We start from the raw sequence: 115,343 nt of genomic DNA, 5'->3' as shown, positions 1-115,343 counted from the left end.
GAACGCGGCCATCGGCGGCTCGACGAACGCCGTGATCCACCTGAAAGCGATTGCCGGCCGCATCGGCGTGCCGCTCGAACTGGAAGACTGGATGCGCATTGGCCGCAACACGCCCACCATCGTCGACCTGCTGCCCTCGGGCCGCTTCCTGATGGAAGAGTTCTATTACGCGGGCGGCTTGCCCGCCGTGCTGCGGCGCCTGGGCGAAGCGGGCCTGATTCCGCATCCCGACGCGCTCACCGCGAACGGCAAGACGCTGTGGGACAACGTGCGCACGGCGCCCAACTACAACGACGAAGTGATCCGCCCGCTCGACAAGCCGCTCATCGCGGACGGCGGCATCTGCATCCTGCGCGGCAACCTGGCGCCGCGCGGCGCGGTGCTCAAGCCCTCGGCGGCCACGCCCGAGCTGCTCAAGCATCGCGGCCGTGCCGTGGTGTTCGAGAACTTCGACCACTACAAGGCGACCATCAACGACGAGTCGCTCGAAGTGGATGCGGATTCCGTGCTCGTCATGAAGAATTGCGGTCCGCGCGGCTATCCTGGCATGGCCGAAGTGGGCAACATGGGCCTGCCGCCGAAGCTCTTGCGGCAGGGCGTGAAGGACATGGTGCGAATTTCGGATGCCCGCATGAGCGGCACCGCTTACGGCACCGTGGTATTGCACGTGGCGCCGGAAGCCGCGGCGGGCGGTCCGCTCGCGGCGGTGCGCACGGGCGACTGGATCGAGCTGGACTGCGACGCCGGCCGGCTCCATCTGGACATCAGCGACGAAGAACTCGCGCGGCGCCTGTCCGACGTCGATCCGCTCGCAGCACCGGGCGTGGCCGAGCAGAGCGACCGCGGCGGCTACGCGCGGCTCTACGTCGATCACGTGCTGCAGGCCGACGAAGGCTGCGACCTCGACTTCCTCGTGGGCCAGCGCGGCTGCGCCGTGCCGCGTCACTCGCATTGAGCAGGACTTGAGAGTCATGAACACGAACGCGAAGCGTCCTTACAGCGGCATTTTCCCGGTGGTGCCCACCACCTTCACCGAGACCGGCGAACTCGACCTGGCGAGCCAGAAGCGCGCCGTCGACTTCATGATCGACGCCGGTTCGGACGGCCTGTGCATTCTCGCGAACTTCTCCGAGCAGTTCGCGCTGACCGACGACGAGCGCGAGACGCTCACGCGCACGATCCTGGAACACGTGGCAGGCCGCGTGCCCGTCATCGTGACGACGACGCACTACGGCACCCGCGTCGCCGCCGAGCGCAGCCGCCGCGCGCAGGACCAGGGCGCGGCGATGGTCATGCTGATGCCGCCGTATCACGGCGCCACCTTCCGCGTGCCCGAGCCGCAGATCTACGACTTCTACGCGCGCGTGTCGGATGCCATCGACATTCCGATCATGATCCAGGACGCACCCGCGAGCGGCACGGTGCTCTCCGCGCCGTTCCTCGCCCGCATGGCGCGCGAGATCGAGCAGGTGGCGTACTTCAAGATCGAAACGCCGGGCGCCGCGAACAAGCTGCGCGAGCTGATCCGGCTGGGCGGCGAAGCCGTGGAAGGTCCGTGGGACGGCGAAGAGGCCATTACGCTGCTGGCCGACCTCAACGCGGGCGCGACGGGCTCCATGACGGGCGGCGGTTTTCCCGACGGCATCCGTCCGATCATCGAAGCGCACCGCGAAGGCCGCCTCGACGACGCCTTCACGCTCTATCAGCGCTGGCTGCCGCTTATCAATCACGAGAACCGTCAGGCGGGGCTGCTCGCGTGCAAGGCGCTCATGAAGGAAGGCGGCGTGATCGACTGCGAACTGCCGCGCCATCCGCTGCCGGCCATGCATCCCGAAACGCGCGCCGAACTCGTCGCCATTGCGCGCCGGCTCGATCCGCTCGTGCTGCGCTGGGCAAAGTAAGCACACGAGAACCGCGCAAAGCAAAGCCACCATGACGACGAATTCGACCTACAGCATCGCCATCGCGGGCGTCGGCAAGATTGCCCGCGACCAGCATCTGCCCGCCATCGCGGCTCACAGCGGCTTCGACCTCGTCGCCTGCGCGAGCCGCCATGCCGAGGTGGACGGCGTGCGCAACTACAAGACCATCGAAGAACTGCTCGCCGCCGAAAGCGAGCTGGACGCCGTGTCGCTCTGCGCGCCGCCCCAGGTGCGCTATGCGCAGGCGCGCGCCGCGCTGGAAGCCGGCAAGCACGTGATGCTCGAAAAGCCGCCCGGCGCGGGCGTGAGCGAAGTCGAAGCGCTGCGCGAACTCGCGAGTGCCCACAACCGCACGCTCTTCGCGACGTGGCATTCGCGCCATGCCAGCGCCGTGGAACCGGCGCGCGGCTGGCTCGCGCAACGCACGATCCGCGGCGTGCACGTGCGCTGGAAGGAAGACGTGCGCCGCTGGCATCCGGGCCAGCAATGGATCTGGGAGCCGGGCGGCCTCGGCGTCTTCGATCCGGGCATCAACGCGCTTTCCATCGTCACGCGCATCCTGCCGCGTGCGGTGCTGCTGCGCGCGGCCACGCTGTGGATGCCCTCGGACGCCGCCACGCCCATCGCCGCGGAACTCGACTGCATCGATACGCTCGGCGTGCCCGTGCGCGCGGAGTTCGACTGGCGCCATGGCCCGGTCGAGCAATGGGAAATCGACGTGGAAACCACCGACGGCCTGCTCTCCATCAGCGAAGGCGGCAAGCGGCTGTCGATTGCGGGCGAGCCGGTCGAGCTTGGACCTGAGCGCGAATATCCGTCGCTCTATGAACACTTTCACACGCTCATCGCGAACGGCGCGCACGACGTGGACGTGCGTCCGCTTCAACTGGTGGCCGACGCGTTCCTGCTTGGCCGGCACGTGGAGGTGGAGGCGTTCGGCGGCTGAGCGGTCTCGTTCGGGACCGCACCTGCCGCAGCCGGCTAGGCAGAACAAAACAGAAGCAGCACCCACGCCTGAACCTGCTTGATCCGGTTCAAACCAGCTTGAAATCAGCTTGAAACCAGCTTGAAACCAGCTTGAAACAAACGGTTGAACAACAACCACTCACCAGGAGACTCGCATGACCCGCACCCTTCGCCGTCTGACCCTGCGCGCCGCGCTCGCCGCCATGTGCGTGGCGCCGCTCGGCATGCTCGCCACGGCCCAGGCCGACACGCCGCTCAAGATCGGCTTTCTCGTGAAGATGCCCGAGCAGGCATGGTTCATCAACGAGCAGAAGGCCGCCACGGCGCTCGGCAAGCAGGAAGGTTTTTCGGTGGTGAACATCGGCACGCCGGACGGTGAAAAGGTGCTGTCGGCTATCGACAACCTCGGTGCACAAGGCGCGCAAGGCTTCGTGATCTGCGCGCCGGACGTGCGTCTCGGACCGGCTATCGCCGCGCGCGCGAAGCGCTACAACATGAAGTTCGTGACGGTGGACGACCAGTTGGTCGACTCGTCGGGCAAGCCGCTTGCCACCGTGCCGCACCTCGGCATGTCGGCGTTCAAGATCGGCAACCAGGTGGGCCAGGCGATCTCGGACGAAATGAAGAAGCGCGGCTGGAAGCCCGAAGAAGTGGGCGCGCTGCGCGTGACCGACTACGAACTGCCCACGGCCAAGCTGCGCACCGACGGCGCCACGCAGACGCTGCTCGCCAACGGCTTCAAGAAGGAAAACATCTTCGACGCACCGCAGAAGACCACCGACGACGAAGGCGGCTTCAACGCAGCGTCGCCCGTGCTCGCACAGCACCCGAACATCAAGAAGTGGGTGGTGTTCGCGCTGAACGAAGAAACGGTGCTGGGTGCCGTGCGCGCAACGGAACAACTGCACATTCCGTCTGCCGACGTGATCGGCGTGGGCATCAACGGCGCAGGCGAAGCGTTCGCCGAGTTCCAGAAGAAGGAACCCACGGGTTTCTACGGCACGATCGCGGTGAGCTCGACGAACCACGGCAAGCAAAGCACGCAGAACCTCGTGGACTGGATCCGCAACGGCAAGCAGCCGCCCGCCGACACGCAGACCACGGGCAAGCTGATGACGCGCGAAAACTGGCAGGCCGTGCGCACCGAGCTGGGCATTTAATCTGAAGGCGTGCGGGCAGGGATGCAATGACTGAAACGATGACTCATGCAGGCGCGGCCGCCGCGCCGGCGAGCGGCGGCAACAACGGCGCCGGGCGCGCTTACCTCGAACTCGACGGGATCTCCGTGAGTTTTCCGGGCGTGCGCGCGCTCGACCGCGTGTCGCTCACGGTGCGCGCGGGCGAAGTGCTCGGCTTGATGGGCGAAAACGGCGCCGGCAAATCGACGCTGCTCAAGGTGCTCTCGGGTGTGAACCATCCGCAGGAAGGCACGCTGCGCTTGAACGGCGTGGAGCACCGCTTCGCCACCACGCGCGCCGCGCTGGATGCGGGCATCGCGATCATCTATCAGGAACTGCATCTCGTGCCCGAGCTGACGGTGGCGGAAAACCTGATGCTCGGGCAGTTGCCGAACCGGCTCGGCGTGGTGGACGAGAGCACGCTCGTCTCGCGCGCCATGGACGAATTGAAGCGTCTTGGCGAGCGCATCGACCCCAACACGCCGGTCAAGAATCTCTCCATCGGCCAGCGCCAGATGATCGAGATCGGCAAGGCGCTGATGCGCGACGCGCGCGTCATCGCCTTCGACGAACCCACGAGCTCGCTCTCGGCGCGCGAGACGGTCAACCTCTTTCGCATCATCAACGCGCTGCGTGCCGAAGGGCGCGCGATCATCTACGTCACGCACCGCATGGACGAGGTCTATGAGCTGTGCGACCGCGTCACGGTGTTCCGCGACGGACGCCACATCGAGACGTTCGAGTCGGTGGACGGCCTCGAGCGCGACCGGCTGATCGCCTGCATGGTGGGCCGCTCGATTGCCGACGTCTACGGCTACCGGCCGCGCGAGGCCGGCGACGTGATGATCGAGGCGAAGGGCCTGATGGGCCCGGGTCTGGCCGAACCGATCTCGTTTGCCGCGCGGCGCGGCGAGATCGTGGGCTTCTTCGGGCTGGTGGGTGCGGGGCGCTCCGAACTCATGAAGCTGCTGTACGGCGCGGAGCGGCCAAGCGCCGGCCACGTCGAACTGAACGGGCGGCGCGTGGCCTTTGCGAGCCCGCGCGACGCCGTGCGCGCCGGCATCGCGCTGTGCCCCGAAGACCGCAAGCAGGAAGGTATCGTGGCCATCGCATCGGTGGCGGACAACCTCAACATCAGCGCGCGGCGCCATTTCAGCCCCGCGCGCTTCCTGCTCAATGCGCGCCGCGAACGTGAACTCGCGCAGGAATACATCGCGAAACTCGCCATCAAGACGCGCAACGGCGACACGGCCATCGGCACGCTGTCGGGCGGCAACCAGCAGAAGGTGATCCTGTCGCGCTGGCTTGCCGAGCGCATCGAAGTGTTCCTGATGGACGAACCCACGCGCGGCATCGACGTGGGCGCGCGCGCCGAAATCTACAACCTGCTGTACGACCTGGCGGCGGCCGGGCGCACCGTCGTGATGGTGTCGAGCGATCTGGCCGAGGTGATCGGCGTGGCCGACCGCATCATCGTGATGCGCGAGGGCCGCATTGCCGGCACCGTGCCGAAGGCGCAGGCCACCCCCGACGAACTGATCAAGCTGGCGCTGCCGCGCTAGCGCGACGGCATTGCTGATTCACCCGGATCTCCGGACACCGGACGTACCACGAAAGACGAACACGAGATGAGCCAAGCCATGCAACCCCAGGGCACTTCCTCCGTTACCGAACCGGCCGCCGAAGCAGTTGCCGACGCAGTTGCCGAAGCAGCCGGGCCCATCACGCCCCGCAAGGCGCGCACATGGGACGTCATCAACAAGTCGGGCATCGTGGTGGTGTTCGTCGTGCTGTTCGCGGTGCTCTCCGCGACCGTGCCCGACTTTCTCACCACCCGCAACATCCAGGGCCTGCTGCTCTCGGTCACGCTGATCGGCTCGATCGCGGTCACCATGATGTTCGTGCTCGCGCTCGGCGAGGTGGACCTTTCGGTCGCCTCCATCGTCGCGTTTTCGGGCGTGGTGGCGTCCACCGTCATCACGCAGTCGCATAGCGTGATGCTCGGCATTGCGGCCGGCGTGCTGGCGGGCGGGGCGGTGGGCCTCGTGAACGGCGTGCTGATCGCGCGCTTCAAGATCAACTCGCTGATCGCGACGCTCGCCATGATGGAAGCGGTGCGCGGCCTCGCGTTCCTCACTTCGAACGGCGACGCCGTGATGATCTCGGAAGAGCGCTTCTTCGACCTGGGCGGCGGCTCGTTCCTCGGCATCTCGTTTCCGATCTGGAGCAACATCATCGGCTTCGTGGTGTTCGGCTTCCTGCTCAAGAAGACGGTGTTCGGCAAGAACGTGCTCGCCGTGGGCGGCAACAGCGAGGCGGCGCTGCTCGCGGGGCTGCCCGTGACGCGCATCAAGATCGTTGTGTTCGTGCTGCAAGGCCTCGTGACCGGCTTCGCGGGCGTGATGCTGGCCTCGCGCATGAGCCTGGGCGACCCGAAGACCTCGGTGGGGCTGGAACTGGGCGTGATCTCGGCGTGCGTGCTGGGCGGCGTGTCGCTCACGGGCGGTGTGGCGACGATCTCCGGCGTGCTGGTGGGCGTGCTGATCATGGGCGCGGTGCAGGACGCCATGAGCCTCATGAACGTGCCGACGTTCTACCAGTACCTGATTCGCGGCGGCATCCTGCTGCTCGCGGTGCTGTTCGACCAGTTCCGGCGCAGCCGCCGGGCGGTTTGAAGCACGGCTGAGGGAGCCGCTGAGGCGGGCAGGCGTTCGGGCTCACCAACGCCACGCCAGCACTTCTTGCGCATCGCCCACGCGCTCCACGCGCACCCCGAAACGCTCGCCTTGCTGCGCGAGCGTTTCGTGCAACCAGGCCACATCTTCGTCGCATGCGTGCGTGAGCCTGAAATGGCGGATGCGCATGGGTACGGCCTCCAACCCGCTCAAAAGGCCCGTGGCCGCATCCAGCACCGGAAAGTACATCAGCGTGAGGTCGGGCCGGTACTGCGTGTGGCCTGGAATGCCCTCGTAGTCGTTCAGAAAGTCGCCGCAGCCGTAGAACACCGGCTTGCCGCGATACACCTCGATCGCCCGCACGTGATGCGACGAGTGGCCGTGGATCACGTCCGCGGCGCCCGCATCGATGAGCCGCTCGGCGAATGCCTGTTCCGCGCGCGAAACGTGAAAACCCCAGTTGTCGCCCCAATGCAGCGAGATCACGACGAGGTCGCCGGGCCGGCGCATGTCGGCGACGTGGCGGGCAACGGCGTCGGCGGTTTTTATCGATAGATCGGGCAGCACGTTCACGCCGTTGTGCCGGGCGCTCGCGGCCCAGGCGGGCGGCACGCCCGCGGTTTCGCTGCCGTATGCGTAGACGAGAAGCCGGCGGAGCGGGGCGGCGTGTTCGTCCTCCTGAACGGATGCGGGCGGGCCGCCCGCGGCACTGTCCTCCCCCAGCTCGATCACAGCCGGCGCCGCCGCGGCTTGCGCGTCGTGGCCCGCGCCTGCCGTCCGGATGCCCGCTTCGTGCAGGCACGCGAGCGTTTCGTCGAGCCCCGCGTAGCCCCAGTCGAGCACGTGGTTGTTGGCGAGCACGCAGCAGTCGGTGCCCGCTCGCACGAGGCACGTCAGACTCGCCAGATTCGCGGGATGCATGCGGTAGTGAATGCGCTTGTCGGGCCACCAGGCATCGCTCGTCGTCACGGCCGTTTCCAGATTGACGATGCGCGCGTGCGGTGCGCGCTCGGCCAGCACGGCGAGCGCATCGCCCCACGGATAAGCGGCATCGACAGGTGACGGAATGCGGCCCGTGGCGCGCACGGCGAGCTTCACGTACCCGGTGGCGGAGCGCACGTAGGGCTCGTGGAGATCAGGCTGGCCCGGGTGGGGCAGGATCTGGTCGATGCCTCGGCCCAACATCACGTCGCCGCAGAGGAAGAGGCGCACAGCGGTGCGCGTCGCGGCCTGCTGCCCGGCGGCGTTCGGGGCAGCGTCCGGGGCGGGGATAGGGTTCAGCTTGGGATCGAGCTTCGCTTTTGGCGTCATGTGCGTGTCCGGCGGGCCGCTGCGGACCAGTCTGGAAACGGTTCGCCCGCGCTCTTTGATCTGTGTCAATTGAAACGCCTGTGCGGCCGCCACAATCATTCCGATCTGTTCAGCATCGGACCGTGGCGCGCACCCGCCGGACCAATAAACCAATGAATTCACCCGCCATCCTGGTCCTCACCGTCCTGGTTCTCAGCGTCCTGCTGATTGCCGCACTGGCGGCATCGGCCTGGCTGTTCGCCAGAATGCGTCGCGCCGTGAAGCAGGCCGAAACGCAGGAGAACCAACTGCAAGCCATCGTCTCGACGGCGGCAGACGCCATCGTCACCGTGGACGAGCAGCACCGCATCGTCATGTTCAATCCCGCCGCGGAACACATGTTCGGGCGCGCGGCCGCCACCGTGCTGGGCGAAGACGTGGGCGTGCTGATTCCGGTGCGCTTTCGCGCCGGCCATCGCCAGCACGTGGCCCGCTTCGGCAAGGAAGGCGTAAGCCTCAAGACCATGAACGGCGGCCGCGACGTGGTGGCGCTGCGTGCGGACGGCACCGAGTTCCTGATCGATGCGTCCATTTCCCGCGCAACCGCACAGGGCAAGCGGCTCTACACCGTGGTGGCCCGCGACATGACGGAGCGCCACCGCTTCCAGAACGCGCTGCGCGAGAGCGAGATGCGCTACCGCGAACTCGCGCGTTCGCTGCAACGCGTGCGCGAGGACGAGCGCGCCGTGCTCGCGCGGCGGCTCCACGAGGGGCTCGGGCAGCCGCTCACCGCGCTCAAGATGGAGATGTCGGCGCTCGACGCGCAAACGCACCGCGACAGCCTCGCGCGCATCGAAGGCGAAAGCGACGCCGCCCGCGTGCTGCGCGAGAACGTGGACGGACTCGTGGACCATCTCGTCGCGCTGGTGCGGTCGCTCGCGTCCGAGCTGCGTCCGCCGATGCTCGACGACCTGGGCCTCGCCGCCGCGCTCGACTGGCTGGCCGGCGACCTCGCCACGCGCTACGGCCTGCGCGTGGCGCTCGACGTGACGGAGACCGAACTGGATCGCGACGTGGCCACCGTGCTCTATCGCATCGTGCAGGAAACCCTCGACGACGCGGGCCGGCAGCAGCGCGATGCGGACTTTTCGCTGGTGCTCGGGAAGGCGGGTGGGTTGGTGGTGCTGAGCCTTGGTGAAGAGCCACGGCGTGGCGCGGATGCAGGTGGCGAGCGCGGCGAGGCACATGATGCGAATGGTGCGAATGGCACGAGTGGCCCGGCCAATGTGAGCGGTACGGTGGCTGCGGCGGGTGTCATCGGTGCAGCCGGTGCAGCAGGCGTGAGCGTCGTGTCGCAGCCGGCCATCCGCACGCCCACGCCCGCGTGGCTGCTCTCCGTGCAGGAGCGCGTGGCCGCCTTGGGCGGTCGCGTCGAGTATGTGCCTTCGAATGGGCCCTCCAGCGCGTCTCCGACGGCGACGGGCGGCACGCTCGCCATCTCCATTCCGCACAACGGCGAGGCAAGCGCCGCCGTGCCGGACTGACTAACTCGGGTCGGCCTGGGTTGGCCTGGGTTGGCTCACGTCGGCTCACCTAAGCCGACAACCGGCCGTGCTGCGTTCTTCGACGGCGTGGCGAGCTTCGCGTAACGGCGGACTTCGTTGCGCCGCCTCGTCAACGCCTGGCTCGTTTGCCTTCGCCACACTGCGCCGGTTCGGTGACAGTGTGTGCCGCTCCCTCCCATCGAACCTTGTGCTGCGCTCGTCACGCGCGCCGTTGCTGCAAGGCCTGCGCGCCATCGCCGGCGCCTTGGCCCACACCGTTGTTCGCTCTGCTGCACTGCGATCGGCATGAGAGCTGCTTGCGGCCTCGCGGTGCGGCCAGTCGGCAGGTGTCGTCGCCTCCCCAATCGGGGCCGCCAGGAGAAGAAGGAGGAGCGGCCAATGGCATTGGGCGAGAGACTTCAGGACTGGCGCGCAAACGCGCTGCGGCTCGAAGACGAAGTGGGCAAGGTCGTGATCGGCCAGCAGCCGACCATCCGCCTCATCACCGTGGCGCTCTTCGCGCGCGGCCACGTGCTGCTGGAAGGCGGCGTGGGCGTGGGCAAGACCACCGTGCTGCGCGCCTTCGCGCGCGCCGTGGGCGGCGAGTTCGAACGCGTGGAAGGCACCATCGACCTCATGCCGGGCGACCTCGTCTACCACACCTACGTGGATGCCGAAGGCAAGCCGCGCATCGACCCCGGCCCGCTCTTGCGCAAAGGTGAGCGGCTCACCACGTTCTTCTTCAACGAGATCAACCGTGCGCGCCCGCAGGTGCAGTCCCTGCTGCTGCGGGCGATGGCGGAGCGCTCGGTCTCCGCGTTCGACCGCGAATATCGCTTTCCGCACATGACCGTGTTCGCGGACCGCAACAAGGTGGAGAAGGAAGAAACCTTCGAGCTGGCCTCCGCCGCGCGCGACCGCTTTCTGTTCGAACTGAACATGCCGACGCCGGCCGACCCCGACGTGCGCCGCGCCCTCGTGTTCGACACTGTCTTCCACGACGCCGACGCGCTCATCGAAACTGTGCGGCCGGGCGTGGTGGCCTGGGAGGAACTCAACAGCATGGGCGCGGCGATCCAGCAGGGCATTCACGCGAGCGAGGCGATCGAGCGCTACGTGCTCGACATCTGGAGCGCGACGGAAACGCCGCAGACCTTCGGCATCGCACTCGACGACGTGGACATGGACCGCCTGATTCTGGCGGGCGCGAGCCCGCGCGGCATGAGCGCGCTGCTGCGCGCCGCGCGCGTGAGCGCCTGGCTTGCGGGCCGCTCGCACCTCACGCCGGAAGACGTGCACGCCGTGCTGCCTGCGGCGCTCGGCCATCGCGTCTTCTTCACGCCCATTTACGAACTGCGCCGCCAGGAACTGGCCCAGGCGCTGGTGGCGCAGATCGTGGCGCGCCTCGCGGTGCCTTGAGCGCCGGGGGGAGGAGGGAGACACCGTTCATGAAGGCGCCGCGCGAATTCCATTACCGTCTGCCGGGCCGCGCAAGCGGTTTTCGTCCCGGCTCGCACCCGGGCACGAGCTTCGGACCGGGGCAGGAGTTCGCGTTGCACGCGCGGCTCGTCGATTACCCCGACCCGCGCCGGCTCGACTTGCGCGCGAGCATTCAGTCGGTGCGCGGCGAATGGCTCGTGCGGCTCAATCTGCAGCGCGTGGCGGTGCCGGTGCAGGTGATCGTGGACGTGTCGGCGTCCATGCGCTTCGGCGTGAAGCGTTCGAAGCTGCACGTGGTGGCCGACTTCGTCGAGGCGCTCGGCTACAGCGCATTCAGGAGCGGCGACCGCGTGGGCATGGCCGCGTTCGACCACACCGAACGCAACGACCTGAGCGCGCCGCCGCGCTACGGACGCGGCAGCGGCGACGTGATGGCCGCGATGCTGCGCAGCGAGGCGGCTGCGTCCCACGCGGACATGCCCACGCCGTGGAACAGCGCCGCCGCCGGCGCCGGCAACGGCACGGCGGCGCTGGCGCGCGTGGTGGCGAAGCTCGCCGGGCGGCAGGCACTGGTATTCATCGTCTCGGATTTTCATTGGCCGCTCGACGGCATGCCCGCGATTCTCGACATGCTCCTGCACGCGCACGTCGTGCCGATGGTGGTGTGGGACCCCGCGGAACTGGACGCGCCCGAACGCGGCGGCCTGCTCGACGTGCGCGACATGGAGACCGGCGCGCGCCGCACCGTGTGGCTCTCGGGCCAGGTGCGCGCGAAGTGGCGCGAGGCCGTGGCGCGACGGCGTGCGGAACTGGTGAGCCTCTTCGGCAAGCGCGCCATGGCGCCGTTCTTCATGGAAGGCGAGTTCGAGCCCGAGGCGCTCTCGCGGTACTTTCTGGAGCAGAGCGTATGAGGCAGCGTGCGGCGCGTCGCGACGAGGTCCGGCGAGGCGGCGCGATGCGTGTCGCTGCGCGGACCTCGGCGAGCTCCGTTGCAATTTCCGTGGCAACTTCCATGGCAACTTCGGCGCGGCTCGCGGTTGCGGCTTCATGGGTGACGTTTGCTATGTTCGCGACGTTCGCCTCATCCGCGGCCGCCGCAGAGTGGCCGGCCCGCGTGGCCGAGCCGCGTGCGTTCGGCCACACCATCGGCGACGTGCTGACACAACGGGTGCTGCTCGAAGCGAACGGCCATGCCGTGAGCGCTGTCGCCATGCCCTCGGCGGGCCGCGTCGGCGTCTGGTTCGAGCGTCGTGCGGCGCGCGTCGAGACCGACGCCGACGGGCGGCGCTGGCTGGTCCTCGACTATCAGCTCACCAATGCGCCGCTGGCGCCCACGCAGGTCGCGTTGCCCGCGCTCGAACTGCACATCGCGGCAGGCGACGTGCTGCGCGTGCCCGAATGGCGCGTCGGCATCGGGCCGCTCGTGGCGGATGGGGCGTCCACCACCGCCTCGGCGGATGCATCGGGTGCGTCGCCGATAGCCGACCCGCAGGCGGGTTTGAGCGGGATACAGCCCGATCGCCTCGCAGCGCCGGTCGCGCTGGCGCCCATCCGTCGACGGCTGGGCCTCGCGCTCGCCGCGCTCGTGGTCACGCTCGCCGCGTGGGGCGCATGGGCGTGGTGGCGCAATGCGCGCGAGGCCGCGCGGCTGCCGTTCGCGCGAGCCTGGCGGCAGATGCGGCGGCTCGATGCACGAGCGGCGCAATCCGAATCCGCGTGGCGCGTTCTGCACCGCGCGCTCAATGAGACGGCGGGGCACGTCGTGCATGCGGGGTCGCTTGCCGCGGTGATCGGTCGCGAGTCGTGGCTGCAACCGCTGCGGCCTCAGCTCGAACAGTTCTACCGGCAATCGGACGAGCACTTCTTCGCGGTGGCGCGGCGCAGCGATGCCGCGCCCGCCGCTGCGGCCACCGACGCTGCCACTGCTGCGGTCACCGACGCTGCCACCGCCGCTGCCACCGCCGCTGCCACCGATACGCGCGGCCTCGTCGATCTGTGCCGCGCGCTCTATCTCGCGGAAAGGCGCCGGCAGTCATGAGCGCGTCTCTCATTGCACCTATCGGCTCGCCCATCGACTTTGCCGCGCCGTGGATGCTCCTCTTGCTGCCGCTCGCGCTGCTGCCTTTCGTTCCGCGTCGCGACGACACACTGCCGTTCTCGTGGTCCGCGTGGCTGCCGCCCGACCGTGTGGGCCGCGTGCTGGGCTGGGTCTCGCGCGCGGCCGCCGCGCTCGCGATGGCGGCGATCGTGGTGGGACTCGCTCAGCCGGGCCGCATCCATCTGCAGGCGCACCGCACGGGGCGCGGTGCGGAGACGCTGATTCTGATGGACCGCAGCGGCAGCATGAACGGCGTGATGGCGAGCAAGGGCGCCAACGCCACCGGCGACGCCAAGAACACCGTGGCGCGCGCCGCGCTCGACGAGTTCGTGAACGGCCGGCCCAACGACCGGTTCGCGTTCATGATGTTCGGCATCAACCCCATGCTCGCCGTGCCGTTCACCTACGACCACGCCGTGATTCGCGCCGCGATCGGCAGCACGCAGATTGGCCGCGGCATGCCCGATACGCAGCTTGGCCGCGGCCTGCTCGCGGCCATCGGGCAATTCGACGGGCTGCCCTGGACGGGCCATCGCGCCATCGTGATGGTCTCCGACGGCGGCGCGAAGCTCTCGGACACCGAACGCAGGCTCATTGCCGAAGGGCTCGCGCGCAACCGCATCGCGCTGTATTTCGTCTTTCTGCGCAGCAGCTTCTACGGCGCGAAGCTTGACGCGGCCGCGCGGCAGGGCAGCGCGGCGCCCGAGGCGGACCTGCACCGCTTCTTTCTTTCGCTTTCCACGCCGTACAACCTCTACGAGGCGGGCGACCCCGGCGCCATGACGGCGGCGATGAACGAGATCGACCGCCAGCAGAGCTTCCCCGTTTCGTTCGTCGAGCAGTTGCCGCGCCAGGACCGCAGCGGCCTCTGCTTTGCCGTGGCGCTCGCGGGCTGCGCCGTGCTGCTCGCGGCGCGCGTCCTTCAGGTACGGAGCTGGGCATGAAACGCACCACCGTTCACGCCGTATTTGCCGTCGCCGCACTTGCGTGCGCGGTGTTTGCGGGTGCAGAGGCGATCCGGCTCGTGAAGGCGCAGCGCGTGAACGACGAAGTCGCGGCGGTGGCGCGCGGGCTGGCGGCTGCATCGGCTGCTGCACCGGCCGCTTCGTCGGGCATTGCCGCTGCCGCAAGCAGCACCGATACGATCGATTCGCTCGCGCCGCGCCCCGTGCAGCTTGCGCAGGCCGTGGCGCTTGCGGCGCAGCGCCGGTACGACGCCGCGGGACGCCGCTTCGAGGCGCTCATCGAAAACGGTGTGCACGACGAGACCGGCCGCGCGGCGCTATTCGATCTCGCCAACATGTATCTGCGCGAGGGCGCGGGCGCCGGCGACGACACGGGCACGAGCCGGTCGGCACCGATGATCGAGCAGGCCAAGGCACGCTACCGCGCGCTGCTGCGCATGACGCCCGACGACTGGGACGCGCGCTACAACCTGGAGCGCGCGCTGCGGCTTGCGCCCGAGCAGCCCACGGAAGCCGCCGCCGAGGTCGCGACGAAGAGCCGGATCAAGCTGCGCGGGGCGCAGAGCGAGGATCTGCCATGACGCGTCGTGCGCCGGCAGGGTCGGCCGGGCGGGTTAGGTGGGTCGGCCACCTCGCGCGCCGTCTTCTGCATGCGCCGAGGCACGTCCTCGCGGGCCGCGACTGGGCGGTGGCGGCCGCGCTCGTGCTGCTGGCCGCGGCGTTCGCGGTGCCGTCGGTGGAACTGCCGCGCGATACGTTCACCTACATGGTCACCTTCGACATTACGCAGAGCATGGACGCCGAAGACATGAGCCTGAACGGGTCGCCCGCGAGCCGGCTCGACTTCGCGAAGGCCGCGATGCGCGATGTGCTGGGTCAATTGCCGTGCGGCTCGAAAGTGGGCTGGAGCGTGTTCACGGGCCAAGCTGCGCTGCCGCTCGTGACGCCCGTGGAGGTGTGCCGGCACTACGACGCGCTGCTGGCGTCGCTAGGCGCAATCGACGGCCGCATGCGCTGGACCAACTGGAGCCGCATCGCGGAGGGCGGTATCTACTCGGCGGTGCGGGTCGCGCACACGATCGGTCAAAGCGCCGCGCAAGGCAGCGGCCCGGGCATCGCGCAAGCGGACGGACAAGCGGACGAACAAGCGGATAAACCAACGGACGAACCAGCGCGCGGGCCAGCCACGGCCGCACGCGGCGTCGCGGTGGTCTTCTTCACCGATGGCCAGGAGGCCCCGCCCATCCTGCCTTCGAACGGCCCGGCGATCGAAATCGGCGTGCCGGGCGTGAAGGGCTGGCTCATCGGCGTGGGCGGCGACCAGCCCGTGCCGGTGCCGAAGACGGACGCGACCGGCCGCAAGACCGGCTACTGGAGCGCCGCCGATGTCGTGCAGGTGCCGCCGGCGGACCGCCCGCCCGGCGCGGGGGAAAGCCACGAGGAATTGTCCGGCCTGCGCGAGCCGTACCTGGCTACCGTGGCGAACCGCATCGGCTTCGGGTATCGGCGGCTGCTCGGGGCGGCATCGCTCGCGGCTGCACTACGCGACCCGTCGCTCGCGCACCGGGAACCCGTGCCCACCGACGTGCGTTGGGTACTCGCGCTCGCGGCGCTGTTGCTGCTGACGTGGCGCTATGCGCGGTTCAGCCTCCTCACGGTCCTCACAGCCCTCACAGCCCGTACTCGCCGGGAAACGTTCGCAGCGAACTCTGCACCACCGTTGCCGCACCGTCGATGAGACCGCAACGCCCCGAGCGAGGCAGCAGCGTGGCGAGGCTGGCAAGCGCATCCACGTCGCGTTGCGTGGCCACGCCGGTGTCGATCCGGTGCAGCAGGCGCGCCATCTGGAACGTGCCGCACTTGCAAGGCGGACATTGTCCGCACGACTCCGCTGCAAAGAATTCCACGTAGCGCGCCACCTCGCGCACGATGCTCGTGCCTTCGCCCAGCACGATCATGGCGCCCGTGCCGAGGCTGGAGCCGCGTGCGCGCACCGAGTCGAAGTCGAGCGCGACGTCGAGGTCGGCGGCGCTCAGGAGCGTGTTCGACGGCCCGCCCGTGAACACGGCCTTGAACGCCTTGCCGCCCAGCATGCCGCCGCCGCAGCCGAACACGAGGTCGGCGAGCGGCGTGCCCATCGGCAACTCGTAGAGGCCGGGGCGCAGCACGTCGCCCGAAAGCGAATAGAGCTTCGTGCCGCTCGCTTCGCCGATGCCGAGCGCACGGTGCGCGTCGGGACCGTCGCGCAGGATGTGCGAGACGTTGGCGATGGTCTCGACGTTGTTGATGAGCGTGGGGGCGCCCCCAATGCCCGACTGCGCGGGAAAAGGCGGCTTGCTGCGCGGGAAGGGGAAGCCGCCTTCGAGCCACGAGAGGACAGCCGTTTCCTCGCCGCCGATGTAGCGGCCCGAACTCTCGTTCAGCGCAAGCGCGAGCGGGTGCTCGAGCGCCGCCACGAGGCGCGCGAAGAGCGGGCTTGTCTGCCATTGCATGAGCGCTTCGCGCATCGCGGCGAGTGCATCGTGCTGACGCCGGTTTACGTAGAACACGACGTGCGTGGCGCGAATCGCGAGAGCCGCGATCAGCGCGCCTTCGATTACCTGATGCGGCGTGCGCGACAGCAAATGGCGGTCCTTGAACGTGCCGGGTTCGTCCTCGTTGCCGTTGACGACGACGTAGCGAGCCGTCGGCGCCGTGCCGGGCAAGGTGGGGTCTTCCGCTGCGCCGGTACCCGCGCCGCTGCCCGCGTCGGTACCCGCGTCCACCTTCGCAGGCAGCCCGCCCGCCTGCGCGGCCGCGCGCCATTTGCGGTGGGTCGGAAAACCCGCCCCGCCCATGCCGACGAGGCGCGCGGCCTCGATGGCGTCGATGATCGCCGCGGGGTTCGCGAGCGCGGCATCGAGTCCGCGTCCGCCGCCTGCTGCGAGCCAACGTCCGTAATCGGCCCCCACGTTGAAGCGGGGGCTCAGGAGCCGTTGGTTCAAACGCTCGTCCAGATGATGGTTCAGGCCGTCCATGTCGAGTCCCCCTTCGCGCCGCCTGCCAGATGGCGGCGCAGATCGAAGTTGCCGTACCCGGGGTACAGGAGCGGGGCGCGCGGGGCGGCCGTCTCGCCCGCCGTGGCCAACGCACGCCGGAATGCCGCCACGTGGCCAAGGCCGGCGCGACCCGTCGGCCCACGCTGTGCCGCGCACGCGGCCGAGTGCACGCCCGCGCGCCGGCCGAACGCGATGATGTCGAGCAGCGCATTGCCCATCAGCCGGTTGCGGCCGTGTACGCCGCCCGCCACCTCGCCGGCGGCGTAGAGCCGCGCCACGTCGGTCGACGTGTCTGTGCCGATGACGACGCCGCCGTTCTGGTAATGCAGCGTCGGATAAACGAGCAGCGGTTCGCGTGTGGGGTTGATCTGGCATTTCGCGGCCAGATGGGCGAGCCCCACCAGTTGCGTCGTGAGCAGATCCGGCTGGCGGGCGAGCAGGTCCGGTGTGTCGATGAACACGCCCCGGGCACCGTCGCGTTCGATGCCGCGTCCTTCTGCGCATTCGCGCAGGATCGCGGCGGCGACGACGTCGCGTGGCGAGAGTTCGTCGATGAAGCGCTCGCCCAGACCGTTGACGAGACGCGCGCCCGCCGAACGAACGGCCTCCGACACGAGCGCGCCCGCCAGATGCCGCGGCCATGCGATGCCGGTAGGGTGGTACTGGAAGCTGTCGAGGTCGGTCACGCGTGCGCCCGCCCGATACGCGATCACGAGGCCGTCCGCCGTTGCGCCGTAGTGATTCGAGGTGGCGAAACCTTCCAGGTGCAGCCGGCCCGCGCCGCCCGTGGCGAGCACGACTGCCCGCGCCAGCACGGGGCGCAGCCGGCCGTGCTCCAGATCGCAGAGCACGGCGCCCGCACACGCGCCGCTCTCGTCGGTGAGCAGTTCGAGCGCGGGCGCCCGGTTCAGCACCGTGATGCGCCGGTCGAGTTCCACTGCTTCGCGCAGCACGCGCATCATTTCGAGCCCGGTGAAGTCGCGATGCGAGAGCACCCGGGCGGCGCTCGTGCCGCCCGCGCGTTTGCGCAGCAGCCGTCGGCCGTCGGGCTCCAGATCGAACGCGACGCCAAGGCCGATCAGCCAGCGGATCGTGCCGGGGCCATCGGCCACCAGTTGCGCCACGAGTTCGGGCCGGGCCGCGCCGTGTCCGCCGCGCAGCGTGTCGTCGTAGTGGCGCGCGATGCTGTCGTCGCTGCCCACGGCGGCCTCTATGCCGCCCTCGGCCATCACCGTGTTGCTGTCGCCCACGCGCAGTTTGGTGGCGACGATCACGTCCGCGCCCGCGGCGGCAGCTTCGAGCGCCGCGGCCGCTGCGGCGCCGCCTCCGCCGATCACGAGCACGTCCGTGACAAGCGGCGGGGCGCCGGCCAGGTCGACTTCGTCGATCAGCGCGTCCGACTCCAGAAGCCGCGCAAGCGCGGGATGGCACGCGTGACCCGCATTCGGGCCGACGCGCAGCGGCGTGCGCGCGCTTGCGCGGTGGTCGGGGTGATAGGCGGCGAGGAGGTCCGCGGCGGAGGTGCCGGATTCCCGCAAGGGCACGTCGCGCCCCGGCAGCAGACGCATGCGTGCGTCGTCGTAACGGATGGAGGCAGCGGTCATGGTCGTGTCACTCCGTGTGAGCGTGGCGTTCGACGCTGTGCGCCGGACTACCTTGGCCGGCCGTGTCCTGACCGGCCGTGTCCTGTTGCGCGAGGCGCGCGATGAGATCGACGGGCCGCAGCGTCAACGCCGTCTGTACGCGCCGCGCCGCGAGACCCAGATGATTCGGCCAGATCCGCTCGGGGCAGGCGAGTGTGCAGAGGTTGCACATCACACACGCATCGAACACGCCGGACGCGCCGGGCAGGTCGCCCGCCACCGCGAGCGCCACGCCGCGCTCGACGTCGATGCCTTTTGGACACGCGCGCGTGCAGCCGCCGCAGTGGCGGCAGTCCTGCGCCTCGGGAAACACGCGCATCAGTTCGCGGTGCGCGTGCCAGCCGTCGGCGAACTGGCCGATCTCGTAGCGGTGCGGCTTGTCGGGCGTGAAGTAGTCGATGAAGCTCACCTGCATGCCGTCTTCCACGCGCGTTTCACAGGCCAGCAGCGGCGTGACCTGGCGTTCGCCCGCGCGTCGCACGAGGCAGCGGCACGCGCCGCATACGCCCTGGCCCATGCAGCCGACGTTCGCCGTGAGCGCGCCGGCATGGGCGGCGGCCTCGACGATGGAAAGCGTCGCGGCGACTTCGGCCGTGCGGCCGTCGATCACGACGGTGATGTGCCGTTCGTTCGTCATGCTGATCCTCGTGGACGAATGGTTCGAGTGCGCCTGCCGTACCGGTGCGGGACCGATGCCGGAAGGCGCGACGCGCTGTCCAACGCAAGGAGCAGGCCACACGGGATGCGGCGGGTTGGCGCAGAGGCCGCGAACCGCCCGGCGCTGGTGACGGCGGCGGCAGCGTCCCGCGCCATCCAGGGAACAACGCTTCGGCCGCGGCCCGGCGTTCGGTTTTTCGAACCCGTTCCGCGGCCTGTGTTCGGAAAACCGAACGCGCCGCGCACAAAGCACGGGGAAGCTTGCGCTGTATCAACGGGTGAGGGCTTCTGGTCTGGTGGCATGAGGCTTGCCTTGAAAGAGCGCGCACGACGCGCGCCGCCAGCCCATCTGGCGCGGCAAAAGCAACGGAACACCACGATGACCACGACTGTAACGATCAAGCGCGCCGACGACGAAACGGGCAGCGACCCGCCGGCCGACTGCCGTTACCACCGGCGTTGTGCGGGGCGATGCGAGCGTCTCGCGACGGAAGCGGGCGACCCCACCGAGCTTTCCGGCCTCTCGTGCATCCGCTCGTTCCGGCGGCGCGACGCCATCATCTATCTCTCGCTCACCTTCGTCGTCACCGTGCTGTGCTTCGTGGGCGCCTACCGCTACTTCTTCGACCTGGGCATGGCCAGTCTGGAGGCCTCCACGAGCCGCGAGTTGCCGGTGTACGTGCAGCGGCTCGAACGCGAAACGGACCGGTTCGACACGCTGCTGCTCGCGCTCTCCATGAACCGCGACGTGGCGGCGTACCTGAAGGGCGACCATTCACGCGAGCGCAGCGATGCGCTCGACAGGATGCTGCGCGACCTCAACGAGAGCACGGGGGCGCTGCAAACGTATCTGGTGGATACCACGCTGCACGTGGTGGCGTCGTCGATGCCCGACGGGCCGGGCAGCTTCGTCGGCCGCGACATCTCCTACCGGCCCTATGTGCAGCGCGCGCAGCCGGGGCGTGTGGTGGGCTACTACGCCGTGGGGACCACGGGCAACATGGCTGGCTACTACCTCGCGACCGCCGTGAACGACGACGCGGGCCGGCGCGTGGGCATCGTCGCGACCAAGATCGGCCTCGACCGGCTCGAACGGGACTGGCTGCATGGCGTCGAGCGCCGTGTGGTGGCGCTCGACGAGAACGGCGTGATCGTGCTGTCGTCGCGGGCAGACTGGAAAAATCGCCTGACGCACGTCATCACGGACGCAGAACGCCGCCGCTTCTACGAGACCCAGCAATACAACCGCGCGGACCTGCGCCCGCTTGCGTGGGGCAGCGTGACCCCGCCGTTCGGCGAGCGGCCTTTCCTGCGCGCCGGATTGCCCGGACAGGAACGCGACTATCTCGCCGTCACCGCGCAGTTGCCGGAGCTATCGATGCGGCTCGTCGTGCTTGCCGATCCGTCCGACACGCAACAGCTCGCGCTCGCCCAGGCCGGCTTCGTCGCGTTTGCGGTGGCCGTCGTCGCGCTGTTCGCGCACATCGTCTACGAGCGGCGCCTCAATACGCAGGAGCAGCGGCTCGCGCGCGAAGCGCTGCAGGCGGCGCACGAGCGCCTCAAGGCGCGCTTCGAGCACCGCAGCGCGGAGCTGCGCATTGCCAACGAAGACCTCAGGAAAGAGGTGGCCGAGCGTATCGAGTCCGAACGCCGGCTGCGCAGTTACCAGGACGAACTCATCCGCACTGAAAACCTTGCCGTGATCGGACAGCTTTCCGCGGGGCTCGCGCACGAGATCAACCAGCCGCTTGCCGCCATGTCCACGCTTTCGGAGAACGCCGTGCGCTTCCTGCAGCGCGGCGATACGGCCACGGCGCAGTTCAACCTGGGCCGCATCAGCGAACTGGTCACCCGCATGGGCACGCTCACGGGACGTTTGCGCTCGTTCGCGCGGCGCTCGAGCGGCGAGATCGTCGCGATGCCGCTCGTGCCGTCCATCGAAAACGCGGTTGCGCTGCTCGCCCACCGGCTCGAAAAGGAACACGTCGCGGTGAAGATCGACGCGCCGCCCGGGCCGCTTTTGGCCTTCGGCGAAACCGTGCGGCTCGAGCAGGTGCTCGTGAATCTGCTCTCGAACGCGATTGAGGCGATGGAGGCGAGCCCGGTACGCGAGATCGTCATTCGCGCATATCGCACGTACGGCGACGGCGAGCATGCGTTCATCGAAGTGCTCGACAACGGCATCGGCCTGTCCGACGCCGTGCAGGCGAGATTGTTCGAACCGTTTTTCACCACCAAAAAGACGAGCGGCCTCGGGCTCGGACTCGCCATTTCCGCCGACATCGCCACGAGCTTCGGCGGCAGCCTCACCTGCGAAAACCGGCCGCAAGGCGGAGCCCTGTTCCGCCTCACGCTGCGCGCCGCACCGTCTGAAGGAAACGCATCATGCTAGAAAACATCGACGTCCTTGTCGTCGAGGACGACGACGACGTGAGACTGGGTTGTCTGCAGGCGCTCGCCCTGGAAGGCGTGCGCGCAGCGGGCTTCGAAAGCGTGGAGAAGGTGCCGCGCAATCTGCCGCGCGACGGCGCCTTCGTGGTTGTCTCCGACATCCGGCTGCCGGGCATGGACGGCATGGCCTTCCTGCGCCAGCTCGTGGAACGCGACGCTGACCTGCCCGTCATCCTCATCACGGGACACGGCGACGTGCAGATGGCCGTGCAGGCCATGCGCGACGGCGCCTATGACTTCATCCAGAAACCGTTCCAGTCGCGCGAACTCGTTTCGGTCGTCAAGCGCGCGCTGGAAAAGCGCTCGCTTGCGCTCGAAGTGCAGCGGCTGCGCCGCCAGGTGGCCGAAATCGGTGGGCTCGAGCAGCGCATCATCGGCCGCTCGCCCGCCATCGTCGAGCTGCGCGAGTTGGTGGCGGAACTGGCGCCGCTCTCCACCGACGTCATGATTCTGGGCGAGACCGGCACCGGCAAGGAACTCGTCGCGCGCTGCCTGCACGATCTTTCGGGACGTAAAGGGCCGTTCGTGGCGCTCAATTGTGGCGGCCTGCCGGAGTCGCTCTTTGAAAGCGAGATATTCGGTCACGAGGCCGGCTCGTTTTCGGGGGCAACGCGCCAGCGTATCGGCAAGATCGAGCATGCGCAGGGCGGCACGCTGTTTCTCGACGAGATAGAAAGCATGCCGCTCGCCATGCAGGTGAAGCTGCTGCGCGTGCTTCAGGAGCGCAGCGTCGAGCGGCTCGGCTCGAACCGGCTCATTCCCGTGGACTTTCGCGTGATCGCGGCCACCAAGGCCGATCTGCTCGCGCTTTCGGAAGAAGGGAAATTTCGCGCCGACCTGCATTTCCGCCTCAACGTCGCGACCATCACGCTGCCGCCGCTGCGCTCGCGTCAGGAAGACATTCCGCTGCTGTTCGACGTGTTCGTGCAGCAGGCGGCGTTGCGACTCGACCGGCCTGCGCCGCCCATCAAAGACACGGTGGTGCGCGAGCTGCTGGCCCACAAGTGGCCCGGCAACGTGCGTGAGCTGCGCAATCAGGCCGAACGCTACGTGCTGGGTCTCAAGGGTGCGCCGGGCACGCAGGACACCGAACCGGTCTCGCTGACAGCCACCGTCGATGCGTTCGAGCGTGGGCTCATCGTGGAGGAGTTGCGCCGTCATGGCTGCAATCTGTCGCGGGCGGCCGAGGCGTTGCACATTCCGAAGACGACGCTCTTCGGCAAGATCCGCAAGTACGAGATACAGAGCGAAGACAGCTGACGGGCGCGTGCGCTTTTTTCTGCGCTTCGTTTTGCGCGCTTTGTTTTGCACGTTTCCTCCGCCCGTTCCTCCGCTCGTTTCCTTCCCTCTGCTTTTCCGCCTGCTTCTGCGTGCTTCTGCGTGCGGGCTTCGCGCTGCGGCCGAAGCCCGCTTGTCGCGTTGCCCGTCGTGTTTCTGCTTCGTGCTCGTGCTGCTTGTGTTTGATCGTGCTGCGCGCGCCATGCGCCGATGTTCAGGCATTCGAAATACCGAACGGGCTTCGAAGCTCTCATTCGTAAAACCGAACGGCAACGTCTGAGGAGGATCATCGCTGTCGCCCGAAAACCCTTGCACGACAAGGGTTTGCGGCGGTCCATCCAGATTGGCATACCCCTTGCAAAGTAGATCGCGAAAGCTCTCGCGAGCTTGTGTCAGTACGACTTCCGATCACACCAGAGGAATTGCAATCATGGCCATCACCAATGCTGCCGAAACGAAGAAGCTCAATGTGCGCGTTGTCGCCCCGCTCGCGGGCGCCGCGCTGCTGCACGATCCGGCAAAGAACAAGGGTTCGGCATACACCCACGAAGAGCGCCGCCAGTTCGGCCTCGAAGGTCTGCTGCCGCACGCAGTGGAATCGCTCGATCGCCAGGTGGAGCGTGTGCTTTCCCATCTCGATAGTCTCGGCGACGATCTCGCACGCTACGTCTATCTGATCGATCTCGAAGCGCGCAACGAAACGGTGTTCTACAAGACGATCATGTCGGACCCGAAGCGCTTCATTCCGATTCTCTACGACCCGACCGTCGCCGACGCCTGCCTCGCGTTCGGCAACCTGTATCGCCGCGCGCGCGGCATGTACATCACGCGCGACATGAAAGGCCGCATCGCCGAAGTGCTGCGCAACTGGCCCGAGAAGGACGTGCGCTTCATCTGTGTGTCCACGGGCGGGCGCATCCTCGGCCTGGGCGATATCGGCGCGAACGGCATGGGCATTCCCATCGGCAAGTTGCAGCTCTACACGGCCTGTGCCGCGGTGCCGCCCACCTGCCTGCTGCCGGTGCTGTTCGACATCGGCACGACCAATGACCAGCTACGCGCCGACCCGTTCTACATGGGCACACGCGAGATGCCGCCCAGCGAAGCCGAACTCGACGAGTTGACCGAAGAATTCGTCCGGGCCGTGGAGGACGTGTTCCCGAACTGCTGCGTGCACTTCGAAGACTGGAAGGGCACCGACGCCATCCGCATGCTCGACCGTTATCGCGACCGCATTCTTTGCTACAACGACGACATTCAGGGCACGGCGGCCGTGGTGCTCGCCGGTATCTCGGCGGCGTTGAACCAGACGGGCGGCAAGCTGGCCGACCAGCGGTTCCTGTTCCTCGGCGCGGGCTCGGCCGGTATCGGCATCGCGAAGCTGATCGCGGCGGAACTGCAATCGCGCGGTCTGTCGGCCGAAGAAGCGCGCAAGCGCGTGCGGCTCTTCGACGTCAACGGCCTCGTGGAATCGTCGCGTACCGACCTCACGGAAGCGCAGAAGCTGTGGGCGCAGGACGAAAAGCCGAGCCGCAACTTCGTGGAAGTCATCGAACGCTTCAAGCCCACCATGCTGGTCGGCGTGTCGACCAAAGGCGGCGCGTTCACGAAGGAAGTCATCGAAGCAATGTCCCGCCTGAACGAGCGGCCCGTCATCTTCGCGCTCTCGAACCCGACCAACAAGGCGGAGTGCACCGCCGAGCAGGCCTACACGTGGTCCAACGGCCGTGCGCTCTTCGCAGCCGGCGTGCAATTCGACGAGTTCGAGCTGAACGGCGTGCAGTACCGGCCGGGCCAGGCGAACAACTTCTACATCTACCCGGCCATTGGTCTTGCGACCTACGCATGCCGCCCGACGCGCCTGAACGACGAGTGCTTCATCGTCGCGGCGCACGCCACGGCAGACCAGGTTGGCCCGGCGCTGCAGGCGAAGGGCATGTTGTTCCCGAGCCAGGAGCACATCCTGGAAACGGAAATCACGACTGCGAGCCGCATTGCCGAATACATGTTCGATTCGGGCCTTGCCGGCGTGCCGCGGCCGCGTGAAATCCGCTCGTGGATCGAAAGCATGCTCTACCGGCCGGCCTACTGAACGCCGCCCCGGCACCCCGGATGCGCATGCAGCGTGCGCATCCGCCACTACTCGAATCAAGCGGGTGATTCATCATGGAATACTTTGTCCACACGCTCCAGAAGTACCCCGAGATCGCGCTGTTCCTGACGATCGGGGTGGGCTTCTGGATCGGTAATCTCAAGCTCGGCAAGTTCAATCTCGGCGTGGTGACCTCAACGTTGCTCGCCGGGCTGCTGATCGGCCAGATCGGCATCAAGCTGCCTGTTGCCTTGCAGTCCACGTTCTTCGCGATGTTCCTGTTCGCGGTGGGCTACGCGGTGGGACCGCAGTTCATTCGCGCGCTGCGCAGCGACGGCCTGCCCCAGGTGATCTTCTCGATCATCGTGTGTCTCGCGGGTACCGGCACGGCCGTCGCGCTCGGCAAGCTGCTCGGCTACAACGGGGCACTCACGGCAGGGCTGCTTTCGGGCGGCTACACCAACTCCACGGTGCTGGGCGTGGCCACCGACCTGATCCAGCAGTCCGGCCTGCAGCAGGCCCAGTTGCAGAGCGCGCTTGCACTCCTGCCTATCGCTTATGCGGTTACGTATCCGTTCGGCACGATCGGCTCGGCGTATCTGCTCGCCAACGTCGCGCCGAAGGTGTTCGGCTTCGACCTCGCACGCGAATGCGAGAACTACGAGCGCGAGCACGGCGTGGGCACGCCGATCGGCACGACGGCCTACCGCGAATACTCGGCACGCGCGTTCCGCCTCACGAACCCGGTGCTCATCGGCAAGACTGTGTCCGACGTCGAAACCCTGTTCAATCGCGAGATTTTCGTGCGCCGCATGCGTCTGGGCGACGGCATGGAAGTGATCGACTGCAAGGGCGAAACCGTGTTGATGGCGGACTCCATCATCGCGGTGTCCGGCGGTCTCGCGCCGCTGCTCGCCTACGAGGAGCAGTTCGGCCCCGAGGTGAAGGACGTGCCGCTCCTCGACTTCCCGACGGAACTGCTCGACCTCGTGGTGACGAGCAAGGCCTACGCGGGCAAGACACTCGGCGATATCTCCGACGCGCTCTTCGGCGAACCTGGTCGCGGCGTGTTCCTCACCAACGTCACACGCTCGGACATCCTGCTGCCCATGCGGCGCGAGACGAAGATTCAACGCGGCGACGTGCTGAAGATTCTCGGCGCACGCCAGGACGTGGCGAAGATCGCGCGGACGCTCGGCTATGCGGACCGGCCGCTCGAAGGCTCGGACATGGCGTTCATGGCCTTCGGCATCGTGGTGGGCAGCCTGATCGGTGCGATCACGGTGCATATCGGCGGCGTGCCGTTGAGCCTGGGTACGGCAGTGGGGGCCATCGTGGCCGGCATTATCTGCGGCTACCTGCGCTCCACGATGCGCACCTTCGGCCACATTCCCGGCCCGGCGATCTGGGTGTTCAACAACGTGGGCCTGAACGGCTTCATTGCGTGTGTGGGACTCAACGCGGCGCTGGGTTTCGTGAGCGGCATCCAGCACTACGGGCTCACGCTGTTCCTTGCGGGGACCCTGGTGACGATCGTGCCGATCATCGTCGGCTTGCTGCTCGGACGGTACGTCTTCAAGTTCCATCCGGGGATCTTGCTGGGCGCCTGTGCGGGTGCACGCTCGACTACGGCGGCGCTCGGCTCGCTGCAGGAAGTGGCGAAGTCGAACGTGCCCGTGATCGGCTACGCGACGGGCTACGCGGTGTCGCGGCTCGTGATGGCGCTGCTCACGATCGTGGTCGTGAACGTGTTCTAGCGATGACTGAACGGCGGCCAGTCTGGCCGCCGCTCGTGCGGATAGAGAAGGGGAGCGAAATGATTGGAGCGATGTTCGGTGTGCCCGTGCTGTGCGTGCTCGCACTCGTTCACCTCTACTGGGCATTCGGCGGGCGGCGGGCCGTCACCGTTGCCGCTTCGGCGCACAGCGGCGCACGCGGCGTACGGCCGTCACGCGCCGCGCTCGTGGGGATTGCGGGGGCGTTCGGCGCGGCGGCCGCCGTGGTCGCGATGCGGGCCGGCTGGATCGACCTCTGGCGCGATCCGCCCAGCGTGAGAATTGCCGCCGGCATGGTTGCGCTTGCGTTCTCGCTGCGGGCGATCGGCGACTTCCGGTATGTCGGCGCATTCAAGCGCAACGGCAACGCCTCGGTGTTCGGCTTCGTGGATACGCTGCTGTGCTGCCCGCTGTGCATCGCGCTGTCCGTTGCCGCGATTTCGCCGGTGTAGGGCCTGGGGGGCGGCCACATGAAGCAGCTACGCGAGGCAGCCAGACGAGGCAGCCAAATTTTGACCAAGACGGCCGCAAGGCCGCTTTGGTGCAATAGGACCATGACGGCGTCGCAGCGCGCAGGGCGTGCTTGCCGCGCCGCGCTCGCCGCCGCTTTCCCCGCTTTCCCGGGGCTTTTGCCGCTTTCACGTGCTCATTTGGTCACACGGTTTGGTCCATGCCCGATTCGCAGACGTCTGAAGCTTTCAGCACAACTACCGCCCACCCTCCGCAGCGCATGGCCGGCCGCGTCTGCCTCGTCACGGGCGGCGGCAGCGGCATTGGCCGGGCCACCGCGATCCTGATGGCGCGCGAAGGCGCGGCCGGCGTGATCGTCGCGGGGCGTCGCCGTGAGCCGGGCGAAGCCACCGCGCAAGCGTGCCGCGAGGCGGGACGTGACGCGGGACTTGAAGCGGGACGCAAAGCGGCAAGCGAAGCGGGCTCCGGGTCCGGCTGTGACGCCCATTACGTGCAGGCCGACGTCACGCGCGAAGCCGACGCCGCCGCGCTCGTCGAATTCGCGCTCGCACGCTTCGGCCGGCTCGACGTCGCGTTCAACAACGCCGGCTACCAGGAGCCGCGGGCGCTGCTCGAAGCCCAGACCCGCGAGACCTTCGACGCCGTGCTCGACGCGAACCTGCGCTCCGTGTTCTACGGCCTCAGGCACCAGATTCCCGCGATGCTGGAACGCGGCGGCGGTCGTATCATCGTGAACGCGTCGGTGAGCGGCATCCGCAATCCCAATCCGGGGCTCGCGCTATATTCGGCGTCCAAGGCCGCCGTCATTTCGCTCGTGCGCTCGGCGGCGATGGAATGCGCGCCGCGCGGCATTCGCATCAACGCGATTGCGCCGGGGCGGGTGGTAACGAGCATGATGCTCGGCTCGGGCATCGACCCGAACGCCATCGCGGCGAGCCTGCCCGTGCGGCGTCTTGGCGAACCCGAGGAAGTCGCGCAGGCGGTGGTGTGGCTCGCATCGGACGATGCGTCATACGTCGTTGGTCACGTGCTCGCGGCCGACGGCGGTTTTCTCTCTTCGTGAGTCGTGAGGCACCCGTGACCCGCTCCATTGCCCGAGAACGTATGCGCTACTGGACCGAGCCGGCCCTGCCGGGTCTTTCGTTGCTGCGCGCGAATCTGCTGGGCCACCGCTACACGCCGCACGTGCACGAGGCGCTGGTGCTCGCGGTGACGGAAGAGGGCGGCAGCGCGTTCTTCAGCCGCGGCAGTACGCAGCGGGCCAGCACGGGCCAGGTGCTCGCGTTCAACCCGATGGAGGTGCACGCGGGGCACACCGTGGACAGCGAGATCTGGCGTTATCGCGGGTTCTATCTCGAACAGCCGGCGCTCACGGCCCTGCGTGCGCAGATCGGGCTTGCAACCGAGCCCGGCTTCGTTGCCAACGGACTCGCCGATCCGCAACTGGCGTGCGCGCTGCTCTCGGCTCACGCGCTGTTCGAAGCGGGCGAAGGGCAGGCCGGGCACGAGACGCTGATCGGGGCGCTCGGCACGCTCGTCACGCGCCACGCCGGCATGCCGCTCAAAGGCGCACGGCCTTTGCATGCACGCACGGTCATCGAGCCCGCGCTGCAACTCATCGCCGATCATTACGATGCGCCGATCACGCTCGACCAGATGGCCGCGGCCTGCGAGATCACACCGTTTCGTCTGATCCAGGCGTTTCGGGGTGCTACCGGTCTCACGCCCCATGCGTGGCTCGTCCAGACCCGCCTTCGTGCAGCGAGCCGGTTGCTGCGCAGCGGCATGACGCCGGCGGAAGCCGCGCTCACGAGCGGCTTCTGCGATCAGAGCGCATTGAACAAGCACTTCGTGCGGTGCTACGGGATCACGCCTGCGGCTTACGCACAGGCTTACATGTAGCCATATTTAGCCTTACTGAATGTAAGTGAACTCGATGTCTGCAGTGTGGTCCCGGCCACAGTCTGCGGCGCAGTCCCGGCGCAATCTCGACACAGTGGATAGAGCGGCGCGCGCCGTTTTTTAGTCGTGCTTCCGGTTGTGCCATCGAGCGATTGACTTCAGTCAAATCTGGCACGCGCCGTACTCCTATATTGAATCCGTGTCCGATGTGCGCCGATACGGCAAAGTGTGACTCGTCGATTCAAGAGCCAGCACCGTCGGACCCGCAAAAACAAGAAGCGGAGGGGACGACATGACTAACCGGACAAGACGGCATTGGCTTGCCGTATTCACACTCATTGCGGCCGCGCTGTCGCATGCGCCCGCGGCACGAGCGGTTCCCGCATTCGCGCGGCAAACCGGACTGGCCTGTGTTGCATGCCACGTCAGCTTCCCGGAACTCACACCGTTCGGGCGTTTCTTCAAGCTGACCGCCTACACGCTATCGAACAAGTGGACCATTCCGCTCGCAGGCATGGCGCAGGTTTCGCAGACCAACACGCGCAGCATCAACAACGCCAACTACGACTTCGTGCGTAACCAGGACGTGGTGCTGCAACAGGCGAGCCTCTTCTACGGCGGACGCATCGCCGGTCCGGTAGGCGCTTTCGCACAGTGGACCTATGACGGCGTCGCACATCACAGCGGCATCGACAATACGGACATTCGCGCGGCAGGGCATTTCACGCAGGGCGACATCGACTTCATCTACGGCGTCACGGTCAACAACAACCCGACCGTGTCGGACGTGTGGAACACCACGCCGGCGTTTGGTTTCCCCTATGCGTCGAGCAGCGTTTCGCTCACGCCGATGGCGGCCACGCTGATCGACGGCGGCCTCGCCCAGCAGGTGGCGGGAGCGTCGGCGTACGCGTTCTGGAATCGCAGCGTGTACGCCGAGTTCGGCTTTTATCGCACCGCAGACCAGATGTTCTCCGTGTTTCGCACAGGGCAGGACATCACCACTCCGGGTGCCGTGAAACGCCTGAGGGGTGCCAATCCGTATTGGCGGGTGGCCTACAACCGCGAGTTCGGGCCGCATTCCATCGAAGTGGGCACGTTCGGGCTGATCGCGGACGTCTATCCGGACAACACGATTCCAGGTTCTCCCACCGACCGCTTCAGCGATTACGGCCTGGACCTGCAGTACCAGTACCTCACGCTCTCGCATGCCTTCACCACGCAGATCACGTTCATTCACGAAAAGGAGGACTGGAGCGCGAGCTTTCCGAGCGGCGGTATTGGCGCGGGACCCACACCCAGTAATCCGACGGATCACCTCAACACGCTCAAGCTCAAAGCTTCGTATTACTACCTGCGCAAGTACGGCGCGACGCTCGCGTACTTTTCGACGACAGGCAATGCGGACGCGGGCCTGTACGGCGCCGTTCCCGTGACCGGCAGCGCCAACGGCCTGCCCGACACGCGCGGCCTCATTTTCGAACTCGATTACCTGCCGCTGCCGCAGATAAAGCTCTCGCTGCAATACACGTGGTTCCTCAAGTTCAACGGCGCGCGCTTCAACTACGACGGCAACGGACGAAACGCCAGCGACAACAACACGCTGTACATGCTTGCCTGGTTCGTTTTCTGATCTGCGGGGTCATTCATGCGCACTCTTTATCTCCCGATTCCGCAGGCACCGTCGCGTCTCGCGGCCTGGCTCGTTGCCGTCGCGGTGGTCTTTGCCGGTCTGCCGTTACTCGCGCATGCCGAAAACAGCGAGCGCGGCGAGCGTCTGGCCGGCCAGTTGTGCGCCGCGTGTCACGGCGTGCACGGCCACAGCGAATCCCCCATCTTTCCGCGACTGTCCGCGCAGACGCCCGAGTATCTGACGGCACAGCTCAAGGGCTTTCGCGATCACGCACGCGGCGAAACCGATGCGCGCTCGTACATGTGGGCCATTGCATCGCAACTCGACGATGCCACGATCGCGTCGCTGGCCGACTATTACTCGCATCAGGAGCCGGTGCACGGCACGCCGGGCGACGCGGCGTTGCTCGCGAAGGGGCAAGACCTCTTCGAACATGGCGCGCCGGATCGAGGCACGCCCGCCTGCGCGTCGTGCCACGGCGATGAGGGGCAGGGCAACGGTACGTTCCCGCGCCTCGCGGGCCAGCACCGCGAATATCTGCAACGGCAGATCGAAGTCTTCAGCAACGGCACGCGCGCCAACGCGCCGGTCATGACGGCCATTGCCCACTCGCTGGATGCGGACGAAGCCAAAGCAGTGGCCGCGTGGCTGGAGTCCCGGTAGGGCGCGGCGGCTAATTGTCTTGCGTAGCGTCGGACTGCGGGGCGTCCATGCCCGCCGATCTGACGCAATTCCGGCCGGCGCGTTTGGCTTCGTACAGTGCGAGGTCTGCGGCCTTCGTCAGTTCATCCAGGGACGCCGGGTGCGCGCGTCGTCCCGTCGCGCAACCGATGCTAACCGTGAACGGATGAAGGCCAGGCGTACCGGCTTCGTGCCGCGCCTGCCACGATCGTTCCAGCTCCTCGCGTATGCCTTCGGCGATGAGCAAGGCGTTCACCCCGTTCGTGTCGGGCAAGACGACCACGAACTCCTCGCCGCCATAGCGAGCGGCGCAATCGCCACGGCGGCGAACGCGTTGCGCGATGCAGGCGGCGAGATGCTTCAACGCCTTGTCGCCTTCGGCGTGCCCGTGCTTGTCGTTGTATTGCTTGAAATGATCGGCATCCACGTAGAGCACCGAGAGGGAGCTGTCGTTACGCTGCAGTCGTTCCCACTCGTTTTCCAGCACTTCGTCCAGCGCGCGCCGGTTTTTCAGGCCCGTCAGCGAATCGGTTTGCGTGAGTTCGGTCAGGCGGTATTCGGCGAGTGCGCGGTCACGCAGCGCAAACGCCAGCAGCCAGACCACCGCGCAAAAAGCGAAGCTGATGGCCGAGGCGGAAACGCCCACGATCCACGAAAGCGTTCTCCATGAGGCGAGCACGTCGTCGAGCGCGGGTGCGACGACGGCGATCAGCGGCGTACCGGGCACGCGCTGAAACGTGTAAAGCCGGAGCACGCCATCCGTCGATGAACGCGCCGCATAGAAGCCCGATGCCTCGTTCACCATGCGCGGGAAAGTAGGCGACTTGTTGAAGTTCGGCGCGAGCGCCGGCGGCAAGTAAGGATTCCTTGCCACCAGGGTGCCGTTGGTGCGGACGATGGCGGTGATGCCGTGCGGGCCGACGTCGAGGTCGTCCAGCAGGTGACGGAAATACGCCACGTCGATGGCGACCAGCGCCACGCCCTTGAAGGAGCCGTCTGCGTTGTCGATGCGTCGGCTCAATGCCATGGCTTCCACGCCACCGCGCGAGCGTGCGCGATACACCGCGGAGATGTACAGGCCGACCTTGGCCGACTGACGATGCACGAAGAAGTAATCGCGGTCGCTGAAGTCCCAGCGGTGCGTGCTCGAACAGCAGCCGTCTATCAGTTGCCCACGCGCGTCGGTCACGCCCATGCCGGTCACGTAACGCGAAGCGGCGGTGCGATTGAACAGCAGTTCGTGGCGCACGTCGGCGTTCATGTGCTGTATGGCCGGCTTGTTGAGCGCCGCGATCAGCGTTTGCAGCGATTGATCCGAGGATTCAATGGTGCGCGAGATGTTGCTCGATAAAACGGCGGCCACGTTTCTGGATGTCTCGTGAGCGTGAGCGATCGCTGTGTCGCGCGCGGCGATGAGCGTGAGCAGGCTCACGCCCAGAACGCCCGTCGCCAGCAGCGTGCCGAGCGCACCCACGATGAAAGGACGGCGGCCCGCGATAACGGCCGCCCGCCTGACAGAATTAGGAAACACGGTAATCGTCTTGTAGGGGCCGATCTTGTCTGAAGCGTTGACGGCAGGGACGGCTGTGAGGCGCGGATTGCCGGCGTGGTGTCAGCCGGATTATCGGCACAATGGCGGGAAAATTCAGGGTTTCGCCGCTGTTTTATTGAGGTGGTTTCCGATGGCGCCCCCGGCGATACAGTTCGCGTCACGCGAATTTGGCGGCGCTGCGCCAACACGGTCCGCCGTTGGATGCCCCGCTGGCTGGTGCCGCTCCATCGAGCAAAGCGATAGCGTCACCGCGCCGTTTTCGCCTTTCCCAACCCTTCGCCATTTCGATTTATAGCTTCATGCGAAGAACACACTCAATTACATAATTGCACCGACCACGACTGATAATCGAATGACGTCCGAATGACATCTTTGTCATAAATGGTACCCGACATAAATAAAGTTATGCGAATCCGTGCCTATCGCGGCGATCGTGATTTTTGATTGGAAACCTCGCGAACGAATCCATTAAATACGAGGGGCGTCACGATCTCGCGGCGCACAGCCAAAGGAAAATGTAATGGATCGCATTGTAAAAAAACTTGCCAGGACAGTTTTGTCGATTTCGATATCGACTGCTGTGATCAACATCGCCTATGCTGCGTCCCTCACAAACGACAACGGCACGCCCGTTGGCGACAACCAGAACTCCCAGACGGCCGGGCCGGCTGGCCCAGTCCTGCTACAAGACTCGCACTTGATCGAGAAACTTCAGCGCTTCGACCGCGAACGCATTCCCGAACGGGTCGTGCATGCCCGCGGCACCGGTGCATTCGGCGAATTTGTCGCAAATGCCGATATTACCGATTTGACCAAAGCCCAGGTATTTACGCCCGGTACCACGACACCCGTTTTCGTGCGATTTTCAACGGTGATGGGTTATCGCGGGTCGCCGGAACAGGCGCGCGATCCACGCGGATTTGCAGTGAAGTTTTATACGATGCAGGGAAACTGGGATCTCGTTGGTATCAACTGGCCGATTTTCTTTATTCGCGACGCAATCAAATTCCCGGATTTCGTCCATGCCAACAAGCCGAGCGCGGTGACCGGCGTGCAAGACCCGAACCTCGCGTTCGACTTCTTCGCCCACACGCCTGAAGCCACCAGCATGCTGACGCATCTTTACACCGACGAAGGCATGCCCGACTCGTATAGGCACATGGACGGCTACGGCGTGCACGCATTCAAGTTCGTCAACGCACAAGGCGAGGTGCACTACGTGAAATTCCACTGGAAGAGCGAGCAAGGCGTGCAAGGCATTCGCCCGCAAGACATCGCCACGTCCGTGGGCCGCGACTGGAATCTGATGACGGACGACCTCTATGGCGCGCTGAAGGCGGGCAGCGATCCGAAATGGGATCTCTACATCCAGGTGCTCAATCCGCAGGACCTGAGCAAGTTCGACTTCGATGCGCTCGACGACACGAAGATCTGGACCGGCGTGCCGGAGCGCAAGATCGGCACGCTCACACTGAACCGCGTGCCCGACAACTACTTCCAGAGCACCGAGGAGTCGGCTTTCGCTCCGTCGCGCATGGTGCCGGGTATCGAGGCATCCGAAGACCGCATGCTGCAAGGCCGGCTCTTTGCCTATGCCGACACGCAGATGTACCGCCTGGGCGCGAACTACAACGATCTGCCCATCAACCGTCCGCGCGTGGCTGTCACGAACGACAACCAGGACGGCAAGATGAATTACGGCGACCGCCAGGGCGAGATCAACTATGAGCCATCCGGCATCTCCGAACTTGCCCAGGACCCGAAGGACAAGATGGTCAACACGCCGTTGTCCGGGACCACGCAGCAGGAGGCGATTCACAAGACCCTGGACTTCCGTCAGGCGGGCGAGTACTACCGGACGTTGTCCCCGCGCGACAAGAGCGATCTCGTGACCGCGCTGGCCGGCGACCTTGGCCGCGTCACCAACGACGCAAACAAGTACACGATGCTCTCGTACTTCTACAAGGCCGACGCCGATTACGGCACGCGCCTCGCGCACGCGGTGCATGCCGACCTTTCGCGAGTGCAGTCGCTCGCCGCGAGGCTTGACGGATGAAGCCTTCCAGCCACGCAGGTTTCATGAGGCGCGTGGCGCGGCGCGTCGGGGCGCATGCCGTAACGAGCGTATCGGTTTTGCTCGTCGCGACAGGCATCGCCCTGACGTTCGCGGGCTGCGTACGGTTGCCGGAGCGGCCATCGTACGCAGCCGCTCAGCCCGCGGCCCTTCGCCGGTTCGACGACGACTGGTTCGCGGCTGCCCGTGTGGGCCGCGTCGACATTCTGCGGGCGCTCGTCGAAGCCGGGTATCCGCTCGATGCCACCAATCGAAGCGGCTATACGGCTGTGATTCTGGCCGCCTACGACGGTCAGCCCGCCGCGCTCGACTATCTGCTGAACGCGGGTGCCGACCCATGCATGGGCGACCACAACGGCAATACCGCGCTGATGGGCGCCATCTTCAAAGGCGAGTCGCAGATCGCGCAGCGGCTGATGGACACCCGGTGCGCCATCGATGCGACGAATCACGCGGGTGAGACGCCGCTCGCCTTCGCGGTGCTGTTTGGCCGGCTCGACCTCGTGCCGCCGCTCGTCAAGCGAGGCGCGAACCCGAACCACGTGGACGCGCGCGGACGCTCGCTGCTGGAGGTGGCGGCCGGCCAGCGCAACGAATCGGCGGTGGCGGCACTGCGCAGCGTGGGTGCAACGCAGTGAGTTGCTCACCGAGGTGCTCACATCGGTCGACCGCTGAATACTCTCAAGTGAATTGCCTGTGTCATGAGAATCCTGATTGTCGAAGACGAACCGAAGATGGCCTCGTATCTGCGCAAAGGCCTGATGGAAGCGAGCTTTCAGGTGGACAGCGCGCCAGACGGCCGGGAAGGGCTCTTTCTCGCCCTTGAAGAGGACTACAACCTGATCGTGCTGGACGTGATGCTGCCCGAACTGAACGGCCTCGAACTGCTGCGGCAGTTGCGCATGCGCAAGCAAACGCCCGTGCTGCTGCTCACGGCGCGCGACACGGTGGAAGACACCGTTGCCGGACTCGAAAGCGGCGCGGACGACTATCTGACCAAGCCGTTCGCATACGCCGAGTTGCTCGCACGGATTCGCGCGTTGCTGCGACGGCCCGCACACTCCGCCGATACCGTGCTTTTCGTGGGCGATATGGAAATCGATCTGCTGAAGCGCCGCGTGCGCCGCGGCAGCGCACGTATCGAACTCACTGCGCAGGAGTTCGCGCTGGTGAAGCTCTTTGCCGAGCGGCAGGGCGAGGTGCTGACACGCATGTTCGTCACATCGCAGGTGTGGGATATGAACTTCGACAGCGATACGAACGTGGTGGACGTTGCCATCAAACGGCTGCGCAGCAAGATCGACCATCCGTTCGAGACGAAGCTGTTGCACACCGTGCGCGGCATGGGTTACGTCATGGAGACGAGGTCGTGACGGCGACGGAATCGTCGTGGTCCATGCTGCGGCGTCTTTCGTGCATGTTCTCGCTGGTCGCGATTCTGGTGCTCTCGCTCGCGGGCGGGCTTCTCTATCACTCGCTTTCGTTCGAACTGAGACGGCGCGACGACGCCGAAATTGCCGTGCAACTCGCGCAGTTCACGCAGCGCGCGCAGGAACTGGGTACGCCACGCGCAATCTCGCAAAACGGCGACCTGTTTCGCGAAGCCCTGGTCGCGCATCCGCTCGTCTTCTTCGCGATATTCGACGCGCAAGGGCACACGCTGACCGACTCCGCACGCTCGGGCCGGCGTATCACGGCCGCGGCACAAGAGGGTGGCGAGCCGTGGGCGCCGTATACCTGCAATCCGGCAACGCTCGGCCCGTCGCGCTGTATTTTCGCGGACCAGTTGCTGCCTTCGGGCGAGCCGGTGCGCGTGGTGCTGGCGCATCAGGCCGTCGTGCGTGACGCGGTGATGCGCGACTATCAGCAGGACGCGTTGCTCACGATGCTGGCCGGTTCCCTGTTGATGGGGCTGCTCGGCTACGCCATCACGCGACGCGGGCTTGCGCCCGTGAAGTCCATCGGGCAGCGTATTTCACGCATCGAAGCGCACAGCCTGGGCGAGCGGCTCGACATGGCCGCAGGTCCCGTCGAACTGCACGACATCGCAATTCCGGTGAACCGCATGCTCGATCGCCTGCAACGCGCGTTCGCGCGGCTTTCGCAGTTTTCGTCCGATCTCGCACACGACATGCGTACGCCGCTTGCCAACATGATCGGCTCGTCGCAGATCACGTTGTCCCGCGAGCGGTCGGTGGCCGAGTACCAGGCGTTGATGGGGGGTGAACAAGGTAAGCGCAAATTCCTATCATAAGCTTTATGGTTATGAAGATTGCAGCGATCATTGCGAATTGACGCAGTAAGCCCGATTTTTCTTGCGCTAATCTGAGCGGCCCTCTGCGATCCGGAAGATCCGCAATGGCAACCCTCGAACGCACCGCGTACCCGCGCTTCCCCGAGGTTCTGGCGCCCCGGGAACTGCAAGCCTGCTACACGCCGTTGTCCGATGAACTCGAATGGGCACGCCGGTCAACGCGGGGCGAGCGACCTCGATTGGGCCTGCTGGTGCTGCTGAAGGTCTTTCAGCAACTGCACTATTTCCCGCCACTCGATACCATCCCAACCGCCATCATCGATCACGTCCGGGCGGCCGCCGATATCGGCGACACCGTGCATTTTGGTTACGATACTGAGACCTCCCCAACGCTGTTCCGGCATTACGCGGCAGTTCGAGCCCACCTGAACGTGAAGCCGTACTACGGCACCGATGCGAATGCGATCGCGACACGGGCGGCGCACACGGCGTCGCTGACGATGGACCAGCCTGTCGACATCATCAACGCGACGATCGACGAACTCATCGCGCGCGATATCGAACTGCCGGCGTTCTCGACGCTGGACCGGCTGACCGAGCAGATCCACGCCCGAGCGCAGTCGAGGCTCTTCAAACGCGTCACGCGACGCCTGACCGATGCGCAGAAACTCGCGCTCGACCGGCTGCTCGCGCGCGATCTGTCGAGCCGGCAGACTGCCTACAACCGGATCAAGCGTCATGCGAAACGCCCATCGCGCCAGCATCTGGACCTGCTGATTGACCAGGTCGCCTGGCTCGACGAGCTCGGCGATTTCTCACTGGCCATCGCCGGGATTCCAGCCTCAAAGCTGCGCTCGCTCGCCAATCAGGCGATGGCGCTCGACGCGTCGGCGCTCAGAAACGACACACAGCCCGAGAAGCGCTATACGTTGATCGTTGCGCTGCTCAACCGCATGCGCGTGCGCGCCCGCGACGATCTCGCCGACATGTTCGTACGGCGCATGGGCGCCATCCACAAACGCGCGAGCGACGAACTGGACGCCATTCAGCGAAAACAGCGTGATCAGGTCGAGGATCTCGTCGGCTTGTTAGACGGCGTGGTCGACATTCTCGCCGATGAATCCGACGAGACGGCCATCGCCCGAGCGGTCAGGAAGCTGCTTGCGCCGAAAGGCGATCTGGAGCCGTTGCGCGAGAGCTGCGCGGCGATCCGCGCCTTCAGCGGCCGTAACTATCTGCCGCTGCTCTGGAAGCACTTCAAGGCGCACCGCTCGGTCATGATGCGTGTCGTCCGTACGCTCGAATGGGATTCGACCAGCCCGGTTCGCTCGCTGCTGGATGCACTCAATGCGGTGCGGGAGAACGAATCGTTGCATCGGGAGTGGATCGATGCGGATGTCGACATGAGCTTTGCCGCGCCGCGGTGGCGCAAGCTCGTGCGGCGCTCGCACGGCGAGGGGTCTCCGACCAATCGCCGGTATCTCGAGCTTTGTGTGTTCTCGTACATGGCCGAGGAACTACGGGTCGGTGATCTATGCGTGTCGGGCTCCGACGCGTACGCGGACTATCGCGACCACCTGTTGCCGTGGCGGCAATGCGAGCAACAGCTGCCGGACTACTGCGACAAGCTCGGCATGCCCACGACCAGCAGTGACTTCGTGCGCCACCTGCGTCAATGGCTCACAGACGCTTCCCACAAGCTTGACGTTGAGTTGCCGCGCAAGCGCGAGCACGTCGTGATCGATCGTCACGGCGAACCGATCTTGCGCAAAACCATCGCGAAGGAGATCCCGGCGAGCGCGATTGCGTTGCAGGAACGGCTGAACGCTCGCCTGCCGACGAGGAACATGCTGGACATCCTCGCGAACATCGAGCACTGGACGCATTTCACGCGGCACTTCGGGCCGTTGTCCGGGAGCGATCCGCAGATTCGCAAGGCCGCCGAGCGCTACCTGCTCACGATTTTCGCGATGGGCTGCAATCTCGGCCCGACCCAGGCGGCCCGGCATCTGGATTCCGATGTCACCGCGCACATGCTGTCGTTCGTCAACCGTCGGCATATGAGCCTGGACAAGCTCGAGACCGCACAACGCGAGCTGATCGAACTGTACCTGCGGTTGGACCTGCCGAAACACTGGGGCGATGGCAAGACGGTCGCGGCCGACGGCACGCAGTACGACTTCTACGACAACAACCTGCTCGCCGGCTATCACTTCCGCTACCGGAAAATGGGCGCGGTCGCGTACCGGCACGTTGCCGACAACTATATCGCGGTGTTCCAGCACTTCATTCCGCCCGGTGTCTGGGAAGCGATATATGTGATAGAGGGCCTGTTGAAAGCGGGCCTGTCCGTCAAGGCGGACACCGTCCATGCGGACACGCAGGGCCAGTCGGCCGCCGTGTTCGCGTTCACATATCTGCTCGGCATCAACCTGATGCCGCGGATTCGCAACTGGAAGGATCTCGTGCTGTACCGGCCGGACAGCAAGACCAAATACAAGCACATCGACAAGCTGTTCACGGCGACCATCGATTGGGTCCTGATCGAGCAGCACTGGCAAGAGCTGATGCAGGTCGCGCTGTCGATTCAGGCGGGGACAATCTCGTCGCCACTGCTGTTGCGCCGGCTCGGCTCAGAAAGCCGCAAGAACCGGCTGTACCTGGCCGCGCGCGAGCTCGGCAATGTCGTTCGCACGGTGTTCCTACTCGAGTGGATCGGTAGCCTCGAATTGCGGCAGGAGGTCACTGCGAACACGAATAAGATCGAGTCGTACAATGGCTTTTCCAAATGGCTGTCGTTCGGAGGCGACGTGATCGCCGAGAACGAGCCGGAGGAGCAGCAGAAACGGCTACGCTACAATGACTTGGTCGCGTCGGCCGTGATCTTGCAGAACACGGTGGACATGATGCAGGCGCTGCGCGAGATGGCGGCAAACGGCGAGAGAGTGCGTGCCGAAGACATCGAGTTTCTGAGTCCGTACCCGACCCACAACATCCGCCGCTTCGGCCACTATAAACTGCACCTGGATCGTCGGCCGGAAGCCTGGATCAAGGACCCGTTGTTCGGCCATGCTGCCCGTACCTACGCATCCCGCCCATGACTGCACGCCCGGCCATCACTACAACCCGTTTCGGCGATGTCGACACCGCCGCGCTTGAGCGGCTTGAATCGAGCTACGACACAACACGCCTGTTGGCCGCCGTCGATATCGTCGACCGCATCCGCACCCAGCTTCATGATCCCGAGGGGTTACGCGATGATCTGCTGGAGATCCACAGCATGGCGCACTCCGTGTTGAATGGGGCACCGTCGGTGCCGTCGCGACGCGAAGGCACCTTGCCCGAACAGGTGCTGAACGCGCTCGATCTGATTGACGAATTTGTCATGGAACTCACTCAACTGAGAGCGATCCTCGAGCCTCTCGAAGCGCTACATCCGGACGACGGTTTTGGCGAAGGTTGAACGGCGCCCGCCCACTGATCGAGATCCAGCCGCTCGCCCGCGCTTAGACGGACACTCAAACGCCGGCTCCTCTCAGATCTTGGCTGCTTCAGTTTCTTTGCTTCGCGATTGCTGCGCAACGGACCTTTTGCCATCACACTACTCCGATGGTATCGATGCTCTCCAAAAAGCGCGGGCGTCCAAGCAGTGTTCGCTGATTTCACGTCGCTGTCGCGAAGCGCTTTTAGCGATCTGGCCGTAGCAGAGGATTTTCTTCGACAGACACGACTACCGCGAGTGCAAAATGCAAAACCCCGCCGAGCTTGCCGAGAAATTTCTCGGCGTACCCTATGAAACGTTGGACGAGCGCGCCAAGAATGTTGCGCGACTGGTCGCGGAGCGCAGACACGTAGCAAGAGATGCGGCGAAAGAACTGGATGCTTCGATGACGCGAGGCCAGCGCGCAGCCGATGCCGTGGCGGCCTTCGGCGGATCGTGGATATTCATCACGTGTTTTATCGTGATCATGATTGTCTGGGTTGGCTTGAATTCGGTGATTCTAGCCAAGTACAGCGAGACTTTTGATCCATACCCCTACATTCTGCTCAACCTGTTTCTCTCGATGCTTGCGGCCATCCAAGCGCCCATCATCCTGATGGCGCAGAACCGGCAGTCGTACAAGGACCGGATGTCCGCCGAGCACGACTACGAAATCAATCTGAAAGCCGAACTCGAGATCATGTTGCTGCATGAAAAGGTCGATATCCTGCGTGATAAACAGTTGACCGAATTGCTGAACATCCAGAAGGAACAAATGGAAGCGCTGAAGAACCTGCTCGTGTCCAGCAGGACGTCGAGCGACAAAGCGTCGGGGTCGCCCGCTGAGTAAAACGATATGATCGAACAGCGACGGTCTGTTATTCGGTCCGGCGGGGTCCCTTTCCGGAATCGCTGTACATCCGCCAGGAAGGAGATACAGTCGGTATTGTTGCGACACAGCATTAACAGTACTAGTCGCTCCGACCTGCTGATCTTTAGCGAAACACTCGCCTCCGAAATCCCTTGGACGCACGTGCCGGGTCGATTCGGGAGCATACAATGAATACCACCACCGTTGAACAATCCGCTGACTTCGGCCGGCATACTTTACCGGCAATTTTTCGTTTGCAAAATGAAGGGTTCGAGCGCCTGCTGAAGCTGACGGAACTCAATCTCGCGGCCATAAAGGGGATGCTGGACGGGGGACAATCCCCCTTGTCATCGTTGCCATCTGGACTACCGTCATCCACTGGTGCGGTCGGCGTGCCGCAGCAATTTTTCGAGCCCGCCCTGGCGTATGCGGAGCAGGTCCAACAGATCGATTCGCAGTTCTTGGCAGCCGTGACACGGGCGGGCGAGGACCTGCATAACCAGTACAACGTCATATGCAAGTAGTTGGCAGCCAATCTTGGGCAGACCGCACCCTTTGGTTCTGACGCCGCCTACACCGCGATGCTGTCTGCAATCGGTGGAGTGATGCGGTCCCAGGGAATGATGCAGGAAGCCGTCAAGCATGCGGCTGGTGCGCGCACGCCCGGCAACCCAGTACCTGACATCGCATAGGCGATAGCGATGCGCGGCTTGCGCGCAAGCAAGAAAACGACGCCCTGCACGAGCGGGTCGTTGGGCGGTCTCGCCGCCTAGTGGGAAGCCGGCAAGACGCCGGCTTTCCCCATTTTGTGCCGTCAAAATATAGTTTGCTTTGCAATGCCATTGAGCGCATTGTGAAATGATCCAGATGTACCTGACCGCCCTTTTTCGCATCCGGATAAACACTGTTCGATGACGGTCAGCACCGCTTAAGGAGCACGTCATCATGTCCATCCCGACCATCGAATACAGAGGGTACGCACTCAGCGCATACCCGCGCCAGGAATTCCCGCTGCATCGCGATCCGTATGCCAAAGGTCCAAGGCAGTTCTCGTGCATCGTGAGAATTGACCCCATTCCGGCCGCCGGGGTCAAGGCCGGGCGCTATTCAACGTTATTCGGTACAGCAAGTCCCACCAACGAGGACGACGCCGTCGACCTCGCGATGCAATACGGCAAAGACATCATAGACGGCAAGGTTCAGGCGACCGAACTCTGACACGCCGAATGCCAGTCAGTCGACCGCTCAAGGGGGCAGCTCATGAAATATCCAATTTACGTCCACCGCGATGGCGACACCGGTTTTCGCGCCAGTTTTCCCGATTTTCCCCGCGCAGATGCGCGCGGCAATTCGTTGGGCGAACTGAATCGCAACGCGCAAGAGATGGTTGAGTTGATGTACGACCGCAGCGAGCAACTCATACCCGCCCCCACCTGCAGTACATCGGAATTGCGGGCGCTCGACGTGGACGACGGAGAAGGGATCTGGATGTTCATCGGCATCAACCTTACGCGGGTTACCTCGAAGGCCGTGGGCGTTCAATTGAGCCTGCTTGAGAGTGTGCTGCAGCGAGTTGTTGCGGCGGCAAGAGAGCGTCATATGACGCTCTCAGCGTTCATCACGCTGGCTGCCGTACATGAACTTGAGCCCATAAGAATGCAATCGTCGTGCGCGCGTGTTGCCTGCACGACGGAGAAACTACCATGAATCCCATCACACTATCTCTTTCCGCCACGTTCGCGCTGGCGGGCTTGGTCGTTGGCGAATGGGTGAGTCTGTATCTGGCTCCCCCTCTTTTCGTCATTGCCATCCTCATCGCACTATCGGTGAAGGTTGCCAATGTCTGGCAGAAGTTCGTCATCCTGCGTGTCGGGAAACTGCAAAGCGTCAAAGGTGCGGGCTTTTTCATGATCATCCCTGTACTGGATAACGTGGTTGCGATCATCGACGAGCGCATCCAGACGACTGCCTTCAACGCAGAAGAGGCACTGACCAAAGACACCGTGCCGGTCAATGTCGACGCGATCATTTTTTGGCACGTCCACGATGCGCAAAAGGCCGCGCTTGCGATCACCGATTACCGGCAGGCGATCGATCGTGTCGCACAGACGACGCTACGCGAAATGATTGGCTCCTCAATGCTGGCTGCGCTGCTCTCCGATCGAAAAGCCGCCGACGCGCATTTGTGTGACGAGATCGGAAGCAAGACGGCCGACTGGGGCATTACCGTCCGCTCCGTGGAGATTCGGGACGTCGCGATTCCAGTCGCGCTTCAGGACGCCATGTCGCGGCAGGCACAGGCCGAACGCGAAAAGCAGGCACGCGTGATTCTGGGTTCCGCAGAAGCCGAGATTGCAGCGAAGTTCGTCGAAGCAGCGCAGGTCTATGAAAACCATCCCGGGGCGCTTCAATTGCGGGCGATGAACATCATCTACGAAACGACCAAGGAACGCGGCGCGACGATCCTGATTCCGAGCTCGATGGTGGACAGTCTGAATCCGCCGCTAGCGCTGGCAATTGCAGGACATGACGTGGCCGGGGCTGCGTTGGCGCCCCTCAAGACTGCGGCGTAGCTCGATTGGGCATGAGCGCTGGGTTGCCTGGCGGAGCGGGACGCGACAGCCGCCGGCCCGCACAGCGCTTCGCTGCGTTGCCCATGTTCACCGGCTGGGTTTAACACCAGTTTCCGATTCATGATCGATGCGGACGGAATGAATTGCTCGGTCCGCATCACATCAGATCGACGATGCCTCCTCACTCTTTCCCCCCACCGTTGATCCCGCTTCCAGTTCGCCATACCTGCTTGCCCCGCTCGGAGAGTTCGCCGCAACTATGCTCGGCGTCGACCTCCGTCCCTTCTACCGCCATCTCGCCGCCAGCCTGTTCCTGCGCTTTTTGTTTCTGCCTGTGTCGTGCCGCCATGGCTTCGTCGTGCGACCTGCCTGCGTAATTCAGCGTCATTTCGTCTGCTCCTTCAAAAACAGCCTTTACCGCTTGGCAATCTGCCGAGGTGCGTCAATTTTTTGAAGCTACCGTCCGAATTGCTTGCGCAGCCTGTCCATGACATGGCGTTCATCCAGCCAACGGGCTTCCCGCTTCCGCCGGAGGCTGCGCCGATTGCGCCGCAGCGGCGCTGCCGACCAACAGTGCCCGCCCGATCACGATGCCCCACATTGCGTACGCCATATCATCCTTTTCACTCTATACCGACCAATAGACTACGCGGTAGAGAAATGGCACTTCTGTGCCCCGGCTCTTCCGAAAGTCACATACTATGTCGGTCAGTGACAGTGCCTATGACACATCCATTCGCGGAGCGGATGCCAGTCTAGCCTTTTGGAGCATTCGTTATATTTTTGGTTATCTGAGGAAAAGCGCCGGCCGGACTCATTCACCAAGCCTCGATTGCCAGGAAACCTGCTGTTTCAGGGCGCCGTCTTGCCTTTCTCAACACTGTTTCGGTGTTCCGCCTGGTCACTGGCTCTCGGGTGTAACGGGCATGTCATCACCCGTCGCGTTGTCCGCCACGTCTCGCTGTTCTCTTCGCTCTTCGAGGAATTGTGTGCGCACGACGAAGGCAGCACGTGCGGCATGTAACGCCCGCGTTACGAGGTACGACGCGTCCCGTAGTGCGTTTCTACTCAGCGGGCCCGAGGATTACATCAACAGCGGCCTGGCCGGCGATCTCCGCAACAAGGTAGGCCCAGCGTTCTGAAAACGGACCACCCCGGATTTTGATGCGCTCGCCGAGCGCTGCCACACCAGGAGGCTGGATGGGGCCTTTGATGCAAAACCAGACATCGAACATATCCGCTGATGTGGAAAGCAGATCAATGTGAATCTCGAATCCGCGATATGCGACTGTTCGTTGCATGAAGACCTCGGACTGTAGCAGCGTGAGAAGCCACAAAGACTAATGATAAGCCTATTTTCTTTGCCTGCGTTAGCGGTTATTCGATCCCGGCCCGAACACGTCGTCGCGCGCCCATCGTCACGCGAATGAGGGCCGGCATCGAATAACCCTTAACGTCTGCTGCCTCCCCGTAGGTCATGCCTCAGGAGTTGACCGGAGGGCGAGACCAGGCTGCTCTGGGCTCGGTTTGGGGTGCACGGAATACGGATGGACTGGTAAATAATATTGAACTAAACCGCTGGCGCCGTAGTAGGTGGTTGGCCGACGTCGTCGGCTTCGACTCTGTTCGCGGCGAGCATTCCTTCAAATGAGACGATGGCAGTGCAGTTTCTGCCCTGTCCGTTTCGAAAGGAGTCTGCCATGTCGGAACTACGTCAACGCATGATCGAGGATATGCGTGTGCGCATCCAACCTACATCGCCACATTTCCGGCGCGGCGACCGAATGCGTGGAGCAGTATTCGTGGTCGGCGAATTCGCAACCTGCGCCCCTCATCTCCGTGGCTCGCATACCGCCATCGGCGACCTTACACCCGGCCGCTTCGATTCAATGCCCATAGGCGCGACCGCCTGCAGAGCGGTTTAGCTCAAAGAATTTTTTGCGAAGCGGTAACCGCACAACGGTTGTCGCTTCGGCCAGCGCGTGCCCGTCACCGCTTCGCAAAAAAACTCCGCCTTACCAGGCCGTATGCGAATTCGATTTAAGCTGGCAAGCATGAAAACGCATGAAACCGAAGGGCGATCGTCGAGCGGGTCTGCGCGCTGTCCTCGCTGACTACCGACGATGCGATCGCCTACTGGGCGTTCCTGCGACGGCCGACACCGCGCGAACGCAGGGTCGGGCCGTCGCGGCCGCGACAAAGCGTGGAATGACGACCGTTCAGCGGACCACTCTCGACGCGCTCCGCCGCCTACACGCTGTCCGTACTTGCAGCACTGTTTCGCTGGAGGGTCGAGCAGCGCTATGCCCTTGCCAATCATCCGTTCGCGGGCGTCAAGGTGCGAGGGCGCGTGAAGACGGGCCTCGACGCCACGCGCGGTTTTACGGAAGGCGAATGACTGCTGTTCCGCGCGATCGCAGAAGGCCTTGAATGCTCCTATGGCTGGAGTGGGGCGGCCGCAAAGCGCCTTCGGTTCCTGCCGGATTTCGGGTACGCCACCGGCCTGAGAGGCAGTGAGTTGACAGGGTGCAACGCCCGGCGACGTCCGCATCGACGATGCATGGTTATCACTGGTTGCACCTTGTCGGCAAGGGCAGCAACATTGGCACGGTGACGCTCCCGGCACCGGCGCGCAAGGCGCTCGATCAGTACCTGACGCAACGCCGGTTGCCGGTCACACGGGAAAGATGGGACCCCGCAACGGTCATCGTGGCCAGCCTCGCGGAAGATGGCGCCGGGATCGAAAGCACGCCGCTGTGGTGCGTTCTGAAACGGTTCTTCGTGCAGGCGGCCGACGCGATCCAGGATGAGCGGCCCGCGATGGCGGAGAAGCTACGCCGGGCGAGCCCGCACTGGATGCGCCACACGCGTGCCTCGCATGCGCTCGCGCGCGGAGCCGAGCTGATCCTGGTGCGCGACAACCTGCGCCACGCGTCGATCTCGACCACGTCAACCTACCTGCACGGCGATGAGGTCAAACGGGCGAGGCGGTTCGATCAGGCGTTTGGTGTGCCCGAGCGCTAGCGACGGAGGCCAAATGGCCATCAGTCCCCTCCAGAAAGCGCCAACTTTACTTCGCAAACCTCCTAACCTGTTGATTTCCACCGAGTCTTAACCCACGGGGGGCGGGTCAAACGCCGGTTTTTGTCTGACGTACCAGAGAATTCGCCTGAACCAAAGCGGGCTGCTTCCATTGGACCAGCTGTGCTGGAAGCCCGGCGGGATGGCAATATTTGTGAACGCATCACCTATAATTAAAAATGGTCGCGACCCGACAAGGAGGTTGCCATGACTCAGTCGATGATTAGCGTTGTGGTCGGTCTGGCGGTACTGTTGGTCGTCGCGTTCATGCTCGCGCAACGTTACATGCGCGACCACAAGGGCGATAAGATGGTTCAGTGGCTTGACGGACATCACATGGGTTGGATGCACCGTAAGCATTGAGAGCGCGGTCGACGATGCGGTTCCAGTCTACGATATCGGTGACAGAGCGGTCCTGGGTAATGGGCATGTTATCGCCCAACGCGCTTTCCACTGCGCCTCGGCTCTCCTTCCGCTTTTCGACCAATGACGGTGCGTAGCAAAAGCGACATGCGTTCAACGTGTAATATCATCGTTACGGTGCACGAAGCGTTTCGCTGATCGTGTTTACTTTGCGGAGGACTGCGTCGATAGCGGCTTGGCCGGTGATCTTCGCAATAGGGCGGCCCTAGTAACGTGAGGCCGAATCGGAGATGTTCGATTATCCGTTGCATGGAGATGTCTGATTCCAACACCGCGACAAGGTGGGGACGTCAATGGCCAACCTGTTCGTCTGCTGTTTGCGCTTTCAACGTGGACATCCGCGGGCGTTTTCTGCGACAGCCTTCAACTTCAGCAGGACAAATTTCGGAGCAGTACCATGGCCGACGCTATCCCGCAAAATACTTTTCGCGGTCTTCCCTTGACGCCGGAGCAGGACGCAGAAGTCAGGCATTTCATAAAGAAGAAAAAGCAGCGTGGAAAGCCGTGGGACACGCCGGAGTTGACGGCGATGCTCAAAGACATGCTGGAACCCCCGCGCAACGAAGATAGAGAGCCCGGAGCCACTGCTATCGACGAGACCATCTCGGCCACCGAGCGCGCCGCAGCGTCCATCGACGAAGCCATGGAACCCGTTGAGGCAAACGAGGAGCGGAATGCGGCCATGGAAACCGAGCGTATGAAGGGCCCCAGACGTTGAATTCCTGGCGACGAACTCGTCTGGAAGCGGAGCGTTCTGCCTCACGCGGCTACTGAAAGGAATTCCTCGGAGCGTGCAGACAAAGGGTAAGGCACGCGTATCCGTTGACGTGCAATGACCCGTCCGCCGCCGGATAGGCGAAGAGTAATTCAAAGAGATTTGGAACAAGCCGCAGCGGGCTCGTCCGTCGCGTCAGCCAATGTTGGGTTGAGCGCACCGACGACCAACATGCATGGAGCATACGGCTCGCCTTCGGGGTGAAGGGGCGGCATCCTCGTGGAATTTCCAGGGATATGGGGCTTACGACAGATCGGTGGCGACTGACGTAGCAATGACCGCAAGCGGTATCAAGATGAAAACCTGGTCGGAAGATTTTCGTGTGGAAGAGGGCAGTAAGGTCCGTCTTGGCAAATGGCTAACCAGGGTGGGGCCTCTGTACACGTCAAAGGAGCATTACCAGGAACTACTCACCGCGCACGTGGCACGATTGAGTTCGCTACAGCAACTGTTCTACGCGTCGAACCGCCATGCACTTCTGCTGATCTTCCAGGCCATGGACGCGGCCGGCAAGGACGGCGCGATCAAACATGTGATGTCGGGCGTGAATCCGCAGGGATGCCAGGTTTTCAGCTTCAAGCATCCCACGCCCGCCGAACTGGAACACGATTTTCTCTGGCGCACCACCCGCGATTTGCCCGCGCGTGGGCAAATCGGCATCTTCAACCGGTCATACTACGAGGAAGTTCTGATCGTCCGTGTTCATCCTGAGATTCTGCTTGGCGAAGGGCTGCCGGATGCGTCACTCGACAGGCAAGCAATCTGGCAGGAGCGTTATCGGTCGATCGTGGATCTGGAGCGTCACCTTGAGAAAAATGGTACGCGTATCATCAAGTTCTTCCTCCACCTGTCCAAGGCTGAGCAACGCCGTCGCTTTCTGGACCGCATCGACGATCCGGACAAGAACTGGAAACTCAGTGCAGCGGATATCGACGAGCGCAAATTCTGGAACCAGTACAGGAGGGCGTATGAGCAATGCCTCGCCGCAACCAGTACCCGATGTGCCCCATGGTACGTCGTGCCCGCCGACGACAAGAAAAATACACGGCTGATCGTCTCCCGGATCATACTGGACGCACTCGAGTCGCTTAAGATGACTTATCCCAAATCGACCGCAAGCCGGCGCCGGGAACTGCAGGCAATTCGCAGACGCCTCGAAGTTTGACGTTCGTATGTTTTGAGAGTCGATCCTCATAACGGGGCGTCATGTGAATGGCCCCGCGCGCGTTACACGGTCGGCTCGCGCGACTCCACTTCCTCGGCTACACCCGAGCGCAACGACATTGACAGCCTGTGCGCGCCGGCATCGAGTGGCACGTACACGCCTTCGCCACAGCACTCAACAGCCTGACCGTCGAGCACAATGTGCGTAGCACGATCTCCCGGGACAGATTCCACGTGGATGTCGTAGCGCGTCGAATGCACGCAGATCGTTGCCTCAAAGCCCGGCCACGAGTCTGGAATACTCGGATTCACCACCAGAAAATTCCCTTCCCTGCGAATTCCCAGAATGCCCTCGACCCCCGCGCGGTACATCCATCCAGCCGACCCTGTGTACCAGGTCCAGCCGCCGCGCCCGACATGAGGCGCAACTGAGTAGACATCGGCTGCGACCACGTAGGGCTCGACCTTGTAGCGTTCGGTCTCGATCGGCGTACGCGCGTGATTGACCGGGTTGAGCAGCGAAAACAAACCCGCAGCCCGGTTGCCGTCGTCTATCTTCGCGAACGCGAAGATCGCCCACATCGCCGCGTGGCTATACTGGCCGCCATTCTCGCGCAGTCCCGGCGGGTAGCCCTTGATATAGCCTGGATCGTGCGATGACTTGTCGAACGGCGGTGTGAACAGCAGCGCAATCCCGTCATCCGGACGGATCAGGTGTTTGTCCAGCGCCGCCATCGCAAGCCGCGCGCGATGCGGATCTGCCGCGCCCGACAGTACAGCCCACGATTGCGCAATCGAATCGATCCGGCATTCTTCGTTGGTGCTCGAACCGAGCCAGCTGCCGTCGTCGAAAGTCGCACGACGATACCATTCGCCGTCCCAAGCGTCACGCTCCAATGCCTCGCGCACCGACAGCGCATGCGCGTGCCAGCGCTCGCTACGCGCCGGATCGTACGATGCGGCGAACGGCGCGAATAGCTCAATGGTCCGCACCAGCAGCCAGCCGAGCCAGACACTTTCTCCACGGCCGTCTGCGCCGACGCGGTTCATCCCGTCGTTCCAGTCGCCGGTGCCGATTAACGGCAAACCGTGCGCACCGGTCAATTCGATGCATTGATCCAGACCGCGTGCGCAATGTTCGAATAACGAGGAAGACTCCTCCGCGAGCATCGGCTGAAAGAAGGCGTCGTGCTCGTCGGGCTGCAGCAGGGGGCCGTCGAGGAAGGGCACGACCTCGTCCAGCACGGCTCGATCGCCCGTGCAGCCGATATACGTCGCAGCCGCGTAGGCGAGCCACACGCGGTCGTCGGAGATCCGTGTGCGCACACCTTGCCCCGAGTGCGGCAGCCACCAATGCTGAAAGTCGCCATCGACGAATTGCCGGGATGCGGCGCGCAGCAAATGCTGCCGTGTGTCGAGAGGCCGCACATGTGTTAGTGCCATCGTGTCCTGCAGCTGGTCGCGAAAGCCATACGCGCCGCTCGCCTGATAGAACGCCGAGCGCGCTTCGACCCGGCACGCGAGCGTTTGATACAGCAGCCAGCCGTTGAGCATCAGATCCATCGCCCGATCCGGCGTCCTGACCTGGACGGCGCCCAGCACGTTCTGCCAATGGCATGTCACTTCGGCGAGGACAGCGTCGAGGTCCGCCGCGCGATAACGTTCGATCAATGCCCGTGCATCGGCGACGGATGCGCATTGGCCGACGAATGCGATCACCTCCACCTTTTCGTATGCGCCCAGATCAATGAAAGTCTGCAGGGCCGCGCATGGATCGAGTCCGGCACCGGTCGCGCCGGACAGCGGCACGTTGCCGGTCAATGCCGCAGGTGCGGTTGGGTCGCCGAGGCGGCCGAGGAATTCGGTGCGATCCGCGGTCCAGGCCGCTTGCCGGCCGCCCAGGTCCGCGAATGCGACGCGTGTACCGAATGCGATATTCCATGGGTTGCGCGCCAGCATCGCCCCCGTGAGCGCGTCGATTTCCGTCACGACGAAGGGCCCCGATGCACCGCGCGAGGTACCGAGCACCCATTCGAGCCATGCCGTGACCGATAGCCGCCGTGGGCGGGCGGACAGATTGCGTAATGTCAGCCTGCTGATCTTCAACGGATCGGCACACGGTACGTATTGCAGCAGGTCGAGTGCGATACCGTTCGCTTCGTGCTCGAAGCGGCTGTAACCAAAGCCGTGACGTGCGATGTAGATCCCCCCGTCGCGAATCGGATTCGCCGTGGGCGTCCATACGTCGCCGGTGCTTTCGTCGCGCACGTAAATGGCTTCGCTGACGGGGTCTTCCACCGGGTCGTTCGACCACGGCGTGAGCTGGTTTTGATGGCTGTTTTCGGCCCACGTGTAACTGGCGCCCTCTGCCGCGACCTGGAACCCAAAGCCGGGGTTGGCGATCACGTTGATCCACGGCGCGGGCGTGCTGGCCTGCGCTGCGAGCACGGTCACGTATTCCCGGCCGTCACTGCCGAAGCCGCCCAGGCCATTGAAAAATTCGAGCCCGGCGCCCGGCGTCGGCACGGCGGACATATCGGCAGGCGCGGGCGCGGATGCCGACCGCGGTTTTTTTTGCCGGCGCGGCGCGGATGCCCGTGCCGGCATTTGCGACAGGTAGGCAAGCTGCGCAGCGATCGCCCCGCGGCGTGCCAACAGCACGATACGCGCGGCCGAAAGCAGCAGTGCCCTGGTCTCGACGCTCATCAGGTCGGCGCGCAACACATAGACGGAACCCTGCGCGAGTTCGCCGTCAAAGCGCGGTCGCGACTGGCTGCTCCGCACCGCGGTTTCGATCGCGCCCTGCAACTCCTGGATATAAGACGAAGCCCGTTCATTGACGATCACGAGATCGACTGCCAGCCGCTTCATCCGCCAGTATTCGTGTGCCTTCAATAGGTGCCGGACTTGCGCGATATCTTCGATATCGCCGATGCGAAGCAGCACGATCGGCAGATCGCCCGAAATTGCGTGCGGCCACAAGGCCGACTGCGGACCGGCGCCGCGCACGATGGCCCCGGGTGTCGCCCTGAAGCGTGCGTCGGCATACAGTAGCGGCGCCGCGAGCCGCTGAAAGTCCGCCGCCTCTTCTGCGTCCACATCGAGGTAGCGCAATTGCACCTGAGCTTGCGTCCATGCGAGCGTTTTAGCGCGGTCGAACGCGCTGCGGTCGTGATGCTGGTCGATCAGATCGAGCAACTGTGCGCGCGACTCGGCCACCACCGTCCAGAACGTGACGCGCACGACCTTGCCGGGTGGAACCTGCACGCGATAGCGCAGCGAGAAGACCGGGTCGAGCACAGTACCGGTCGTATTGGAGAGCGGCTGGTCGTCGGCGATCGATGCGGCTGAGCGCGCATTGCGCCCGCGGCCCAGAAAGCGTAGCCGATCCGTTTCGTACTGCGGTTCGGCAACGATCTCGCCTTCGACGACGGCAAAATGCGCGGCCCACACCTCGGCATCGTCGTGTGAACGCGGACGCCGCGTTGCCACCAGCGCCGCGAATTCGGCAAGATGCTCGGTCTGCACGAACATCCGCGAAAAGGCGGGATGCGCGTTGTCGGCTGCCGGCGTAGCCAACGCGAGTTCGGCGTATGAGGTCAGTTCGATTTCGCGTGTGCTGCGCCCGCTGTTCGCGAGCGAGACACGACGCACTTCGCCGTTTGCTTCACCGGACACCAGCACGTCCACCGTGGTGATTAGCGATCCGTCGCGACGGGTAAATTCCGCGTGATCTTCGCCGAACACGACGTCGCCGTATTCGGGTTCGGAAGCGACCGGTTGCGCGCTGGCAGACCATACTTGTGAGCCGAGCGTATCGCGCAGGAAGATAAACGAGCCCCAATGGTCGCGGGTCGCGTCTTCGCGCCAGCGCGTGATCGCGATTTCGCGCCAGCGGCTGTAACCGGCGCCTGTGGCGGTGAGCATCACAACATACCGTCCGTTGGACAGCAAATGCGTAATCGGCGGCCCGTTGGCGGCCATCGTTTCGGCGACGCGACGTACCGTCGGCGACATCGTGCCAGCGTCCGCTGCGGACGTGCTCACTTCCTCGGCGCGCGGATGGGCCACTGCGACGTCGCGCGGCATGCGTTCCTGCAACAGCAGTTCGCTCGCCTGGATCATCGGCTCGCGATGAAAGCGCGCGCGCATCTTCGCATCGAGCAAGGTGTTGGCAATCGCGACGATCGTCATGCCCTGGTGGTGAGCCATGAAACTGCGGACGATCGCGAAGCGCTCGCCGTCGGGCAGTCGTGCGCGGGTGAAATCGAGTGCCTCGTAAAAGCCATAGCGGCCCAAGGCGCCAAGTCTCGTGAGTTGCGCGTAGTTCTTGAGGGCGGCCCGTGGGGCTACCATGGTTGCGAGGCCCGTCGCGTAAGGTGCGACTACGCGGTTTTCGGAGAGACCGCGCTTCAGGCCGAGTCCAGGTACGCCAAAATTCGAATACTGATAGTTCAAGTCGATGTCGCGGGCCTGGTACGCGGACTCCGAGATGCCCCATGGCATGTCGAGCGATCGCGCGTATGACATCTGCCGTTCCACGACCAGACGGCTGGTCTGTTCGAGCAGACTGCCGACCGGCGCGCGCATGACCAGCGACGGCATCAGATACTCGAACATCGACCCCGACCACGAAATCAGTGCAGAACCCTTGCCGACCGGTGTCGCCGCGCGGCCGAGGCGAAACCAGTGACGCGTGGGCACGTCTGCCTTCGCGATCGCAAGCAGGCTTGCGAGCCTCGCTTCGGAGGCAAGCAGGTCATAGCAGTTCGCATCGAGGCTGTTATCCGCCCGCGAATAGCCGATCGACAGCAGCTTGCGGTCCGGATCGAGCAGAAACGCGAAGTCCATGCCGAGCGCCATCTCGCGCGACGTGTCGGCAAGAGCGCGCAGACGTGCTGGCAGAAGCTGCGGCACGGCGCCCGATTGTCGTCGATCGCGGCTGTGTTCACTCACGCTGCGACGCAAGGATTCGATCCAGAACATCAGATCTGCATAACTGTCGTCGCCGCCGGCCGGCATGATCGCGCGGGTCGTCTGCGCGGCTTTCTGCGTTAGCCGGATCAGCGACGGCGACAAGGCGTCAAGCATCTGCGGGCCACGCAGGTGCGTATCGATTTCTTCAAAGATCTCGACGAGCCGTTTGCCATGCTCCGCATTTGCCGCCGGCAGCGCGTCGACGGCCTCGCGCGCGAGTTGCAGGTTGTCGCGTATTCCGGGCCTCGCAGCCGGCGCAAGTGGCGCTTGCAGCCATTCTTCGCACGCATTGGCGAGCGCGATCAGATGCCCGGCGAGATTGCCGCTATCGACCGACGAAACATACGCGGGCGCGAGAGCCCGCAGATCTCGCGTGTCGTACCAGTTATAGAAATGACCCTTGAAACGCGGAAGTTTCTGCATTGACGCGAATGCGGCTTCGATGCGGTCGACGGTCTCTGTTGTCCCTGCCCAACCGAAATCGCGTGCGGCGACGGCCGACAGCAGATACAGTCCGAGATTGGTCGGCGACGTGCGCTGCGCGATGACTGGCTTCGGGTCTTCCTGGAAATTGTCCGGCGGCAGCATGTTTTCCAGCGGCGTAACGAAGGTCTCGAAGAAACGCCATGTGCGGCGCGCGATCAGGCGCAGTCCCTGGGCATCCGCATCGGACATCGCAAATCGCCCCGAGATCGCCGGCGAACGGCTCGACCACAATGCAAGCATTGGTGCGGCCAGCCACAGCGACCCAAACAGCAGCACGAGCGGCCAATGCGTCGGCTCGACGGCCAGCGCGCCGGTGCATAACGCGAGTGCGAGCGCGATACCGCCGGTCATCTGTCGATAAAAGCCGGGCAGATCGAGGCGCGGGCTGGCCTTCGACTGCGCCGCCGTCGTCCATTCGAGCAGGCGGCGATGCGTGATGAACAAGCGCACCAGCGTCCGGACGATCGCATCGGCCATACGCCATGCATGATCGGCGAGAAACGCCGCCGATAAAGCGATTTGCAGCGCGGCAAGCCGCATGTCGGCAGCGAGCCCGCGGAAGTGATTGCGCAGGCGAATTCCGGCACGCCGCGGCAGGATTGCGAATAGTGTAGGCAGGAGCGCGGGAACCGCGAGCACGGCTGACAATGCCAGGATTCCCGCAAGACCGGCGCGCACCGGCATCAACCAGCACAGCGCCAACGCAGCAACCATCGTAGGGGCGAGCAGCGAGCGGCGCAGATTGTCGAGCATCTTGAAGCGTCCGATGGACGGCATTGCTGGTTGTGCACGGCCTCGATGCCCAACGATCCACGGCAGCAACTGCCAGTCGCCGCGTGTCCAGCGATTCTGGCGCTTGGCCGTGACGTCGTAACGTGATGGCACTTCCTCGACTACCTCGACATCCGAGGCGAGGCCCGCACGCGCAAAGATGCCCTCGAACAGATCGTGACTGAGCAGGGCGTTTTCCGGCACGCGGCCACGTAATGCCGCTTCGAACGCGTCGACGTCGTAGATGCCTTTACCGGTAAACGAACCCTCGCCGAAGAGGTCCTGATAGACGTCGGATACGGCTGCTGCATAGGGGTCCATTCCTCCTGGACCAGAGAAAACGCGCTGATAAAGCGAACCCTCCTGGCCAACGGGCAGCGATGGTGTTACACGGGGTTGCATGATCGCGTAGCCGCTAACCACGCGCTGCCCGATTTCACTGAATTGCGGCCGGTTCAGCGGATGTGCCATCTTGCCGATCAGGCGCAGCGCGGTGTCGCGCGGCAAACGCGTGTCGGCATCGAGTGTGATGACGTAGCGCACGCCCGACGGCACCTGCGGTGCGCGCCCCGCGATGGGCACAAAGTTCGTGTCGGTCGCGCCACGCAGCAGCCGGTTGAGTTCGTGCAGCTTGCCGCGTTTGCGTTCCCAGCCCATCCATTTGTTCTCGCTCGCGTTGTACACGCGACGGCGGTGCAGCAACAGGAAACGGCTACCGCCGGGACCCCGTCCGTGCCGGCTGTTCAGTTCTTCGATGGCGTCGGCTGCGACGGCGAGTAGAGGCGCATCGCCGGGCAGCTCTTGCTCATCGGCATCGAGCCCGTCAGCCAGCAAGGCGAACGACAGGTCGCCGCCAGCGCCCGCGAGATGATGCACCTCGAGACGTTCGATCTGCTCGCGCAACTCGGTCTCGCTTGTCAGGAGCGTCGGCACGGCAACCAGTGTACGCAGCGATGACGGCACGCCCCCCGTCAGTTCGAGCCCGGGTAACGTGATTGCGCCGGAACACCATGTCACCGCGCGATTGACGAGCGCGGTCGCAATCTCCGTGGCGGGCAGGAATCCGCATACGGCAAACGACGCGAGTATCCACGCGTCGGTGCCCTGAGGCTGTGAGGTCCACTGCGCCCACAGAGCCTGCAAGGCCAGCGCCACCAGCATCGCGGCAATTGCAAGGATCGTACCGACGTAGCCACCAATGCCGAGACGGGCACTGAATCGCGTCATCCGCAGACGCGGCGGCGGTCGAAATTCCAATGCGTGTTCGAGCGCACGTCGGCCCTCGGCGATCAGGTGATAGCCAGGCTCCCCCGCACGTCCCGCGCGCGCTGTATCGCCCGCCTCTGCAATCGCCGCTTGCGCCGCCTGCAGGGCGAGATCGGTCACGTCGAGTTCATTCGCGGATGAGCCGCGCGCCAGTTGCTCGATCGCACTGCGGTACAGATTACGCGTGGGAAAATCCATCGTGCCGAACGAGCTGCCCGCACGCAACCGCGCGTCGACAAGGCTCATGCTCTCGAACAGCTCCGTCCAGTCGATGTCGGAAATCAGGCGAATGCTGGTAATCACGTTGCGCACTGTGACGTTCGCCGCGCCTTGGTGTTGCTGCGCGTGCTGCACGACCTCATCGATGGAAAGGCCCTGGCATTTCAGCCGATCTTCCAGCCAGCCCAGCGCCGGCGTGGTGCGCGGATCCTGATCACGCAGGCGCTTGGCGAGTTGCGCTGCAAACGGTTCCGACAGCGTGCTCAATGAACGCGCGGCGATATCCACTTCCAGTGCGGAACGCGCGCTGCCGGATTCGAGCAGACGCTCGGTGAGCGCGTCGGCATCGGCATGTGCGGTGCGGGCTGCGGTCATCTCGTCGGCTAGACGTCGCAGGTTCTCGATCAGCACGATGCGCAGCGTGATCGCCACCGCCCACAATTCGCCGATCGTCAGCGGTTGAATCCGTTGATAGGCGTCGATGAAACGGCGTAGCACCTGTGGGTCGAAGTGACTGTCGGTGTGGGCCACGAACGCCCACGCAAGCCCGAATACACGCGGATAGCCGGCGAACGGACCCGCGGCAAGTTTTGGCAACTGACGGTAGTAGCCGGACGGGAGGTCGTCGCGGATCTCGCGGATCTGCTCTTCGACCAGGTGATAGTTGTCGAGTAGCCATTCGGCCGCAGGCTCTACGTCCCGGCCACTGCCCAGTTCTGTGGCGCTCGCCCGGTAAGCTGCGAGCAGGACGGCAGCGTTGTCGTCTAGCCGTGTGTGCAGCGCCAATACGGCGGGCGGCTTTTTCGTCACCGGTTGCGCGGCGGCGAGGCTTTGCGCGTGCTGTTCGAGGCGTTCTACGCCAAACAATTCAGCGCGCACCGGCGCGGTGTCTATCCAGGGCGGCGAGCGCGAGCGAAATCGTATCGCGTACTGAAGCAATGTGTGCACCGACGCCATCCTTTTTGTGGTGAGGTGACTTGAGCGGGCAGGGCAAAACGCCCCGCGCGATGTCGTTGAAAGGCGTGCCGGACACCATCGTTACGATGTTCCGTGGGCGCGAGGACGGATTGCCGGTAGGACGAACTCCGGCTCTACGGCGCGTGCGGTCAGTCGCGTGTGTCGGGCGACAAATCCGGTAGCAAAGAGAAATAAGCCGGCCCTTGGGCCAATCTGTATGGCTCTGCAACAGACGGTGCCGGCGTAAGATGAGATCAGGAGGCACAGATCCCGGTCTGCGCCATCAGGTGTTGGCTTGCTATTTCTTTTTCATTGGTGAACTGGTCGCGGAACTTTTCCGGGCTGTCGTCCAGGATACATCCGTTTCGGGAGACGGCACTTTTTTGGGTTGTTTAGGCTTTTTAGCCTCGCGATTGCCGCGTTGTTGCCCCTTTGCCATGATGCTTCTCCAATTACTTCGACCGCGAAAGCGACCGCCTTGTTATTCATTCTGGGCGCGTTTTCCGATTCTGTCGCGATCTATTTTCACAAGCCTGCAGGAAAGGGGGCAGACCGTGCGAGCCAGCGAGGATGCGCGTCGGACGTGGCGTGCAATGCGCTGCACCGATACGCGTCACGGCACGGCATGCGCGACGGTAGCTAACAGGATGAACCGCGTATTCGCATTCTTCTTGCTTGACTACAGTCATCAGCGTATGGTGAGACACGAAGCTCAAGAAAGTCGATTGCTGCTCATCAATGGCTCGCTGCGTCAGCGGTATTCGTTGTCCTCTCACTCCTTGACTCTTCGGACACTCCACCATTGGAGCTGACACATATTTTTCTTAAGGAATGTTATGGATACCGGTACTGTAAAGTGGTTTAACGATAGCAAAGGCTTTGGGTTCATTACCCCCGACGCAGGCGGGGAGGATCTATTCGCCCACTTCTCGGAAGTGAGCGGCGAAGGTTTCAAGACCCTGGCCGAAAACCAGAAGGTTAGCTACGAAACTAAACGCGGTCCAAAAGGACTGCAGGCAGCAAATATCAAGCCGCTGTAAGGCGACTGGTGCCCGCGTTTGCGGGCACCCTGCATAGTCGCGTTTTCTGCTGCGCTCAGCGAACCGCTGATGCCTATCTTTAGCCACTCTGTTTGGGCTGCTGCCGGTTTCATGGACGCCTTCTTCGTCAGGGAGTCGATGTGAAATTCGGCTTCATGGCGAAACACGGGGTATCTGGCTTGTGAGTCTGATGTGCGATGCGCTCGGTGTCTCGCGTAGCGGCTTCTATGCGTGGCTGACGCGGCCATCGAGCAAGCGTCGCCGGGATGACCAGATTCTTGGCGAACAGATTCGCCAAAGCGTCATGGCAAGCGACCGGATCTATGGTGCTCGCCGCGTTTGGCGCGACGTGCTGGCTTTAGGCTGTCACTACGGCCATCATCGGATTAAACGACTCATGCAGGCTCTGGGCTTACTCGCGCGGCCTCCGCGTCGTGGCTTGCCCAAGGATGCCGGTGCTCGCAGTGCGATTGCCGGTAACGTGCTCGTCGAAAAAGACCCGCGGTGTACAGGCCCCGTGACGACTGCCATCCCTATCGGTTCTCAAGCTCATGTACTGCAGCCAGCGTGATGAACGCCGAACGCGTCATATGACGTTCCTTTGCCGCCGCATCGATTTGCTGCAACAGACTCTCAAGCAGGCTGAATTGAATGCCCACAGCTTCCGAGGTAACCCGCGCCAGATTGATGTCGATAAACATCCAGATCCCTTCCCCGTCGTCCATGTCGAGTGCATGCAATTCGGATGTACTGGAGGTAGGTACGGGTATGAGCTGTGCGCTGCGGTCGTACATCAACTCGACCATCTCCTGCGCATTGCTCATCAGTTCGCCCAACGAATCGCCTCGGGCATCGACGAGTGGAAGATCGGGAAAGCTGGCGCGAAAGCCGGTGTAGCCATCGCGGCGCACATAAAGTGGATATTCCATGACCTGCTCTCCTCGATCTGTCGGCTGACAGATATTCGGCGTGTCGGAGTCCGGTCGGCAGCACCTTCCTGGCGATGACGTCTTTGCCGCATTGCATCGCGAAATCGACGGACTCGTCCAGGGTGGTGGGACTTGCCGTACCAAACACCGTTGAGTAGCGCCCGATCTTGTCCCCTGCGGACCGAAGGGGACAACCGTCACGGCGGACAAGAACTCCCTTGGACCTTGGGCACATGGATCGCGGTGCAGCGGGAATTCCTGCCGCGTGTTCAGGCGTAGCACTTGTCGGCTCCACAATGCGCTCAATGCCATTGCTGCGCAATCCAAATCTCGCGCGGCGCAAAAGGGGGAGCGGGCGTCCTGCCCGCCTTCCCGTCTGGTGGTGAGACCGCACAACGACTGCTCTCTGGGACCGGACCGCATCATCCCGCCGACAAGCGTACGGATTAAATTGGCTACGAGACCTCACCGCAATTCGCAGAGCATGCCGGCGGCGGTAGCGGTAAGCGTTTGCAATCGAGCTTGCATTGCTGATCCAAAGAGCGCACTCTCAATGGGTTCGACGTACGGAGCCTTCGGCTCAGCATCGGCACCGCGAGATGTCTGCAGCCAATATGGTGTCCTGACAAGAAAACACCGTGACGATTACCGACGAAAGACGTCCGACCACACGTTTCGTGCGTCATGCCTGCCATGTTCGCCACGTCTTGTTCGACCGGCTTCATCCGGCGACCGGAAATTTCCTCCACGAATGTTCAATCCGACCGATTTGATGAGTCGGTTGGTGCTATAGCGCGATCCGCTCACAAGAGCGCAAACCCGATCAGCATTGCGAAGCGATTGTTTGCGTTTCGAACTGCGAGCAGCCGCCCGCAACCGGCCGGTCATCGAACCCTTTAACTTTAGCTTCTTGGAGCTAGCATGCTCAAACGAACTGGCGGGTATTCAGCGTCACCCATCAAGCAAGGTGACTTTTTCATCACACAGAAGGTGCGTGCTGCTGCACTGGAGAAGGCGGAAAGCGAGCGCGCCCGGAGGCGACGCGAGAATGACGCCCTCCTTGATGTTAACGCCAGCAAGTGGCGATATGACAGCAGGCGGTAACGAGATGGGAACAGGGAATGGGGTTATCAACTTTCCGAATCCCAGTCGTATCCACGACACGTCTAGACATTGTGTGTGCTTCTGGGGTTACGACAACGCTCGCGAGATTGCCTTTCTCGTCGACGACGCAATGCTGGCGAAGCTGAGCCCTGGTACGGGTTTGGATGAGTCCGAGTTGCTCGCAGTCTTCGACCGCAATCGCGACAGGATTATGGGACTAGCCAGAAGCTTGTATAAAGGCGGCCCACAGACGAGATATTCAATTTCGATTGACTGAAGCGACTTCCTCACGTAACGCGGCACGATGGACGAATTGAACTTTACGCCCGATCCTGTTCGATCGGGCACCTTCGGCACCTTCACCGCAATCGGCGCGGCGGCCATCCACACCTCGCGTTCTGGCAAGCAGCCGTCGAGCACGAAGGCGCGTTGCTCGTGCACGTCTCGACGTTCGCGAACCGCTCCATGAGTTCTGACAGCTCCGCTTCCGTCATGGATCGCCGCTATGGAGCCAATCTGTGATCGGCGTAAAGACGCCACCTGATGTTCGGCGCATAGGCGCCGGTCTAGGATCGGCGTGTAGGCGCCAGTGTTTCCGGGACACAGGCGCGGCTCGAACTTTCCAGGTCGGTACGCTCCGTTCTTTTTGAGCGGAGCGTGCATGGTCAACAGGAGGTTCGAATTGTTTGAGTATCGCCAAGTCCTTGTCCGCATGCGGCAAGGCGACTCCGACCGCGACATTGCGCGCGGCGGATCAGTGACCGGCCGCCGTACGTACGAATCAGGCTTCGAGTCCACCCGTGAAGATGAGGTAACAAAGGGAAATGGTCAGCGGGCGCGCGCCGCCCCAGCGATACTGGCGCATCCCTTGTCAGGTTAATTGCGGAAATTCCAGCCCGGTCATTGAATCTGTTCAAGCAGTTGCAGAAGCGGCCCCGGTGCTGCCCCCTTCTGGCAGTAGGCGTCGAAGCCTGCGGCCACACCGTCGGAGCGAACCGTACGCTCGTCCTGCGCGGTAAAGGCGACAATGACGAGGTGCTGGGCCGTAACGTCGTGGCGAAGGATTCGTGCCACCGTGTAGCCGTCCATGCCCGGCATGTTGATGTCCAGTACAACGATGTCCGGCATTTGTGCGGCGACTGCAAGTAGCGCCGCTGAGCCGTCCAGAACGCACTGTGCGTCATAGCCTGCCAGTGAGAGTACTGTCGTGAGTGACTCTGCGCCGGGACGATAATCGTCGACGACGAGCAGCCGGCGGTTGGTGTGCGTTGCTGCATGCTGTACGGTGCGCGCCGTCCAGCGTGTTGTGCCGGGGAAGGATTTCATGGCGAAGATGTGCCTCGCAGTTAGCTGGCAGCGGAAGACTCACTGCCCGATGGCCGTCGTTGCGCATCTCGTCCGCAATGGCAGGATGTAGGAGCCTGCGCGCAAACTCCGTACCCATGGAGAAAACGAACGAGCCTGCCAGACTTTATCGAGGCGAATCTTGAGGCCCGGATGGATAGCCCGGCGGAGAATGCCCGTGCGTACAGCTGGGCGAGTAGTCGACGCCCCTGGTCGTGCTGCGAAACTTGACCCGGAATATGCTGATGAATGTTGCGCAGACTTGCGCGGAACGCCGAGTGTGCCCCTGCGGACGCCAACGTCACGCCATCGGCGCAGCATCCACGGCGTGCCACGAGTGTTCACCCTATGACTTGCCGGTTCGAAGTTGATGGACGCGAGCGAGCAGGTCAAAGGCCTGCTTTTCCAGGGCGGCATCGCGAGGAAGATCGTCGACTATAGCTCTAAGCCGGGCCTTCCAATACGCGGGATTGGCGACCGGCGTTCGAAGTGACAGATACGGTTGTGTCCGCTCGAGGAGCGAAACTACCGCCTTGATATGCAACAGCTCAAGTTCCAGTTCGTGGTAGGAGCGCATGCCGGCTATTCTTCCCTGGCCGCCATTTGCTCACGTTGCCGATCACAAATGCTGCTTAGGCACATCAATTGAGAAACTGATCGTGGTCAACCCTTACGGGATGGCCCTCTCGTGAACGCATTACCGGCTCGCCGTCCGCACCCCAAGCAGGTATTGCCAAAATGTTTCGCGAACGCCGTCGACGCGCAACGCGTGTCCGCAGCGCACCTCAACGGACGGATTCGCCGGAATCAAAACGCACGGCTGCGCAATACTCCGTCGAGCCGTGCGGCTGTTGATACGCACACCTGCCTAGAATCGTTCCTCGTAGTTGTGCCCACGCCCGCACCGGGAAGCATATGCAGATATATCACCGTGAAACGTTTAGCGCCGGACGGAACGGGAACCCGTAGTCGTGGCGAGCCTTTCCCGTCGCGTCATCGTGCGGGAAAAGGAAGAGCGGGAAACGTGAGCGACGACATCGCGTACCGATGTGATCGACCGTGTTGCACGGTCTTCAGTGAAAAGTGGCGAGCCCCTGCCGCCCGACAAGACAGCTGCGGAACTGCAGAAAACGCGGGCAGGCATATCGGCAGACCCATACTACGCGTACTGGCGGATTTGTACAGCGCATATTCGGCTTCCAGGGGTGCACGGTCCGGAGTGCAGCCGTCCCGTGCTTGGGACACCGGACGCAGTCACGTCAATGGTGGTCGACGTTAGGGCGAGCTTTTCGGGAGGGGGACGCGCCCCAAACCGATAAAAGAGCGCTTATCCCCGGCTAGAAAGAGAAATCGGCCGGCGTCTGTGGTCGCCTGCTGTTCCGCTCCAAAAAAGACGTTGCCCGATTGCGGAACGCTTCGATAACGCCTGCTATGCAGGCAGCAATTACCAAAGCCGAGGTGTTCCACAGCGAGATTGACACGTCCGGTATGGAAAACCGGAACGCGTCGCTTATTACAAATTGGCGCTCGACATGCGTATCCCCCGGAGCATGCTCAAGGGGGGCACAAACCGCTCTCCTTGGAGTTTTAGTGATAAATGTGGCGATAGCTGACGCCCATGGCGTCGTACGCGAAGGCTTGCGGCAGACCCTGCAAGCCAGTGGCGGCTTCGATATTGTCGGTGAAGCTTTTGATGGTGCCAGCACGCTGGCGCTTGCGAGAATCACCGACGCTGTCCTCCTGACCCTAGGTCTGTCGATGCGGGGTGTCCACGGCCTTGATCTTATTCCTCTGATCAAGACTACGAATCCCTCCCTGCGTATTCTCGTTGTAACAATGCAAGCGGAGGAATCGTATGCCGCCCGTGCATTCAAAGCCGGTGCGTCGGGCTATATCACAAAGGCGTGTTCGCCCGTGGATTTCATCGATGCAGCCCGACGGGTTGCCGCAGGTGGCGTGTACGTCAGTCTTGCGGTGGCCAACCAGTTTGCCCAAGGCTTAAGCGACACGGCTTCAGCGATGCCTCACCAGCGGCTATCGGCGCGGGAATTAGAGATACTTCTCCGGATTGCGGCAGGCGAATCGCAAACCGTGATAGCCCAAAAGCTTGGTTTGAGCACCAAGACCATCAGCACCCACAGGACGAACGTTCTGGAAAAAATGGGGTTTGCCACCGACGCGGCGCTTGTCCGCTACGCGATGCGCCACGGCCTCGTTGAGGAAGACGGGCTCGATGCACTTTGAATCGGGTAACGTGCTGTGTCGTTGCGCTTACCACGAATGGCAAATGCCAGAGGGAAATTGGTCGCTGGTAACCCAACGTCTTGATGACTCGAAGGGAGCGGCCGCAGCCACTAGGGGACTGCGAGTACTTCGCCCGGAGCCCGGCGATTCGCATGAAACTGTGCGTAGGGATGTTCCTCCCGTGGCGCTTGCGTGCATTACCGACACGCCTTGCGGGCACTGATCTTCTTCATCATATGCCTGGTTTCCGCCATCGCGCAGATCGCGACGGCCGCAGGCCGGTAGTCCAAGCGGTGAGGCGCGCTGCGCCTTCAGAAACTCGAGATAAAGGACGTCCCGCTTGGGCTTCCGCGCAATTGCGTCAATGTGTTCAATGAATTGTGGCATGGCACATCGTCCGTGAATTCATGATGAAAGGCCGTGTCGGTGCCGCGTCATTCAACGACGTAGCCCATCGCCGCCGCACAGGCTGGGCAGAGGATCAGTACGCGGCCATCCTCGCGGCCACGCAATGTCGCTGGCTCGCTGCATCGCTCGCAGGTGCACCGGCTCAATCGTGCAGCTTCGGCAAGCCAGCTATCCACCTCTCTCGTTATCTCACCGCGGAGGCGGAACTGCAGACTACCCAGCTTTTCCAGCACTTCTTCAATTGCGAGCAGACTCGCCGCTGCAGAAATGACGACGCCTTTGACTGGTCCGCAGATGTAGCGAATCGGCTTGCTCCGAAGAAGGGACCATTTCGCGCGTGCAGGCGGCTCCCAGCACCCTGCCTATTGTGCGTTCCTGACTTGTCTCTCACGATGGGCAACATATAGCGCAGGAGACATCGCGCAGAGTCAGAGGGCGGCCGGTGCATCATCGGCCGCCCTGTCGAGCGACTCAGGTCGGTGCGGCCAACAGTCGAACCACGTCTTCGGGATCGACCGGCTTGGTTAGGTGATGGTCGAATCCTTCCGCGGCTGACCGACTACGATCCACAGGCAGCCCGTACCCCGTGAGTGCGATCAATGTCACGTGCCGTCCCGTATCTGCGGCGCGCAATCTTTGCGCGACTTCATAGCCGTCCATGTCGGGTAATCCAATGTCGAGCAGGATGACCTCCGGGTCGAAGCTCGCCGTCATGGCGATGCCCGAAGCACCGTCGAGGCAGGTCTTCACCTCGTGTCCCGCGATGGTCAACAGCGTCGCAAGCGCTTCGCCCGCGTCTGCGTTGTCGTCAACGATGAGAATCCGTTTAGGAAGCGCGGTGGCCGGTACTGGCATCGCGTCGCGCCCGATGGTGGGCGACGTCGTATCTAGCGGAAGGTCGACGATAAACTCGCTACCGGTGCGACCGTCGCTGAGCGCACGGACCGATCCGCCGTGCAGTTCGACCAGGCGCCTGACGATGGACAGGCCAACACCCAGCCCGCGATGGCGCGGTGCGTCGGATGCGGGACCCTGAACGAACATGTCAAACAGGCTCCCGATCATGTCCGGCGGAATGCCTCGCCCGTTATCCTTGATACTCAGCGACAAGCGATGAGCCGTGGCGGTCGCCCGCAGCTCGATGGATCCTCCGGGCGCAGTGAATTTGGCCGCATTGATCACGATGTTCTCGATGACCTGCGAGAGCCGGGTTGGGTCCGCGTAGAGAAAGAGGGGGACGTCGGGCAGCGAGACCGACAGCCGGTGATGACGCTCTTCGACGATAGGCTGGCAGACCTCTATGCCACTCTGCACGATGGTTTTCAGCGCGACAGTCCGCCGGTTCAGTTCAATGCTGCCGCTGGTGATCCGTGTGATGTCAAGCATATCGTTCACTAGATGCATCATGGCGGCGCCCTGGCGCTGGATCACGCCCACGGCCCAGGTCTTCTGGGCTTCGGAGGCCGCCGCCGACGCGAGCAGGTTACCGGCCGAATATAACGCCGCCAGTGGATTGCGTAGCTCATGGGCAAGCATGGCCAGAAACTCGTTTTTCCGCCGGTCGGCCAGTGCGAGTTGCTCCGCGCGCTCCCGGAGCTGCGCGTTGCTCGCACTGCGGTCGATCATGTCCCGTTCGGTCGAGGCAACCGCTACCGCGTTGCCCGAATCATCCAGCAGAATCGACATCGTCAGCCAGATATCGACCACATGGCCATCCTTCGCGACCCGCTGCGTTTCGTAGGAATGGAGCGCTTCGTGATGCAACGCCTGATGGATGAAGTCAAGATGATCGTGTCTTGCCCCTTTCGGCTGCAGGTCGGAGACAGACATGTCCAGCGCCTCCTCCTCGCTGTAGCCATACATACGGGTGGCAGCCCGATTCCATGCAAGGAAGTGGCCTTTCAGGTCGAATACCGTGACTGCATCGTTGGAGTCCTGCACGACTGCAGCCAGGTGCCGCGAGCGCTCATTGGCGCGTCTGACGGGCGTGATGTCCATCCACGTGAGCACTGCGCCAGCGGGCAGCCTGCCGTCAGCCGCGGCATAGGGCGTGATCCGGCGCAGATACCAGAGGCCCGTGGCCGTCTGAACCTCCTTTTCCGCGGAGCGGGTGAGGCCGGCGAGTACGTGTTCCGTGTCCGACATTAGCGCATCGCCCAGGGGTGCGCCGAGCACCTCGGCAATGGCGCGGCCCGTATCTGCGGGCGCAAGACCAAACAACCGACCAGCACTGGGTGTGAACCGTCTGATGATGCCGTGCTCGTCGAGCAGCACGGTCGGGATTTCCGTGCTGGCCAGAACGCTCGTGACGTCCGCGTTGAGCGCCTCCAGCTCGTGCAGCTTCTGTTCGAGCTGCGCGTTCACCTGGCTTAGCTGTTCATTGACCGCCTGCAGTTCCTCTTTCGACGTTTCGAGTTCCTCGTTGGCCGAGTGCAGTTCCTCGTTCATGGAAAGCACTTCTTCGTTCGACACCCTCAGTTCGCTGTTGCTTTCTTCCAGTTCCTCGATCGTGCCGCCAAGGGCCGCCTGGGTTGTGCGAAGCTCGCGCTCCAGGTGCCAGAGGTCCGAATCCACTCCCGATGTAACCGGCGACGCAGGGCGGTCGACCACAGGCAGCCGGGCGAACAGCACGAGCAGGGCCTTGCCGGAATTCGCCGTATCGAACGGGCGCGTCACGGTGATCTTGATTGCCGGCATCTCTGCGTTCGATACGATTTCGCTCACCGGTGTCCCTGATCTGTTATCCAGTGCGCGGCGCAGGGCGATCCGCAACTTCAGGCGCAGCCCTTCGCGCGTCATGTCGAGGAGATTACCGGTCGGCTCGCCCGCAGGCTGGCTCAGATATTCGTCCGCCGCGCCGCTCACATACAGGACTTGGTGCGAAGCGTTGACCAGGATGGACGCCGCGTGGTGCTCGGCCAGCAAGGTGGCATTCACCAGCTCCGCGTAGCCCTTGTTCCGGACACCTACGCGGCTCGCGGGCGGGAACTCCTCGCGACGCACGGTGCGTGTCGAAAAGCGATAGCCGGAGACACCGGGACTCGCTACGGGGCTGCGCTGGTAAATGCGCCAGGCTTTGGACACCTCGTGAAACTGGGTCGAGTCGGGATCGGTACTCTCCGAGCGCCCGAGGAACAGAAAGCGGTTCGGATTGAGCGAGAAGTGAAACAGTTCGAACACGCGCTGCTGGGCGTCAGGCTCGAGATAGATCAGCAGGTTGCGGCAACTGATGAGATCGACGCGGGAGAACGGCGGGTCGGCGATCAGGTTCTGTGGCGTGAACAGGATCGTCTCGCGAATCTCCTGCCGGACCTGATAGCCATCGTTGCGCGCATGAAAGAAGCGTTCGAGCCGCGCCTCTCCGAGCGGCAACGCCACGCCGGGAGCGTAAATGCCCAGCCGCGCACGCACGAGCGCCACGCGGTTCACGTCAGACGCAAGGATCATGAATTTTCGCAATTCGCCGCGCTTCTCGATTTCCTCGGCCAGCAGCATCGCCATCGAATAGGCTTCCTCACCCGTCGCGCAGGCGGGGATCCAGACGCGCAACGGTTGGTCACCTGCAGGTTCGTCCAGTAGGCGCGCCAAGACCCGCTCGGACAGCGCCTGCCAGGCCTGCGGGTCGCGGAAAAACTCGGTGACGCCAATCATCATGTCCAGACCGAGTGCCTCGACCTCTTCAGGCCGGCGTCTGAGCAGGTCGCAATAGAGCTGGAGACTGGCGACGCGGTTGACGCTCATGCGGCGCGCCACGCGGCGCGCCAGAGTTCCGCGCTTGTAGCCCCTGAACTCGAAACCCGCGTCCGCCAGGGTTCTGAGCACCGGCTCGAGGTCGGGGGAATCGCCGTCGGGTGCAAAACTTGACAGTATGACCGCTTCCGAGCGTCCGATGTACTCGATGAGCGCCGCCGGCATGTCCTCCACCGGCAGCACGTAATCAACCAGACCGGTGTCGATGGCATACGCTGGCATGGCGCCGTGCTCGGCCGTTTCCGGATCCTGCGCCATCACCATGCCGCCTTCCGCCTTGATCAGGCGTAGACCCGCTGCGCCGTCTGCGTTGGCGCCGGTGAGTACGATGCCTATCGCGCGCTCGTGCTGGTCCGTCGCAAGCGACTTGAACAGGTGGTCGACTGGCATGGGAATCTCCGGCCGGCCGACGGCGGGCGATAGCCGGAACAGTCCATGGAAAACGCTGACGGAGAATTTTGGCGAGATGACATAGACATGTCCGCCCATAATCGGTGCTCCGTCTTCGATGACTGACACGACCAGGGGAGTGGCCCGCGCCAGTAACTCGGCCAGATGACTCTCGGCGTCCGGAGCGAGATGCACCACGACCACGAAAGCGATATCGGGCCGTATGACACTAGCCGCGCGGAAAAACCGGCCAAGCGCCTGAAGCGCGCCGGCCGAGCCGCCGATCGCGACGATACGTGAGGCCCGCGGTGGCTCGCTCGCCGGCGAGGAGGTGTTGGCGTTCATGTTCGAATTTGCGCCTGTTGGTCAGTGAGCCTGGTGGCCGGGGAAGCGGTTCAGTTCGCGCGCGCATCCGGGATTCGCGCCTCTGACGCTGCCACGAGCGTGCGCCGATCCGTGTTTGCGGCTGGGGTGCTCACACAGTGCACGTTCGGGGCCTGTCGCGCCAGTAGTTTCGAGTCCCCTGTTCCCACCATGCGTTCGGAGGGGCTAGTCGCACCGGTGCGTTCGCCAGATGGGCTGTCGTTTGGCCATTTACCGCTGCCCGGTGGCTGCGTAGTTTGGCGCAACGCAAGACTGCAGATCGCCGGGCACCCCAGTGCCGCTCAGCCGCGCCCGGCGTAGACGTAAGCGTGGCAGATTCGGCGCGACGTTCCAGGGCAGTAGTTCGTCGATGCGGTTTAGCGTACGTAAAAATCCGTTTCTTGAGGGCACCCCGGTTGGCATGAAGGGGTTGTCCCGTAAAGTCTCACCATGAGGGTGGCCACCGGTGCGCCAGTATTATCTTGATAACATGTTTTAGTAGGAATAATGGGCGCCAGGCCAACAGCTTTTCTGTCCGAATTCTGAAGCCGCCCCGAGCTGAGCGGAGGCGAAATTGCGCGCCGCCCTCTTTTAGCATATGCTTTGGCATATGCCAATCAACTGCGAGGTCAGCCATGATCGAAGGTCGACACGTCCGGCTGTTCCGTAACGGCCGCAACCAGGCCATCCGTATCCCACGCGAGCTGGAGCTGCCCGGCGAGGAAGCTGTCATCCGGCGGGAAGGAGCCTGTCTCATTATCGAGCCGCTGCCCGTCACGCCCCTGCGCGAGCTGCTGGCGCAGTGGGCGCCGCTCGACGTCGGGTTCCCCGACATAGGCGATCTGCCGGCCGAGCCCGTGGAGCTCTGATGCCGCTGTATCTACTCGATACCAACATCATTTCCGACGCCCTGCGTAATACGCGCGGTGCGTGTGCCGCGCGCATCGCACAGTGCGACCCGGACAGTTTATGCACCTCGATCATCGTGGCCGCCGAGCTGCGTTTCGGTGCGGAAAAGAAAGGGTCGGCCGAACTCACCGGCCGCATTGAAAGCGTGTTGGCGAGCCTGCCCGTGATGGCACTCAACGGCGATGCGGACCGTTTCTACGGGCAGCTGCGCGCGGCGCTCGAGCGCGCCGGCCAGCCGATCGGGGCGAACGATATGCTGATTGCGGCGCACGCGCTGGCGCTCGATGCGGTGCTGGTGACCGACAACGAGGGCGAGTTTGCGCGCATCGCCGGACTGCACATCGAGAACTGGCTCGTGCGCAAGCGCGGCTGAACGTCTCTCGCCGGCCACTGGCTTCTTTCGCGACTCCTGGCAGCGCACGGAATGCCCAGCATGAAGCGGTGAACGCTCTTCGGGGCGCTGCGAATTTGCCACCGCTGGAAGAACCCGAGATTGTTTCCATCGGCAGGCACGTCTATGGCAGCGGACCGTGTCTGCTCGAAGAGGAGCAGGCAGCGATGGAACGCGTCCTGGTCCTCCATGACCAGCATGTTCGCCGCGATCCCGAAGTTCCGCTGCGTACAGGGTAAGCACTCGACCAGCACCGTAGCGTAGATCGTTGACGACGGGAGCGCGATGCTATCGGATAGGCTCCACGTGGGCAGTAGAGGGTAGCGACGACGCCACGTTCCACGGCAGCAGTTCGTCGATGCGGTTGATCGGATGGTCAGCGACGCGCTCGAGCACGTAGGTGAGATACGCCTCGGGATCGAGGCCGTTCAAGCGCGCCGTGCCAATCAGGCTATACATCGCGGCGGCACGTTCGCCACCGGAGTCGGCGCCGGCGAACAAGTAATTCCGTCTGCCGAGGGCGACGCCGCGCAGTGCTCGCTCGGCGATCAGGTTGTCGATTTCCGCACGCCCGTCGCTGCAGTAGTAGATGAGCGCCGGCCAGCGATTCAGCGCGTACTGAATCGCCCTGGTCGTGTCGGATTTTGCAGAAAGCGTGGCGAGCGTTGCTTCGAACCAGCGTTTCATGTCGTCGAGCAGCGCCACCGCTCGCGCCTGGCGCACGCTGTGCCGCTCATCAGGTGGTCTGCCACGGATCTGCTCCTCGATCTTGTAGAGCGCGCCGATCCGGCGCAGCGCTTCTTCCGTTAGCGCATTGGGATGGACGGCATGTAGATCATGGATCTTTCGGCGAGCGTGGGCCATGCAGGCAGTTCCCTGGATGGTGCCGCCGCGACGACTGTCTCACCCGCTTTGACTGCCGCCAGGCTGCCTTCCTGGTGCTGCTTGCGCCGGCCGAACATCTGGTTCGGATTGACGCCGTGCCGTCGGGCCACTGCCGATACCGACGCGCCCGGAGCTAACGTCTCCTGCACGATGGCGATTTTTTCCTGCACCGTGCGTCGCCGACGACGCTCCGGTCCGCTCAAAATTTCGATGCTTTCCACGTAATGACTAGGCTTCGTGATGGTCACAAGACTATCCGTATTTTAAGAGAGTCCTTGTGTCCTCAGATACGTGGGGCTACTCCAAAGACCTCGGACTGTAGCAGCGTGAGAAGCCACAAAAACCAATGGTAAGCCTATTTTCTTTGCCTGCATTAGCGGTTATTCGATCCCGGCCCGAACACGTCGTCGCGCGCCCATCGTCACGCGAATGAGGGCCGGCATCGAATAACCCTTAACGTCTGCTGCCGCCCCGTAGGTCATGCCTCAGGAGTTGACCGGAGGGCGAGACCAGGCTGCTCTGGGCTCGGTTTGGGGTGCACGGAATACGGATGGACTGATAAATAACATTATCAGTCCATTGCCCATTTTGAACTAAACTGCCGATCATGAAAACGCGTGAGACCGAACCGATCATGTTTCCCGACGACGCCGAACTGGCCGCGCTGCGCGCCTGGTACGCGGGCCTTGACGCACGGGCCGCGGTCGCCCGCTATCTGGGCGACCGAAGAGCAGCCGGCGCGTCGTCGCGCGGCGTGCTCGGCCGCATCCGGCGTGCCTTGGTCGCATATGCGGCAAGCCGCCATCGCGACGATCTGGCGGAGGTATTCGGCGAAAGGGGGCCCAGGCCGGCCGACGCCGTTGCGCGTGCAATCGAAACGTTGCGCAGCCTGCCAGCACCGGTGCCGCACATCGCCGACGAGATCGACCGGTGGTTGCCGCCGCGGGCGGTGGCCACCCTGCAGGCGCACGGCATCCGGACGCTGGCCGAGCTGACCGTGCGGATTCCGCGCCGGCGCCGCTGGTGGGCGGCAATCGATGGTCTCGGTGTCGCGAGCGCACGGCATATCGAGGCATTCTTTGCCGCCCATCCGGCGCTAACCGAACGGGCGCGGGCGTTGATCGTCGCGGCGCCGGCCGGAGACGTCGTGCCATGGGAGCAGTTGCGCGTGCCGAACGAAGTCGACGGCTCGCACGGACAGTTCCGCGCACCGCAGGCCGCCTGTCTGCTGAACGCGTCCAACGACTACGAAGCGGTCCAGTCCTGGCTGTCGCTGCACGAATCGGCGGCCACGCAGCGCGCTTACCGAAAAGAGGCGGAACGCCTGATCCTGTGGGCAATCGTCGAACGAGGCCGCGCGCTGTCGTCGCTCAACACCGACGACGCGATCGCCTACCGGGCATTCCTGCGGCGGCCGACGCCGCGCGAACGCTGGGTCGGACCATCCCGGCCGAGGCACAGTGTCGAATGGCGGCCGTTTACCGGCCCACTGTCAGCCCGCTCGGCAGCGTACGCATTGAATGTCCTGTCGGCACTGTTCCGCTGGCTGGTCGAGCAGCGCTATGTGCTCGCGAATCCGTTCGCCGGCGTCAAGGTCAAGAGCCATGCGCCGAGCGCCGGATTGGACGCGTCGCGGGGCTTCTCCGAGGGCGAGTGGCTGCTGATCCGCACGCTGGCCGATGGCCTCGAATGGTCTTATGGCTGGAGCGTGCGGGCCGCGCAGCGCTTGCGGTTTCTGCTCGACTTCGGCTATGCGACCGGCCTGCGCGCGAGCGAACTGGTCGGCGCGACGCTTGCCGACATTCGCCGGGACGAGCACGGCGATCATTGGCTGCACGTGCTCGGCAAGGGTGGCAAGCGCGGCAAGGTGGCATTGCCACCGCTTGCGCGGACAGCGCTTGACCAGTTTCTCGTGCAGCGGGGCCTGCCGGTCACGCCCGCGCGCTGGAATCCGGCGACGCCGCTCGTCGCGAGCCTCGAGGGGGACGGCGCGCACATCGAAAGCACAAGGCTTTGGCGCGTGCTGAGGCGGTTCTTCGTGCTGGTCGCAGATGCGATCCAGGACGAGCGGCCCGCGACAGCCGAGAAGCTGCGCCGCGCGAGCCCACACTGGATGCGCCACACGCACGCGTCACATGCGCTGACCCGAGGCGCCGAGCTAATCATGGTGCGCGACAATCTGCGCCATTCGTCGATCTCGACGACGTCAACCTATCTGCACAGCGATGAAGTGCAGCGAGCCCGGCAGTTCGATCAGGCGTTCGCCGCACGCGACCTCAAGCGGTAGCTCGTTTATGTCGATTTACGAATAGGCAAAAGAATTTTCATAACTTCGAGGATTATGATAGGAAATTGCGCTTACCTTGTTCATCCCCCTTGATCGATTCCAATATCGAGGAATGCGAGCGGCTGCAGCGCATGATCGAGACGATGCTCTTCATTGCGCGAGCCGATCACGCGAAAGAGCCCTTGAAAATAGGGGTATTGGACTGCCAGGGCGAGTTTTCGAGACTCGCGTCCTACTTCGACGCCGTGGCCGAAGACAAGCGCGTGCGCCTCGTCATGGACGGCACGCTCCCCATTCCGGCCGACCCGACCATGTTTCGCCGCGCCATGAGCAATCTGCTCTCCAACGCGCTCGATCACGCCGACGCGGAATCGGAGATCGCCATTCGCGCGTATCGCGCGAACGCGTACGTGGCCGTGGAGGTGACGAATCACGGCGCAACCATTCCGCCCGGCCATCTCGACAAGGTCTTCGACCGCTTCTACCGCGTCAATCCCGCGCGCGAACAGTCCGCGAAAAACATGGGGCTCGGGCTCGCCATCGTGAAGTCGATCATGGAATCGCATCGCGGCAGAGTGGACGTGATGAGCGCGGCCGGTCGCACCACCTTCACGCTCTACTTCCCCGTCGTCGTCTAACGCCGCGTCGGCACCACGAAGCCGACGCGCGCCTTCGCGGATGTCAAAGATGACATCCCGCAGTCACCTGATAATCAGTCGCGCCTGACCAGAATGGCTCCGGTAATGACCGAGGCAAAACGCGTTGCATCGCGCGTACGCCTCATCCATCTATCGAGAGCATCCGTGAAAAATTCGAAACGCAGGCGTATTGCCTTATCGGCCGGTGCAGCCGCCGTCGTGGCCCTCATCGGCGTGGTGGTCTTGCATGGGCACGCGCCCACCGCCGCAGCAGCGACCCAGCCGCCGGCCACACCGTCACCGGCAAATGAGGCACCTGCTGTGCCTGACACGGTGCAGGTTTCCGCCGACGCGCTCAACAACATGAACCTGCACCTCGCAACGGCCGAGCTTCGCCCAGGCGTGCACACCGTCACCGCGACCGGCGTGGTCAGCTTCGACACGACACGCGTCGCACAAGTCAGCGCAGCATCCAAAGGACGGATCGAAGCCCTCGACGTCGCCGTGGGCGACCGCGTTCACGCGGGCCAGCAACTCGCGGCGCTGGACGAGTTCGATCTGAGCGACGTGCGCGGCCAGATCGCCAGCGCGCAGGCCGCCGTGGCGGACGCGAAGGCGGCGGCCACCACGGCGCAAGCGGCCCTCGCGCGAGCCCCCGCACTGGTGGCGGCGGGCGGTCTCGCACAAAGCGAACTGGAGCGCCGGCGCGCCGCAGCGGTCAGCGCCGAAGCCATGCTGCGCTCGCGCGAGGCGGACCTGCAGAAGTGGATGGCCATGAGACAGCGGCTGATGCCCATCGGCGCAGGCACGATGCAAGGCCGGCGAAGCGGCGCCCTCGCGCAAATGAGCCCGCGCGATTCCCTGGGAGCCCTGATTGCGCCGTTCGATGGCGTCGTGACGAGCGTGGGCGTCGCAGTGGGCGACATGGTGGAGACCTCGGCACCCGTTGTTACGCTGGCCGACCCGTCCACGGTATGGGTGGTGGCGAACGTACCGGAACGCGAGGCCGCGAGCGTGCGGCCAGGCGAGACAGCGACGGTTCGCTTCGACGCGTACGCGGGGCGCACGTTCAGCGGCCGCGTGGCCGATGTCGCGAGCCAGGCCGATGCCGCCACCGGCACGGTCGCCGTGCGATGCGAATTACCGAATGCGGACGGTGCCCTGCGAGCCAACATGTTCGGCACGGTGGCGATTGCCGCGCCGCTTGATCACGCTGCCGTGCTCGTGCCCGAGACCGCGCTTCAGGACGTGAATGGCCAGACCGCCGTGTTCGTGCCCGCGGGCAAGGGGCGTTTCGCGTGGCGTGCCGTGCGGGCTGGCGAAACATCGAATGGCATGACGGAAATCGTGAGCGGCGTGGCGAGCGGAACGCCCGTTGTCGCGGACGGCAGCTATTGGTTGAAGGCGGCGTTGCTGCAAGGCGCCATTCCGGACGAAGGCTAGAGCGGGGCGAAGACCATGATGACCAAGATCGTGAATGCGGCGCTTCGCAACCGCGCCGTCGTACTGATTCTGGTGGCCGCGATGGTCGGCATCGGCATCGTCTGCATGCAGCGGCTGCCGTTCGATGCCGAACCGGACATCTCGCCCATTCAGGTGCTGGTGACCACCCAGGCCGCGGGCCTCGCACCCGTGGACGTGGAGCGTTCCATCACGTCGCCGGTGGAACTGGCGCTTCAAGGGTTGCCGGGCATGCAGGGCCTGCGGTCCATTTCGCGCTACGGCCTCTCGGTCGTCTACGTGCGTTTCGCCGATGGCACCGACATTCATCTCGACCGCAATCTGGTGGCCGAGCGGCTGCAGACGCTGCAGCTTCCACCCGGCACGAATACGCCTCAAATGGGCCCGTTGTCGGATGGCCTGAGCGAGATCTACCAGTTTCGCGTCCATGGTCGAGGCCAGTCGCTCATGACACTGCGCACGCTGCTCGACTGGCAGATCGCGCCGAAGCTTCGCGAAGTGGAAGGCGTGGTCGACGTCAACGTGAACGGAGGCGAACTCAAGACCTACGAGGTACAGGTGCTGGACGATGCGCTCACCCGCTATGGCCTCTCGATCAGCGACGTCTTCAACGCCGTGCAGATGAACAACGGTGCGACCGGAGGCGCGACGATCGAACACAATGGCGGCGAGTCCATCATTCGCGGCGAGGGGCTGCTGCGCGACACGGCGGATATCGGCAACATCGTGCTGCGTACGGGGCAGGGCGGCACGCCGCTTTACGTGCGCGACGTGGCGCACGTCACCGAAGCGCCCATGCCGCGCCTCGGCGCGGTCACGCATGACGGCAAGGGCGAGGCCGTGGTCGGCGTCGTGCTGATGGGACTGGGGCAGAACACGCGCGTCGTCGCGCAACGCGTGCAGCAGGCTATCGCCGCGATCAACAAGACCTTGCCGCATGGCGTGGAAATCACGCCGTACTACAACCGCGCGGATCTGATGAACCGCGTGCTCGACACGGTTGCGCACAACATGGTGGAAGGCGCCGTGCTCGTGATCGCCGTGCTGCTTCTGCTGCTGGGCAACGTGCGCGCGGGGTTGGTGGTGGCGTCGGCGATTCCGTTGTCGATGCTGGCTGCGGCCATTGCGATGTACTGCGCCGGCATGTCGGGCAACCTCATGAGCCTCGGCGCCATCGACTTCGGACTGCTGGTGGACGGCGCGGTGGTCACCATCGAGAACGTCGTCAGACGCCGTTCGCTTGCGCCGGACGGCCCGATGCTGCCCGTGGTGCGCGAGGCGGCCGGTGAAGTGGCGAGGCCCGTGACGTTCGCGGTCCTCATCATTACCGCCGTGTATCTGCCCGTGCTGAGTCTTCAGGGCATCGAAGGCAAGATGTTCCGCCCCATGGCCATGACTGTGATCTTCGCGCTGATTGCGTCGCTCGTGCTCACGCTCACGTTGATGCCCGTACTCGCCAGCTTCCTGTTGCGCGGCAGGATCGCCGAACACGAGAGCCGCATTGTGGGCTGGGCGAGACAACGCTACGAGCCGATGCTGGCAACCGCCACGCGCCATCCCGTGCTTACCATCGGTGTTGCGCTGGCGCTGCTGGCTGCCGCGTGCGCCGCAGGCACGCGCCTGGGTGCGGAATTCCTGCCGCACCTGGAAGAAGGCGCGTTGACGGTGACGACCACCAAGCTGCCCGGCATCTCGGTGCCCTCGGCCGTACAGGCGCAGACGATGGTGGAGCGCACGCTGATGCGCTTTCCCGAAGTGCAGTCCGCGGTCACGCTGGGCGGTAGTTCGGAAATTCCCACGGACCCGATGGGCGTGGAGCAAAGCGACACCTTCATCATGCTCAAGCCCAGGTCCGCCTGGAAGACCGCGCAGAGCCAGGACGGCCTGGTGGCGGCCTACTCGGACGCGCTCGATCGCGCTGTGCCGGGGCTCACCTTGAGCTGGGACCAGCCTATCCAGATGCGCATGGACGACCTGCTTGCAGGCGTGCAGGCCGACGTGGCCATCATGGTTCACGGCAACGACCTCGACACGCTGCACGACACGGCGGAGCGCATCGCGGCCATCGTGTCGCGCGTGCCGGGCGCCGCCGATGTAGAAGCGCAGCAGACCATTGGCCAGCCTTATCTGCGCATCGTCGTGAATCGCGAGGCGGTGGCGCGCTACGGCCTGAATGCGTCGCAGGTACTGGATCTCGTGCAGTCGCTGGGTGGCCGAACCGTTGGCCAGATCGTGGACGGAGAAGGGCGGTTCGACGTGCGCGTGCGCCTGCAGTCTCAGGATCGCGACGACGTAGCGCGTATCGGCGACCTGCGCGTGAGCGACGGCGCTGGCCACGCCGTGCCGCTTTCCGAAGTGGCCGACATCCGCATGGAGCCCGGTCCGTCCACCATCGAACGCGAGGACGGGCAGCGCGTGATCATGGTGCAGGCCAACGTGCGGGGCCGCGATCTCGCCGGTTTCGTGACCGCTGCGCAGCACGCGGTGGACACGCAGTTGAAGCTGCCGCCCGGCTACACCGTGTCGTGGGGCGGCAGCTTCAAGAATCTGCAGGAAGCGATGGCGCGCCTCTATGTCGTGGTGCCCGTCGCGCTGACTGCCATCTACGTGCTGCTTTACCTGATGTTCAACAGCGCGAGTCTCGCCGCACTGATCTTCTTCAACGTGCCGTTCGCGGCCATCGGCGGAATCTTTGCGCTGTGGCTGCGCGGCCTGCCGTTCAGCATTTCCGCGGCGGTCGGCTTCATCGCGCTGTTCGGCATTGCCGTGCTCAACGGTGTGGTGCTGGTGAGCTACATCGTCGAAAAACGTTCGGAGGGACTCAGCGCGGTAGCCGCCGCGAAGCAGGCTGCATTGACACGGCTGCGGCCGGTCCTGATGACCGCAACCGTGGCGAGCCTCGGCTTCCTGCCGATGGCCTTTTCGACGAGTTCCGGCGCGGAAGTGCAACGTCCGCTTGCCACCGTCGTGATCGGCGGCCTGGTTTCCGCGACGCTGCTCACGCTGCTCGTGTTGCCGTCCGTCTACCCGTGGTTCGACCGACTCGGAAAGACGACGCGCACGAGTGCGCCGCAAGAGACGAACGAGCCGCAATTCGCAGAGTGATCAGGGGACAACCGTGTACGCATTGAAACGTATCAGCCTGCTGCTGCCGCTCGTGTTGGCCGCCTGCGCGGTGGGGCCCGACTTCCGGCAGCCCGACGCACCGGGCAACGCGGGTTACGCACGGTCGCCGTTGCCGCCCATGACGGACGGCGCCGCGCCGCAACGCTTCGTGAGCGGCGGCGACGTATCTGGCGAGTGGTGGACGCTTTTTCAGTCTCACACGCTCGATGCATTGGTTGAGCGCGGCCTGCAGGCAAGCCCGACCGTGGCCGCGGCGCAGGCCGCGCTGACGGCCGCGCAGGAAAACGTGCTCGCGCAACGCGGCTCGCTCTTTCCCGCCATCGGCCTCGATGCATCGGGCAGCCGCAACGAGACTTCCACGGCAAGCCTCGCGCCGGTCGCAGCAAACAATCAGCGCATCTATTCGCTCTATACGGGCGAACTCACGGTGTCCTATTCGCTGGACGCGTTCGGCTTGAACCGCCGCATGATCGAGTCCGCGGCGGCGCAGGCCGACAACCAGCGCTTCGAACTCGAAGCGGCGCGTGTGACGTTGAGCACGAACATCGTGCTCGGCGCGATCAATCAGGCCGCGCTGCGCGATCAGATCGGCGCGCAGCAGGCGGTGATCGCCGCAGACACTTCGCTCGTCGATATCGTTCAACGCCAGCATGCGGCAGGAGAAGCATCGCAGGCCGACGTGCTGCAGCAGGAGACGGCGTTGGCGCAGGCCCAGGCTGCTTTGCCGCCGCTCCAGAAGCAGCTCGCGTTGCAGCGCGACGCGCTGGTCGCGCTCGTTGGCGGGTATCCGAACGAGGACGTCGCCGCCGGTTTCGAGTTGTCCTCACTGCATTTGCCGGAGGATCTTCCGGTCAGCGTGCCGTCGAAGCTCGTCGAACAGCGGCCCGATATTCTCGCGGCGGCTGCGGCGCTGCATGCGGCGAGCGCGCAGGTGGGCGTGGCGATTGCGAACCGCCTGCCGCAAATTTCGCTGACGGCTGCGCTCGGCACCTCGCCCAACGCCGTGGCCAATGCGTTCACACCGTACAACCAGTTCTTCAACGTGATCGGCAAGGTTGCTCAGCCGCTCTTTCAGGGCGGGGCGCTGCTGCACCGCCAGCGCGCAGCCCAGGCGGCCTTCGTCGAGGCCTCTGCGCAGTATCGGTCCACGGTCATCAACGCGTTTCAGAACGTGGCGGACGTGCTGCAAAGCGTGCAGGCCGATGCCCGCACGTTGCAGGCCGCGCTTGCCGCCGCCGATGCCGCATCGCGCAGTCTCGCGATTGCTCGCGTGCAACTGCAATCCGGGGAGGCGTCGAGTTTGTCGGTGTGGGTTGCGCAACAGGCGAGCGAAGCGACGCGCATGGCCGCCATCCAGGCGCGGGCCGCACGTTTCGCGGATACGGCGGCGCTGTTTCAGGCCGTGGGTGGCGGATGGTGGAACCAGACGGAGCGAGCGCCTGCGGCGGCGCCGCGTGGGTGATGGCTCGTTTGACTGGCGTTTATGACTTTGAGGCGGTATATGAAATCGATTGTTCCTGCTTTGCTGATCACGGCCGGCCTGGCCGCCTGTGCATCCTCTCAAGACTCCGCAGCCGCTGCGCATCTGAACGGCACGCGTGTGGTCGATTTCGCCGGCAGTACATGCGGCAACCCGAACATGCACGTGAAGATGCCGGTGTGTCTCTTTCCACGGGTGCGGCCCTGACAAACATAAGCGCATGGACTGCATCAGAGGTCGAATGGAAGCGTGCCTGCCGGGGCTTTTTTCACGATGTTCAGGGTCGTGCTGATGTGGTCTTCCAGCGCGAGTGCCGCGCGCGCGTCGGCGCGTTGCATGGCCGCTTCGAAAATCCGTAGATGCTCTTCGTGCACGTCGCGATGCGAATCTTCGAGCCCGATGCAGACGCGGCGGTAACGTTCGCCGTGCTGAGACAGGATGCGCAGCACCAGATAAGTCCATGGCGACGCCGCCGCTGAGATCAGTTCCTCGTGGAAGCGGCGGTTATGGACTTCCCAGGCGGGCCGGTTCTCCACCGAAACGGGTTGTTCGAAACCGGAAAGCAGGTCGAAGCTTTGGCGCACACGCTGCTCCCAGGCCCCGTCGCCGCGGCGTACGGATTCGCGCAATGCGTCCACTTCGATATGGATGCGCAGACGCGTAATGTCTTCGAGGTCGGCGAGCGACATCGGCATGACGCGGAATCCGCGCTGGCCTTCGGCCACCACGAGCGCGTCGCTGACGAGCCGCGTGAGCGCTTCGCGCAGCGTGCCGGCGCCCACGCCGTAGACGTCCTTCAGATGCTCCACGCGCAGCTTCGTGCGCGGCGGATAGCGGCCTTCGATAATGTGCTGGCGCAACTGGTGATAAGCCTGCTCGCCCAGGGTACGGGCATGTGCGCCGTTGGCTTCGTCTGCGAGCGTCTGCATGCCGGCCGCGCCGGTCGCGCCGGCATCGGCGGTCGGCATGGCGTCGATCGCGAAAGCGAGGCTGAGCGGATGCACCGGATCGGTTGTATTCACGATTGCTGATTCTCCTTGTCATGATCCCGGCTCAGGCGATAGCTGAGCTGAGGCCGCGTGAGTCCGAGCATGCGCGCGGCGGCGGAAAGATTGCCGTCCGCGCGGTCCACCGCCTCGCGCAGCAACGCACGTTCAAGACCGTCCAGCCCTGCGCCCGAGTTCTGCAACTGTTCGAGCAGCGCCCGGCAGTCTACCGGGAGCGCATGGCCTTCGGTAATGAGCCCGCGCCGGTCCACGGACGCGCCTGCCGGCAGCGTGATGCCTGGGAACAGGTCTCTCGCCTCGATCTCGCGGTTGGGCCTCGACAGAATCACCGCACGCTCCACGAGATTCTCCAGTTCGCGCACGTTGCCAGGCCACGCGTGATTGCGCAGCGCCTCGCAGGCGTGATCGGTCAACTTGGGTGCCGGCTTGCCGTGCAGCCGCGCAAAACGTTCCAGCATGGTTCGTGCCAGTGCTTCGATGTCGCCCTGGCGCTCGCGCAGCGGCGGGATGACGACAGGGTAGACGTTGATGCGGTAGTACAGGTCGGCGCGAAAGCGGCCCTCCTGCACGGCGCGGCCCAGGTCCTGGTTCGTAGCGGCGACGAGGCGCACGTCGATGCGGCGGCCCTGTGTCGAGCCCAGGCGTTCGATTTCGCTCTCCTGGATGGCGCGTAGCAGCTTCGCCTGCACGTCCATGGGCAACTCGCCGATTTCGTCGAGAAAGAGCGTGCCGCCTTCGGCGCGCTCGAAGCGGCCCGCGCGCGCGGCCTGAGAGCCCGTGTATGCGCCTTTCTCCGCGCCGAACAGTTCGGATTCGATAAGCGCATGCGGAATCGCCGCACAGTTGACGGCGACGAATGGTTTGTCGGCGCGAGGACTCAGGGCATGCAGCGCGCGGGCGAAGCGTTCCTTGCCCACGCCCGTTTCGCCAGTGAGCAGCACGGTGACTTTTGTCGGCGCCGCAGTCTGCAGCAGTTCGTAGGCATGCCGAAACGCTTCGGACTGGCCGGTCAATTCCGTGCGATTCGCATCCGGCTCGATCTCGAGCCGCAGCGACTCCACCTCGGTTTGCAGGCTCTGGAGGGTGTTGAGCAGCGACTCGGCCTTGAACCACGACCCAAGCTCTTCAGCGTCGTCCCACTCCTCGAGCGGCTTGCCCTCGATCAGGCAATGTGCGTCGCCCTTGCACGTGCATGCCGTTTCGCGAAACAGGATGGTGCGGCCCATGAACGCGCTCGTGTACCCCGACGCGTAGCCGATCAGCATCCAGCACACGGGCTCCGTTTGCAGGCCGAAGTGTCGCCGGTGGACTTCGGCTTCCCACGAATGCTCCCACCTGAATTCGCCTGCAAAGCGCCCGGTTTCGATATCGACGTCGAAGCGTACCGGCGCGACCTGCGCCGCACCTTCGAGCATGTGGAGTTGCGGGCCGACGGCGAACATGTCGTAGAGCGATGCATTGCCGCGTATTTCGCGCGCAAGCACGGCATCGCGCTCGCCTGCGGCAAACCCGGCGCGCGTGAAATAGCGGCGCGTGGGCGCGGGCCCGACGCTTTCCATCATCTCCTTCCTCAAGGCGCCCAGCGCGGCCGCGTGGATCAGCACCATGCGCTGGTCGCCGAGCCAGATGCGCCCGTCGGCAGCCGAAAAATGAATCAGCCGCCGCAGGTCGGCGTCGGAGGGAAAGGGAGCGGGTTGGGGCGGCATCATGTCTCCTTCGTCGAGATTTTCCTCTTTCCTCGCCACGAGGCAGCGGAAAGGGCGACGATTTCACGATTTCATCAATTGCGCGGAAAGGCCTTCATCAAAACATAAGACAGCCATGCAAATCAATGTCTTGAGTGCTGCGGGAAGGCACTTTCCAGGCCGGGTTAACCTTGATTGTGGGGTGTTGGGCGCGATCCGTTCGTCAGTGTTTTCCCTCGATTATCGAGATTTTTGGGTATTCGGGCACTCGCGTGGCATGGAGGCTGCATGAATGGCCGGGCATGAAGGAGACACGCGCCATGACCAGACATCCGGTAGCCGGACCTCCGGCACTCGGGCAGGAAGACAACGACGCATTCGACCCGACGCGCAGGTTCGTCAGGGTCACGGGCATCAACCGGCGGGGATTCGTGGAGTTCGAATTTTCCGTCGGCATACCTGAGCTTTGCGTCGAACTGATGTTGCCGCGCGCCGCGTTCGAAGAGTTCTGCATTGCGCAGAACGTCGTGCGGCTCACGGCAGAAGGCGAACCCATGACCAGCAGGAGCAGGCAGTGACGATCGATCTGAAAACAGTGGACATCAAGCCGCTGCGGCACACGTATGCGCACGTCGCGCAATACATCGGCGGCGACAAGACGGCTTCGCGCTATCAGGAAGGCACCATGGGCGCGCAGCCCGCGGTGAATTTCCATTACCGGCCCACGTGGGATCCGGCGCACGAGCTGTTCGACAGTGCGCGTACCGAGATTCGTATGGAGAACTGGTACGCGTTGAAAGACCCGCGTCAGTTCTACTACGCATCCTGGACGATGACGCGCGCCCGTCAGCAGGACACGATGGAGTCGAACTTCGAATTCGTCGAGTCGCGCGGCATGTTCGACCTCATACCGGAAACCCTCGCTGCGCAGGCGTTGCGTGTGCTCGTGCCTTTGCGTCACGTTGCGTGGGGCGGCAACATGAACAACTCGCAGATCTGCGCCGTGGGCTACGGCACAGCGTTCACCGCCCCGTCCATGTTTCACGCCATGGACAACCTGGGTGTCGCGCAGTATCTGACGCGGCTCGCGCTGTCCATGTCCGGTCCGGAAGTGCTCGACGAGGCCAAAGACGCCTGGATGAACGACCCCGTCTGGCAGACGCTGCGTCGCTACGTCGAAGACACGCTTGTTCTCGCGGACCCGGTGGAGCTTTACGTGGCGCAGAACGTCGCGCTGGACGGCCTGCTGTACCCGCTTGTCTACGACCGCTTCATCGACGGACACGTGGCACTTGCCGGCGGCAGCGCGGTGGCCATGCTCACCTCGTTCATGCCGGAGTGGCACGACGAATCCGCACGCTGGATCGACGCGGTGGTGAAGACGATGGCCGCCGAATCGGAAGACAACAAGGCGTTGCTGACCCAATGGGTGCGCACCTGGGAAGCGCAGGCCGCCGCAGCGCTGCTGCCGGTTGCCGAACTGGCCTTCCCGGGCAGCGGCCACAGCGCGCTCGACGAGGTGCGCCAGCAACTGCGCACGCGGCTCGCGAAGCTTGGTATCGAGCCTTGACGTTGCCGTGCGACGAACTCGCCGTCAGCCACTCACCGAACGCCCCTAATTCAGGAACATTCCATGTCCAACGTATTCATCGCCTTTCAGGCCAATGAGGAATCCAGACAGATCGTCGAGGCCATCCTTGCGGACAACCCCAGTGCCGTCGCCGTGGAATCTCCCGGCATGGTCAAGATCGATGCGCCCGGGCGCCTCACCATCCGCCGCGAAACCATCGAGAACCTGACCGGCGCACGCTTCAACCTGCAGCAGCTGCATGTGAACCTCATCACGTTGTCAGGCCATATCGACGAAGACGACGATGAGTTGACGCTGAGCTGGAAACACTAAACGACAGAGCATCGAATCGAGAGGGAAGGAGACACGAATGGACACGCCCGTACTGAAAAAGAAACTCGGCCTGAAGGACCGCTACGCGGCCATGACCCGCGGCCTTGGCTGGGAAACGTCGTATCAGCCCATGGAGAAGGTGTTCCCGTACGATCAGTACGAGGGCATCAAGATTCACGACTGGGACAAATGGGTGGACCCGTTCCGCCTCACCATGGACGCCTACTGGAAGTACCAGGGCGAGAAGGAAAAGAAGCTGTATGCCGTGATCGACGCGTTCACGCAGAACAACGCCTTTCTGGGCGTAACCGATGCGCGCTACATCAACGCGCTCAAGCTCTTCATTCAGGGCGTGACGCCGCTCGAGTACTACGCGCACCGCGGCTTCGCTCACGTTGGCCGCCATTTCACCGGTGAAGGTGCGCGGGTGGCGTGCCAGATGCAGTCCATCGACGAACTGCGTCACTACCAGACCGAAACGCACGCCATGTCGACGTACAACCGGTTCTTCAACGGCATGCATCACTCGAACCACTGGTTCGATCGCGTCTGGTACCTCTCCGTGCCGAAGTCGTTCTTCGAAGATGCCTGCACGGCCGGGCCGTTCGAGTTCCTCACGGCGGTGAGCTTCTCGTTCGAGTACGTGCTGACCAATCTGCTCTTCGTGCCGTTCATGTCGGGCGCGGCCTACAACGGCGACATGTCCACGGTGACGTTCGGGTTTTCGGCGCAGTCCGACGAGTCGCGCCACATGACGCTTGGCATCGAATGCATCAAGTTCATGCTCGAGCAGGACCCGGGCAACGTGCCCATCGTGCAGCGCTGGATCGACAAATGGTTCTGGCGCGGCTACCGGCTGCTCACGCTGGTCGCAATGATGATGGACTACATGCAGCCCAAGCGCGTCATGAGCTGGAAAGAGGCCTGGGAGATGTACGCCGAGCAGAACGGCGGCGCACTGTTCCGCGACCTCGCGCGCTACGGCATTCGCGAGCCGAAGGGCTGGAAAGACGCCTGCGAAGGCAAAGACCACATCAGCCACCAGGCATGGGCCACGTTTTACAGCTTCGGAGCGGCGGCGCCGTTCCACACGTGGTTGCCGCGCGAAGACGAGATGACGTGGCTTGCCGCGAAGTATCCCGAGAGTTTCGATGCGCTCTACCGGCCGCGCTTCGAACACTGGCGCGAGCGTGCGCAGGCCGATGAGCGCTTCTACGTGAAGACGCTGCCCATGCTGTGCCAGACCTGCCAGATTCCGATGCTGTTCACCGAGCCCGGCAACGCAAAGAAGCTTTGCGCGCGCGAGTCCGACTACCTCGGCAACCGCTATCACTTCTGCAGCGACCACTGCAAAGAGATCTTCGATCACGAGCCCGAGAAGTACGTGCAGTCGTGGCTGCCCGTGCATCAGATCTACCAGGGGCATTGCTTCAAGCCCGGCACGGACCCTACGGTGGAGGGCTTCGATCCGCTCGCGGCCGTGCTCGATTACTACGAGGTCAGCGAACACGACAACAAGGACTTCGAAGGTTCGGAAGACCAGAAAAATTTCGCAGCCTGGCGCGGCCAGGCTACGGGCAACTGACCGGCAGGAGGCAGCCATGACTATCGTTGCGCTCAAACCCTATAGCTTTGCCCCGCAGGACACGGTGGAGAAATTCCCGGCGCCGCTGCTGTATGTGGCCTGGGAAGATCACCTCATGTTCCCCGCGCCGTTCTGCCTGCCTGTGCCGCCGCAAACGCCCTTCGGGGCGCTCGCCGCGCAGATTCTGCCGGGCATCTACGGCTACCACCCGGACTTCGCGAAGATCGACTGGAGCCAGGTTCAGTGGTTCAAGTCAGGCAAGCCGTTTCAGCCTGACAGCGCGAAGACGCTGGCGGAAAACGGCATTGGCCACAAGGACCTGATCCGCTTTCGCACGCCCGGATTGACTGGCATTAGCGGCTCGTGAGCGGCCTCACCTGAAGTCTTGACGTATTCATCATCATGAGCCATCAACTGACCATCGAGCCTCTTGGCGCCACCATCGAAGTCGAGGAAGGACAGACGATTCTCGACGCCGCGCTGCGCCAGGGAATCTATATCCCGCACGCCTGCGGTCATGGGCTGTGCGGCACGTGCAAGGTCGAGATCCTCGACGGAGAGGCTGATCTGGGCGACGCCAACCCGTTTGCCCTGATGGACTTCGAACGCGAGGAGCGCAAAGCACTGGCCTGTTGTGCCACGCTCACCAGCGACGCTGTGATCGAAGCCGACGTGGAAGAAGATCCGGATGCCGAAGTGATTCCGGTGAAAGACTTCACCGCCGAAGTGTCGCGTATCGTCCAGCTCACGCCGACCATCAAGGCGATTTATCTGCGGCTCGACGACGCGTTTCACTTCCAGGCGGGCCAATACGTGCAGCTCGAGATTCCGGGCCTGCATCAAAGCCGTGCGTTTTCCGTCGCGAATGCACCGGCCGACGTTGCAGCCACCGGCGAAATCGAACTGAACGTGCGGCAGGTTCCCGGCGGCGTCGGCACGGCTTATCTGCACGAGCAACTGGCGGTGGGCGACCGGGTGACGTTGTCCGGCCCTTACGGCCGCTTCTTCGTGCGCAAGTCGGCACACGTGCCCATGATCTTCATGGCGGGCGGTTCGGGGCTGTCGAGTCCACGCTCGATGATTCTCGATCTGCTGCAAGGCGGAGCGACCGAGCCCATCACGTTGGTCTACGGTCAGCGCAATGCGGCCGAACTGTACTACGACGACGCGTTTCGCGAACTGGCCCGGCAGTACCCGAACTTCCGCTATGTGCCGGCTTTATCGGAAGGCGGGGCAGGAGCGGGGATGCAGACGCACGGCGCCGTGGCGCATGGCTTCGTCCACGAAGCGGCGAAGGTGCATTTCGACAACAACTTCGCGGGGCACAAGGCGTACCTCTGCGGGCCGCCCGCCATGATCGACGCGTGCATCACGACGCTCATGCAAGGGCGGCTCTTCGAAGGCGACATCTACCACGAGAAGTTCATTTCGGCGGCCGATGTACAGCAGGTTCGCAGCCCGCTCTTCAGGAACGTCTGACATGAACGCGAGCGAGCCGAAGGTTGCCGTCACCCTCACGCAGACAGGCGAGCACTACCCCTGCGCCGTGGACGAGTCGCTGCTTGCGGGCATGGCGCGCCTGGGGCGCCGGGGCATTCCTGTCGGCTGCCTGAACGGCGGCTGCGGCGTGTGCAAGGTGCGCGTGCTGCGCGGCGAAGTGCGCAAGCTGGGGCCAGTCAGCCGGGCGCATGTGAGCGTGGAGGAAGAGGAGGCCGGCTACTCGCTGGCTTGCCGGATCGCCCCGCAAGGGGACGTCGAACTGGAAGTGGCCGGCAAGATGCAAAAGCCGTTTTTCAGGGGATTCGCCTGCGAGGCATCCCGTAGTGGTACCGACTAGACAGGAACGGAGGAGAGACACCATGGGTGTGATGCGAATCGGCCATGCCAACCTGCGGGTAATGGACATGGATGCGGCGCTCAGGCACTACCAGAACGTGCTGGGCCTGAAGGAGACTTACCGCGATAACGCGGGCAACGTGTACCTGAAGTGTTGGGACGAATGGGACAAGTATTCGCTCATTCTGAGCCCGTCCGATCACGCGGGCCTGAACCACGTAGCCTACAAGGTGGAGAACGACGCCGATCTGGACGTGTTGAAGGAACGCATCGAGGCCTACGGCATTCGCACGCAGATGCTGCCCGAAGGCACGCTGCCCGCCACGGGCCGCATGCTGCAGTTCAACCTGCCGAGCGGCCACGACCTGCGCCTCTACGCACACAAGGAGCAAGTGGGAACGGACGTCGGATCGCTCAACCCCGATCCGTGGCCTGACGACATCAAGGGCTCCGGCGTTCACTGGCTCGACCACTGTCTGCTCATGTGCGAACTCAACCCGGAAGCGGGCATCAACCGCGTGGCCGAGAACACGCAGTTCATGAAAGAGTGTCTCGACTTCCACCTGGCGGAGCAGGTGATGGTGGGACCGGGCAACAGCATTCAGGCGGCAACGTGGCTGTTCCGCAGCTCGACGCCGCATGACATCGCGTTCGTGGGCGGACCGACGAACGGTCTGCACCACATCGCGTTCTTCCTCGACGACTGGGCCGACGTGTTGAAGTCAGCAGACGTCATGGCGAAAAACAAGGTGAAGATCGACGTAGCGCCTACGCGTCACGGCATCACGCGCGGCACGACCATCTACTTCTTCGACCCGAGCGGCAACCGCAACGAGACCTTCGCGGGACTCGGCTACATGGCGCAGCCAGACCGTCCCGTCACCACGTGGACCGAAGACCACCTTGGCCGCGGCATCTTCTTCCATTCAGGTGAGCTAAACGAGGCCTTCACGAGCGTCTACACCTGAGGGCATCGCGCCGCTGCCGGAGCCCGTTGTTTCCGGCAGCGGCCAATCTTCCGGTTTCACGAACGAACACGAACACATTGCATAAACGATCATGCTGACGACAGAACCCAAGGCCGCGTCGCACGGTGCGAGCGCAGCCACCGCCGATGGCGGCATCCCACTGATCCGAAACTTCATCGACGGCGAGTATCTGGACGGTACGCGCTGGTTCGACAAGCGCTCGCCGCTCAATCACGTCGTGATCGCCCGCGTGGCGGAAGCGGGCCGCGAGCAGGTGGATGCCGCGGTGCAGGCCGCACGCGCGGCCTTGCACGGGCCGTGGGGCACGATGACCGTGAATGAACGCGTAGACGTGCTCTACGCGCTGGCCGACGGCATCAACCGCCGCTTCGACGACTTTCTCGCCGCGGAAGTGGCCGACACCGGCAAGCCGATGAGCCTTGCGCGGCACATCGATATTCCGCGCGGTGCGGCGAACTTCAGGGTCTTCGCCGACGTGGTGAAGAACGTGCCCACGGAGTTTTTCGAAATGTCCACGCCGGACGGCGCGGGCGCAATCAACTACGCCATGCGCCGCCCCGTTGGCGTGGTGGGTGTGATCTGCCCGTGGAATCTGCCGCTGTTGCTCATGACGTGGAAGGTAGGGCCCGCGCTCGCCTGCGGCAACACGGTGGTGGTAAAGCCTTCGGAAGAAACGCCGCAAACGGCGGCGTTGCTCGGTGAAGTCATGAATGCGGCCGGCGTGCCGCGGGGCGTCTACAACGTCGTGCACGGTTTCGGACCCGGTTCCGCAGGCGAGTTTCTGACCACACATCCGGGCGTCAACGCCATCACCTTTACCGGCGAGACGCGCACGGGCGCGGCCATTATGAAAGCCGCCGCGGACGGTGCACGGCCGGTGAGCCTCGAGATGGGCGGCAAAAACGCGGCCATCGTGTTCGCCGACTGCGATTTCGATGCGGCCGTGGAAGGCACGTTGCGTTCGTGCTTCGCGAACGCCGGGCAGGTGTGTCTTGGCACCGAACGCGTTTATGTGGAGCGGCCCATCTTCGAGAAGTTCGTGGCGGCCCTCAAGGCCGGTGCCGAAGCGCTGCGCATCGGCTTGCCCGACGACCCGGCGACGGGTCTTGGACCGCTCATCAGCGAAGAGCATCGCCGCAAGGTGCTGTCGTACTACGCGAAGGCCGCCGAACTGGGCGCGACCGTCGTGACGGGCGGTGGCGTACCCGACATGCCAGGCAACCTGAAAGAGGGGGCCTGGGTGCAGCCCACGCTCTGGACCGGTCTGGGCGACGATTCGCCCATCGCCCGCGAAGAAATCTTCGGCCCGTGTGCGCTCATCATGCCATTCGATTCCGAACAGGAAGTGATTCGGCGTGCCAATGACAATCCGTACGGACTCGCCACGGCGATATGGACCACGCACCTTTCGCGCGCGCATCGCGTGGCGGCTTCCATCGAGGTGGGCATCGCGTGGGTCAACTCGTGGTTCCTGCGCGACTTGCGCACACCGTTCGGCGGCGCGAAGCAGTCGGGCATCGGCCGGGAAGGCGGTGTGCATTCGCTTGAGTTCTATACGGAGCTCAAAAACGTGTGCGTCAAGCTGTGACGCACGCAATTTGATCAACCTGCCACCAGGAAGATTCATGGAATCCACGTTGATTGCCGAGCTTGGCGACAGGCTCTACGGTGCGTTGAACGCGCGCGAAACGATTGCGCCGCTGACCGATAGTTATCCCGACATGTCCATCGACGACGCCTATCACGTCCAGCAGCGCATGGTGCAGCGCCGGCTGGACGCCAGGGAAACGGTCGTGGGCAAGAAGATCGGTGTGACGTCGAAGGCGGTCATGGACATGCTCGGCGTCTATCAGCCCGACTTCGGTTATCTGCTCTCGGGCATGGTGTATGGCGAGGGCGAGAGCATTGCCGTGAACACGCTGATCCAGCCCAAGGCCGAAGGCGAGATTGCCTTCGTGTTGAAGAAAGACTTGCTTGGCCCCGGCATCACCAACGCGATGGTGCTGGCCGCAACCGAATGCGTGATGCCGTGTTTCGAGATAGTCGATTCACGCATTCGCGACTGGAAGATCCGCATTCAGGACACCGTAGCGGATAACGCATCGTGCGGTGTGTTCGTGCTCGGCGATCGCGCGGTCTCCGCACGTGCCGTGGATCTCTCGACCTGCGGCATGGTGCTGGAAAAGAACGGCGAGGTGATCGGCACCGGCGCAGGCGCGGCGGCGCTCGGCTCGCCCGTCAACGCCGTCGCCTGGCTCGCCAACACGCTCGGGCGCCTCGGCATTCCGCTCAAGGCCGGCGAAGTCGTGCTCTCCGGCGCACTAGCCGCCATGGCGCCCGTCAAGGCCGGCGACAACTTTCGCCTTTCGCTTGGCGGCATCGGCGCGTGCTCGGTGCGCTTCGGCTGAACCTCATCGTCATTCAAAGGACATTTCCCATGACACAGAAAATCCGTTGCGCGTTGATTGGCCCGGGCAACATCGGTACGGACCTGCTCGCGAAACTGCAGCGCAGCCCGGTGCTGGAGCCCGTCTGGATGGTGGGCATCGACCCCGACTCCGACGGACTCAAGCGGGCCCGAGAACTGGGCATCAAGACCACGGCAGAGGGCGTGGACGGGCTGCTGCCGCACGTGAAGGCCGACAACGTACAGATCGCCTTCGACGCCACGAGCGCCTACGTGCATGCCGAAAACAGCCGCAAGCTCAACGAACTCGGCGTGATGATGATCGACCTCACGCCGGCGGCCATTGGTCCGTACTGCGTGCCGCCCGTCAATCTCAAGGAACACATCGGCAAACGCGAGATGAACGTCAACATGGTGACGTGCGGCGGCCAGGCCACCATTCCGATGGTGTATGCCGTCTCGCGCGTGCAGCCGGTGGATTACGCGGAGATCATCGCGACCGTGTCGTCGCGCTCAGCCGGGCCGGGCACGCGCAAGAACATCGACGAGTTCACGCGCACCACGGCAGCGGCGGTAGCGCGCGTGGGCGGCGCAAGGCAGGGCAAGGCGATCATCGTCATCAATCCGGCGGATCCGCCGCTCATCATGCGCGACACCGTCCACTGCCTGACGGCGGACGCGCCCGACGAAGCGCGCATCACCGACTCCATTCTCGCGATGATCGAAGAGGTGCAGCGCTACGTGCCCGGCTACCGGCTCGTGAACGGGCCCGTGTTCGACGGCCGGCGCGTGTCCGTCTATCTGGAGGTGGCAGGACTTGGCGACTACCTGCCGCGCTACGCGGGCAATCTCGACATCATGACCGCGGCGGCCGCGCGCACGGCCGAGATGTTCGCCGAAGAACTGCTTGCTGGTCGCATCACGCTTGCGCCCGTGGAAAGCGCGGCTGCCTGATCACGGCCATTCACGGCCCGCACGCATTCGAACATCGCTGAATAAAGGAAACGCCATGAATCTCAAAGGCAAGCGCATTACCGTGCACGACATGACGCTGCGCGACGGTATGCACCCGAAGCGCCATCAAATGACGCTCGACCAGATGCGCAGCATCGCCCAGGGTCTGGACGACGCCGGCGTGCCGCTCATCGAAGTCACGCACGGCGACGGCCTGGGCGGGTCGTCGGTGAACTACGGCTTCCCCGCTCACACGGACGAGGAATATCTCGGCGCCGTGATTCCGCTGCTCAAACGCGCGAAGGTCTCGGCACTGCTGCTGCCGGGCATCGGCACCGTCGATCATCTGAAGATGGCGCACGGACTCGGCGTGCACACCATTCGCGTGGCAACGCACTGCACCGAAGCCGACGTGTCGGAGCAGCACATCACGCTCGCCCGCAAGCTGGACATGGACACCGTGGGCTTCCTGATGATGAGTCACATGAACAGTCCCGAAGGCCTCGTGAAGCAGGCGAAGCTGATGGAAGGGTATGGCGCGAACTGCATCTACATCACGGACTCGGCGGGCTACATGCTGCCCGAAGACGTCAAGGTGCGTCTCACCGCCGTGCGCGATGCGTTGAAGCCCGAAACGGAGCTGGGCTTTCACGGCCACCACAACCTCGCGATGGGCGTGGCGAATTCGCTTGCTGCAATCGAATGCGGCGCAAGCCGTATCGACGGTGCCGCCGCAGGGCTCGGCGCGGGCGCGGGCAATACGCCGCTCGAAGTGTTCGTCGCCGTGTGCGACCGCATGGGCATCGAAACCGGCGTGGACGTCTGGAAGATTCAGGACGTGGCCGAAGATCTCGTGGTGCCCATGATGGATTTCCCCATTCGCATCGACCGCGATTCGCTCACGCTCGGCTACGCCGGCGTGTACGGCTCGTTCCTGCTGTTCGCCAAACGCGCGGGCGAGAAGTACGGCATCCCGGCGCGCGACATCCTCGTCGAACTGGGCCGACGCGGCATGGTGGGCGGCCAGGAAGACATGATCGAAGACACCGCGCTCACGCTGAAGAAAGCGCGCGAACAGGCCGCCCGCAAGGAAGCCGCATGAACCTGCCCATCGACACCATTCAATCGCTCGCGGCGCACCTCGACGAGTGCGCCCTTCATGCGCGCGACACCGTGAAGATCACGGACACCTGGCCCACCATGGACTGGGACGACGCCTACGCCGTGCAGGACGTCTTGCGACAACGACACATGGCGCGCGGCGCACGGCTCGTGGGTTACAAGGCCGGCCTGACCTCGCACGCGAAGATGCGCCAGATGGGCGTGGAAACGCCCGTGTTCGGCTATCTCATGGACACGTTCGCCATCGAAGACGGCGGTGTCTGCCGCGCAAGCGAACTCATTCACCCGAAGGTGGAGCCGGAAATCGCCTTCGTTACGCGCGCGGAACTGAAAGGGCCGGGCTGCCACATCGGCAACGTACTGGCAGCAACGGACTTCGTTCTGCCTGGCATCGAAGTGATCGACAGCCGTTACCGCGACTTCAAGTTCGACCTGAAGAGCGTGGTGGCCGACAACACGTCGGCCGCACGCTTTGTCGTGGGCGGCCAGCCGCTTGCGGTGGAAGGCGTGGACTTGCGCACCATCGGCATCGTCATGGAAAAGAACGGGCAGCCGGTTTCGTTCGGCGCGGGCGCTGCCGTGCTCGGGCATCCGGCCGCGGCCATTGCCATGCTCGCTAACCATCTCGGGGCTCGCGGCGAATCGATTCCCGCGGGCAGCCTGATTCTTTCCGGCGGCATCACGGAAGCGGTGGCCGTGGAAGCCGGCGACAACATCACATTGCGCGTCCAGGGGATGGGTTCCACCGGACTGCGCTTCATCTGACAAGGAGGCCATCGTGCCGATTGCCCAGCTTTATATCCTGGAAGGCCGCGACGAAGAGAAGAAGGAGCGGCTGATCGCCGAGGTCAGCGAAGCGATTCATCGCGCCATCGATGCGCCGCTCGAATCGGTGCGCGTCATCATCGTCGAAATGCCGAAGGAGCACTTCGGCATTGGCGGGCAGAGCGCGAAAAAGCGCGGACGCTGATCACGAGGCGCCGCGTTGCGTGCGGCGCCCATTCCTCTCTCTTGCCGGACTCCTCCATGCAGACCCAACCTCAAGCCGCAAAAAGCATTGTTGCCAACGGCATACGCACCCATTACCACGACATGGGCGAAGGGCCCGTGGTCCTGCTGATTCACGGCTCGGGGCCCGGTGTCACGGCCTTGGCGAACTGGCGGCTCACCATGCCGGCGCTGGCGAAGCGGTTTCGTGTGATCGCCCCCGACATGGTGGGATTCGGCGACACGGAACGCCCGGCGGGCTACCGCTACTCGATGGAAAACTGGGTAGCACACCTGATCGGGCTGCTCGACGCATTGGGCGTGGAGCGCGCGCACGTGGTGGGCAACTCGTTCGGCGGCGCACTCGCGCTCGCCCTGACTGTCGAGGCACCCCAGCGCGTAGGCCGGCTCGTGCTGATGGGAAGCGCAGGCACGCCGTTTCGCATCACGGAGGGGCTGGATGCCGTGTGGGGCTATACGCCCTCGATTGAAAACATGCGCGCGCTACTCGACGTCTTCGCCTATGACAGGTCGCTCGTGAACGACGACCTGGCGAAGTTGCGCTACGAAGCGAGCGTGCAGCCGGGTTATCAGGAGTCGTTCGCCAACATGTTCCCGGCGCCGCGCCAGCGGTGGGTGGATGCGCTCGCAAGCCCGGAGCAGGCAATTCGTGCCATTTCGCACGAAACGCTGATCGTTCACGGCCGCGAAGACAAGGTCATTCCGCTCACTTCTTCGCTGCGGCTCGCGGAGCTGATTCCCCGTGCGCAGCTTCACGTGTTCGGCCAATGCGGTCACTGGACGCAGATCGAGCACGCCGCCCGCTTCAACCGCCTCGTGACGGATCATTTCAGCGAAGCGAGCGCATCGCCTTCGGAGGCCGCGTAGTCGACAGCCCGGAGCACAGTGGTGAGTAGCATCCGTAGTATTACGTATTACTAAATATAGACATAAGGAGACAGATGTGAAAGGCAATGGCATCCGTGTAGCGGTCGCGCTATGCATGGCGGTGTGGGCGGGCCGTTCGATGGCGACGGACGTATTCAACCTGGAAGGCTTCGGTCCTGTCTCGCGCGCCATGGGCGGAAGCGGCGTGGCGTACAACGTGGGTCCGGCCGCGATGATGCTGAACCCGGCCACGCTCGGCCTGATGAGCGACGGGCGATATGTCGATCTGGGCCTCGACATCGTCACGACCGACATCAAGGCCACTAATACGGCCACCGGCGAAACAGCGACATCGGGCAATCACGGCAACAACAACGGCCCGTATTTCGCGCCCGAGACGGCGTTCGTCTACCGCCACGGTCGCTATGCATTCGGCGTAGGCGCGTTTGCGGAAGGGGGGCTGGGCACCCAGTTCGGCGGCAGCAGTTTTCTGTCACGCACTACCACCAACGGCATCGATACCGGCTTCGACAATTTCTCGCGTCTGCTCGTGTTGCGCATTCCGTTCGCCCTCTCGTACGACGTGACGGACAAACTGACGGTGGGCGGTTCGCTGGACGCGGTCTGGACCTCGCTGAACCTCGGCATGTTGCTGGACGCCTCGCAGATCGGCACGCTCGCGGCGCAGCGCCGTGCCTCGGGCACGCTGCTTCCCACACTGGCCAGCGTGCCCGGACTCTCGGGCGGCTACATTAATTTCTCGCACAACGGCATAGTGGGGGGCGGCGCCGACGCCTGGGGAATAGGCGGCAAGCTGGGCCTTACGTATCGGCTCACGCCGGACACGGTGCTGGGCATGGCATACAACTTCAAGACGCACGTGGGTGATCTGGGCGGCCATGCAACATTGTCCGCCGTGAGTTCCGTTGCCGGGAATATTCCGCTCTCGGGCGAAGTAACGGTCCACAACTTCGAGATGCCGGCGCAGTTCACGGCGGGCATCAGCCACCGCTTCAACGAGCACTGGAGCGTTTCGGCCGACTACCAGCGCGTGTTCCTCGCCAGTGTGATGAAGGACATCAACGTGACCTTCGTGCAGTCGGGCACCGGGGCGAACCTCAATCTGTCGTTGCCGCAGAATTATCGCGACATCAACGTGTTCGCGATTGGCGCGGAATACCGCTACAACGCGAGCCTCGCGTTCCGCGCGGGCTTCCACTACGCGCAGGAGGCCATTCCGAACAACACGCTGTTCGCGGTGATACCGGCCATTCCCACCACGAGCCTGACGGGCGGCGTCTCGTATGCGTTCGGCAAGAACGATCAGGTGGATTTCGCGCTGTCGTATGCGTTGCAGAAGACCTTGACGAATGCGAGCCAGCCGAACACATCCGTGCCGATCAAGGTGACTCACTCGCAGCTCAACGCGGCAATGGCCTGGCAAAAGCGGTTCTGAAGCACAGCGCCGCCTCGCTCTACATGAGGCGGCGCCGTGCGCGATATCAGGCGCGGTCCACGGGAATGCCGTATTTGCGCAGGCGATAGGCGAGCTTCGGGCGGCTGATGCCGAGCACGCGCGCAGCAAGCGAAAGATTGCCGTTCGCCTCTGCCACGGCCGCGCGCAGCATGGCGGCCTCCGTCTCGGGCAGTCCCGGACGGCTTGCGCCGGCCAGCGCGGGCGGCACAGCCTCGACCGGTTCGTTCAGAAGACCGATGTTGCCGCTGCGCTTCAGAATGAACGACGAGACGTCGATCTCCTCGCCCGTCGTGAAGAGATGGCACAGGTCGAGCGCGCCACCGTCTTCGGCCAGAATCACGGCGCGCTCGATCATGTTTTCGAGTTCGCGCACGTTGCCTGGCCAGTCGTAGTTGAAGAGGGCATCCACCGCACGTTCGCGGAACCCCGTGATGTGCTTGTCGTGCTTCTTGGCGAGACGCTGAAGAAACCAGTTCATCATCAACGGAATGTCGTCGCGGCGGTCGCGCAGCGGCGGAACGTGAATCGGAAACACGTTCAGGCGGAAGAACAGGTCTTCGCGAAAGAGCCCGGCTTTCACGGCTTCCCGCAGATTGACGTTGGTTGCCGCCACCACTCTCACATCGATCTTGCGCGTGCGCGTGTCACCCACGCGCTCCAGTTCACCTTGCTGGAGGGCGCGCAGCAGCTTGCCTTGTGCCGTGTAACTGAGCGTGCCGATTTCGTCGAGAAAGAGCGTGCCGCCGTTGGCCCGTTCGAAGCGGCCGGCGCGTGACGAGGTTGCCCCGGTATAGCCGCCGCGCTCCACGCCGAAGAGTTCGGACTCCATGAGATGTTCGGGAATGGAGGCACAGTTCACGGCCACGAACGGCCCGTCGGCGCGCTTGCTGAGGTTGTGCAGGTTGTTGGCGAACACCTCCTTGCCGACGCCGCTTTCGCCGAGAAAGAGCACGGTGGCTTCCGTGGGCGCCACCTTGTTGACCATGTGGCACACCGTGTTGAAGCCGGCGGAAATGCCGACCACGCCAACGCTGTGTTCGGGCGCCTCGGCAATGCGTTCGGCAACGCGATTGGCGGTGGGCTGGGCAGCTTGCGGTTCGAGCGACCATTTCGCGAAGTCGCCGATCTGCAGGAAGCGCAGATCGTCCTGCGGGTCTTCCCAGTCTTCCACCGGCTTGCCCACCACGCGACATTTTGCGTGCCCCATGCCGCGGCATTCGATTTCGCGCCACAGAATAGGGCGCCCCATGAAGGCGCTCGTATAGCCGCAGGCGTAGCCGGTCAACATCCAGCAAACCGCTTCGTTGCCGATGCCGTAACTCGCGATGTGCGTTTCAGCCTCGGCACAATCGATCAGATAAAAGTCGCCGAAGTAGTGCCCGCGTCCCACGTCGATATCGAGCGCGATGGGTTCGCAATGCACGATGCCTTCGAGTGAGACCAGTTGCGGGCCGGCGAGAAAATCGTCGTAGCTGTTCGACCCCGCGCGGACCTTGCGCGTCATCGCGGCGTCGCGCGTGCCCGCCTGATAGCCGATGCGGGTTACGAGACCGCGTGCGGTTTCCTTGCCGAGGCTCTCGATCAATTCCTGGCGCAGCGCCCCGAGCGAACTGATGTGCATGAGCATCATGCGCTGGTCGTCCAGCCAGATGCGGCCTTGCTGAGGCGCGAAACGCAGCCGTTTCGCGAGATCGTGAATAGCCGGAACGCGGACCTCTTTCGACCGCTTTCCGTCTGGTTTGCCGTTCGCGAAATGAGCGGACGGGTCCATTGGCGAGGCGGTATGACCGGCCCCGTGCGTGTGGCGTTTCGGCATGCTGGCTCGCTCGCTTCCGGATGCGCGTTCGATGCCGTGAAGCGTGGGCGGGCGATCGTCCGATCGCCCGCAGGCCGCGCCGGAAGCTGGGAATCGTGATGGGTGTGCTCAGGTTACGCTTCCCGGCTCGCCGTGGCGATTGGTGTAAATACGCGATTTACGCGATGGCGGCCTTCAGACGAAACGGTCGAAGTGGATCTGATCGAACGGCACGCGATGCCGCTGCATCAGCATCTCCTGCACGGCTTCGATCATGGGTGGCGGACCTGCGAAATAGAACGCGTACTGGTCCAACGGCAACGCGAGGGCGCGTTCCACTTCGGCATGAATGAAACCCGTTGCCCCAGCCCACGGCGGTTCCGGCTGCGGCGACGAGAGCACGACCGAGGCAGACAGACGTTCGTGCGCGAGTGCGTCGATCTCCGCCGCGGCACCCAGATCGGCCTGCGTGCGGGCACCGTAGAAGAAATGCACGCGCGGCCCTTCCGGCTGCGCCAGGGCGCCGCGCGCAACGGAGAGCATGGGCGCAAGTCCCGATCCGCCCGCAATGCAGACGATCTCGCGTGAGGCGTCGTCGCGCAGATGCGCATGACCGTAGGGGCCATCGATCGTAATGGACTCGCCCGTCTTCAGCGCATCGAACAGGCTGTTGCTGCCGGCGCCGCCAGGCACGCGGCGAACGATGAACTGCCAGATGCCGTCCTCGTTCGGGAGATTGGACATCGAATAGGCGCGGGCGCCTTGCACATGCGGCGGATAGAGCAGGGCGTATTGGCCCGCGCGGAACGACGCAACGCCCGGTGCGCGAAACGTGAATTCGCTCAGGTCGGGCGTGAGCGCGCGGCTCGCCTCCAGCGTGGCTTCACGGCGAACGGGCGGCACGACGGGGCGATAACTCTCGTCGCAGCGCACGCGTATCGTGCAGTCGCCAAGCGGGCGCGACTGACAGGCGAGGCGCTTGCCGCGCTTGTGGTCGCGCTCCGTGAGGCCAGGCGCCTCTGGCCAGAGCGTTTCCATCGTTCCTGCGACGAGTTCGAAACGGCAGGCCCCGCAGCCACCCACACTGCATTCGTGCGGCAAGCCAACGTCGGCACGCAATGCACCGCGCAGCAAGGTGTCTTCGTCGGCGCCGACGCTGAACTGCGCGCCGCCTTCGATCGTGATGTGATGTTTCATCGATTGCTTCCGTTCGTTCGCGGCCGGCTTGCGCCGGCCTTCGCTCACAGACCCATCGCGCGTCTGAATTCACGCGTGGCGGCCTTCGCCGACGCGGCTGCATCCGGCGCATCGGGCAGGGCAGCACACCAGGCGTCGATGGCGTTGTCGGCGAGCGGCTCCCACTTGCTCACCCAGTTCGTCAGCACGGCGTGATTGCCGTCCTGCGCGAGTGCCATACGCACGAGCGCGGCGGCCCAGCGTCGATGCCGTTGCGCGTCGAGGAGATGAGCATCCGTGATGAGTCCCAGCAGCGTGTCGCCGTTGTGACGCGCTGCGGTGCCTAATGCGCGCAGCACGGTTTCTTCCACCGCGGGGCGCACGACGAGACTCAGGGCAACGAAGTTTTCGGCCCAGTCCCACGCCGTGAGCGCTTCTTCCACCACCCTGCGCCAGCCTTGCCATGCCGGGTCTTGCTCCCAGTAGCGCCGCTCTTCGGTGCCGAGGCCCACGTCGGTGAAGGTCTGCGTGAGTTCCTTCGTCCGGTACGCCGTGTGCGTGAGCCAGCGCAGCGAGTCAGCGGTCTGGTAGGCGGCGCAGTTCGAGATGGTGGAGGCCGGCGCCATCTGCGTGAGATAGGCGGAGCCCATCTGCAGCGCGTGGAACAGGAAGCGTGCCGGCGTATAGAGGCGGGCGAGCGTGCCGGCCCACGTCGGGGCGAGCATGGTGTCGTGTCCGCGTGCCGAGAACTGGTCGAGCAGGCCGAACACGTAGGTTTCCTGACCGTCCTGCAGCATGTTGTAGGTGCGGTAGACGATCTCGTCCGGGTCGCGGAACGCGTTCCAGTCGGCATGCGTAAGCGGCGACGCGTTGCGGTACTGCTTGAACCATTGCGCCATGCCGAAGTTCGGGTCGAGTTCGAACGGCGCGTCGGGGTTGTCGGTCGTGTAGTGCAGATTGGTGGACACGATCTCGTACTCGCTCGGCTTGCGCCGGCGCGTAGCAAGGTGGCTCCACGTTTTCAGGGGTTTGAGAACTTCGGGTTGAGTCATGCTCGTCTCCGGTCAAAGCGTTTTTTCGTAATAGAAGCGCACGTAGTCGTCGGTCGTTTCGATGCGGCCGGAAAACGAGCTGAGGTTCACTTCGAGTTCGGACATCCTGAACGGTCTGCCCAACGTCTCTTCGAGCGTCGCGCGGCGCAGGATCAGTTCGCCGTCCGCATAAATGCGAACGTAGGCGAGCTTGTCGTCCACGCAGATCGTTTTGTCGGGATTGTCTTCGTGCGCTGCCTCGATGACGCCGGTGGTAATGCTGCTTGCGCGCAGCACGGGGCCTACACGATTGTTGCGGTAGGCCTCGCCTGTGTTGTCGGTGGTCATGGGTGTTCCTTCGGAGTCAGGAATGAGCGAAGAGGGGCTCGACGCCCTCGACGGCCACGAAAACATCGTCGCCTTCGATCTTCACGGCGTATTCGGCGAGCCGGCAGTCGCCCGGATTGATGCCCTTGCCGGTGTTGGCGTCGAAGGTCCATTGGTGAGCCCGGCACATCAGCACGCGGCCGTCGAACTTGCCTTCCACGAGCGGGATGTCCTGGTGCGGGCAAATGCCCTGGAACGCGCGCGGTTCGCCGCCTTCGGGGCGCACGAGCACGATCACGTGGCCGTCCACTTCCGCTTCGGTCATCTCGCCTTCCCAGAGGTCGTCGAGCGTGCAAACTTTCTGGAACGTCATGTCGGCCTCAGTTTTCGCAAAAGATGAATTCGAGCGTTTCCATGGGGCGAATGTCGGTCTCTTCGAGCTTCGCATCGCGGGGAAAGAACGCTTCGCTGCCCTGGCGGCGCACGCGCACCACCTTGTCGGGCTGGGGCGCAACGCGCCGGCCCACGGAATGGTGTGCCGCCGCGGCGGCTACCTCGTCCATCGTATTGCCGGTATCCACGGCCACGAGCTGCAATACGAAGTCGTACTGAAAATTGGAAATCACAGGGAAAAGTGCCATGTCGTCCTCCATGAGTTGGCCGCTTCAGGCGGCTTTTTTCTGATAGCGCTGGTCGCGATACGCTTCGATCCACGCGTAGTGGTGTGCGTCGTCGCCGCTTTCGCCGGGTGCGAGGCCCATGTACTGGAGCGCGCCCATGAGGTTAGGCGGCTGGATGTGGCCCGCGAGGAAGCGATCGACAAGCGTCAGGTGATCGCGATAGCGCAGCGGGTCTTGCTGGAACACCCAGCGGTCGATCTCCGAATTGAAGTGATAGGTGCGGCCGTTGTAGTCGAGCGGATAGTCCTTCACGTTCCAGCCCTTGCCGGGAATCGCGCAGATGGGTAGCTGGCTCATGTTGCAGACGATGGGCAGCGTCTCGGGAACCGTGAGTTCGGGTTTGCCGGCGAGCAGGTTGTCGATGATGACGTCCCATGCCTTGCCGAACGTATCGTTCCAGCCCGGATACTTTTCTTCGAGCCAGTCGCGGCAGTCGGGCGTCATGCCGGCCGCGGGGTTCCACCAGACCGTGGGCCGCCAGAACCAGATGCCCATCTGGTAGGCGTGATGCTGGTAATCGAACTCGTTGATCATCTGGTCCCAGTACCAGGGGAGGTCGAGACCCAGGTCGATCAGCGTGCGTTCGAACTGCCCGACAATCCACTCGCGCATGAATTCCTTGAACGACTGCTTGCGGTGTTCGAGCGGCGTCGCGTAGTCCATGGACGAGCCCGTGAGCAGACAGAAAAGACGCCACGCGCGCGCAATCGCGATGTCCACGAGCTTTTGCGCTTCTTCCTTGCGGCCGTTCGCGATCAGGATCTGCAGCGCGGGGCCGCCAATCTGCGCGTGGCGCGACTCGTCGGTCTGGATGCTCGAGATCAGGCTCGCGAACGTGAAGTCGCCGGCTTCCGCGGCGTCCGCGGCGAGTCCGAGGAACTGCATGTTCGTGAAACCCGTTTCGAAGGCGAAGGTCAGCATGACCGCGATTTCGATGGCGCTGCGCGACATGAACAGGTCGTCGAACGTATTGCGCGCGGCAATGGCGCCCCATTCGTTCGTGTGATAGGCCTTGTGCGCCCAGTCGAACTGGCGGTCTTTCGGGCAGTAGTCGTGGGGGAAAAACAGCTGCAACTGGCCGTGACGGTTTTCGTCGAGCATGCCGAACGTCGCCATGTTGCGCATGCCCGGGGCACGGCCGAAACGCGCCATGCGGGCCTCCGCGCTCATGGCCGCGTACTCGCCAAGGGCGATGGCGCCGTAGTGCGCCTTCAGAATGGACAGCCAGCCGGGATCGGCGTCTTCGAACATGCGGCTGCGTTCGAGGGCCGCTTTCACCGAATAGGCGCCGGCGTCTTTCTCGCGCTGCACGCGCACGTATTCGGGATACGAGGTCTTGTACGGCTCGTCGTAGGTTTCCCAGTCGGCCATCGGAATGCCCTGGGCACCGGACATGATCTCGGGGAAGAGCTCGGACTCCGCGACGTAGGTCGGAGTCCAGTTGGTGGCACGGGCAATGTCGTACCAGGCCGCGCGTTCCAGTAACGCCATGGTGATGTCTCCTTGTTGGGATGGATGCGTTGTCCCGGAGCGGCACGCAGAGCACCGGGCGCAGCATCTCAGAGCAAGGGCAATACCAGTGAGGGCGGTTTGGCCGATCGAATGAGGGAAAATCCCGAGATTTTTCGAGTAAACGGGCGGCCGATAGCGCCTCCTTGCGACTATGAGGCACCCCTTTCGGGATCGCTACAGATGGATTTGATGAGGTGGTGAAACGCTGCCGTGCGGTAAAGCGGAAGATATTTGATGAAGGGATGAATCTCGATATTTCTGTTTTAGGCACTCAAGACAGAAAGCCCAGGCGAACGCGCGTCAGCATCGGCAAGGCATCGCTTCACTCGCTCTGCGCGGTCCGGCATTCAGCCTGATACCACCGGTCCACCAGCCGTTGCGCCGCCTGGAGGTCGTCGGGATAGTACGGATCCCACGCCCATGCGGGCCGATAACCCGCTTCCTCCAGCGCCGCGAGTTCGCTCGCGTTGCGCTCGCGCGTGAGCGGCGCGTGGTTCCTGAGCGCGGTCAGGTCGCGGCATTGCGCGTCGCTCAAATGCCGTTGCGGCCCTGCCTGCATGCCGCTCACGGCGCAGCCTGCGAGCGAGAGCACCAGCATCGCGCCTATCGGCCAGCGTTTCGTGGGGTATTTCATGTTGCGACTCCCTTCGGTGAAGCGATAGTGTCGCGCATTGCGTGTTCCCGCGGCGCCAGGTGGGCATCTGCACGGTTGGCGCGAAGGGGGCGCTCTTGCGTGGCCCGGCATCGGCCGCCGCCCGGATCGCCTTGAACGCGTCACGACGGCCAGCACGGGCGAACGCGGCGCGGCTGAATAGGGCCACATTCATCAGATGACCATGGCGGCGTCTGATGTTGTGCCTTCTGAGCGCCGACATCAGTCTGTGGTCGCCGCATACGAATTTCACAAAAAAAATAGCGGCAAATGGCGGGGGCGAAGCCAAAACAACGTAAGCGGCCGACCAGCTGATTCCAGGGTTAACACGATAAGAAACATCAGATGTCTGATGTATAGTCGGTTCATCAAGATATTCGAGCAACCTCATGCGACTGAGCGTCGAGCACTCCATGCGCGACAAGATCCAGGAATCGTTGATGGCCATGATCCGGGAGCGTTCGCTCAAGCCCGGCGATCAGATTCCCACGGAGATGGAGCTGTGCGAACTGCTCGGTGTCGGCCGTTCGAGCCTGCGCGAAGCGGTGGCTCAAATGATTTCGCACGGGCTGCTGTCGCGCGTGCAGGGCAGGGGCACCTTCGTCAGGCAGATTTCGCTGAAGCTGCAGGGTGGGCTGGACGACCTCATGTCGGTGACGGACATGATCCGCAGCGTCGGCGCCGTGCCGGCCACGCGGCGGCTGCAGATCGATCACATCGAGGCGAACGAGAGCCTGGCGGCAAAGCTGCGCATCGAGATTGGCGCACCGTGCGTGCGTATCGAACGCGTGCGTTGCGCGGACGACGCGATCGCGGCCTACTGCATCGACACCGTGCCGAAGGCGATCTTCGATGCGGCGGGCGGGCGCATCGGCGAGTCGCTGTTCGCCATGTTCGGCCGGATCGGACGGCGGCTCTCGCATACGCACACGTCGATCCAGCCGACCATTCTGACGCCGCGCGATCTGCCGGAACTAGGCGACGGTTTCGGCCTGTTCCTGCTGCTGGACGAAGTGGATTTCGACGAAAGCGGCGAGCCGATCTGCTACAGCAACGACTACTACAACACGAGCATCTTCAAGTTCGATCTGGTTCGCAAGAAACGGTAAGGCCGGTTCGAATGCGGAGGAGACAGACATGGAATTTGAGGCACTCAGCTCTGCGGAGCTGTCGACGTACCTGCGTGGCGTTCCATCGTTGTATTCGCTCTTGAACGAGCCTGATGAACTCGACATCACCGAAGTCGGCGACGGCAATCTGAACTACGTCTACTTCGCGACCAACACGCGCTCGCCCGATCGCAGCGTGGTCGTCAAACAGGCGCCGCCGTTCCTGCGGCTCGTCGGCAAAACGTGGCCGCTGACACGCCACCGCATGGAGCGCGAAGTCGCCGCGCTGCGACGCTTCGGCGCGCTGTGCCCGGCGCACGTGCCGCGCGTCTATCACGCGGACAGCGAGTTGTTCCTCGTGGTGATGCAGCGGCTGTCGTCGCACCGCATCCTGCGGCAGGGGCTGATGGACGGCGTCGTCTATCCGCGCCTGGCCGGCCATCTTTCGACGTATCTCGCGCATACGCTGTTCTACGGCTCCGACCTGTACCTCGCGTCCGACGTGAAAAAGCAGGCCGTGAGTGCTGCAGTCAACGCGGAGCTGTGCCGCATTACCGAGGACCTCGTCTTCACCTGGCCGTTCGAGGACCATCCGTCGAACGTGTACAGCCCGGCGTTTGCGCGCGCCGAGATCGAGCGGCTGTGGCAGTCGCCGGCGCTGCGCGTGGAGGTGGGCGAGATGAAATGGTCGTTCATGAACGACGCCGAGACGCTGCTGCACGGCGATCTGCACACCGGCTCGATCATGGTCAACGAAGACGAGACCTACGTGATCGATCCGGAATTCGCCTTCTATGGGCCGATGGGTTTTGATATCGGCGCTGTGCTCGCGAACCTGCTGCTCGCCTGGTTCTCGCGCGCATGGCACGACCGCCACGCTGAGCCGTCCGGCGACGCGCCGTCGTACGGCGACTGGCTGCTCGCGCAGGCCGCCGCCATCTGGAATGGTTTCGCAAGCGAGTTCGCCACGCTGTGGCGCGAACACGAGAGCCGCCGCGGCAGCCACTTCATCGGCGGCGATCGCGGCGGGGCCTGTGCCGAAGCGTTTCGCGCGCGCTTCATCGAGCGGCTCTTCGAGCAGTCGCTCGGCTTTGCGGGCTGCAAGATGATCCGGCGCATCGTGGGCATGGCGAAGGTTGCGGACATTACGAGCATCGCCGACAACGCGTTGCGCGCCACCGTCGAAGTCCGTGCGCTGCGCTGCGCCGAACAACTGCTGCTGCGGCGACATCAGTTGCACAGCATCGAAGACGTCGTCGCGCTCGCGCGCGACATCGCCTCAACCCGCCCGGCGCTCGCATGAACGCAGCGGCCCGGGCCTGCATTGACCTTTTTGTTCTGGAGTTTTCATGGTTTCGCCGTCGCCTCTCGTGAACCTGCCCGCTACCCTGACCTGGGCGGACGATCAGCTACGGATCCTGGATCAGACTCGCCTGCCGCAGGAAGCGGTGGTCGAGACGCTGACGAGCGCCCACGAAGTGTGGCGCGCGATTCACGAACTGCGCGTGCGCGGCGCACCGGCGATCGGCGTGGCCGCGGCATACGGGCTGTGCGTCGCCGTGCAGGCGTCGCGGCACTTGCCGCTTGACGCGTTCCGCGCGGCGCTCGCGGAACAGGCTGCCTATCTGGACAGCGCGCGGCCCACCGCGGTCAACCTGAGCTGGAGCCTCAAACGGATGCTGCGCGCGGCCGAGTGTGCAGGCGCCACGGACACTGCCAGCCTCTATCGCGCGCTCGTCGACGAAGCGCAGGCGATCCATCGCGAAGACCGGCGGCTGTGCGAGGGCATCGGCCAGCACGGCGCGCCGCTCATCCGCGAGGGCAGCGGGGTGCTCACGCACTGCAACGCCGGTGCGCTGGCCACCACGGGCATCGGCACCGCGACCGCGCCGATCTACGAGGCGAGGCGCAACGGCGTTGCGTTTCGCGTGTATGCCGACGAGACGCGGCCGCTTCTGCAGGGCGCGCGCCTCACGGCCTACGAGCTGCAGCGCGCGGGCGTCGACGTGACGCTCGTCACCGACAGCATGGCGGCCTCGCTGATGGCGCGCGGCCAGATCGACGTCGTGATCGTGGGCACCGATCGCGTTGCCGCGAACGGCGACTTCGCGAACAAGATCGGCACGCTCAACCTCGCCATCGTGGCGCGCTACTTCGGCGTGGATTTCTACGTGGCGTGCCCGTCGTCCACGCTCGATCTGGATACGCCGGACGGCCGCGGCATCGTGATCGAAGAGCGCGGCGCGAGCGAGGTCACGCACCTCGGCGGCCGCATGATCGCGCCCGAAGGCATCAAGGTCTTCAATCCCGCGTTCGATGTGACGCCGCACGATCTCGTGACCGGCTACATCACCGAGGCAGGCATCATCGGCTCGCCGTACGAGGCGAATCTTGCGGCGCGGTTCGGGCGGGCAGCATGACGGGCGCATCCCCCCTCCGTCCCGACGAGGCCGCGCTGCGCGAGGCCATCGTGCACACCGCGCGCGAAATGGAGCGGCTCGGCATCAACCAGGGCACCTCGGGCAACGTCAGCGCACGCTGCGCAGACGGCCTGCTGATTACGCCGAGCGGCGTACCGGCCACGGCGCTTCATGAAGACGCCATCGTCTGGCTGCCGCTCGACGTCGCCGCCGATGCGCCGGTACTGAACGAGCGCAAGCCGTCGAGCGAGTGGCGCATGCATCGCGACATCCTGCGTGCGCGGCCCGAACTGAACGCGGTCGTGCACACCCATTCGGTGGCCGCGACCGCGATGGCGATCCACCGTCGCGACATCCCCGCGCATCACTACATGGTGGCGGTAGCCGGCGGCAATTCGATCCGCTGCGCGCCGTACGCAACGTTTGGCTCGCAGGCGCTCTCGGACTATGCGGTGGCCGCGTTGCAAGACCGCTATGCCTGCCTGCTCGCGCATCACGGCGTGATCGCGGCGAGCGCGACGCTCTCGCGCGCGCTGTGGATCGCCAACGAAGTGGAAGTGCTGGCGAAGCAGTATCTGCTCGCGAGCCAGCTGGGTACGCCGCCGCTCCTGAGCGACGACGAGATGGCAGAAGTGGTGGAGAAGTTCAGGAACTACGGCATGCGCGGCACGTCCGGCAACGGCGCGCACTGAGTTCGGCAGGCCGTGGCACGGCGTTGGCAAGACACGCGTGGCCGGATCACCGGCCACGCGAATACAACTTCAACGATGGAGACACACATGGCCTGGAGCGCAGGAAGATTCGACCGTTGGTCCCTGTTCGGCACGTCGGCAGGCGCCGCGTTGCTGTGCGCGGCAGCCGCGCTGGCGGGCTGCTCGAAGAACGAATCGCCGTCCCCGGCGGGCGCGGCGAGCGATGCGGGCGCGAGCGCACCGGCCGTCGCGGCGGCGTCCGGTGCGGGCGGTGGCGGCAAGACCAAGATCGGCTTCTCGGTCTCGACGCTGAACAACGCGTTCTTCGTCGGCCTGAAGCTGGGTGTCGAGAAGGGCGCGCAGCAGCAGGGCTTCGACCTCGTTCAGACCAACGCCAATGGCGACGCCCAGCAGCAGGTGAACGACGCTATCAACCTGCTGAGCCAGGGCGTAAGCGCGTTGGTGCTCAACCCGATCGACTCGAAAGCGATCATTCCGGCCGTGCAGAAAGCCAACCAGATGGGCGTGCCGGTGTTCACGCTCGACCGCGGCTCGGACGGCGGCAAGGTCACCTCGTTCGTCGCGTCGGACAACGTCGCGCTCGGCCGCACCGGGGCGAAGTGGATCGCCGACCAGTTGAAGGCGCGCTACGGCTCGCCGAAGGGTAACGTGGTGGACCTGATCGGCCTCGTTGGCACGACGGCGGCCACCGACCGCGAAAAGGGCTTTAGCGACGAGATCGCGAAGTATCCGGACATCAAGGTTGTGGCCCGCCAGGAAGGCGCGTTCGATCAGGAGAAGTCGCTGAACGCGATGACCGACATCCTGCAGAAATTCCCGCAGATCGACGCCGTGTTCGGCGCCAACGACGACAACACCGTCGGCGCCGAAAAAGCCATCGACAACGCCGGCCGCTACAAGCCGCTCGGCGACCGCCAGCACATCCTCGTGATCGGCGCGGACGGCACGGCGCAGGCGCTGTCGGCCATTCGCGCGGGCAAGCAGGATGCGACCATTTCGCAGAACCCGATCCAGATGGCGGCGAAGTCGCTCAGCTTCATTGCCGACTACATCGCGAAGAAGCCGGTGCCGGCAACTTACGCGTGGCCCACGCTCCTCATCGATAAGTCGAACATCGACTCCGACGCGGTGAAGAACTACGGGCTGTGGTCCGAGCAGGTCAGCCAGTAACCGCACGCCGGCGCAGGTCGCCGCAACAGGTGCGCCGCGCGGGCAGCGGCGCACCGCTCACTGCAGGACGCAAGCATCCATGCACGACGCAACGAGTTCGCAGCACCAGCATGCCGCCTTCGCGCCGCCGCGGGGCGAAAGCGGTGTGCCGCTGCTGCACATGGAAGGCATCGTCAAGAGCTTTCCGGGAGTGAAGGCGCTGCGCGGCGTGAGCCTCACGCTGCACGCAGGCGAGGTGATGGCGATCGTCGGCGAGAACGGCGCCGGCAAGTCGTCGCTGATCAAGACGCTTTCAGGTGCCTACGAGCCCGACGAGGGCACCATCGAGATCAACGGCGCGCCGCTCGCGCGCGGCACCCACGCGGCCATCGACGCGGGCGTCGCGGTGATCTACCAGGAGCTTTCGCTGATCAACGACATGACGGTCGCGGAGAACCTGTTCCTCGGCCGCATGCCGGCGCGCCGCGGCTTCGTGCTGCGCCGCGAGGCCGACGACCTCGCGCGGCGGGCGCTCGCACAGGTGGGGCTTGGCGGCGTGTCGCCTTCCATGCGCCTTGGCGACCTGCCGCTCAACAAGCGGCAACTCGTGGAAGTGGCGAAGGCGCTCGCGCGCAACGCACGCATTCTCGTCATGGACGAGCCCACGGCGGCGCTCCAGCACGACGACATCGCGAACCTCTACGGCGTGGTGCGACGGCTGCGCGGGGAGGGCATGGGCATCATCTTCATCTCGCACCACCTTGAGGAAGTGTTCGAACTGGCGGATTCGGCGGTGGTGATGCGTGACGGCAAGACGGTGGACTGGCGACCCATGCCCCAGTGGACCGAGCAGGACCTCGTGCAGGCGATGGTGGCCCGCACGCTTGATTCGTTCTACCCGTGGGAGCCGCGCGAATACGGGCCCGTCGCGCTCGAGGTGCGCAACCTCGCGAGTCCGCCCGTGGTGCGCGAGGCGAGCTTCAGCGTGCGCGCGGGCGAGATCGTCGGCATTGCGGGCATTGCGGGCGCGGGACGCACCGAACTGCTGAAGGCGATCTTCGGCGCGCAGAAGGTGACGCGCGGCGAGATTGTGGTTCGCGGCGACAGGGTATCCCTGCGTTCGCCCACCGACGGCGTTGCCGCCGGGCTCGTCTACACGGCGGAAGACCGCAAGCTCGAAGGTCTCGTACTCGACGCGAGCATCGAGGAAAACGTGGCGCTCTCCAGCCTCAAGTCGCTCGCGACAAGCGGCTTCGTGCGCAGCGCGCGCAAGCGCCGGCTCGCGCAGGAGGCGAGTGCGCGCTTCGCGGTGCGCGCGCCTTCGGTGACGGCGATCACGGGCAACCTCTCGGGCGGCAACCAGCAGAAAGTGATTCTCGGCCGCGCGAGCGCGACGCAGCCCGCCGTCATCATGCTGGACGAGCCGACGCGCGGCATCGATATCGGCGCGAAGACCGAGATCTACACGCACATGGTGGCGATGGCGCGCGCGGGCGCGGCCGTGCTGATGGTGAGTTCGGAACTGCCCGAACTGCTCGGCATGTCGGACCGCGTGCTGGTGATGTACCGCGGCAGGATCGTGACCGAACTGGCGCGCGATGAGGCCGATTCGGAGAAGGTCATCCAATGGGCGACGACAGGAGTAGGCGCATGAATTCCACGGCAGCCAGCGAGACCGACGAACACCGTCTGTCGAGCCGCTTGATGAGGAAGCTTCGGCAGCAACTTCGCAGCGGCCTCGGCCCGCTGTGCGCGGCGCTCGCGATCATCTGCATCGCGCTCTCGTTCGCTTCCCCCGAGTTCCTCACCACGAGCACGCTCACCAACATCATGGTGCAGGTGTCGGTGGTGGGCATCGCGGCAGTAGGGGGCACGTTCGTGATCATCACGTCGGGCATCGATCTATCGGTCGGCTCGCTCGTCGCGCTGTCGGGCATGGTGGCGGCCACCCTGATGGCGGGCGCGGTGCCCGGCAACCTCGGGCTCGGCGTCGCGGGCCTCGCGGTGGCCATTGCGGTGGGCGCAGGCGTCGGCATGATCAACGGCTTTGCCGTGGCGTGGCTGCGGCTCGTGCCGTTCATCGTCACGCTCGCGATGATGGCCATGGCGCGCGGCCTCACGCTGGCCATCTCCGACGGGCGTACCAAGTTCGACTTCCCGAACGCGTTCACGGTGTTCGGCGCGAAGTCGATCGCGGGGCTGCCCATGCCGATGATCGTCATGCTGATCGTGTTTCTCGTCGGTCACGTGCTGTTGCGCAAGACCACGTTCGGGCATCAGGTGTTCGCGGTGGGCGGCAATCGCGAGGCCGCGCGGCTTGCCGGCATTCCGGTGCAACGCGTGATGTTCCTGACCTACGTGCTGGCGGGCGTGACCGCCGCGATCGCGGGCATCGTGCTGGCCGGGCGCCTGAATTCCGCGTTGCCGTCGGCGGCCAACGGTCTCGAGCTGCAGGTGATTGCCGGCGTGGTGATCGGCGGCACGTCGCTGGCGGGCGGGCGCGGTTCGATTGTCGGCACCTTTATTGGCGTCGTGCTGATCGGCGTGATCAACGTGGGGTTGTCGCTGCTCGGCGTCAATCCCTTCTGGACGCAGTTCATTCAGGGCGGCGTGATTTTCGCCGCCGTCATGCTCGACGTGGTCGGCCAGCGACGCAAGCACTAGGCGCCGGCGCTCATCGATCGTGCAGGTATCGCTCTCAAGGAGATACGCGTGAAGAAGATCATCAACCAGCCGGACCAGTTCGTCGACGAAGTGATCGACTCGTTGCTCATGGCCCATCCAGGCTGGATCAAGGCCGCCACGGCTGACCGCCGCGCGCTCGTGCGCGCCGACGCGCCGAAGCGGGGGCGGGTAGGGATCGTGACGGGCGGCGGGTCCGGCCACATGCCGGGCTTTCTCGGCTATGTCGGCGAGGGGCTGTGCAGCGGCGTGGCGGTGGGCAACGTGTTTTCGTCGCCCTCGGCCGAGCAGATTTTCGAAGCGACGAAAGCCGTCGACGGCGGCGCTGGCGTGCTGTACGTGTACGGCAACTACGGCGGCGACGTATTCAACTTCGACCTTGCGGCCGATCTCGCCGAGCCCGAGGGCATCGAGATCAAAACCGTGCTGCTCACCGACGACGTGGCCTCCGCGCCGGCCGGGCGCAGCAGCGAGCGCCGCGGCGTGGCCGGCATGGTGTTCGCGTTCAAATGCGCGGGCGCGGCCGCGGAGCGCGGCGATTCGCTGGACGAGGTCGCGCGCATTACCGCGAAGGCGAACAGCCACTGCCGCAAGATGGGCGTGGGCCTGTCGCCCACGATCCTGCCCGCGGCGGGCAAGCCGACCTTCACGCTGCCCGAAGGCGAGATGGAGATCGGCATCGGCATCCACGGCGAGCCCGGCACGCATCGCGGCGCGCTGGAGAGCGCAGACGCGATCGCCGACCGCCTGATGGGCGAGATCCTGGCCGACCTGAAAGCGCCGCAGGGCGCCCGCATCGCCGTGCTCGTCAACGGGCTGGGCGCCACGCCGCTCGAAGAGCTGTACGTGCTGTACCGGCGCGTCGCGAAACTCACGACGGACGCGGGGCTGGGGATCGCGCGCGCGTATGTTGGCGAGTACGTGACGAGTCTCGAGATGGCAGGCGCCTCGATCACGGTCATGCTGCTCGACGACGAACTCGAGGCGCTGCTGGCGGCGCCAGCACGCTCGCCGCTGTTCCACGCGTAGGACAGCGTGGCAACGGGCCCGGTAAGGAGAACGGCATGAGCGTTTCCGCCAATCAGGTGCGCGACGTGGTGAGCCGCGCGCTGACCGCGTTGCAGGCACACGCCGACGAGCTGCGCAGCCTCGACGCTGCGCTTGGCGACGGCGATCTGGGCATCACGGTCCAGTCGGGATCGAAGGCGGTGATCGCCGCCTGGGCCGCGCTGCCCGCAGAAGCGGCGGTGAGCGACCTGTTGCTGACCGCGGGCAAGGCGTTTTCCACCGCCAATCCGTCCACCTTTGCCGCGCTGGTGGGCGGCGGGCTGCTCGCGGCGGCGAAAACCGTGACCGGCAAAACGGAGGCCGGCAAGATCGATAAGGTCGATAAGGCCGACGTGCTGGCTATCGGCCGCGCGGTAGCAGGACGGATTGCCGAACGCGGCAAGAGCCAACTGGGCGACAAGACCGTACTGGACGCGCTCGTGCCGAGTCTCGACGTGCTTGACGCTGGCGAAGGCGAAGCGCCGCAATTGCTCGCCGCGATGATCGCGACGGCGCACGAGCGAATCGACGCGACGGCCGGACAGCAATCGCGCAAAGGTCGGGCTGCCTGGGTTCAGGAGCGCAGCGTCGGGCATCCTGATCCGGGGGCGACTGCGTATCTGCGGTTTCTGGAGTGTCTTCGGGATGCGTGGTGAGAAAGATGGTGCGGCCCGGCCGTTGTGGCCGGGCCGCGCATGGTTAACCGCATCAATGTCGAGGCCAGATTCAAATGTCGGGACTCTGGCTAGATAGAAATGTCCGGTTTGAGCGTGGTGTTGGTCCTGTTTCTTTTTATGTTTCGGGGTTGGGGCGGCGCAGCCGCCCCCCGTCCCCCTTT

The 115,343-nt window shown here is 64.2% G+C and carries 93 protein-coding genes and 5 pseudogenes (1 of these 98 running past the window's edge); 73 read left to right on the top strand and 25 right to left on the bottom strand.

The genetic code is table 11. The features are described 5' to 3' along the window. The 6 genes from PKKP23_RS20930 to araH all read left to right on the top strand — a co-directional run. Positions 1-955: the 3' portion of an IlvD/Edd family dehydratase gene (locus tag PKKP23_RS20930; protein ID WP_126878264.1), read on the top strand. It extends 797 nt beyond the left edge of the window; the window shows 955 of its 1,752 coding nt (coding positions 798-1,752); its start codon lies beyond the left edge, outside the window; its stop codon occupies positions 953-955. A gap of 16 nt (positions 956-971) precedes the next feature. After that, positions 972-1,901 carry a dihydrodipicolinate synthase family protein gene (locus tag PKKP23_RS20925; RefSeq protein WP_126878263.1) on the top strand — a complete coding sequence of 310 codons (930 nt, stop codon included), beginning with the start codon at positions 972-974 and terminating at the stop codon, positions 1,899-1,901. Positions 1,902-1,932: 31 nt separating this feature from the next. After that, positions 1,933-2,868 carry a Gfo/Idh/MocA family protein gene (locus PKKP23_RS20920; protein WP_126878262.1) on the top strand — a complete coding sequence of 312 codons (936 nt, stop codon included), beginning with the start codon at positions 1,933-1,935 and terminating at the stop codon, positions 2,866-2,868. A gap of 175 nt (positions 2,869-3,043) precedes the next feature. Then, complete coding sequence (locus PKKP23_RS20915; RefSeq protein ID WP_017775819.1) at positions 3,044-4,048, top strand: arabinose ABC transporter substrate-binding protein; 1,005 nt, start codon at positions 3,044-3,046, stop codon at positions 4,046-4,048. Positions 4,049-4,074: 26 nt separating this feature from the next. Next, complete coding sequence (araG, locus tag PKKP23_RS20910; RefSeq protein ID WP_017775820.1) at positions 4,075-5,628, top strand: L-arabinose ABC transporter ATP-binding protein AraG; 1,554 nt, start codon at positions 4,075-4,077, stop codon at positions 5,626-5,628. A gap of 66 nt (positions 5,629-5,694) precedes the next feature. Then, positions 5,695-6,741, top strand: a complete 1,047-nt coding sequence (araH, locus tag PKKP23_RS20905) for an L-arabinose ABC transporter permease AraH (RefSeq protein WP_126878261.1) — start codon at positions 5,695-5,697, stop codon at positions 6,739-6,741. Positions 6,742-6,783: 42 nt separating this feature from the next. Here the strand turns inward: araH and PKKP23_RS20900 are convergent, their stop codons facing one another. Continuing rightward, entirely contained in the window at positions 6,784-8,151 is a 1,368-nt protein-coding gene (locus tag PKKP23_RS20900) for a CapA family protein (RefSeq protein WP_126878260.1), read from the bottom strand. A gap of 53 nt (positions 8,152-8,204) precedes the next feature. On the opposite strand from PKKP23_RS20900, the gene PKKP23_RS20895 reads away from it, so the two are divergent. The 7 genes from PKKP23_RS20895 to PKKP23_RS20865 all read left to right on the top strand — a co-directional run bounded on the left by PKKP23_RS20895 (position 8,205) and on the right by PKKP23_RS20865 (position 15,816). After that, positions 8,205-9,575 carry a sensor histidine kinase gene (locus tag PKKP23_RS20895; protein WP_126878259.1) on the top strand — a complete coding sequence of 457 codons (1,371 nt, stop codon included), beginning with the start codon at positions 8,205-8,207 and terminating at the stop codon, positions 9,573-9,575. A 399-nt stretch (positions 9,576-9,974) separates the two neighbouring features. Beyond that, positions 9,975-10,994, top strand: coding sequence for an AAA family ATPase (locus tag PKKP23_RS20890; protein ID WP_126878258.1), 1,020 nt, complete (start codon positions 9,975-9,977; stop codon positions 10,992-10,994). 29 nt (positions 10,995-11,023) lie between these two features. Further along, positions 11,024-11,926, top strand: coding sequence for a DUF58 domain-containing protein (locus PKKP23_RS20885; RefSeq protein WP_126878257.1), 903 nt, complete (start codon positions 11,024-11,026; stop codon positions 11,924-11,926). A 101-nt stretch (positions 11,927-12,027) separates the two neighbouring features. Next, positions 12,028-13,053 carry a calcium incorporation protein MxaA gene (locus PKKP23_RS20880; protein WP_240659078.1) on the top strand — a complete coding sequence of 342 codons (1,026 nt, stop codon included), beginning with the start codon at positions 12,028-12,030 and terminating at the stop codon, positions 13,051-13,053. Then, entirely contained in the window at positions 13,050-14,057 is a 1,008-nt protein-coding gene (locus PKKP23_RS20875; protein ID WP_176048939.1) for a vWA domain-containing protein, read from the top strand. Before PKKP23_RS20880 ends, PKKP23_RS20875 begins: the two co-directional genes overlap by 4 nt. Continuing rightward, positions 14,054-14,659 carry a hypothetical protein gene (locus PKKP23_RS20870; protein WP_126878256.1) on the top strand — a complete coding sequence of 202 codons (606 nt, stop codon included), beginning with the start codon at positions 14,054-14,056 and terminating at the stop codon, positions 14,657-14,659. The genes PKKP23_RS20875 and PKKP23_RS20870 overlap by 4 nt, the downstream gene beginning before the upstream one ends. Beyond that, complete coding sequence (locus PKKP23_RS20865; protein ID WP_126878255.1) at positions 14,656-15,816, top strand: vWA domain-containing protein; 1,161 nt, start codon at positions 14,656-14,658, stop codon at positions 15,814-15,816. The genes PKKP23_RS20870 and PKKP23_RS20865 overlap by 4 nt, the downstream gene beginning before the upstream one ends. Here the strand turns inward: PKKP23_RS20865 and PKKP23_RS20860 are convergent. The 3 genes from PKKP23_RS20860 to PKKP23_RS20850 are packed head-to-tail and all read right to left on the bottom strand — an operon-like array spanning position 15,749 to position 19,396. Continuing rightward, on the bottom strand, positions 15,749-17,095 hold the full coding sequence (locus PKKP23_RS20860; RefSeq protein WP_126878254.1) for an NADH-ubiquinone oxidoreductase-F iron-sulfur binding region domain-containing protein: 1,347 nt from the start codon (positions 17,093-17,095) through the stop codon (positions 15,749-15,751). The two genes, PKKP23_RS20865 and PKKP23_RS20860, sit on opposite strands and share 68 nt — an antisense overlap. Beyond that, the gene (locus PKKP23_RS20855) at positions 17,083-18,720 is read right to left on the bottom strand and encodes an FAD-binding protein (RefSeq protein ID WP_126878253.1); all 1,638 of its coding nucleotides are present in this window, start codon (positions 18,718-18,720) and stop codon (positions 17,083-17,085) included. Before PKKP23_RS20855 ends, PKKP23_RS20860 begins: the two co-directional genes overlap by 13 nt. Before the next feature lie 7 nt (positions 18,721-18,727). Further along, positions 18,728-19,396 (bottom strand): 4Fe-4S dicluster domain-containing protein, encoded by a 669-nt coding sequence (locus tag PKKP23_RS20850; protein ID WP_126878252.1) that lies wholly within the window; start codon positions 19,394-19,396, stop codon positions 18,728-18,730. A gap of 399 nt (positions 19,397-19,795) precedes the next feature. On the opposite strand from PKKP23_RS20850, the gene PKKP23_RS20845 reads away from it, so the two are divergent. From PKKP23_RS20845 to PKKP23_RS20805, 9 genes are all read left to right on the top strand, one after another. Beyond that, on the top strand, positions 19,796-21,808 hold the full coding sequence (locus PKKP23_RS20845; RefSeq protein ID WP_176048942.1) for a sensor histidine kinase: 2,013 nt from the start codon (positions 19,796-19,798) through the stop codon (positions 21,806-21,808). Continuing rightward, entirely contained in the window at positions 21,802-23,127 is a 1,326-nt protein-coding gene (locus PKKP23_RS20840) for a sigma-54-dependent transcriptional regulator (protein WP_126878251.1), read from the top strand. Before PKKP23_RS20845 ends, PKKP23_RS20840 begins: the two co-directional genes overlap by 7 nt. Positions 23,128-23,575: 448 nt before the next feature. Next, entirely contained in the window at positions 23,576-25,237 is a 1,662-nt protein-coding gene (locus tag PKKP23_RS20835; protein WP_042301693.1) for an NAD-dependent malic enzyme, read from the top strand. Between the two features lie 74 nt (positions 25,238-25,311). Then, positions 25,312-26,994, top strand: a complete 1,683-nt coding sequence (gene aspT / locus PKKP23_RS20830) for an aspartate-alanine antiporter (protein ID WP_126878250.1) — start codon at positions 25,312-25,314, stop codon at positions 26,992-26,994. 59 nt (positions 26,995-27,053) lie between these two features. Next, positions 27,054-27,464: a DUF3995 domain-containing protein gene (locus PKKP23_RS20825; protein ID WP_026121668.1), complete on the top strand. Its 411-nt coding sequence runs from the start codon at positions 27,054-27,056 to the stop codon at positions 27,462-27,464. 218 nt (positions 27,465-27,682) lie between these two features. Further along, on the top strand, positions 27,683-28,546 hold the full coding sequence (locus PKKP23_RS20820) for an SDR family NAD(P)-dependent oxidoreductase (protein ID WP_240659077.1): 864 nt from the start codon (positions 27,683-27,685) through the stop codon (positions 28,544-28,546). A gap of 41 nt (positions 28,547-28,587) precedes the next feature. Beyond that, the gene (locus tag PKKP23_RS20815; protein ID WP_126878248.1) at positions 28,588-29,385 is read left to right on the top strand and encodes an AraC family transcriptional regulator; all 798 of its coding nucleotides are present in this window, start codon (positions 28,588-28,590) and stop codon (positions 29,383-29,385) included. A 292-nt stretch (positions 29,386-29,677) separates the two neighbouring features. Continuing rightward, positions 29,678-31,018 (top strand): hypothetical protein, encoded by a 1,341-nt coding sequence (locus tag PKKP23_RS20810; RefSeq protein ID WP_017775840.1) that lies wholly within the window; start codon positions 29,678-29,680, stop codon positions 31,016-31,018. 15 nt (positions 31,019-31,033) lie between these two features. After that, on the top strand, positions 31,034-31,681 hold the full coding sequence (locus PKKP23_RS20805) for a c-type cytochrome (protein WP_126878247.1): 648 nt from the start codon (positions 31,034-31,036) through the stop codon (positions 31,679-31,681). Between the two features lie 10 nt (positions 31,682-31,691). On the opposite strand, the gene PKKP23_RS20800 is transcribed toward PKKP23_RS20805, so the two are convergent. Further along, positions 31,692-33,230, bottom strand: coding sequence for a GGDEF domain-containing protein (locus PKKP23_RS20800; RefSeq protein WP_126878246.1), 1,539 nt, complete (start codon positions 33,228-33,230; stop codon positions 31,692-31,694). Positions 33,231-33,771: 541 nt separating this feature from the next. Here PKKP23_RS20800 and PKKP23_RS20795 point away from each other — a divergent pair. From PKKP23_RS20795 to PKKP23_RS20745, 11 genes are all read left to right on the top strand, one after another. Beyond that, positions 33,772-35,307, top strand: coding sequence for a catalase (locus tag PKKP23_RS20795; RefSeq protein ID WP_126878245.1), 1,536 nt, complete (start codon positions 33,772-33,774; stop codon positions 35,305-35,307). A gap of 23 nt (positions 35,308-35,330) precedes the next feature. Next, positions 35,331-35,963 carry an ankyrin repeat domain-containing protein gene (locus PKKP23_RS20790; RefSeq protein WP_420873242.1) on the top strand — a complete coding sequence of 211 codons (633 nt, stop codon included), beginning with the start codon at positions 35,331-35,333 and terminating at the stop codon, positions 35,961-35,963. 63 nt (positions 35,964-36,026) lie between these two features. Next, positions 36,027-36,698 (top strand): heavy metal response regulator transcription factor, encoded by a 672-nt coding sequence (locus tag PKKP23_RS20785; RefSeq protein WP_126878244.1) that lies wholly within the window; start codon positions 36,027-36,029, stop codon positions 36,696-36,698. Further along, the gene (locus PKKP23_RS20780; protein ID WP_176048944.1) at positions 36,695-37,579 is read left to right on the top strand and encodes a histidine kinase dimerization/phospho-acceptor domain-containing protein; all 885 of its coding nucleotides are present in this window, start codon (positions 36,695-36,697) and stop codon (positions 37,577-37,579) included. The genes PKKP23_RS20785 and PKKP23_RS20780 overlap by 4 nt, the downstream gene beginning before the upstream one ends. Positions 37,580-37,683: 104 nt before the next feature. After that, positions 37,684-40,680, top strand: coding sequence for a Tn3 family transposase (locus tag PKKP23_RS20775; protein ID WP_126878243.1), 2,997 nt, complete (start codon positions 37,684-37,686; stop codon positions 40,678-40,680). Next, the gene (tnpC, locus tag PKKP23_RS20770; protein WP_042304019.1) at positions 40,677-41,042 is read left to right on the top strand and encodes a Tn3 family transposase post-transcriptional regulator TnpC; all 366 of its coding nucleotides are present in this window, start codon (positions 40,677-40,679) and stop codon (positions 41,040-41,042) included. The genes PKKP23_RS20775 and tnpC (PKKP23_RS20770) overlap by 4 nt, the downstream gene beginning before the upstream one ends. Before the next feature lie 283 nt (positions 41,043-41,325). Beyond that, positions 41,326-41,910, top strand: coding sequence for a DUF1003 domain-containing protein (locus tag PKKP23_RS20765; protein ID WP_126878242.1), 585 nt, complete (start codon positions 41,326-41,328; stop codon positions 41,908-41,910). Between the two features lie 209 nt (positions 41,911-42,119). Then, positions 42,120-42,455, top strand: coding sequence for a hypothetical protein (locus PKKP23_RS20760; protein ID WP_240659076.1), 336 nt, complete (start codon positions 42,120-42,122; stop codon positions 42,453-42,455). Between the two features lie 421 nt (positions 42,456-42,876). Then, positions 42,877-43,149, top strand: a complete 273-nt coding sequence (locus tag PKKP23_RS20755) for a hypothetical protein (RefSeq protein WP_017335013.1) — start codon at positions 42,877-42,879, stop codon at positions 43,147-43,149. Between the two features lie 42 nt (positions 43,150-43,191). Continuing rightward, positions 43,192-43,638: a type II toxin-antitoxin system HicB family antitoxin gene (locus PKKP23_RS20750; protein ID WP_126878241.1), complete on the top strand. Its 447-nt coding sequence runs from the start codon at positions 43,192-43,194 to the stop codon at positions 43,636-43,638. Beyond that, entirely contained in the window at positions 43,635-44,504 is an 870-nt protein-coding gene (locus PKKP23_RS20745; protein ID WP_042304022.1) for a slipin family protein, read from the top strand. Before PKKP23_RS20750 ends, PKKP23_RS20745 begins: the two co-directional genes overlap by 4 nt. Positions 44,505-44,685: 181 nt before the next feature. Here PKKP23_RS20745 and PKKP23_RS20740 read toward each other — a convergent pair whose 3' ends face one another. Continuing rightward, positions 44,686-44,892 (bottom strand): hypothetical protein, encoded by a 207-nt coding sequence (locus tag PKKP23_RS20740; RefSeq protein ID WP_042304023.1) that lies wholly within the window; start codon positions 44,890-44,892, stop codon positions 44,686-44,688. Between the two features lie 676 nt (positions 44,893-45,568). Beyond that, complete coding sequence (locus PKKP23_RS20735) at positions 45,569-45,805, bottom strand: hypothetical protein (RefSeq protein WP_126878240.1); 237 nt, start codon at positions 45,803-45,805, stop codon at positions 45,569-45,571. A 776-nt stretch (positions 45,806-46,581) separates the two neighbouring features. On the opposite strand from PKKP23_RS20735, the pseudogene PKKP23_RS20730 reads away from it, so the two are divergent. The 4 genes and pseudogenes from PKKP23_RS20730 to PKKP23_RS20720 form a co-directional block, all read left to right on the top strand. Then, positions 46,582-47,528, top strand: a pseudogene (locus PKKP23_RS20730) (tyrosine-type recombinase/integrase); the annotation flags it as partial. A 264-nt stretch (positions 47,529-47,792) separates the two neighbouring features. Then, positions 47,793-47,948, top strand: coding sequence for a hypothetical protein (locus PKKP23_RS34175; protein WP_168724581.1), 156 nt, complete (start codon positions 47,793-47,795; stop codon positions 47,946-47,948). Between the two features lie 457 nt (positions 47,949-48,405). Then, on the top strand, positions 48,406-48,726 hold the full coding sequence (locus tag PKKP23_RS20725) for a hypothetical protein (protein WP_126878239.1): 321 nt from the start codon (positions 48,406-48,408) through the stop codon (positions 48,724-48,726). Positions 48,727-49,078: 352 nt separating this feature from the next. Further along, on the top strand, positions 49,079-49,948 hold the full coding sequence (locus PKKP23_RS20720) for an ADP-polyphosphate phosphotransferase (protein WP_042304030.1): 870 nt from the start codon (positions 49,079-49,081) through the stop codon (positions 49,946-49,948). 62 nt (positions 49,949-50,010) lie between these two features. On the opposite strand, the gene PKKP23_RS20715 is transcribed toward PKKP23_RS20720, so the two are convergent. Continuing rightward, positions 50,011-58,623 (bottom strand): glycoside hydrolase family 94 protein, encoded by an 8,613-nt coding sequence (locus PKKP23_RS20715; protein WP_420873241.1) that lies wholly within the window; start codon positions 58,621-58,623, stop codon positions 50,011-50,013. Positions 58,624-59,459: 836 nt separating this feature from the next. On the opposite strand from PKKP23_RS20715, the gene PKKP23_RS20710 reads away from it, so the two are divergent. Further along, positions 59,460-59,663, top strand: coding sequence for a cold-shock protein (locus PKKP23_RS20710; protein ID WP_042304025.1), 204 nt, complete (start codon positions 59,460-59,462; stop codon positions 59,661-59,663). Between the two features lie 116 nt (positions 59,664-59,779). Continuing rightward, positions 59,780-60,150, top strand: a pseudogene (locus tag PKKP23_RS20705) (IS3 family transposase); the annotation flags it as partial. A gap of 46 nt (positions 60,151-60,196) precedes the next feature. Here PKKP23_RS20705 and PKKP23_RS20700 read toward each other — a convergent pair. Next, positions 60,197-60,592, bottom strand: a complete 396-nt coding sequence (locus PKKP23_RS20700) for a type II toxin-antitoxin system HicB family antitoxin (protein WP_042304026.1) — start codon at positions 60,590-60,592, stop codon at positions 60,197-60,199. A gap of 1,108 nt (positions 60,593-61,700) precedes the next feature. On the opposite strand from PKKP23_RS20700, the gene PKKP23_RS20685 reads away from it, so the two are divergent. Beyond that, the gene (locus tag PKKP23_RS20685) at positions 61,701-61,973 is read left to right on the top strand and encodes a DUF1488 family protein (RefSeq protein ID WP_042304027.1); all 273 of its coding nucleotides are present in this window, start codon (positions 61,701-61,703) and stop codon (positions 61,971-61,973) included. 2 nt (positions 61,974-61,975) lie between these two features. Here PKKP23_RS20685 and PKKP23_RS34170 read toward each other — a convergent pair. From PKKP23_RS34170 to PKKP23_RS20665, 3 genes and pseudogenes are all read right to left on the bottom strand, one after another. Further along, positions 61,976-62,125, bottom strand: a pseudogene (locus tag PKKP23_RS34170) (IS256 family transposase); the annotation flags it as partial. Between the two features lie 471 nt (positions 62,126-62,596). Beyond that, positions 62,597-63,022, bottom strand: coding sequence for a response regulator (locus PKKP23_RS20670; protein WP_052382452.1), 426 nt, complete (start codon positions 63,020-63,022; stop codon positions 62,597-62,599). A 364-nt stretch (positions 63,023-63,386) separates the two neighbouring features. Next, the gene (locus tag PKKP23_RS20665; RefSeq protein WP_126878235.1) at positions 63,387-63,617 is read right to left on the bottom strand and encodes a hypothetical protein; all 231 of its coding nucleotides are present in this window, start codon (positions 63,615-63,617) and stop codon (positions 63,387-63,389) included. A 1,013-nt stretch (positions 63,618-64,630) separates the two neighbouring features. Here PKKP23_RS20665 and PKKP23_RS20660 point away from each other — a divergent pair. Next, positions 64,631-65,284 (top strand): response regulator, encoded by a 654-nt coding sequence (locus tag PKKP23_RS20660; RefSeq protein WP_042304108.1) that lies wholly within the window; start codon positions 64,631-64,633, stop codon positions 65,282-65,284. Between the two features lie 879 nt (positions 65,285-66,163). On the opposite strand, the gene PKKP23_RS20655 is transcribed toward PKKP23_RS20660, so the two are convergent. Then, positions 66,164-70,177, bottom strand: coding sequence for a CheR family methyltransferase (locus PKKP23_RS20655; RefSeq protein WP_126878234.1), 4,014 nt, complete (start codon positions 70,175-70,177; stop codon positions 66,164-66,166). Between the two features lie 653 nt (positions 70,178-70,830). Here PKKP23_RS20655 and PKKP23_RS20650 point away from each other — a divergent pair. Beyond that, positions 70,831-71,064: an antitoxin gene (locus PKKP23_RS20650; RefSeq protein ID WP_042304110.1), complete on the top strand. Its 234-nt coding sequence runs from the start codon at positions 70,831-70,833 to the stop codon at positions 71,062-71,064. Further along, a complete protein-coding gene (locus tag PKKP23_RS20645) occupies positions 71,064-71,477 on the top strand; it encodes a type II toxin-antitoxin system VapC family toxin (RefSeq protein ID WP_042304111.1) in 414 nt (137 codons plus the stop codon). Before PKKP23_RS20650 ends, PKKP23_RS20645 begins: the two co-directional genes overlap by 1 nt. A 306-nt stretch (positions 71,478-71,783) precedes the next feature. On the opposite strand, the pseudogene tnpC (PKKP23_RS20640) reads toward PKKP23_RS20645, so the two are convergent. After that, a pseudogene (tnpC, locus tag PKKP23_RS20640) lies at positions 71,784-72,383 on the bottom strand (IS66 family transposase); the annotation flags it as partial. Further along, positions 72,359-72,628, bottom strand: a pseudogene (locus PKKP23_RS20635) (transposase); the annotation flags it as partial. The pseudogenes PKKP23_RS20635 and tnpC (PKKP23_RS20640), both read right to left, overlap by 25 nt. Positions 72,629-72,987: 359 nt before the next feature. Between PKKP23_RS20635 and PKKP23_RS20630 the strand changes: the two are divergent. The 5 genes from PKKP23_RS20630 to PKKP23_RS20610 all read left to right on the top strand — a co-directional run bounded on the left by PKKP23_RS20630 (position 72,988) and on the right by PKKP23_RS20610 (position 81,354). Then, on the top strand, positions 72,988-74,667 hold the full coding sequence (locus PKKP23_RS20630; RefSeq protein WP_126878233.1) for a phage integrase family protein: 1,680 nt from the start codon (positions 72,988-72,990) through the stop codon (positions 74,665-74,667). Between the two features lie 89 nt (positions 74,668-74,756). After that, complete coding sequence (locus PKKP23_RS20625; protein WP_240659075.1) at positions 74,757-75,305, top strand: ATP-binding protein; 549 nt, start codon at positions 74,757-74,759, stop codon at positions 75,303-75,305. 165 nt (positions 75,306-75,470) lie between these two features. Then, a complete protein-coding gene (locus PKKP23_RS20620) occupies positions 75,471-76,748 on the top strand; it encodes an efflux RND transporter periplasmic adaptor subunit (RefSeq protein ID WP_161978124.1) in 1,278 nt (425 codons plus the stop codon). Between the two features lie 15 nt (positions 76,749-76,763). Continuing rightward, positions 76,764-79,871, top strand: coding sequence for an efflux RND transporter permease subunit (locus PKKP23_RS20615; RefSeq protein WP_126878231.1), 3,108 nt, complete (start codon positions 76,764-76,766; stop codon positions 79,869-79,871). Positions 79,872-79,884: 13 nt separating this feature from the next. Beyond that, a complete protein-coding gene (locus PKKP23_RS20610) occupies positions 79,885-81,354 on the top strand; it encodes an efflux transporter outer membrane subunit (protein WP_126878230.1) in 1,470 nt (489 codons plus the stop codon). Positions 81,355-81,602: 248 nt separating this feature from the next. On the opposite strand, the gene PKKP23_RS20600 is transcribed toward PKKP23_RS20610, so the two are convergent. Next, a complete protein-coding gene (locus tag PKKP23_RS20600; protein ID WP_126878228.1) occupies positions 81,603-82,394 on the bottom strand; it encodes a GntR family transcriptional regulator in 792 nt (263 codons plus the stop codon). Next, a complete protein-coding gene (locus PKKP23_RS20595) occupies positions 82,391-84,085 on the bottom strand; it encodes a sigma-54-dependent Fis family transcriptional regulator (RefSeq protein WP_126878301.1) in 1,695 nt (564 codons plus the stop codon). Before PKKP23_RS20595 ends, PKKP23_RS20600 begins: the two co-directional genes overlap by 4 nt. Before the next feature lie 299 nt (positions 84,086-84,384). Between PKKP23_RS20595 and PKKP23_RS20590 the strand changes: the two genes are divergently transcribed. The 16 genes from PKKP23_RS20590 to PKKP23_RS20515 all read left to right on the top strand — a co-directional run bounded on the left by PKKP23_RS20590 (position 84,385) and on the right by PKKP23_RS20515 (position 98,191). Beyond that, positions 84,385-84,642: a phenol hydroxylase subunit gene (locus PKKP23_RS20590; RefSeq protein ID WP_126878227.1), complete on the top strand. Its 258-nt coding sequence runs from the start codon at positions 84,385-84,387 to the stop codon at positions 84,640-84,642. Next, entirely contained in the window at positions 84,639-85,634 is a 996-nt protein-coding gene (locus PKKP23_RS20585; protein ID WP_126878226.1) for an aromatic/alkene monooxygenase hydroxylase subunit beta, read from the top strand. Before PKKP23_RS20590 ends, PKKP23_RS20585 begins: the two co-directional genes overlap by 4 nt. Positions 85,635-85,697: 63 nt before the next feature. Further along, complete coding sequence (locus tag PKKP23_RS20580; RefSeq protein ID WP_017775855.1) at positions 85,698-85,967, top strand: MmoB/DmpM family protein; 270 nt, start codon at positions 85,698-85,700, stop codon at positions 85,965-85,967. Positions 85,968-86,004: 37 nt separating this feature from the next. Further along, the gene (locus PKKP23_RS20575; RefSeq protein ID WP_017775856.1) at positions 86,005-87,552 is read left to right on the top strand and encodes an aromatic/alkene/methane monooxygenase hydroxylase/oxygenase subunit alpha; all 1,548 of its coding nucleotides are present in this window, start codon (positions 86,005-86,007) and stop codon (positions 87,550-87,552) included. 16 nt (positions 87,553-87,568) lie between these two features. Further along, on the top strand, positions 87,569-87,919 hold the full coding sequence (locus PKKP23_RS20570; RefSeq protein WP_017775857.1) for a phenol hydroxylase subunit P4: 351 nt from the start codon (positions 87,569-87,571) through the stop codon (positions 87,917-87,919). 35 nt (positions 87,920-87,954) lie between these two features. Next, positions 87,955-89,031, top strand: a complete 1,077-nt coding sequence (locus tag PKKP23_RS20565; RefSeq protein WP_126878225.1) for an NADH:ubiquinone reductase (Na(+)-transporting) subunit F — start codon at positions 87,955-87,957, stop codon at positions 89,029-89,031. 1 nt (position 89,032) lies between these two features. Next, entirely contained in the window at positions 89,033-89,389 is a 357-nt protein-coding gene (locus PKKP23_RS20560) for a 2Fe-2S iron-sulfur cluster-binding protein (RefSeq protein ID WP_126878224.1), read from the top strand. Between the two features lie 22 nt (positions 89,390-89,411). After that, positions 89,412-90,356: a catechol 2,3-dioxygenase gene (locus tag PKKP23_RS20555; RefSeq protein ID WP_126878223.1), complete on the top strand. Its 945-nt coding sequence runs from the start codon at positions 89,412-89,414 to the stop codon at positions 90,354-90,356. A gap of 91 nt (positions 90,357-90,447) precedes the next feature. Then, positions 90,448-91,965, top strand: a complete 1,518-nt coding sequence (locus tag PKKP23_RS20550; protein WP_205703010.1) for a 2-hydroxymuconic semialdehyde dehydrogenase — start codon at positions 90,448-90,450, stop codon at positions 91,963-91,965. A 37-nt stretch (positions 91,966-92,002) separates the two neighbouring features. After that, on the top strand, positions 92,003-92,785 hold the full coding sequence (gene dmpE, locus PKKP23_RS20545; RefSeq protein WP_126878222.1) for a 2-oxopent-4-enoate hydratase: 783 nt from the start codon (positions 92,003-92,005) through the stop codon (positions 92,783-92,785). A 29-nt stretch (positions 92,786-92,814) separates the two neighbouring features. Next, positions 92,815-93,738, top strand: a complete 924-nt coding sequence (locus PKKP23_RS20540) for an acetaldehyde dehydrogenase (acetylating) (RefSeq protein ID WP_017775863.1) — start codon at positions 92,815-92,817, stop codon at positions 93,736-93,738. A gap of 55 nt (positions 93,739-93,793) precedes the next feature. Further along, on the top strand, positions 93,794-94,840 hold the full coding sequence (gene dmpG, locus PKKP23_RS20535) for a 4-hydroxy-2-oxovalerate aldolase (RefSeq protein WP_042301710.1): 1,047 nt from the start codon (positions 93,794-93,796) through the stop codon (positions 94,838-94,840). Then, a complete protein-coding gene (dmpH, locus tag PKKP23_RS20530) occupies positions 94,837-95,625 on the top strand; it encodes a 2-oxo-3-hexenedioate decarboxylase (protein WP_126878221.1) in 789 nt (262 codons plus the stop codon). The genes dmpG and dmpH overlap by 4 nt, the downstream gene beginning before the upstream one ends. Positions 95,626-95,638: 13 nt before the next feature. Then, a complete protein-coding gene (locus PKKP23_RS20525; RefSeq protein ID WP_017775866.1) occupies positions 95,639-95,830 on the top strand; it encodes a 2-hydroxymuconate tautomerase in 192 nt (63 codons plus the stop codon). A 56-nt stretch (positions 95,831-95,886) separates the two neighbouring features. Then, positions 95,887-96,735: an alpha/beta fold hydrolase gene (locus tag PKKP23_RS20520; protein WP_126878220.1), complete on the top strand. Its 849-nt coding sequence runs from the start codon at positions 95,887-95,889 to the stop codon at positions 96,733-96,735. Positions 96,736-96,811: 76 nt separating this feature from the next. Further along, positions 96,812-98,191, top strand: a complete 1,380-nt coding sequence (locus PKKP23_RS20515; RefSeq protein WP_026121675.1) for an OmpP1/FadL family transporter — start codon at positions 96,812-96,814, stop codon at positions 98,189-98,191. Between the two features lie 46 nt (positions 98,192-98,237). Here the strand turns inward: PKKP23_RS20515 and PKKP23_RS20510 are convergent, their stop codons facing one another. The 8 genes from PKKP23_RS20510 to PKKP23_RS20475 form a co-directional block, all read right to left on the bottom strand. Further along, on the bottom strand, positions 98,238-99,983 hold the full coding sequence (locus PKKP23_RS20510; protein ID WP_017775869.1) for a sigma 54-interacting transcriptional regulator: 1,746 nt from the start codon (positions 99,981-99,983) through the stop codon (positions 98,238-98,240). A 219-nt stretch (positions 99,984-100,202) separates the two neighbouring features. Next, positions 100,203-101,204, bottom strand: a complete 1,002-nt coding sequence (locus tag PKKP23_RS20505; protein WP_126878219.1) for a 2Fe-2S iron-sulfur cluster-binding protein — start codon at positions 101,202-101,204, stop codon at positions 100,203-100,205. 44 nt (positions 101,205-101,248) lie between these two features. Beyond that, positions 101,249-102,235, bottom strand: a complete 987-nt coding sequence (locus PKKP23_RS20500; RefSeq protein ID WP_126878218.1) for an aromatic/alkene monooxygenase hydroxylase subunit beta — start codon at positions 102,233-102,235, stop codon at positions 101,249-101,251. A gap of 12 nt (positions 102,236-102,247) precedes the next feature. After that, on the bottom strand, positions 102,248-102,562 hold the full coding sequence (locus PKKP23_RS20495; RefSeq protein ID WP_017775872.1) for an MmoB/DmpM family protein: 315 nt from the start codon (positions 102,560-102,562) through the stop codon (positions 102,248-102,250). 16 nt (positions 102,563-102,578) lie between these two features. Next, positions 102,579-102,914, bottom strand: coding sequence for a monooxygenase system ferredoxin subunit (locus tag PKKP23_RS20490; RefSeq protein WP_017775873.1), 336 nt, complete (start codon positions 102,912-102,914; stop codon positions 102,579-102,581). Between the two features lie 7 nt (positions 102,915-102,921). Then, positions 102,922-103,182: a toluene-4-monooxygenase system B family protein gene (locus tag PKKP23_RS20485; RefSeq protein WP_017775874.1), complete on the bottom strand. Its 261-nt coding sequence runs from the start codon at positions 103,180-103,182 to the stop codon at positions 102,922-102,924. Positions 103,183-103,206: 24 nt separating this feature from the next. Continuing rightward, positions 103,207-104,712, bottom strand: a complete 1,506-nt coding sequence (locus tag PKKP23_RS20480; RefSeq protein ID WP_042301718.1) for a ferritin family protein — start codon at positions 104,710-104,712, stop codon at positions 103,207-103,209. Between the two features lie 343 nt (positions 104,713-105,055). Next, positions 105,056-105,367 carry a DUF4148 domain-containing protein gene (locus PKKP23_RS20475; RefSeq protein WP_126878217.1) on the bottom strand — a complete coding sequence of 104 codons (312 nt, stop codon included), beginning with the start codon at positions 105,365-105,367 and terminating at the stop codon, positions 105,056-105,058. A gap of 407 nt (positions 105,368-105,774) precedes the next feature. Here PKKP23_RS20475 and PKKP23_RS20470 point away from each other — a divergent pair, with 407 nt between their 5' ends. The 9 genes from PKKP23_RS20470 (at position 105,775) to PKKP23_RS20430 (ending at position 115,161) form a co-directional block, all read left to right on the top strand. Beyond that, a complete protein-coding gene (locus PKKP23_RS20470) occupies positions 105,775-106,494 on the top strand; it encodes a GntR family transcriptional regulator (protein WP_017775877.1) in 720 nt (239 codons plus the stop codon). 28 nt (positions 106,495-106,522) lie between these two features. Continuing rightward, positions 106,523-107,797, top strand: coding sequence for an S-methyl-5-thioribose kinase (gene mtnK / locus PKKP23_RS20465; RefSeq protein WP_126878216.1), 1,275 nt, complete (start codon positions 106,523-106,525; stop codon positions 107,795-107,797). 46 nt (positions 107,798-107,843) lie between these two features. Then, positions 107,844-108,914, top strand: a complete 1,071-nt coding sequence (mtnA, locus tag PKKP23_RS20460) for an S-methyl-5-thioribose-1-phosphate isomerase (RefSeq protein ID WP_126878215.1) — start codon at positions 107,844-107,846, stop codon at positions 108,912-108,914. Continuing rightward, the gene (locus PKKP23_RS20455; protein WP_126878214.1) at positions 108,911-109,606 is read left to right on the top strand and encodes a class II aldolase/adducin family protein; all 696 of its coding nucleotides are present in this window, start codon (positions 108,911-108,913) and stop codon (positions 109,604-109,606) included. The genes mtnA and PKKP23_RS20455 overlap by 4 nt, the downstream gene beginning before the upstream one ends. Before the next feature lie 87 nt (positions 109,607-109,693). Continuing rightward, complete coding sequence (locus PKKP23_RS20450) at positions 109,694-110,797, top strand: sugar ABC transporter substrate-binding protein (RefSeq protein ID WP_126878213.1); 1,104 nt, start codon at positions 109,694-109,696, stop codon at positions 110,795-110,797. A 79-nt stretch (positions 110,798-110,876) separates the two neighbouring features. Continuing rightward, entirely contained in the window at positions 110,877-112,430 is a 1,554-nt protein-coding gene (locus PKKP23_RS20445; protein ID WP_126878212.1) for a sugar ABC transporter ATP-binding protein, read from the top strand. Further along, complete coding sequence (locus PKKP23_RS20440) at positions 112,427-113,440, top strand: ABC transporter permease (protein ID WP_126878211.1); 1,014 nt, start codon at positions 112,427-112,429, stop codon at positions 113,438-113,440. Before PKKP23_RS20445 ends, PKKP23_RS20440 begins: the two co-directional genes overlap by 4 nt. Positions 113,441-113,488: 48 nt before the next feature. Then, on the top strand, positions 113,489-114,487 hold the full coding sequence (locus tag PKKP23_RS20435) for a dihydroxyacetone kinase subunit DhaK (protein ID WP_126878210.1): 999 nt from the start codon (positions 113,489-113,491) through the stop codon (positions 114,485-114,487). Between the two features lie 35 nt (positions 114,488-114,522). Beyond that, on the top strand, positions 114,523-115,161 hold the full coding sequence (locus tag PKKP23_RS20430) for a DAK2 domain-containing protein (protein ID WP_126878209.1): 639 nt from the start codon (positions 114,523-114,525) through the stop codon (positions 115,159-115,161). Positions 115,162-115,343: the final 182 nt, after the last annotated feature.

Source organism: Paraburkholderia kururiensis JCM 10599 = LMG 19447, assembly GCF_003986935.1.
Classification (GTDB): Bacteria; Pseudomonadota; Gammaproteobacteria; order Burkholderiales; family Burkholderiaceae; genus Paraburkholderia; species Paraburkholderia kururiensis.
The sequence above is the reverse complement of the archived record's forward strand: the minus strand, read 5'-3'. Positions and strand labels throughout refer to the sequence as shown.

Coding starts and splice junctions, on each gene's coding strand:
- PKKP23_RS20925 (WP_126878263.1), top strand. CDS start 972: ATGAACACGAACGCGAAGCGTCCTTACAGCGGCATTTTCCCGGTGGTG.
- PKKP23_RS20920 (WP_126878262.1), top strand. CDS start 1,933: ATGACGACGAATTCGACCTACAGCATCGCCATCGCGGGCGTCGGCAAG.
- PKKP23_RS20915 (WP_017775819.1), top strand. CDS start 3,044: ATGACCCGCACCCTTCGCCGTCTGACCCTGCGCGCCGCGCTCGCCGCC.
- araG (WP_017775820.1), top strand. CDS start 4,075: ATGACTGAAACGATGACTCATGCAGGCGCGGCCGCCGCGCCGGCGAGC.
- araH (WP_126878261.1), top strand. CDS start 5,695: ATGAGCCAAGCCATGCAACCCCAGGGCACTTCCTCCGTTACCGAACCG.
- PKKP23_RS20900 (WP_126878260.1), bottom strand. CDS start 8,151: ATGATTGTGGCGGCCGCACAGGCGTTTCAATTGACACAGATCAAAGAG.
- PKKP23_RS20895 (WP_126878259.1), top strand. CDS start 8,205: ATGAATTCACCCGCCATCCTGGTCCTCACCGTCCTGGTTCTCAGCGTC.
- PKKP23_RS20890 (WP_126878258.1), top strand. CDS start 9,975: ATGGCATTGGGCGAGAGACTTCAGGACTGGCGCGCAAACGCGCTGCGG.
- PKKP23_RS20885 (WP_126878257.1), top strand. CDS start 11,024: ATGAAGGCGCCGCGCGAATTCCATTACCGTCTGCCGGGCCGCGCAAGC.
- PKKP23_RS20880 (WP_240659078.1), top strand. CDS start 12,028: ATGGCAACTTCGGCGCGGCTCGCGGTTGCGGCTTCATGGGTGACGTTT.
- PKKP23_RS20875 (WP_176048939.1), top strand. CDS start 13,050: ATGAGCGCGTCTCTCATTGCACCTATCGGCTCGCCCATCGACTTTGCC.
- PKKP23_RS20870 (WP_126878256.1), top strand. CDS start 14,054: ATGAAACGCACCACCGTTCACGCCGTATTTGCCGTCGCCGCACTTGCG.
- PKKP23_RS20865 (WP_126878255.1), top strand. CDS start 14,656: ATGACGCGTCGTGCGCCGGCAGGGTCGGCCGGGCGGGTTAGGTGGGTC.
- PKKP23_RS20860 (WP_126878254.1), bottom strand. CDS start 17,095: ATGGACGGCCTGAACCATCATCTGGACGAGCGTTTGAACCAACGGCTC.
- PKKP23_RS20855 (WP_126878253.1), bottom strand. CDS start 18,720: ATGACCGCTGCCTCCATCCGTTACGACGACGCACGCATGCGTCTGCTG.
- PKKP23_RS20850 (WP_126878252.1), bottom strand. CDS start 19,396: ATGACGAACGAACGGCACATCACCGTCGTGATCGACGGCCGCACGGCC.
- PKKP23_RS20845 (WP_176048942.1), top strand. CDS start 19,796: ATGACCACGACTGTAACGATCAAGCGCGCCGACGACGAAACGGGCAGC.
- PKKP23_RS20840 (WP_126878251.1), top strand. CDS start 21,802: ATGCTAGAAAACATCGACGTCCTTGTCGTCGAGGACGACGACGACGTG.
- PKKP23_RS20835 (WP_042301693.1), top strand. CDS start 23,576: ATGGCCATCACCAATGCTGCCGAAACGAAGAAGCTCAATGTGCGCGTT.
- aspT (WP_126878250.1), top strand. CDS start 25,312: ATGGAATACTTTGTCCACACGCTCCAGAAGTACCCCGAGATCGCGCTG.
- PKKP23_RS20825 (WP_026121668.1), top strand. CDS start 27,054: ATGATTGGAGCGATGTTCGGTGTGCCCGTGCTGTGCGTGCTCGCACTC.
- PKKP23_RS20820 (WP_240659077.1), top strand. CDS start 27,683: ATGCCCGATTCGCAGACGTCTGAAGCTTTCAGCACAACTACCGCCCAC.
- PKKP23_RS20815 (WP_126878248.1), top strand. CDS start 28,588: ATGCGCTACTGGACCGAGCCGGCCCTGCCGGGTCTTTCGTTGCTGCGC.
- PKKP23_RS20810 (WP_017775840.1), top strand. CDS start 29,678: ATGACTAACCGGACAAGACGGCATTGGCTTGCCGTATTCACACTCATT.
- PKKP23_RS20805 (WP_126878247.1), top strand. CDS start 31,034: ATGCGCACTCTTTATCTCCCGATTCCGCAGGCACCGTCGCGTCTCGCG.
- PKKP23_RS20795 (WP_126878245.1), top strand. CDS start 33,772: ATGGATCGCATTGTAAAAAAACTTGCCAGGACAGTTTTGTCGATTTCG.
- PKKP23_RS20790 (WP_420873242.1), top strand. CDS start 35,331: ATGAGGCGCGTGGCGCGGCGCGTCGGGGCGCATGCCGTAACGAGCGTA.
- PKKP23_RS20785 (WP_126878244.1), top strand. CDS start 36,027: ATGAGAATCCTGATTGTCGAAGACGAACCGAAGATGGCCTCGTATCTG.
- PKKP23_RS20775 (WP_126878243.1), top strand. CDS start 37,684: ATGGCAACCCTCGAACGCACCGCGTACCCGCGCTTCCCCGAGGTTCTG.
- tnpC (WP_042304019.1), top strand. CDS start 40,677: ATGACTGCACGCCCGGCCATCACTACAACCCGTTTCGGCGATGTCGAC.
- PKKP23_RS20765 (WP_126878242.1), top strand. CDS start 41,326: ATGCAAAACCCCGCCGAGCTTGCCGAGAAATTTCTCGGCGTACCCTAT.
- PKKP23_RS20760 (WP_240659076.1), top strand. CDS start 42,120: ATGAATACCACCACCGTTGAACAATCCGCTGACTTCGGCCGGCATACT.
- PKKP23_RS20755 (WP_017335013.1), top strand. CDS start 42,877: ATGTCCATCCCGACCATCGAATACAGAGGGTACGCACTCAGCGCATAC.
- PKKP23_RS20750 (WP_126878241.1), top strand. CDS start 43,192: ATGAAATATCCAATTTACGTCCACCGCGATGGCGACACCGGTTTTCGC.
- PKKP23_RS20745 (WP_042304022.1), top strand. CDS start 43,635: ATGAATCCCATCACACTATCTCTTTCCGCCACGTTCGCGCTGGCGGGC.
- PKKP23_RS20740 (WP_042304023.1), bottom strand. CDS start 44,892: ATGACGCTGAATTACGCAGGCAGGTCGCACGACGAAGCCATGGCGGCA.
- PKKP23_RS20735 (WP_126878240.1), bottom strand. CDS start 45,805: ATGCAACGAACAGTCGCATATCGCGGATTCGAGATTCACATTGATCTG.
- PKKP23_RS34175 (WP_168724581.1), top strand. CDS start 47,793: ATGACTCAGTCGATGATTAGCGTTGTGGTCGGTCTGGCGGTACTGTTG.
- PKKP23_RS20725 (WP_126878239.1), top strand. CDS start 48,406: ATGGCCGACGCTATCCCGCAAAATACTTTTCGCGGTCTTCCCTTGACG.
- PKKP23_RS20720 (WP_042304030.1), top strand. CDS start 49,079: ATGAAAACCTGGTCGGAAGATTTTCGTGTGGAAGAGGGCAGTAAGGTC.
- PKKP23_RS20715 (WP_420873241.1), bottom strand. CDS start 58,623: ATGGCGTCGGTGCACACATTGCTTCAGTACGCGATACGATTTCGCTCG.
- PKKP23_RS20710 (WP_042304025.1), top strand. CDS start 59,460: ATGGATACCGGTACTGTAAAGTGGTTTAACGATAGCAAAGGCTTTGGG.
- PKKP23_RS20700 (WP_042304026.1), bottom strand. CDS start 60,592: ATGGAATATCCACTTTATGTGCGCCGCGATGGCTACACCGGCTTTCGC.
- PKKP23_RS20685 (WP_042304027.1), top strand. CDS start 61,701: ATGGGAACAGGGAATGGGGTTATCAACTTTCCGAATCCCAGTCGTATC.
- PKKP23_RS20670 (WP_052382452.1), bottom strand. CDS start 63,022: ATGAAATCCTTCCCCGGCACAACACGCTGGACGGCGCGCACCGTACAG.
- PKKP23_RS20665 (WP_126878235.1), bottom strand. CDS start 63,617: ATGCGCTCCTACCACGAACTGGAACTTGAGCTGTTGCATATCAAGGCG.
- PKKP23_RS20655 (WP_126878234.1), bottom strand. CDS start 70,177: ATGAACGCCAACACCTCCTCGCCGGCGAGCGAGCCACCGCGGGCCTCA.
- PKKP23_RS20650 (WP_042304110.1), top strand. CDS start 70,831: ATGATCGAAGGTCGACACGTCCGGCTGTTCCGTAACGGCCGCAACCAG.
- PKKP23_RS20645 (WP_042304111.1), top strand. CDS start 71,064: ATGCCGCTGTATCTACTCGATACCAACATCATTTCCGACGCCCTGCGT.
- PKKP23_RS20630 (WP_126878233.1), top strand. CDS start 72,988: ATGAAAACGCGTGAGACCGAACCGATCATGTTTCCCGACGACGCCGAA.
- PKKP23_RS20615 (WP_126878231.1), top strand. CDS start 76,764: ATGATGACCAAGATCGTGAATGCGGCGCTTCGCAACCGCGCCGTCGTA.
- PKKP23_RS20595 (WP_126878301.1), bottom strand. CDS start 84,085: ATGCCGCCCCAACCCGCTCCCTTTCCCTCCGACGCCGACCTGCGGCGG.
- PKKP23_RS20590 (WP_126878227.1), top strand. CDS start 84,385: ATGACCAGACATCCGGTAGCCGGACCTCCGGCACTCGGGCAGGAAGAC.
- PKKP23_RS20580 (WP_017775855.1), top strand. CDS start 85,698: ATGTCCAACGTATTCATCGCCTTTCAGGCCAATGAGGAATCCAGACAG.
- PKKP23_RS20575 (WP_017775856.1), top strand. CDS start 86,005: ATGGACACGCCCGTACTGAAAAAGAAACTCGGCCTGAAGGACCGCTAC.
- PKKP23_RS20570 (WP_017775857.1), top strand. CDS start 87,569: ATGACTATCGTTGCGCTCAAACCCTATAGCTTTGCCCCGCAGGACACG.
- PKKP23_RS20565 (WP_126878225.1), top strand. CDS start 87,955: ATGAGCCATCAACTGACCATCGAGCCTCTTGGCGCCACCATCGAAGTC.
- PKKP23_RS20560 (WP_126878224.1), top strand. CDS start 89,033: ATGAACGCGAGCGAGCCGAAGGTTGCCGTCACCCTCACGCAGACAGGC.
- PKKP23_RS20555 (WP_126878223.1), top strand. CDS start 89,412: ATGGGTGTGATGCGAATCGGCCATGCCAACCTGCGGGTAATGGACATG.
- PKKP23_RS20550 (WP_205703010.1), top strand. CDS start 90,448: ATGCTGACGACAGAACCCAAGGCCGCGTCGCACGGTGCGAGCGCAGCC.
- dmpE (WP_126878222.1), top strand. CDS start 92,003: ATGGAATCCACGTTGATTGCCGAGCTTGGCGACAGGCTCTACGGTGCG.
- PKKP23_RS20540 (WP_017775863.1), top strand. CDS start 92,815: ATGACACAGAAAATCCGTTGCGCGTTGATTGGCCCGGGCAACATCGGT.
- dmpG (WP_042301710.1), top strand. CDS start 93,794: ATGAATCTCAAAGGCAAGCGCATTACCGTGCACGACATGACGCTGCGC.
- dmpH (WP_126878221.1), top strand. CDS start 94,837: ATGAACCTGCCCATCGACACCATTCAATCGCTCGCGGCGCACCTCGAC.
- PKKP23_RS20520 (WP_126878220.1), top strand. CDS start 95,887: ATGCAGACCCAACCTCAAGCCGCAAAAAGCATTGTTGCCAACGGCATA.
- PKKP23_RS20510 (WP_017775869.1), bottom strand. CDS start 99,983: ATGGACCCGTCCGCTCATTTCGCGAACGGCAAACCAGACGGAAAGCGG.
- PKKP23_RS20505 (WP_126878219.1), bottom strand. CDS start 101,204: ATGAAACATCACATCACGATCGAAGGCGGCGCGCAGTTCAGCGTCGGC.
- PKKP23_RS20500 (WP_126878218.1), bottom strand. CDS start 102,235: ATGACTCAACCCGAAGTTCTCAAACCCCTGAAAACGTGGAGCCACCTT.
- PKKP23_RS20495 (WP_017775872.1), bottom strand. CDS start 102,562: ATGACCACCGACAACACAGGCGAGGCCTACCGCAACAATCGTGTAGGC.
- PKKP23_RS20490 (WP_017775873.1), bottom strand. CDS start 102,914: ATGACGTTCCAGAAAGTTTGCACGCTCGACGACCTCTGGGAAGGCGAG.
- PKKP23_RS20485 (WP_017775874.1), bottom strand. CDS start 103,182: ATGGCACTTTTCCCTGTGATTTCCAATTTTCAGTACGACTTCGTATTG.
- PKKP23_RS20480 (WP_042301718.1), bottom strand. CDS start 104,712: ATGGCGTTACTGGAACGCGCGGCCTGGTACGACATTGCCCGTGCCACC.
- PKKP23_RS20475 (WP_126878217.1), bottom strand. CDS start 105,367: ATGAAATACCCCACGAAACGCTGGCCGATAGGCGCGATGCTGGTGCTC.
- PKKP23_RS20470 (WP_017775877.1), top strand. CDS start 105,775: ATGCGACTGAGCGTCGAGCACTCCATGCGCGACAAGATCCAGGAATCG.
- mtnK (WP_126878216.1), top strand. CDS start 106,523: ATGGAATTTGAGGCACTCAGCTCTGCGGAGCTGTCGACGTACCTGCGT.
- mtnA (WP_126878215.1), top strand. CDS start 107,844: ATGGTTTCGCCGTCGCCTCTCGTGAACCTGCCCGCTACCCTGACCTGG.
- PKKP23_RS20455 (WP_126878214.1), top strand. CDS start 108,911: ATGACGGGCGCATCCCCCCTCCGTCCCGACGAGGCCGCGCTGCGCGAG.
- PKKP23_RS20450 (WP_126878213.1), top strand. CDS start 109,694: ATGGCCTGGAGCGCAGGAAGATTCGACCGTTGGTCCCTGTTCGGCACG.
- PKKP23_RS20445 (WP_126878212.1), top strand. CDS start 110,877: ATGCACGACGCAACGAGTTCGCAGCACCAGCATGCCGCCTTCGCGCCG.
- PKKP23_RS20440 (WP_126878211.1), top strand. CDS start 112,427: ATGAATTCCACGGCAGCCAGCGAGACCGACGAACACCGTCTGTCGAGC.
- PKKP23_RS20430 (WP_126878209.1), top strand. CDS start 114,523: ATGAGCGTTTCCGCCAATCAGGTGCGCGACGTGGTGAGCCGCGCGCTG.